The following is a 113385-nucleotide window of genomic DNA, read 5'->3' as shown; positions in this document are numbered from 1 at the left end:
ATCCTGCGTCAGATGCTGCGTAAAGTTGAAATCGCTGAATCCGGCGATTCCAGTTTCATCAAGGGCGACCAGATGGAACTGACTCACGTACTGGTAGAAAACGAGCGCCTGGCGAACGAAGAGAAATTTGTCTCCAAGTTCACTCGCGTGCTGCTGGGTATCACCAAGGCGTCGTTGTCCACTGAGTCGTTCATCTCGGCGGCCTCCTTCCAGGAGACCACTCGCGTACTGACCGAAGCAGCGGTAACCGGCAAGCGCGATTACCTGCGCGGCCTGAAAGAAAACGTAGTCGTGGGTCGTCTGATCCCGGCGGGTACCGGTTTGGCTTATCACAGCGAGCGTAAGCGTCGCCGTGATGCTGACAAGCCGCTGCGCGTAAGCGCCAGTGAAGTGGAAGCTGCACTGACCGAAGCGCTGAACTCAAGCGGAAACTGAGTTCTGCGATAGATGAGTCTGGGCCCTGACACTCCCATTCGTCGGATCGAGGCATTTTTGCCCCGGTTCGACGCGAGGGGAGGTCGGGGCCTTGCCTTGACTGGGGACAAGATCCTCTTTAGACTCTTGTACCCCTAAATTTGGCGGGAATTCGTTCCTGCCATTTTGCTTTTCTTGCAAGACAATAGCGTCGCAAGACAACAGTGGAGCTAGTAGATGGCAACTATCAACCAGCTGGTACGTCAGCCGCGTAAGCGTATCGTCGAGAAATCCGACGTACCTGCGCTGCAGAACTGCCCGCAACGTCGTGGCGTATGCACCCGTGTGTATACCACCACGCCGAAAAAACCTAACTCGGCACTGCGTAAAGTATGCCGTGTGCGTCTGACCAACGGTTTCGAGGTTTCCTCGTACATCGGCGGTGAAGGCCACAACCTGCAAGAGCACAGCGTGGTACTGATCCGCGGCGGTCGTGTAAGAGACTTGCCAGGTGTTCGTTACCACACCGTACGCGGTTCTTTGGATACTTCCGGCGTTAAAGGTCGTAACCAGGGTCGTTCGAAGTACGGTACCAAGAAGCCTAAGTAGTAGCGGCTTTTTGTAAACCTGAATCATCTTATTTTCTGAGTCGATAAGAGTAAGGTCGGAGGCGTCCCGAAAGGGCACCGATTCCGAGCGAACCTGAAGACCGTTTGAGGGCTTATCCATGCCAAGAAGACGCGTAGCAGCCAAGCGCGAAGTGCTTGACGATCCAAAATACGGAAGCCAAATTCTGGCCAAGTTCATGAACCACGTGATGGAAAGCGGCAAGAAAGCCGTTGCCGAGCGTATCGTTTATGGCGCGCTGGAAAAGGTTAAAGAACGCAAGAACAGCGACCCCCTGGAAATCTTCGAGAAAGCTCTCGACGCCATCGCTCCGCTGGTCGAAGTGAAGTCGCGCCGTGTAGGCGGTGCTACTTACCAGGTTCCGGTTGAAGTTCGCCCGTCCCGTCGTAACGCTCTGGCAATGCGCTGGTTGGTAGACTTCGCCCGTAAGCGCGGCGAGAAGTCTATGGCTCTGCGTTTGGCTGGCGAACTGTTGGACGCTGCTGAAGGTAAAGGTGCTGCTGTTAAGAAGCGTGAAGACGTGCACCGTATGGCTGAAGCCAACAAAGCTTTCTCGCACTACCGCTTCTAATTTTAGCTTCACTAATTTTGCGAGGGCTTTATGGCTCGTACTACTCCGATTAGCCGCTATCGTAACATCGGTATCGTCGCTCACGTGGATGCTGGTAAAACCACCACCACCGAGCGCGTACTGTTTTACACCGGCAAAAGTCACAAAATGGGCGAGGTGCATGACGGCGCCGCGACCACAGACTGGATGGTTCAGGAGCAGGAGCGTGGTATTACCATTACTTCTGCTGCTATTACCGCCTTCTGGAAAGGTTCCGAGAAGCAGTACAAAGACGAGCATCGCTTCAACGTAATCGATACCCCGGGCCACGTAGACTTCACCATTGAAGTTGAGCGTTCCCTGCGCGTACTCGACGGCGCTGTCGTTGTGTTCTGCGGCACCTCGGGTGTTGAGCCTCAGTCGGAAACCGTATGGCGTCAAGCCAACAAGTACGGCGTTCCACGTCTTGTTTATGTAAACAAGATGGACCGTGCTGGTGCCAACTTCCTGCGCGTGATCGGTCAGATCAAGCAGCGTCTGGGTCACACTCCGGTGCCTATCCAGTTGGCTATCGGTTCCGAAGACAACTTCCAGGGTCAGATCGATCTGATCAACATGGAAGCTGTTTACTGGAACGATTCCGACAAAGGTATGGTTCCTGTTCGTAAGCCTATCCCTGAAGAGCTTCAGGAGCTGGCTGACGAGTGGCGCAACAACATGGTTGAGGCTGCTGCCGAAGCCAGCGAAGAGCTGATGAACAAGTACCTCGAAGGTGAAGAACTCACCAACGTGGAAATCAAGGCCGCTCTGCGTCAGCGTACTATCGCTGGTGAGATCGTCTTGGCTGTTTGCGGTTCTTCGTTCAAGAACAAGGGTGTTCCCCTGGTTCTCGACGCCGTTATCGACTACCTGCCTGCTCCAACCGACATTCCTGCTATCAAGGGTTCCAACCCTGATAACGAGGAAGAAGAAATGGAGCGTCACGCCGATGACAACGAGCCGTTCTCGGCTCTGGCGTTCAAGATCGCTACCGACCCATTCGTGGGTACTTTGACCTTCGTCCGCGTTTACTCGGGCGTGTTGGCCTCCGGCGACGGCGTGATCAACTCGGTTAAAGGCAAGAAAGAGCGCGTGGGTCGTATGGTGCAAATGCACGCAAACGCCCGTGAAGAGATCAAGGAAGTGCGCGCTGGTGACATCGCGGCCCTGATCGGCATGAAGGACGTCACCACTGGTGAGACTTTGTGCGACGCTGCCAAGCCAATCATCCTGGTTCGCATGGACTTCCCGGAGCCGGTTATTTCGGTTGCCGTAGAGCCTAAGACCAAGGATGACCAGGAAAAAATGGGTATCGCTCTGGGCAAGCTTGCTCAGGAAGATCCATCTTTCCGCGTCAAGACTGATGAAGAGACTGGTCAAACGATCATCTCCGGCATGGGCGAGTTGCACCTGGACATCCTGGTTGACCGGATGCGCCGTGAGTTCAACGTCGAAGCCAACATCGGTAAGCCTCAGGTTTCCTATCGTGAGCGCATCACGAAGAACTGTGAAATCGAAGGCAAGTTCGTTCGTCAGTCCGGCGGTCGTGGTCAGTTCGGTCACTGCTGGATCCGTTTTGCTCCTGCTGACGAAGGTCAGGAAGGTCTGCAATTCGTGAACGAAGTAGTAGGTGGTGTTGTTCCTAAGGAATACATCCCTGCTATCCAGAAGGGTATCGAAGAGCAGATGAAGAACGGTGTTGTTGCCGGCTATCCGCTGATCGGCCTGAAAGCAACCGTTTTTGACGGTTCTTACCACGACGTCGACTCCAACGAGATGGCGTTTAAGGTGGCTGCTTCCATGGCAACCAAGCAACTGGCCCAGAAGGGCGGTGGTGAGTTGCTTGAGCCAATCATGGCGGTAGAAGTTGTTACACCTGAAGACTATATGGGTGATGTCATGGGCGACCTTAACCGTCGTCGCGGCATGATCTTGGGTATGGAAGACACGGTTTCCGGCAAAGTGATTCGCGCCGAGGTTCCGTTGGGTGAGATGTTCGGTTATGCGACCGACGTTCGTTCCATGTCCCAGGGTCGCGCAAGCTACTCTATGGAATTCAAAAAATACAACACAGCTCCGGCGCACATCGCTGAAACTGTATCCAAAAAACAAGGCTGATTCAGTCCTTTAGGCAAGGAGTTAATTGTCGTGGCTAAAGAAAAATTTGATCGTTCCCTACCGCACGTCAACGTTGGCACCATCGGTCACGTTGACCACGGTAAAACCACTCTGACTGCTGCTCTGACTCGCGTTTGCTCCGAAGTATTCGGTTCCGCAATCGTTGATTTCGATAAAATCGACAGCGCGCCAGAAGAGAAAGCTCGTGGTATCACCATCAACACCGCGCACGTTGAATACAACTCGCTGATCCGTCACTACGCTCACGTTGACTGCCCAGGTCACGCTGACTATGTGAAGAACATGATCACCGGTGCTGCCCAGATGGACGGCGCAATCCTGGTTTGCTCGGCCGCTGATGGTCCGATGCCACAAACCCGTGAGCACATCCTGCTGTCCCGTCAGGTTGGCGTTCCGTACATCGTGGTTTACCTGAACAAGGCTGACCTGGTAGACGACGCTGAGCTGCTGGAACTGGTTGAGATGGAAGTGCGCGATCTGCTGAGCACTTACGACTTCCCAGGTGACGACACTCCGATCATCATCGGTTCTGCTCGTATGGCTCTGGAAGGCAAAGACGATAACGAAATGGGCACCACGTCCGTTCGTAAACTGGTTGAGACTCTGGACAGCTACATCCCAGATCCAGTCCGTGTTATCGACAAGCCGTTCCTGATGCCAATCGAAGACGTATTCTCGATCTCCGGTCGCGGTACTGTTGTAACTGGCCGTATCGAGCGCGGTATCGTCAAGGTACAAGATCCACTGGAAATCGTTGGTCTGCGTGACACTACCGTCACCACCTGCACCGGTGTTGAAATGTTCCGTAAGCTGCTCGACGAAGGTCGTGCTGGCGAGAACTGCGGCGTTCTGCTGCGTGGTACCAAGCGTGACGACGTTGAGCGTGGCCAGGTTCTGGTCAAGCCAGGTTCGGTTAAGCCGCACACCAAGTTCGAAGCTGAAGTGTACGTGCTGAGCAAAGAAGAAGGCGGTCGTCACACTCCGTTCTTCAAAGGCTACCGTCCACAGTTCTACTTCCGTACTACTGACGTGACTGGTAACTGCGAACTGCCGGAAGGCGTAGAAATGGTAATGCCAGGCGACAACATCAAAATGGTTGTCACCCTGATCAAAACCATCGCTATGGAAGACGGTCTGCGTTTCGCTATCCGTGAAGGCGGCCGTACCGTTGGTGCTGGCGTTGTAGCTAAAATCATCGAGTAATCTCTCTTTTGAGTGAGCTTTGATGTTTTGAGAAAGCCCCCGCTTAGCGGGGGCTTTTTTATTGGGTTGACACCTATCTAGGGCGTCTATAGAATTGCGCCTCCTTTTAACGGGCGTATTGCGCCCGGTGGGAATAGCAGCCGGAGTCTGAAATCCAATGCAAAATCAGCAAATCCGTATCAGGTTGAAGGCTTTTGACCATCGCCTGATCGACCAATCCACCCAGGAAATCGTGGAAACCGCGAAACGTACTGGTGCTCAAGTGCGTGGTCCAATTCCACTGCCTACCCGTAAAGAGCGGTTCACCGTTCTGGTCTCCCCGCACGTCAACAAAGACGCGCGTGACCAGTACGAGATCCGTACTCATAAGCGCGTACTGGACATCGTCCAGCCAACGGATAAAACCGTTGATGCACTTATGAAGCTCGATCTGGCGGCCGGTGTGGAAGTACAGATCAGCCTCGGCTAAGACTTGGGTCTTAGTCGTGTAACGCTCTGAAATGGGCGGCCATAGCGGGTGAAAGCCCCGTACACTCATGAGGTTTACAACATGACTATTGGTGTAGTCGGTCGTAAATGCGGTATGACCCGTATTTTCACCGAAGAAGGTGTCTCCATTCCGGTCACGGTCATTGAGATCGAACCGAATCGCGTCACCCAGTTCAAAACTGAAGAGACCGATGGCTATCGTGCAGTGCAAGTCACTGTCGGCGAGCGTCGTGCTTCGCGCGTGACTGCTGCTCAAGCAGGTCACTTCGCTAAAGCAAACGTTGCAGCTGGTCGTACTGTCATGGAGTTCCGTCTTGAAGACGGCGACTACCAGGCTGGCGATCTGATCAACGCTGAAATCTTCGCCGCTGGTCAACTGGTTGATGTAACCGGTCAGTCCAAAGGTAAAGGCTTCCAGGGTACGATCAAGCGTTGGAATTTCCGTGGTCAAGACAACACTCACGGTAACTCCGTTTCCCACCGCGTCCCGGGCTCTATTGGCCAGTGCCAGACTCCTGGTCGTGTATTCAAGGGCAAAAAAATGTCCGGTCATATGGGCGCTGAGCGCGTGACCGTGCAGTCCCTAGAAGTAGTGCGCGTCGACGCTGAACGCAATCTGTTGTTGGTCAAGGGTGCTGTTCCTGGCGCTACTGGCGGCAACCTGGTTGTACGTCCAGCGGCCAAGGCTCGCGGTTAAGGGGAAGCTGACATGCAATTAAATGTAAATGACGCTCAAGCGATCGAAGTTTCCGAACTGACATTTGGCGGCGAATTCAACGAGACGCTCGTTCACCAAGCAGTCGTGGCCTACATGGCCGGCGGCCGTCAAGGTAGCAAGCAGCAAAAGACCCGTTCCGACGTACGTGGTGGCGGTAAGCGCCCTTGGCGTCAGAAAGGCACTGGCCGTGCTCGTGCCGGTACTATCCGTAGCCCAATCTGGCGTGGCGGCGGTACCACTTTCGCAGCTCGTCCACAGGATCACTCTCAGAAGCTCAACAAGAAGATGTACCGCGCAGCACTGCGCTCCATCCTTGCTGAACTCGTGCGTACTGATCGTCTGGTCGTGGTTCAGGACTTCGCTGTTGAAAGTCCAAAAACCAAAGATCTGCTGGGCAAACTGAACAACATGAGTCTGACCGACGTTTTGATCGTGTCCGAAGCTGTTGATCAGAACCTGTACCTGGCTGCTCGCAACCTGCCACACGTTGATGTACGTGACGTGCAAGGTTCCGATCCAGTTAGTCTGATCGCATACGACAAGGTGTTGATCACCGTGTCGGCCGTGAAGAAATTCGAGGAGCTGCTGGGATGAACCAGGAACGCGTATTTAAAGTTCTGCTTGGCCCGCACGTTTCCGAAAAGGCTACGGTTCTGGCTGACAAGAAAGGCCAGTTCGTTTTCAAGGTTGCAACTGACGCAACCAAGCTGGAAATCAAGAAGGCCGTCGAAAGCCTGTTCAGCGTGAAAGTAGAGCGTGTTACTACCCTGAATGTTCTGGGTAAGAGCAAGCGCACTGCTCGCGGTCTGGGCAAGCGTAATGACTGGAAGAAGGCAGTTATCTCCCTTCAGCCAGGCCAAGATCTCGATTTCAGCAGCAGTGCTGAGTAAGGAAGGGGTGCATCATGGCAATCGTTAAATGCAAACCGACTTCCCCTGGCCGCCGTTTTGTGGTCAAGGTGGTCAACCAGGAGCTGCATAAAGGCGCTCCTCACGCACCGCTGCTCGAGAAAAAATCGAAGTCTGGTGGTCGTAACAACAATGGTCGCATTACCACTCGTCACATCGGTGGTGGCCATAAGCAGCATTATCGTCTGGTCGACTTCCGTCGCAACGACAAAGATGGCATCGCTGCCACTGTCGAGCGTATCGAATACGATCCAAACCGTACTGCTCACATCGCTCTGCTGCTGTACGCAGATGGCGAGCGTCGCTACATCATCGCCCCTAAAGGCGTGAGTGCTGGCGACCAGCTGATCGCAGGTGCTCTGGCACCGATCAAGCCGGGCAACGCTCTGCAACTGCGTAACATTCCAGTTGGTAGCACCGTACACGGCATCGAATTGAAGCCAGGTAAAGGCGCACAGATCGCTCGTTCCGCTGGTGCTTCGGCTCAGCTGATCGCTCGTGAAGGTGTCTACGTGACCCTGCGTCTGCGTTCTGGTGAGATGCGTAAAGTACTGGCTGAATGCCGTGCGACCCTGGGCGAAGTCTCGAACTCCGAGCACAGCCTGCGTTCGTTGGGTAAAGCTGGTGCCAAACGCTGGCGTGGCGTTCGCCCAACCGTTCGTGGTGTTGCCATGAACCCGGTTGACCACCCACACGGTGGTGGTGAAGGTCGTACCTCTGGTGGTCGTCATCCGGTATCGCCATGGGGCTTCCCGACTAAGGGCGCGAAGACTCGTGGTAATAAGCGTACCGACAAAATGATCGTCCGTCGTCGCAAGTAAATAGAGGGATACGACAGTGCCACGTTCTCTGAAAAAAGGTCCTTTTATTGATCTTCACCTACTGAAGAAGATCGAAGTGGCGGCGGAAAAGAACGATCGCAAACCAGTTAAAACCTGGTCGCGTCGTTCGATGATCCTGCCACAAATGGTCGGTCTGACCATCGCAGTACACAACGGTCGTCAACACGTCCCAGTTCTCGTTAACGAAGACATGGTCGGCCACAAACTGGGCGAGTTTGCCGGTACCCGCACTTATCGTGGGCACGTGGCAGACAAGAAAGCCAAGCGTTAAGGGGTTAGGAAATGGAAGTAGCCGCTAAGTTGTCGGGCGCTCGAATCTCCGCCCAGAAAGCCCGCTTGGTCGCCGACCAGATCCGCGGGAAGAAGGTGGGCGAAGCGCTCAACCTGTTGGCTTTCAGCAGTAAGAAAGCCGCCGAGATCATGAAGAAAGTGCTGGAGTCGGCCGTAGCCAACGCCGAGCATAACGAAGGCGCAGACGTTGATGACCTGAAGGTCAGCACCGTTTTCGTCAACGAAGGGCGTTCGCTGAAGCGCATCATGCCACGTGCCAAAGGCCGTGCTGATCGCATCGTCAAGCGGTCTTGCCATATCACTGTCAAGGTTGCTGACAAGTAACGGAGTCGAAGAGATGGGTCAGAAAGTACATCCCATTGGCATTCGCCTGGGAATCGTCAAGGAGCACACCTCCGTCTGGTACGCAGACGGTCGGACTTATGCGGACTACTTGTTCGCTGATCTGAAGGTGCGTGAGTATCTCCAAGACAAACTAAAAAGCGCGTCCGTAAGCCGTATCGATATCCATCGTCCGGCCCAAACTGCACGTATCACCATCCACACCGCTCGTCCAGGTATCGTTATCGGGAAGAAAGGTGAAGATGTTGAGAAACTGCGTCAGGACCTGACCAAGCAAATGGGTGTGCCTGTGCACATCAATATCGAAGAGATCCGCAAGCCGGAGCTCGACGGTATGCTGGTTGCGCAGAGCGTAGCTCAGCAGCTGGAGCGTCGCGTAATGTTCCGTCGCGCTATGAAGCGCGCCGTACAGAACGCCATGCGCATTGGTGCCAAAGGCATCAAAATCCAAGTGAGCGGTCGTCTCGGCGGTGCTGAAATCGCACGTACTGAATGGTATCGCGAAGGTCGTGTGCCACTGCACACCCTGCGTGCCGACATCGACTATGCCAACTACGAAGCTCACACCACTTACGGTGTGATCGGTGTAAAGGTTTGGATCTTCAAAGGCGAAGTAATTGGTGGTCGCCAAGAAGAACTGAAACCACAAGCACCAGCGCCTCGTAAAAAAGCTGCTAAGTAAGGGGTACGCCAAATGTTGCAACCTAAGCGTACGAAGTTCCGCAAGCAGATGACAGGCCACAACCGTGGTCTGGCTCAGCGCGGTAGCAAAGTCAGCTTCGGCGAGTTCGCGCTGAAGTCTGTAGCTCGTGGTCGTCTCACCGCTCGTCAGATCGAGTCAGCGCGTCGTGCTCTGACCCGTCACGTAAAACGTGGCGGCAAGATCTGGATCCGTGTATTCCCGGACAAGCCGATCTCCAAAAAACCTCTCGAGGTTCGTATGGGTAAAGGTAAGGGTAACGTGGAATACTGGGTAGCCCAGATTCAGCCAGGCAAAGTCCTGTATGAAATCGAGGGTGTTTCTGAAGAGCTGGCGCGTGAGGCTTTCGCCCTGGCTGCTGCAAAGCTGCCGCTCGCCACCTCCTTTGTTAAACGGACGGTGATGTGATGAAAGCGAATGAACTTCGTGAAAAATCCGCACAGCAGCTGAACGAGCAACTGCTCGGCCTGCTGCGCGACCAGTTCAATCTGCGTATGCAGAAAGCAACTGGCCAGTTGGGGCAGTCTCATCTGCTCTCGCAAGTTAAGCGTGACATCGCTCGCGTGAAGACTGTGCTCAACCAGCAGGCAGGTAAGTGATCATGGCTGAAGCCGAAAAGACTGTCCGTACGCTGACTGGCCGTGTTGTCAGCGACAAGATGGACAAAACCATCACCGTTTTGATCGAGCGTCGCGTTAAGCACCCGATCTACGGTAAATATGTTAAGCGTTCGACTAAGCTGCACGCGCACGACGAAACCAATCAGTGCCACATCGGCGACAAAGTCACTATTCGTGAAACTCGTCCGATGGCCAAGACCAAGTCTTGGGCACTGGTTGATGTTCTCGAACGCGCTGTGGAAGTCTAAGGACTAGGGGTCGGAGAAATTATATGATTCAGACTCAATCCATGCTCGATGTGGCCGATAACAGCGGCGCTCGCCGTGTTATGTGCATCAAGGTGCTGGGTGGCTCCCATCGTCGTTACGCTGGTATCGGTGACATCATCAAAGTTACCGTGAAGGAAGCAATTCCTCGCGGTAAGGTGAAAAAAGGCCAGGTGATGACTGCTGTTGTAGTCCGCACTCGTCACGGCGTACGTCGTGCTGATGGCTCCATTATCCGCTTTGATGGCAACGCTGCTGTTCTTCTGAACAACAAGCAAGAGCCGATCGGCACCCGTATCTTTGGGCCAGTGACCCGTGAACTTCGTACTGAGAAGTTCATGAAGATCGTCTCGCTCGCCCCAGAAGTGCTGTAAGGAGATCCGACATGCAAAAGATTCGTCGTGACGACGAGATCATCGTGATCGCCGGCAAAGACAAAGGTAAGCGCGGTAAGGTGCTTAAGGTTCTCGCTAATAACCGTCTGGTTATCGGTGGTCTGAACCTGGTCAAGCGTCATACCAAGCCTAACCCGATGTCGGGCGTGCAGGGCGGTATCGTCGAGAAAGAAGCTCCGCTGGATGCTTCTAACGTCGCCATCTTCAACGGCGAAACCAACAAGGCTGACCGCGTTGGTTTCAAAGTAGAAGACGGTAAGAAAATTCGTGTCTTCAAGTCGACCCAAAAAGCGGTTGATGCTTGAACACTGCTAGGTAGATTAGACCATGGCACGACTACAAGAGATTTACCGGAAGGAAATCGCCCCTAAGCTTAAGGAAGAACTTAAGCTCGGGAACGTGATGGAAGTTCCGCGCGTTACCAAAATCACCCTGAACATGGGTCTGGGCGAAGCGATCGGCGACAAAAAAGTCATCGAGCACGCTGTTGCCGACCTGGAAAAGATCACCGGTCAGAAAGTCGTTGTGACTTACGCTCGGAAATCCATCGCTGGCTTTAAAGTCCGTGAAGGTTGGCCGATCGGCGTCAAAGTGACTCTGCGCCGTGAGCGTATGTACGAATTCCTGGATCGTCTGCTGTCGATCTCCCTGCCTCGGGTCCGCGACTTCCGCGGCCTGAATGCCAAGTCCTTCGATGGTCGTGGTAACTACAGCATGGGCGTGAAAGAGCAGATCATCTTCCCGGAAATCGACTACGACAAGATCGATGCTCTCCGCGGTCTGGACATCACCCTGACCACCACTGCCAAGAACGATGATGAAGGTCGCGCCCTGTTGCGTGCTTTCAAATTCCCGTTCCGCAACTGATTGGAGTAGGACCATGGCCAAGATGAGCATGAAAAACCGCGAGCTGAAGCGTCAGCTCACGGTTGCCAAGTACGCCAAGAAGCGTGCAGCACTGAAAGCAATCATCGTTGATCTGAACGCAAGTCCAGAAGCGCGTTGGGAAGCTACAGTTGCTCTGCAGAAGCAGCCACGTGACGCAAGCGCTTCGCGCATGCGTAACCGCTGCCGCCTGACCGGTCGTCCACACGGCGTTTACCGCAAGTTCGGCCTCGGCCGTAACAAACTGCGTGAAGCGGCAATGCGTGGTGACGTACCAGGTCTGGTTAAAGCCAGCTGGTAAGTACTTTCAACGTCCAGGTGGTCGGAATCGCAAGATACTGACCGCCGGTGACCTTGAATCTGGATCAAGCCCCTTTTGGGGCTTGTTTCATTTCTGGAGTATGTCTAAAATACGCGGCTCGCCTGAGCCCGTGTTTTTTGTGCTCGGAGATTCTCGGCGACATATGTAGCCGCAAGGCTAATTTTTTTGTATTAGGAGCGTCTAGCCCATGAGTATGCAGGACCCGTTAGCGGACATGCTAACTCGTATCCGTAATGCCCAGATGGCTGAAAAGTCCGTCGTAAGCATGCCATCTTCCAAGTTGAAGGTAGCTGTTGCCAAAGTCCTGAAAGACGAAGGCTACATTGCGGGTTATCAGATCAGCAGCGAAATCAAACCACTGCTGTCCATCGAGCTGAAGTACTTCGAAGGCCGTTCGGTCATCGAGGAAGTGAAGCGCGTTAGCCGTCCAGGCCTGCGTCAGTACAAGTCCGCTGAAGATCTGCCGAAAGTTCGTGGCGGTCTGGGCGTGTCTATCGTCTCCACCAACAAAGGTGTGATGACGGATCGTGCTGCGCGCGCTGCCGGTGTCGGCGGCGAAGTTCTTTGCACTGTGTTCTAAGGGGGGATAAGCATGTCTCGCGTCGCTAAGAACCCCGTTAAGCTGCCAGCCGGTGTCGAAGTCAAATTCGCAGGCCAACAGCTTTCGGTGAAGGGTGCCAAGGGTACTCTTGAACTGAACATCCATTCGTCCGTTGAGATCGTTGAAGAAGCTGGTGAGCTGCGTTTCGCTGCTCGCAATGGCGATCAACAAACTCGCGCAATGGCCGGTACCACGCGTGCGTTGGTAAACAACATGGTCCAAGGCGTAAGCCAAGGCTTCGAGCGTAAGCTCCAGCTGGTCGGTGTTGGTTACAAAGCGCAAGCAAAAGGCACGGTTTTGAACCTTGCCCTTGGCTTCTCGCACCCAGTGGATTACGAACTGCCAGCGGGCATCACTGCTGAGACTCCTAGCCAGACCGATATCCTGATCAAGGGCATCGATAAGCAGCTGGTAGGTCAAGTGGCCGCTGAGATCCGCGACTTCCGTCCACCAGAGCCGTACAAAGGCAAAGGTGTGCGCTACGCGGACGAAGTCGTCCGTCGTAAAGAAGCCAAGAAGAAGTAGGGCATAGCAAATGACCGACAAAAAAGTTACTCGACTGCGTCGCGCTCGCAAAGCACGCCTGAAAATGCACGAACTCGAAGTCGTGCGTCTCTGCGTGTTCCGCTCGTCGCAGCACATCTACGCCCAGGTCATCTCGGCCGACGGCAACAAAGTCCTGGCAAGCGCCTCGACTTTGGATAAAGAACTGCGTGATGGTGCCACTGGCAACATCGACGCGGCCACAAAGGTTGGCCAGCTGGTCGCTACGCGTGCTAAGGCCGCTGGCGTCTCGCAAGTGGCTTTCGACCGCTCTGGCTTCAAGTACCACGGTCGCGTGAAAGCGCTGGCTGATGCTGCTCGTGAAGCTGGGCTGGAGTTCTAAGTTATGTCAAATAACGACCAAAAGCGCGACGAAGGCTACATTGAGAAGCTGGTTCAAGTTAACCGCGTAGCCAAAACCGTTAAAGGCGGCCGTATCTTCACTTTCACCGCGTTGACCGTGGTGGGTGATGGTAAAGGGCGTGTTGGCTTCGGCCGTGGCAAGTCACGTGAAGTGCCTGCTGCGATCCAGAAGGCAATGGAAGCTGCTCGTCGCAACATGATCCAAGTTGATCTGAACGGCACCACTCTGCAGTACGCAATGAAGTCCGCTCACGGCGCTTCGAAGGTGTACATGCAGCCTGCTTCTGAAGGTACCGGTATCATCGCTGGCGGCGCTATGCGTGCTGTCCTCGAAGTTGCTGGCGTGCAGAACGTTCTGGCCAAGTGCTACGGCTCGACTAACCCGGTAAACGTGGTTCACGCCACTTTCAAGGGTCTGAAGGCTATGCAATCTCCTGAGTCCATCGCTGCCAAGCGTGGTCTGACTGTCAAGGAGATCTTCTGATCATGGCTACCGTTAAAGTAACGCTGATCAAAAGCATGACCGGCCGCATCCCTAACCACAAATTGTGCGTTAAAGGTTTGGGTCTGCGTCGCATCGGTCACACTGTAGAAGTCCAGGATACTCCCGAGAATCGCGGGATGATCAACAAGGCTTACTACATGCTGCGTGTAGAGGGTTAATCGATGAAACTCAATGATCTGAGTCCAGCGCCGGGTTCCCGTCGCGAAAAGCATCGTCCGGGCCGTGGTATCGGTAGTGGTTTGGGTAAGACCGGTGGCCGTGGCCACAAGGGTCAAACCTCCCGCTCCGGTGGCACCATTGCTCCAGGCTTTGAAGGCGGTCAACAGCCGCTGCATCGTCGCCTGCCTAAGTTCGGTTTCGTATCCCTGAAGGCCATGGACCGCGCAGAAGTGCGTCTGTCCGAGCTGGCTAAAGTGGAAGGCGACATCGTTACTGTGCAGACCCTGAAAGATGCCAACGTGATCAACGTCAACGTACAGCGTGTGAAAATCATGCTGTCCGGTGAAGTGACTCGCGCTGTCACTATCGGCAAGGGAATCGGCGCCACCAAAGGTGCGCGTTCGGCTATCGAAGCAGCTGGCGGCAAGTTCGAGGAATAAATGGCTAAGCAAGGTGCTCTCTCAGCGCTCGGCAAAGGCGGTATGTCTGAACTTTGGGCTCGTCTGCGTTTTCTGTTCCTGGCGATTATCGTCTACCGAATAGGCGCACACATCCCGGTTCCAGGTATCAACCCGGACCGACTCGCAGACCTGTTTCGACAGAATGAGGGGACCATTCTTAGCTTGTTCAACATGTTTTCCGGCGGCGCGCTGGAGCGGATGAGCATCTTTGCACTGGGGATCATGCCGTACATCTCGGCATCGATCATCATGCAGCTGATGACAGCCGTCAGCCCGCAGCTGGAGCAGTTGAAGAAGGAAGGTGAAGCTGGCCGTCGCAAGATTAGCCAGTACACCCGCTACGGCACTGTCGTCCTCGCCCTGGTTCAAGCTATCGGCATGTCCGTTGGCCTGGCCGGGCAGGGCGTTGCGTTCACTGGTGACTTTGGCTTCCATTTCGTCGCAGTATCCACGTTTGTGGCTGGTGCGATGTTCATGATGTGGCTGGGTGAGCAGATTACTGAGCGTGGTGTTGGCAACGGTATCTCGATGTTGATTTTCGCAGGTATCGTCGCCGGTCTTCCGAGAGCAATCGGGCAGTCTTTCGAGTCTGCGCGTCAGGGTGATATCAATATCTTCGCCTTGGTTGCCATCGGTTTGCTGGCAGTAGCGATTATCGGTTTTGTGGTGTTCATTGAGCGTGGCCAGCGTCGTATTGCTGTTCACTACGCCAAGCGTCAGCAGGGCCGTAAGGTCTTTGCTGCGCAGACCAGCCACTTGCCGCTGAAAGTGAATATGGCCGGTGTTATTCCGGCAATTTTCGCGAGCAGCATCTTGCTGTTTCCGGCTTCGTTGGGTACCTGGTTTGGTCAGTCTGAAAATATGGGCTGGCTGCAGGACCTCTCTCAGTCGATCGCTCCTGGTCAGCCGTTGAATATTCTGCTGTTTAGTGCAGGGATTATTTTCTTCTGCTTCTTCTATACGGCGTTGATGTTCAATCCGAAAGACGTAGCGGAAAACCTGAAGAAGTCCGGTGCCTTTATTCCGGGCATCCGTCCAGGTGAGCAGTCGGCACGCTACATTGATGGCGTTCTGACTCGTTTGACCCTGTTCGGTGCTCTATATATGACGGCCGTGTGCCTGTTGCCCCAGTTCCTGGTGGTTGCAGCAAACGTTCCGTTCTACCTTGGCGGGACCTCGTTGCTGATCGTGGTCGTGGTTGTGATGGACTTCATGTCCCAAGTACAATCGCACCTCGTTTCGCACCAGTACGAATCCCTGATGAAGAAAGCCAACCTGAAGGGCTACGGCAGCGGCATGTTGCGCTGAGTACCCCATAAGGTTCGAGGAGTTGGTGATGAAAGTTCGTGCATCGGTGAAAAAGCTGTGCCGTAACTGCAAGATTATTCGCCGCGAAGGTGTTGTTCGAGTAATTTGCAGCGCGGAACCGCGTCACAAACAGCGCCAAGGCTGAGTGTGATCCGCTTGAAGCCCGGCAGCTAGTGCGCTGCCGGGTTGATTATTTGTTATTACAGCGATATTATCTCGCGCCCTATTTCTTGGCTTCCGGGGCGTAGGTAGCTGTCAATTGGAGTCCCACTGAATGGCCCGTATTGCAGGCGTTAACATTCCAGATAACAAGCACACTGTTATCTCGCTGACCTACATCTATGGTGTTGGTCGCACTACTGCGCAGAAAATTTGCGCAGTTGCTGGGGTAAACCCAGCCGCTAAGATCAAGGATCTGAGCGACGAGCAGATTGAACAGCTGCGTGGCGAAGTGGCGAAGTTCACCACTGAAGGTGACCTGCGTCGCGAAATCAACATGAAAATCAAGCGTTTGATGGACCTCGGTTGCTATCGCGGTCTGCGTCATCGTCGTGGTCTTCCAGTACGCGGTCAGCGTACCAAGACTAACGCGCGTACCCGTAAAGGTCCGCGTAAGCCGATCCGCAAGTAATCGCCCCAGCGAATCGACAGGAAAATTATCATGGCAAAACCTGCTGCTCGTCCTCGTAAAAAAGTTAAAAAGACAGTGGTTGATGGCATCGCCCACATCCATGCATCTTTTAACAACACCATCGTGACCATCACCGACCGTCAAGGTAACGCGCTTTCTTGGGCTACCTCCGGTGGTTCGGGTTTCCGCGGTTCCCGCAAGTCCACCCCGTTTGCTGCTCAAGTAGCTGCTGAACGTGCTGGTCAAGCTGCGCTGGAATATGGCCTGAAAAACCTCGACGTTAACGTCAAAGGTCCAGGTCCAGGTCGTGAGTCTGCTGTCCGTGCTTTGAACGGCTGTGGCTATAAGATCGCCAGCATCACCGACGTGACGCCAATCCCGCACAACGGGTGCCGTCCGCCGAAGAAGCGCCGCGTGTAATCCAGGAGATTGTAAAGAATGGCTCGTTACATTGGTCCAAAATGCAAACTCGCTCGTCGCGAAGGCACCGATCTCTTCCTGAAGAGCGGCGTGCGCGCGATCGAATCGAAGTGCAACATTGAAGCAGCACCTGGTATCCACGGCCAACGCCGCGGTCGCCAGTCCGACTACGGCACCCAACTGCGTGAAAAGCAGAAGGTCCGTCGTATCTACGGCGTTCTCGAGCGTCAGTTCAGCGGCTACTACAAAGAAGCTGCTGGCAAGAAAGGTGCAACCGGTGAAAACCTGCTGCAACTGCTCGAATGCCGTCTGGACAACGTTGTATACCGTATGGGCTTTGGTTCGACTCGTGCCGAATCCCGTCAGCTGGTATCGCACAAGTCGATCAGCGTTAACGGTCAGACCGTAAACGTTCCGTCCTACCAGGTTCGTGCTGGTGACGTGGTCGCAGTTCGCGAGAAAGCAAAAAACCAACTTCGCATTGTCCAAGCTCTCGATCTGTGTGCCCAACGTGGCCGCGTAGAATGGGTAGAAGTAGACACTGAGAAGAAGTCGGGCGTTTTCAAGAACGTTCCTGCTCGCAGTGATCTGTCCGCCGACATCAACGAAAGCCTGATTGTCGAGCTCTACTCCAAGTAAGGGCTAGAAAATAGGTGCATCCATGCAGATTTCGGTAAATGAGTTCCTGACACCCCGCCACATTGATGTGCAGGTTGTCAGTCCAACCCGCGCCAAAATTACTCTCGAGCCTCTCGAGCGTGGTTTTGGCCACACCCTGGGCAACGCGCTGCGCCGCATCCTGTTGTCCTCAATGCCCGGCTGTGCAGTAGTCGAGGCCGAGATTGACGGTGTGCTCCACGAGTACAGCGCCATCGAAGGTGTACAGGAAGACGTAATTGAAATCCTGTTGAACCTTAAAGGTCTGGCTATCAAGCTGCACGGCCGTGACGAAGTTACGCTGACCTTGTCGAAGAAGGGTTCGGGGGTGGTTACCGCTGCCGATATTCAGCTGGATCATGATGTCGAGATCGTTAACCCCGATCACGTAATCGCTAACCTGGCGTCTAACGGCGCCCTGAACATGAAGCTCACTGTAGCTCGTGGTCGTGGTTATGAACCGGCCGACTCGCGTCAGAGCGATGAAGACGAAAGCCGCAGCATTGGTCGCTTGCAGCTTGACTCTTCGTTCAGCCCGGTTCGCCGTATCGCATACGTGGTGGAAAACGCCCGTGTCGAACAGCGTACTAACCTGGACAAGCTGGTTATTGATCTGGAAACCAACGGTACCCTGGATCCTGAAGAGGCTATCCGCCGCGCTGCAACCATTCTGCAACAGCAGTTGGCTGCGTTCGTCGACCTCAAAGGTGACAGCGAACCAGTGGTAATCGAGCAGGAAGACGAGATCGATCCGATCCTGCTTCGCCCGGTTGACGATCTGGAACTGACTGTACGTTCGGCTAACTGCCTTAAGGCGGAAAACATTTACTACATCGGTGACCTGATCCAGCGCACCGAAGTAGAACTGTTGAAGACTCCGAACCTGGGCAAGAAATCCTTGACTGAAATCAAGGACGTTTTGGCCTCCCGCGGTCTGTCCCTCGGCATGCGCCTCGACAACTGGCCGCCTGCAAGTCTTAAGAAGGACGACAAGGCGACTGCCTGATCGTCGTAATCACCGAACGTGAGTTTGGTAAGGAATGAACCATGCGTCATCGTAAAAGTGGTCGTCACCTGAGCCGTACCAGCTCGCACCGCAAGGCCATGTTCCAAAACATGGCGGTGTCGCTGTTCGAGCACGAGCTGATCAAAACTACACTGCCGAAAGCTAAAGAACTGCGTCGCGTTGCTGAGCCGCTGATCACTTTGGCCAAGACAGACAGCCTGGCTAACCGCCGTCTGGCTTTCGACCGTACTCGTTCGAAAGCTATCGTTGGTAAGCTCTTCAACGACCTGGGCAAGCGTTACGCTACCCGTGAGGGTGGCTACCTGCGCATCCTCAAGTGCGGTTTCCGCGCTGGCGACAACGCGCCTATGGCGTACGTCGAGTTGGTTGATCGTGCTACTGCCGGCGAAGCTGTAAGCGCCGAGTAAGACGACAAGCTACAACGAAAAACCGGGCCTAGTGCCCGGTTTTTTGTGCGCGTAACAAAAGCGCGCTGCGTACAAGAATCCTCAAGCGACACGCTTCACTATGAGCGTTGGGTATGTTGGTAGTTATTTTCTATTGATGCCTACAATTTAATGAATTTGTAGGTGTCATGTGGATGGTCAATACTCCCTCCAAGCCGATTAGCCGGCAGTTCCAAGCCCGACCTGAGGAAGATGCGCATGAGCCAGAATAAAGTCCTTACCACCGCCAGCGGCGCGCCCGTTGCGGACAATCAGAACTCACGTTCCGCCGGCCCACGTGGCCCCTTGCTGCTCGACGATTTCCACCTGATCGAGAAGCTCGCTCACTTCAACCGTGAAAATATCCCTGAGCGTCGCGTGCACGCCAAAGGTTCAGGTGCCTTCGGTACCTTTACCGTGACAAAAGACATTACCCAGTACACCAGCGCCAAGTTGTTCGAGTCCGTTGGCAAGCAGACGCCTACGTTCCTGCGTTTCTCCACCGTAGGCGGTGAGCGTGGTTCGGCTGATACTGAGCGCGACCCACGTGGCTTCGCCTTGAAGTTCTACACCGAAGAAGGCAACTGGGACATCGTCGGTAACAACACCCCGGTGTTCTTTATCCGTGACCCGCTGAAATTCCCGGACTTTATCCACACCCAGAAGCGTCTGCCGCAAAGCAACCTGAAAAGCGCGCAGATGATGTGGGATTTCTGGTCGCACTCCCCAGAGGCGTTGCATCAGGTCACCATTCTGTTTTCGGACCGTGGCATTCCGGACGGCTACCGTCACATGCACGGTTTCGGCAGCCACACTTACAGCCTGATCAACGCCCAGGGCGAGCGTCATTGGGTGAAGTGGCACTACAAGACCAAGCAAGGCATCAAGAACCTGGCGCCGGCCGAGGCTGCCCGTTTGGCGGGTACCGACCCTGACTACGCCCAGCGTGATCTGTTTGGTGCAATCGAGCGCGGTGACTTCCCCAAGTGGCGCGTGTGCATCCAGATCATGACCGAGGCGCAGGCGAACGCCCATTACGAGAACCCGTTTGACGTGACCAAGACCTGGTCGCAAAAAGAGTTCCCCTTGATTGAAGTGGGTGAGTTGGAGCTCAATCGTAATCCGCAGAACTACTTCGCCGAAGTCGAGCAGGCCGCATTTGGCCCAAGCAACATGGTCCCAGGCGTTGGCCTGTCGCCAGACCGTATGCTGCAAGGTCGGGTTTTCGCCTACGCCGATGCGCACCGCTACCGTGTGGGCACCAACCACCAGCAACTGCCGGTGAACGCGCCACGTAGCCCGGTTAACAGCTACCAGCGTGACGGTTCCATGGCTTTCGGCAGCAACGGCGGTGCGGCTCCGAACTACGAGCCAAACAGCTATGCCGACGCACCGAAACAAGCCCCGCAGTATGCAGAGCCAGCACTGGCCCTGAGCGGCGCCGCTGATCGCTACGATCATCGCGAAGATACGGACTACTACAGCCACGCCGGTGCGCTGTTCCGTCTGATGAATGATGAGCAGAAAGCCCTGCTCACCAATAACATCGCCGGTGCTATGGGTGGCGTTTCCAGCGACGTGGTCCAGCGTCAACTGCAGCACTTCTATAAGGCTGATCCGGCTTATGGAGAAGCAATCGCAAAGGCACTGGGTGTATCGCTTAACTGACTCTAAACGATAAGCAGAACCGCCCTCATTTGGGCGGTTTTTGCGTTATTTCAGCTACTTTTCCCTGAAAATCTTCACTTTTCTGCCGTTTGTCCCGTGACCTTCAAGTCAGCATGGTTCAAACTACAGTCTTTCAAGCAGGGAGATGTAGGGCGATGCAAGGTCACCCCGACGTAATCGATTACCTCAACACGTTGCTGACGGGCGAACTGGCAGCTCGTGACCAATATTTCATCCATTCGCGTATGTACGAAGACTGGGGCTTTACCGAGCTCTACGAGCGTATCAACCACGAAATGGAAGAAGAGGCACAGCACGCTGACGCCCTGATGCGCCGCATTCTGATGCTCGAAGGCACGCCGCGTATGCGTCCAGATGATCTGGATGTGGGTACCACAGTGCCTGACATGCTCGCTGCCGACCTACGCCTTGAGTACAAGGTCCGTGCCGCACTCTGCAAGGGCATCGAGCTTTGCGAGCAGCATAACGACTATGTCACCCGGGAAATATTGCGGGTGCAGTTGAATGACACCGAAGAAGATCACACCTACTGGCTGGAAAAGCAGTTAGGCCTGATCAAGTTGATCGGCCTGGAGAATTACCTGCAATCGCAGTTCTGATTCCCGGTTACAAAAAAGCCTCTGTCACCGCAAAGTGACAGGGGCTTTTTATTGGGCTATGAAAAGATCAGGCCCGGTCGCGTTCCAGCAACGGTTTCAAGTAGTAACCGGTGTGCGACTGCGGCATTTCGGAAACCTGCTCCGGCGTGCCCACTGCGATGATCTGGCCACCCTTCGAACCGCCTTCTGGCCCCAGGTCTACCAGCCAGTCGGCCGTCTTGATCACATCAAGGTTGTGCTCGATCACCACCACGGTATTGCCGTGGTCTCGCAGGCGGTGCAGTACGTCCAGCAACTGCTGAATATCCGCGAAGTGCAGGCCAGTGGTCGGCTCGTCGAGGATGTACAAGGTTTTGCCGGTATCACGCTTGGACAGCTCGCGAGACAGCTTGACCCGCTGCGCCTCGCCACCCGACAGCGTAGTCGCCGATTGCCCCAGCTTGATATACGACAGGCCCACATCCATCAGCGTCTGCAGCTTGCGCGCCAACGCCGGCACCGCGTCGAAGAACTCGCGAGCTTCCTCGATGGTCATTTCCAGGGTCTCGTGGATGCTCTTGCCCTTGTACTTGATCTCCAGGGTCTCGCGGTTGTAGCGCTTGCTCTTGCACACATCGCACGGCACGTAGATGTCCGGCAGGAAGTGCATCTCCACCTTGATCAGGCCATCGCCCTGGCACGCTTCACAGCGGCCACCCTTGACGTTGAACGAGAACCGACCCGGCCCATAACCCCGTGAGCGCGACTCTGGCACGCCAGCGAACAACTCGCGGATAGGCGTAAACAGCCCGGTGTAGGTGGCTGGGTTTGAACGCGGCGTACGTCCAATCGGGCTCTGGTCGATGTCGACCACCTTGTCCAGATGCTCCAGGCCCTTGATGCTGTCGTGGGCCGCTGCTTCCAGGGTGGTCGCGCCGTTCAGGGCGGTAGCACTCAGGGGGAACAGGGTGTTGTTGATCAGCGTCGACTTGCCCGAACCGGAAACACCGGTCACGCAGGTCAACAGGCCCAGCGGAATCTCCAGGTCGACATTGCGCAGGTTGTTGCCGCGCGCGCCCTTGAGATGCAGCGCCATCTTCTTGTTACGCGGTGTGCGCTTGGCGGGCACTTCAATCTTCACACGGCCGGACAAGTATTTGCCGGTCAGTGAGTCAGGATGTGCCATCACCTCGGCAGGCGTGCCTTCAGCAACGATATGGCCACCATGCACGCCGGCGCCGGGGCCGATATCGACCACGTAGTCCGCCAGGCGGATAGCGTCTTCATCATGCTCGACCACGATCACGGTATTACCAATATCGCGCAGGTGTTTCAGCGTGCCCAGCAGGCGGTCATTGTCCCGTTGGTGCAAGCCAATCGACGGCTCGTCGAGGATATACAGCACGCCCACAAGGCCGGCGCCAATCTGGCTGGCCAGGCGAATACGCTGTGCCTCACCGCCAGACAAAGTGTCGGCGCTGCGGTCCAGCGACAGATAGTCCAGGCCCACGTTAACCAGGAACTGCAATCGCTCGCGAATCTCCTTGAGGATCTTGTCAGCAATTTCCCCGCGACGACCGGTCAGCTTCAGCACGCCAAAGTATTCACAGGCATCGCCGATCGGCAGGTTGGTCACTGCCGGCAGGGTCTTCTCGCCCACCCATACATGTCGGGCTTCACGGCGCAGACGCGTGCCACGGCAATCCGGGCATGGCTGTGTGCTGAGGAATTTCGCCAACTCCTCGCGCACGCTCGCCGATTCGGTTTCGCGGTAACGGCGTTCCAGGTTCGGCACGATGCCTTCGAACGGGTGCGAGCGCTTGACGATATCACCGCGGTCGTTCAGGTATTTGAAGTCGACATTCTGTGAACCGCTGCCATTGAGAATGACCTTCTGCTGGTCTGCCGGCAGTTGGTTGAATGGCACTTCCAGGCTGAACTTGTAGTGGGACGCCAACGACCCGAGCATCTGGAAGTAGTAGACGTTACGCCTGTCCCAGCCGCGTATCGCACCCTCGGCCAAGGTCAGTTCGCCATTGACCAGGCGCTTGATATCGAAAAACTGCTTCACACCCAGGCCGTCGCAAGTCGGGCAGGCGCCGGCCGGGTTGTTGAAGGAAAACAGCTTGGGTTCCAGCTCACTGATGGCATGGCCACAGATAGGGCAGGCGAAACGCGCGGAGAAGATGATCTCTTCGCCGGGCTCGTCATCCATCGGCGCTACCAGGGCAATGCCATCGGCCAGCTTCAGCGCGGTTTCGAACGATTCCGCCAAACGCTGCTGCAGGTCGGCGCGCACCTTGAAACGGTCGACCACCACATCAATGGAGTGCTTTTTCTGCTTGTCCAGCTTCGGCGCTTCGTCCAGCTCATAGAGCTTGCCGTTGATGCGCGCCCGCACGAACCCCTGGGCTCGCAGCTCTTCGAAGACCGAAAGGTGTTCGCCCTTGCGCTCGCGAATCACTGGCGCCAGCAGCATCAGCTTGGCGCCTTCGGGCTGGGTCAGCACCAGGTCGACCATCTGGCTGACGGTCTGGGCTTCCAGGGGGATATCGTGGTCCGGGCAACGGGGGATACCCACGCGTGCGTACAGCAGGCGCAGGTAGTCGTAGATCTCGGTAATGGTACCCACGGTAGAGCGCGGGTTGTGAGACGTGGACTTCTGCTCGATGGAAATAGCCGGCGACAGGCCTTCAATGGTGTCGACATCGGGCTTTTCCATCATCGACAGGAACTGCCGGGCGTAGGCCGACAGCGATTCCACATAGCGACGCTGACCTTCGGCATACAGCGTGTCGAACGCCAGGGACGATTTGCCGGAGCCGGACAAGCCGGTGATGACGATCAGTTTGTCCCGGGGCAGGGTCAGGTCGATGTTCTTCAGGTTGTGGGTTCTAGCCCCACGAATCAGGATCTTGTCCAAGATGGCCTCGCACGGCGGGCGTAAATGATGCCGGAGTATACGGCTAAAGACTGGATGAATATACACTGTCAAAACGCCGCTTGCAGCCTTACATGAAAGCTGCGCGGCAAAGCGCCGCATATACCCTCTCAATCGATGGGACTGGTAGAATCGCCGCCGGTTCACACGAGGTTTTTCCATGCACGATCCCCACAGCGAACGCATGAGTAGCGGCGAGACCCGAGCGGCAAGCGGGCTGGCCCTGGTGTTCGCCTTCCGTATGCTGGGCATGTTTATGGTGTTGCCGGTGCTGGCCACCTATGGGATGGATCTCGCAGGTGCGACCCCCGCCTTGATCGGCCTGGCGATTGGCGCCTATGGCCTGACCCAGGCAATTTTCCAGATTCCGTTCGGGATCATTTCCGACCGCATTGGCCGTCGCCCGGTGATCTATCTCGGGCTGATCGTATTCGCCCTTGGCAGTGTGCTAGCGGCCCAGTCCGATTCGATCTGGGGCGTGATCGCCGGCCGCATCCTGCAGGGCGCCGGTGCGATTTCCGCCGCCGTGATGGCGCTGCTCTCGGACCTGACCCGCGAACAACACCGCACCAAGGCCATGGCGATGATCGGCATGACCATCGGCCTGTCGTTTGCCGTGGCCATGGTGGTCGGCCCCTTGCTCACGCGCGCGTTCGGCTTGCATGGGCTGTTCCTGGCCACGGGCGGCATGGCGTTGTTCGGCATCCTGATCGTGGCCTTTATGGTGCCGCGCTCCACCGGCACCCTGGCGCACCGTGAATCGGGCGTTGCACGCAAGGCGTTGCTGCCGACGCTCAAGCACCCGGACCTGCTGCGCCTGGATTTAGGTATCTTCGTATTACACGCCATGCTGATGTGCAGCTTCGTCGCCTTGCCCCTGGCCCTGGTGGAAAAAGCCGGGCTGCCCAAGGAGCAGCACTGGTGGGTCTACCTCACTGCGTTGTTGATTTCGTTCTTCGCCATGATCCCGTTCATCATCTATGGCGAGAAGAAACGCAAAATGAAACGAGTTTTACTCGGCGCCGTCGCGACATTGATGCTCACTGAACTATTCTTCTGGCAGTTCGGCGACAGCCTGCGCGCGCTGGTGATCGGTACGGTGGTGTTTTTCACCGCGTTCAACCTGCTCGAAGCGTCGTTGCCGTCACTGATCAGTAAAGTTTCACCGGCGGGCGGTAAGGGCACGGCCATGGGAGTGTATTCCACCAGCCAGTTCCTGGGCTCCGCGTTGGGCGGCATCATGGGCGGCTGGATGTTCCAGCATGGCGGTTTGTCGGTTGTGTTCCTCGGATGCGCCGCGCTGGCTGCACTTTGGCTGGTCTTTGCTGTTACCATGCGCGAACCTCCCTACGTCACCAGCCTGCGTTTGCCGCTATCGCCCGAGGCGATCCGCGAAGCCGGCCTGGTCGAGCGCCTGAAGGCCGTCGTAGGGGTAACGGATGCAGTGGTGGTCGCTGAAGAGGCGGCCATTTACATCAAATTGGACACCGAATTATTGGATCGCGCGACGCTCGAGCAACTGGTCAACCCAGTGCCGACAGCGCGCCCAGCCTAGGAGAACGTTATGGCCCGTGGGGTTAACAAAGTCATATTGGTCGGTACTTGCGGCCAGGATCCCGAAGTTCGCTACTTGCCTAACGGTAATGCCGTGACCAACCTGAGTCTGGCGACCAGCGAGCAATGGACCGATAAGCAGACCAACGAGCGCAAAGAGAAAACCGAGTGGCACCGCGTGTCGTTGTTCGGCAAGGTCGCGGAGATCGCCGGTGAATACCTGCGCAAAGGTTCGCAGGTGTACATCGAAGGCAAACTGCAAACCCGCGAGTGGGAAAAAGACGGCATCAAGCGTTACACCACCGAAATCGTGGTCGACATGCAAGGCACCATGCAACTGCTGGGCGGCCGTCCACAGGGCGACCAACAGGGCCAGGGCGGCATGTCCAACTCGGCACCGCGCCCACAGCAGTCGCGTCCGCAGCCAAGCCAACAGCCACAGCGTGAGTCGCGCCCAGCGCCACAACAGGCTGCTCCGCAACCGGCTCCGGATTTCGACAGCTTTGATGACGATATCCCGTTCTAAGGTCCAAGACCGACCCTGAACAAACAAAACCCCCGATAGCGAAAGCATCGGGGGTTTTTTATGGGCGATGCCCAGGTGTCGGCGTGCGGGATGCCGTTGTGCAGACAGCACACCAACCCCGACATTTGTTCTCATGGCTCACAAGATTTAGGCTGTCGCCACCTCTAGCAAGAAGGAAAGCTGTGATGACCTGGTCCGCCAAGCAGTACACGATGTTCGAACAGCAGCGCACTCGCCCCGTCCGTGACCTGGTGGCGGCCATTCCCAACACCGAGGTGAACACCGCCGTCGACCTGGGATGCGGGCCGGGGAATTCCACCGAGGTACTGGCTGAGCGTTTCCCCCAAGCACACGTCACGGGCATGGACAGCTCCGATGACATGTTGGTGGAAGCCCGCAAGCGCCTGCCCAGGTTGAACTTCGAGCTGGCAGACATCGGCGCCTGGCATCCGGCGCAACGCTTGGATGTGATCCTGGCCAATGCCTCGCTGCAATGGCTACCCGACCACGCCACGCTGTACCCGCACTTGGTCCACCAATTGAACCCAGGCGGTACGCTGGCGGTGCAAACCCCGGACAATCTGGACGAGCCCGCCCATCGCCTGGCCCGTGAAGTTGCGGCCGATGGCCCATGGGCGGCAAAGATAGGGGCGGTTAAACACAATGAGCGGCACACCGCCAGTTACTACTACGAACTGCTGAGCAAGTATTGCAGTACCGTGGATGTGTGGCGCACCACCTATCAGCACCCGTTGGCCGACCACGGGGCGGTGGTGGAGTGGTTCAAGGCTTCGGCATTGCGGCCTTTTCTTGCGCCGTTGACCGACGATGAAAAAGCCGCCTTCCTGCAGCAATACCAGGCGCGAATTACTCAGGCTTATCCCGCCCTGGCCGATGGCACGGTGTTGTTGCCCTTTCCGCGGCTGTTCATCATCGCCACGCGCTAAAGCGATCGGCCCGTGTGGCGGTCACGCGGCCGCTGCTTGGGCCTTCAAATATTCCTCTGCCGACACCACACCCGCATAGCCAAAGGCCAGGGAGGCCATGTACGCCCCGTGCACCTGCGCCGCCGGAATCACCTGGCCGTTGAATTCCTGGTCGCGGGTCGCGCAGGCGTCATGGATCACCGTAACTTTGTAGCCCAGGTCCGCCGCCGCCCGCACCACGGCGTCAACGCACATATGGCTCATGCTGCCCACTACCACCACATCGGTGATGCTGCGCTGTTCCAGCAATTCGCGCAGGTTGGTTTGGCGAAACGCATTCACGAAGTGTTTGAGCACCACCGGTTCATCGCCCTCGTTGAGCACCTTGGCATGCAAGTGCGCGCCTTCGGAGCCCGGGGTGAAGAAGGGTGCGTCGTCGCCAGCGAACTCATGGCGTACATGAATCACCGCATCGCCTGCCTGCCGAAACGCCTGTAGCACCTGCGCCGCCTTGTCCGCTGCGGCTTCCACGCCGTCGAGCGGCCACTTGCCCTGGGGGAAGTAGTCGTTCTGGATATCGATTAGGATGAGCGCCTGCTTGGCCATGTGTGTTGCCTCGTGATGGGTTGATGGGCCTAGTATCTTAGCTGGCGATCACACCGAGAATTGGCTGCACCGACAATAACAGGGGGAAAACTGACAATGGCCGCGCAACGCAGCACTGTCGAGCTGGGTGTGTTGATCTACCAAGGCGCGCAACTCGCCGCAGTCCACGGGCTGACCGACCTGTTCGGGGTCGCCAACCGCATCGCCGCCGAGCATGAATCTGCGCAACTACCGCTGCTGCGAGTCAGCCACTGGCAGGTAGATGCCCACGGCACACCCGCCCGCGCGTTCGACAGCCACCCCGGCCCCCACCAACCGATGATGGCCGTGCTGGTGCCCCCCTCGATTGCCGAGTTCACCGAAGACCAGGCGCCGCCTGCACTGCTGCAATGGCTGCGCCAGCAACATGCGGCCGGCACCGTGCTGGGCGGCGTGTGCATCGGTTCGATCATGCTGGCGCGCAGCGGCCTGTTGGATGGCCGCAGCGCCACCACTCACTGGTCTTCCGCGAAGTCCTTTGCGGCCAGTTACCCGGCGGTGCGCCTGGAAGCGGATAAACCCATCGTCGATGACGGCGACCTGATCACCTCCGCTGGGCTGATGGCCTGGTCCGAACTGGGCCTGCGCCTGGTCGACCGGCTGATGGGCCCGAGCGTTGCGGCCGACACGGCGCGCTTTCTGGTCATCGAACACAGCGCCAGCGCCAGCCAGTGCGGTAGCAACTTTGCGCCGATTCTCAGGCACGGTGATGGCGCGGTCCTCAAGGTCCAGCATTGGCTGCAGGCCAGTGGCGCGGTGGATGTGTCCGTGGCGGCGATGGCGCAGGAGGCCAACCTGGAGGAGCGCACGTTCTTGCGGCGCTTTCGCAACGCCACCGGCTTGAAACCCACCGAGTACTGCCAGCACCTGCGGGTCGGCAAGGCGCGGCAGATGCTGGAGTTCACCAACGGCACCATCGATCACATTGCCTGGATCGTGGGCTATCAGGACCCCAGCGCCTTTCGCGCCATTTTCAAGAAAATCACCGGGTTGTCTCCCAGCGATTACCGCAACCGTTTTGGGGTTTGAATCGTGCAGAACGCCGCAGGGTTAACCTGGGGTCGTGCAGAATAAAACAGGCTAACGGCCATCACTTTTTGCGCAACTGATTGATTTAACGGCCATCCCCGCAAACCCTATGTTGGCCTGATCCATGCAGCCCTCCTGCTACACAACGGCTGATAGAAAGGGGAACGCATGACCCCCATAAGTCGCAAGAAGCTGGTGGTTGCTCACTCCATGCGAGAGGGGGCGCCTCTGCATGAAATCGAAACCAACCGTGCCCTCGCACGCTGGCTGGCGCAGATCCTGGGGCTCAAGTTCGGTGGCAGCTATGACCCCAATCTGCATGCGGGCCGGGAGCTGTACCTGCTGCCCACGCAAACGCTGGTCGGACCGGCCCAAGCGCAACGGCTCAATATCAAGGGGCCACAAGATCTGTGGGGCGGCTATGTCGATCACGCTTTCATCTGCACCAAAGCCATCAGTCACGGCCTGCTGAGTTCCGAGGCCAAGGCGCCCGAAGGCTGGTCGCCGACATTCTGCGAGCGTGTGCGTGACGTGGTGTTGGACGGCGTGAGTGTGTTCGCCCTTGAGGACGCGCGGCCTGCCGCGACCCGCTTGCTCTACAGCGGCCCGATTCGTCTGAAACCCGTAAATGCCTGTGCAGGGCGGGGGCAGGAAGTTATCCACAGCCTGGATGAGTTCGACGCGATAGTGGCGCGCCCGGAAGCGGCCCGAATGTTCAATCAAGGCGTGGTGCTGGAACAAGACCTGCGCGAGGTGGTCACCCACAGTGTGGGCCAGAGTTTTATCGGCGATCACCTCATTAGCTACTGCGGCGAGCAGCACCTGACGCAAGACGGGCAGGGCGAAGAGGTCTACGGCGGTTCCGATCTGCTGGTCGTCCCCGGTGATTACGCAGTCCTGCTCAAACTGGATCTGCCTGAAGACGTGCGTAAGGCCATCGAACAGGCGCTGGTGTTCGACCGTGCTGCGAGTGAGGCCTACCCAAGCTTCTTCGCCTCGCGCCGCAACTACGACATCGCCCAGGGCCTGGACAGCACAGGCCAGCGCCGCAGTGGCGTGCTCGAACAATCCTGGCGCATGGGCGGGGCCAGCAGCGCGGAAGTCGCGGCGTTGCAGAGCTTTATCAACCATCCGGGCATTAAGGCCATCCGTGTGTCCTCGGTAGAAACCTATGTAGACCAAGCGCTGCCGGCGGATGCCATCGAGGTATACCGAGGCCCGGCCGAAAACAGCGACTTTCTACTCAAGTATGTGACGGTCAAGACTTATGACGGCTAGAAGCGAGAGCATCACCATCGATATAGACGACGAACAAATGAGCGGGACCTTCCTCAGCCCCAAGTCCAAAGTGCCCGGCGTGTTGTTCGTGCACGGGTGGGGCGGCAGCCAGGAGCGCGACCTGGAGCGGGCCAAAGGCATCGCAGGCCTTGGGTGTGTGTGCCTGACCTTCGACCTGCGTGGCCATGCTGGCACCGGCATCCCCTTGTCCCGCGTCACCCGCGAAGACAACCTGCGCGACCTGCTGGCTGCCTACGACCGCCTACTGTCCCACCCGGCGATCGACACCTCGGCGGTGGCGGTGGTGGGCACCAGTTATGGCGGCTACCTGGCCGCGATCCTCACCTCATTGCGCCCGGTGCGTTGGCTGGCGCTGCGAGTGCCGGCGCTGTACCGCGACCAGGAATGGCTCAAGCCCAAGCGCGACTTAGATAAAGCCGACCTGATGGATTACCGCGGCACCCTCGTGCACGCCGAAACCAACCGGGCTCTGCATGCCTGCGCGCAATTTACCGGCGATGTGCTGATTGTCGAGTCGGAAACCGACGACCATGTGCCCCACGCCACCATCATGAGTTACCGCGCGGCGTGCCAGCAGACCCATTCCCTGACCCACCGCATCATCGACGGCGCCGACCATTCCCTGAGCGACCCGGTGTCGCAACAGGCGTACACCTCGATCCTGGTGGACTGGATTACCGAGATGGTGGTGGGGGAGCGGTTGAGCATCATTCAGTCCCGATAGGTGTCGCCCTTTTGATCGCTATCGCGGGCAAGCCCGGCTCCCACAGGGGAATGCGTTCCGAGGTGGGAGCGCGGGCTTGCCCGCGATAGCGATTCAACAGTCACCACGGCCTCATCAGGCTGTCTTCTTCACCCGCAACGCCTTGGCCTTGGCCTCCACCCCCAAATACATCACCAGTGCAATCAACAACGGGCAAATAAAATAAATCGCTCGGTAAGCGATCAACCCAGCCAGCAAACTCCCCCGCGACGCCTCATGCTGTAACAACGCAATGAACACCGCCTCCAACACCCCCAACCCGGCCGGGATATGAGTGACCACCCCGGCAATCGCACTGATCAACAGCACCCCCAGCACCAACGGGTAATCCAGTTTGGCCGGCAGCAAGGTGAATATCACTGCGGCCATCAACGACCAGTTCAACGCACCCAGAGCCAGCTGCAAACAGGCCATGCGCAGCGACGGCAAGTTGATCTCGATACCGCGAATCGACCACGCGCGCTTTTTAGAAAACCGGCACGCCGCCAGGTAGCCCAGGCTCGCGAGCACCAATAACACCCCGACCCCTTGCAAGGCGCCGCTACTGAGCTTCCAGCCCGGCGGCAGGGTCACCAACCCGCTGCTGAACACCACCCCGGCCAACGCCATATAGCCGAACCAATTGGTGGCCAGGCTCAGGCCGAGGATCTTGGCGATATTGCTGGTGCTCACGCCCAGGCGCGAATACAGCCGATAGCGCATGGCAATGCCGCCGACCCAGGCGCTGAGGTTGAGGTTGAACGCGTAGCTGATGATGCCCACCGGCAATATCTGCTTCCAACGCAACGGCTGGCGAATGTAGGTGCGGCCGATCAAATCGAAGCAGGCGTAAACAATAAAACTGCACAGCGTCAGCGCGCCGGCGATGAACAAAGTGCGCAGCTTGAACTCGCTCAAGGTCTGGAACACTTCGCTCCAGTCGATGCGCCGGGCGAGCAGGGTAAACAACACGATCAGCAGCACGAAGAACGCGATCGTCAACGGTTTCTTCCAGCGCTTGAACCCAGAGGCTTGCGCTTGGGGGCGGGCTTCAGATGTCATGGGGCGTAGTCTCAAAAGGCTTCAAGCGCGGTTTGTGGGCCGGCAACCAACTGGCCAGCACTGGGAAATGGCGCATCACATGAAACACTAGGAAACCCACGGTCAGGCGCCAGAGCCACAGGCGTGGCTTGCGCTTTTCCGGCATGGTCTGGCAATGATTGTGGGCGAGGGCTTCCAGGCGTTCGTAGAGCTGCTGATTGAAAGCCCGGTCGCGAATCAGCACATTGGCTTCCAGGTTCAATGCCAGGCTCAGTGGGTCCAGGTTGCTGGAGCCGACGGTGCTCCATTCGTCATCCACCAACGCCACCTTGCCGTGCAGCGGGCGTTGGCAGTATTCGTGAATCACCACGCCATCTTTGAGCAAGTAGTCATAGAGCATGCGCGCGGCCAGTTTCGCCAACAGCACGTCCGGCTGGCCCTGCATGATCAACTGCACCTGCACGCCACGGCGTGCCGCATTACGGATCTCGCGAAGCAGGCGATAGCCGGGGAAGAAGTACGCGTTGGCGATCACCACCCGCTGCCGGGCCTGGCTCAAGGCGTGGATATACGCGTCTTCGATGTCATCACGATGCTGGATGTTGTCGCGATAGATCAGGCGTACCAGGCCGTCGCCTGGCTCGTTCGTCCAGGGCGAGGGCCGTTGCTGGCGCCGTCGCCAACCGCGACGGCTGCGCACCTGGCGGCCACTTTGGGCAAGGGCGAAATGGTGCAGGTCTGCCACAGCCGGGCCGATCACCTGTACTGAGTAATCCTGCTTGGCTTCGGGGCCGAAATCCGCCAGGTGGTCGGCGGAAAAATTGATCCCGCCGATAAACGCCACGCGGGCGTCCACCACGACGATCTTGCGGTGCAGGCGGCGAAACCAGTTAGTGCGTATGCCGAGGGTCTTGGGCGCCGGGTCGAACATCTGCACCATCACCCCGGCCTCGGCCAACTCCCGCAGGAAGCCCGGGCTCAGTTCGCCGCAGCCAAAACCGTCGAGGCTGACCACCACCTTCACCCCGCGCTTGGCCGCCTCGATGAGGATGCTGTGCAGCTCAAAGCCGACCTTGTCTTCAAAGAGGATAAAGGTCTCCAGCAGGATCTCGCGCTCGGCGCCGCGCAACGCCTCGAATACGGCAGGAAAGTACGCCTCGCCGTTCTCCAGCAACTCCACGCCGTTGCCGCTTTGCCAGCCGTAATCCAGATCCCGCGCCTTGCTGTCATCCGGCGGTTGGTCTGTGGCGATATGGTCTACCGCAACGTTCATAGCTCAACCTCCACCGACAGCGGCACATGGTCTGATAGATGGGACCAAGGCCGAGTGGTGAGCACGCGCGGGTTGTGCACCGTCAGGTTACGCACATAAATGCGGTCCAGCGGCAGTAGCGGCAGGCGTGCGGGGAAGGTGCGCGCCGGTTTGCCGAGGGTGTGCATGAACACTTCCTGCAAACCGCTTTGGCTCAGGTCGGCTTTTTGCCGCCAGTCGTTGAAGTCGCCAGCGACCACCAACGGCGCATCAGCCGGAATCTCGCTGATACGCTGTTCCAGCAACCGCAATTGCTGTTGGCGATGCACCTCGCGCAAACCCAGGTGGATGCAGATCGCGTGCACCTGCTGGCCGCTGCCCGGCAGGCGCAGCACGCAATGCAGCAGGCCGCGGTTTTCATGGCCGCTTTGCGAAATGTCGAGGTTGTCGTAACGGATGATCTGAAATTTGGACAGCAGCGCATTGCCATGGTCGCCATGGGGGTACACCGCATTGCGTCCATAGGCAAACTGCGGCCAGATGCTGTCGGCGAGAAATTCATACTGCGGCATTTTCGGCCAGTCGCTGTAGCGCTGCGGATGGCGTTCGTGGGTGCCATGGATCTCCTGCAAGAACACCATGTCCGCGCCCACACTGCGCACCGCTTCACGCAGCTCGGGCAAGATGAAGCGGCGATTCAGCGCGGTGAAACCCTTGTGGATATTGACCGTCAGCACCGTGAAACGGGTGATGGCGGTGGAGGGCGGGGTGGGTATCAGCTCTGGATGCGTCATGGCAATACTCCTGGTTCCGGCAGCCGGCCAGGTTCGGTGAGCAGGTGTTGGTCCAGCCCGAAACGTTGCAGCAATTGGCGTGCATCGAAGGGCGCGCGAACTTTGATGTCGTTGTCGAAAAAACAGAACACATCGCGCTGTTTACGCCTGCGGGGCATGTGGTGCGGGTCGACGAGGTGTGCATCGGCAGGCTGCTTGCCGTGGGCCCAGCGCTCGATGCGGTCACCCCAGCGCTGGAGCGCTTCGGCGCTATAACCGCTGGCGTATAACTGCTTGTCGCCGTGCAAGCGCAGGTACATGAAGCTGGCGGTCACGTCTTCCATGTACGGCCACTTGCCTGCGGTGTCCGCGACCACCAGGGCCACCCCGTGCTTATCCAGCATCTGGATAAACTCCGGCACGGCAAAACTCGTGTTGCGAATCTCCACGGCATGGCGCAACGGCTTCTTGGCATAGGCCTTCATGCTCGCCTTGCCGTTAAGGCGCGGCTCATGCTGGCGGGCGAGGGCGGCGGCCTGCTGGGTGTCGGTGGGTAATTCAGCCAAAAAGGTTTCAAACAGCGTGGCGTCGAATTTGAAGCTGGGCGGAAACTGCCAGAGGATGGGGCCAAGTTTTTCTTTGAGTTCCAGCACCCCGGAAGCGAAGAAATTCGCCATCGGCTTGTGCACATCGCGCAGGCGCAGGATATGCGTGATGAAACGGGGTGCCTTGACACTGAACATGAAACCTTCAGGCGTATCGGCATACCACTCGGCATAGCGCTTGGGGGTTTGCAGCGCGTAGAACGAACCGTTGATTTCGATGCTGTTGACGGCGCGTGACGCAAACTGCAACTCGCGTTTCTGGGTCAGCCCTTCGGGGTAGAAGTCCCCGCGCCAGGGCGTGTAGCGCCAGCCGGAAATGCCGATGTGAATCGCCGCCATGTGTGCTCCCGTGGATGGTGGGTGAGGTGACCTCCGTTATGGGATGACTGCGCTGTTTGGCCGAAAGTTTCCACATTCCTACAGGCGGTACAGGGTAGGAAAAGATGGGAGGGCATCGCCCATGCGGGGAACGATCAAGGCCTAAACCCGTCAGTTCCTTACAGACCCTGCTGAAGGAGCTCGCTGTTTTGCTGAATCTAAAGACTGCATTACTGCTCGGTGCGTTGCTGCTTTGCGGCAACGGCGCACTGCAAGCCGCGGCCACCGCACCGGCCACCGAGGCCCCGGCCAAGCCGGAACTGCTGGTGCAAGGTGGGCTGCTGGGGGCTATCAGTTCCAGTATCGATGACGTGCAAGACAAGCTCGACCTCAACCAGAACCTCATTGACGCCTGGCGCCTGCGTGCCGACCGCGCCGCGGATGAAGTCGGGCGCCTGGTCGACCAGACCACCGCACGCTCGCCGTGGAGCGTGGCCGGCGATTTCCTGCTGTTGTCTGGCGTGTGGGTCGGTGCCTTTGCTGTGCTGACGATGCTGGGGCGCTTGGTTGTGAAACGCGCGAGCCGTCGCCCATTCCTTGCGCGGCGTCAACGGCTGCAAGGCTTGCTGGGCTATGTGGTGCCCTACACGATTCCAGCGCTGATCTGCCTGCCGTTGACCCTTTATGTCAGTCACTTTTTAGCCGCGTCTGTCGGCCGAGCCCTGGCGCTGTGTTTTGCCTACGCCACCAGCAGTGGCATCTTTTCCACATCGTTGCTGCTGTGCGTCATTGTGATGTTCAACGTCGGGCACAAGCGCCCTGCCGTGCAGATCATTCGTGACTATTGCCCTAAGCCGCTGTTCTTGATCGGCTTTCTCGCGGCCCTCAGCGATGCGCTGACCAGCCCGCAAATCGCTCGTCAGTTGGGCGGCAATATCACCAGCAGCATCGCCGTGTTTACCGGCCTGTTTGCTGCGGTCATCTTTGGCGTGCTGGTGGTACGCCTGCGTCGCCCGGTGGCCCATTTGATCCGCAACCGACCGCTGGCCCAGCGCCTCAAGCACCCGGCATTGCAACAATCGTTGCGGGTGTTTTCCGGCCTCTGGTACTGGCCGATTCTGTTGATGGTGCTGGTCTCGGCGGTCAACCTGATCGGTGCCGGTGACGACAACCAAGAGGCCCTGCGTTGCGCGCTGCTTACCACCTTGTTACTGATCGGTACGGTGTTTCTCAGCACCGTGCTGCAACACCTGTTCAAGTCCCGCAGCCAGGTGTCGATCCAACGCAGTAGCGCCTACAAGGAACGTTTCCTGAGTTTGCTGCACGCGATTTTGCGCATCGTCATGGCCATCGCGTTTATCGAAATACTCGGGCGTATCTGGGGTGTCTCGTTGTTCGAATTCGCCCAGCGCAACTCCGTGGGCCGGGCCATCAGTGACTCCCTCAGCAGCATCGGCCTGATCCTGTTGGTGACCTGGCTGTTCTGGGTGGTGCTTGACACTGCGATCCAGGAAGCCCTCAAGCCACCGGTGAATAAACGCTCCAGTCGCCAGCCCAGTACCCGAGTCAAAACCATCCTGCCGCTGTTGCGCAATGCGGTGAAGATCATCCTGGTGGTGATCTGCGCGATCACCACCATGGCCAACCTGGGCATCAATGTCGCACCGTTGCTGGCGGGCGCCGGGGTGGTGGGCCTGGCCATCGGTTTCGGTTCCCAGCAACTGGTGCAGGACGTGATCACCGGCCTGTTCATCATTATCGAAGACACCCTGTCCATCGGCGATTGGGTGGTGCTCGACTCCGGCCACGCCGGCACCGTCGAAGGCCTGACCATCCGCACCCTGCGCCTGCGCGACGGCAAGGGCTTTGTGCATTCGGTGCCGTTCGGGCAGATCAAGGCGGTCACCAACCAGTCCCGTCAGTTCGCCTATGCGTTTTTCTCGGTGCAGTTCACTTACGACACCGACGTGGACAAGGCCGTGGAGCTGATCCGCGAAGCCGGCCAGTCGATCCGCGACGATGTGTTCCTCAAGTACAACCTGCAAGGGCCGTTGGAAGTGTTCGGGGTGGACAAGATGGACCTCAATGGCGTGGTGCTCACCGCGCAGTTCCGCACCGTGTCGGGTGGCCAATACGCGGTCAGCCGTGCGTTTAACCAGCGTCTGAAAAAGCTTGTGGATAACTGTGAGGCGGTGCACTTCGCCCAGACTTATCCACAGCAGCTGTTGCTCGCACCCCGCACGGCACTGAAACAGGAGGCCGCCGAACCCGACGTCAAGACACTTAATCCGTGACGGTTGCGCTACAAACCCGCAAAATGCAACGATTCTGGCAATGACCTATGACAGCGCACACGCGCCTGTCGATAATAACCATCGTTCCAAACAGACCGGGCCTGCTCAATCTATGCGAATGCGCCTTATGTTACTGGGCGGCGGGAATGCCCTCGGGCAGGCGCTGATTCGCCTCGGTGCGGAGGAAGACATCGGTTTCCTCGCCCCCAAACCGCCCCAAGACGGCTGGGATGCCGCAAGCCTTACCCAATTGCTCGACGACACCCGTCCCGATGCCTTGATCAACCTCGCCTACTATTTCGACTGGTTCCAGGCCGAAGCCGTGAGCGAATCCCGCTTGGCCGCCCAGGAATTTGCCATCGAACGCCTGGCCGAGCTGTGCCAGCATCACAGCATCACCCTGCTGCAACCCTCCAGCTACCGCGTGTTCGATGGCTCCCGCGCCACCGCCTACAGCGAGAAAGACGAGCCGGTGCCCCTGGGCCTGCGCGGCCAGGCGTTGTGGCGTATCGAACAAAGCGTGCGCGCCACGTGCCCGCAGCATGTGCTGCTGCGGTTTGGCTGGCTACTGGATGACAGCGTCGACGGCACGCTCGGGCGCTTCCTGGCCCGGGCTGAAAAACCGGATGAGCTGTTGATGGCCGACGACCGTCGTGGCAACCCGACGCCGGTGGACGACGCCGCACGGGTAATTATCTCGGTGCTCAAGCAACTCGATTGCGCCGCGCCGCTGTGGGGCACCTACCACTACGCCGGCCACGAGGCGACGACGCCGTTGGCGCTGGGCCAGGCGATTCTCACTGAAGCGCGCAACTTCCATCCGTTGGCCATCGAGTCCCCGACCGCCCAGGCTCACGCAGCACGGCCGGATGCGGCGGATGAACCGCAGCATGCGGTGCTGGCCTGCAAGAAAATCCTGCATACCTTTGGCATCAAGCCACGGGCATGGCGGGCAGGCTTGCCGGCGCTACTGGATCGCTTCTACCGCCACAGCTGACACCCCCAAAACCAAAAGTGGGAGGGGACTTATGTGGGAGCTGGCTTGCCTGCGATAGCATCACCTGGGTATCACTGATACACGGAGGTGTCTGCATCGCGGGCAAGCCCGGCTCCCACATAAGCCCTCTCCCACATGGGTTATGCGGTGTGGCTTATATCGGACTTAGAACTTGTAACCGATACCCACCATGTAAACCATCGGGTCTACATCCACATTGACCTTGGCCCGAGTGCCCTGGCCCAGCGCGTTGTTATCCACAGTCGCCTTGGTGCTGATGTCGATGTAGCGCGCCTGGGCGTTGATCATCCACTTGTCGTTGATCATGTAGTCGGCGCCGATCTGTGCAGCCCAGCCCCAGGAGTTCTCGGCCTTGAAGTTGCTGAAACCAGCCTGTTCGGCACGGCTGCCCACGTGTTCGTCGTAGATCCAGGTGTAGTTGATACCGGCGCCCACATACGGTTGGAACGCGGATTTGTGATCCAGCGGGTAGTACACGACGCTCAAGGTCGGCGGCAGGTGCTTCAGCGTGCCGAGCTTGCCGTTGGCGGCGCCCAGGGCGGTGTTCTTGATCTTCACGTCATGCTCGAACGGCGTGGCCGCTAGCAATTCGATGCCGACGTGGTCGGTGATCATGTAGGCGAAGTTCAAGCCCAATTGGGTGTCGCTGCTCATGGTCGCCTTGCCGCCCAGATTGGTGCCGGCCAATGGGCCCTGGTCAACCTTGACGCTGCTGCTGTCGGCCTTCGGGTTCACGGTAATTGCACCGGCGCGAACCAGAATATCGCCCGCCTGGTGAGCGTGGGCGACGGGGGCGACGAGGGCGAGCGCGAAGAGGGACGCGCCGAGCAGAGACTTGTTCATGGGAGCTCCAAAGGACGTTTAAAAGTTGTACGTCCAATGGTAAAGATCGTTCCGTTCGGTCTTTTGACTCAGCTCAATGAAAGGGCGATCAGTCACTTGCGCCACTGATCTAAACCTGTGGGAGCTGGCTTGCCTGCGAAGACGGTCTTACAGCCGACACCTATCTACCTGGCACCCCACGATCCAACTGTGGGAGCGGGCTTGCTCGCGAAGGCAGCCTGGCAGTCAACACAGTTGTGTTGTGTACATATCCATTCCTGCGGTAACGGCCACTTAGGGTTCCGCCCTGACGGCGGCTCACTTTTGAAAAGCGCAAAAGTAAGCAAAACGCTCTTGCCCCACCACTCGGCACCTCGCTTAGGCTCGGTGTGCCCGTAATCCGCCAGTGATTTGGGGGGCCGCCGCCACGCGCCATCCATGGCGCGGGGCGGCTAAACCGGCATCCCTGCCGGTTTACCCCCCAAATCCCTGTCGAATTCCGGCCAGCGTGGTTTAACGGGGCGCCTAAGATCAAAAGCAGATCAAGATCAAGAGCGGCTCGCTTCGCATCGTGGTTACCGTCCACCGTTACAGCGTTGTGTAGATACCTATGCTGCGATAGCGGTGGTTCAGTTAAAGACTCAGTGACTGATACACCGCCTTCGGGAGCAAGCCCGCACACATTTGGATCTTCGGTGTGTTTGCTGGTGGGGTTATTCCTCCAGCTCGTACATATAAATCTTCTGGGCATCCATCTGGTAACCCGCGTCGGCCAACTCGCTGGACGATGGCTTGACCTGCATCGCGCCTTCGATCCAGTACGGTTGATACAGCTCATCGAGCTTTACACCCACCTCGCTTTTCACATGCACGATCTGGTTCGACGGCGGTGGCGGCACATGGATACAGGCGCCGAAATACGGCACCAGCAGAAACTCCGTGGTGCGGCCTTCTTCGCTGACTTCCAACGGCACGATATACCCCGGCAGGCGAATGTGCTGGCCATCCAGGCTCTGTACCACCGGCGCGTTGGGCATGTCCTGCTTGGCCGCAGGCGCGGCTTCGGCGGACAAGGCATCGGCCATGTTCGACAGGTCGTGCAGCGGCTTCATATTGGGCACTTCCGGCGGCGCATCCGGCGGGATCATCTCCTGCCAGGACAAATCCTTGGGCTGCTCCTGCGCCCAGGCAGGCACGGCCATCAACAACAACAGGGCAAACAGGGCACGACGCATCGAAGCCTTCCTCATAAACGGATGGACAGGCCATCGGCCAAAGATTGGCGGTAGGCGCGCCACGCGGGCACGCTGCCCATCAACAGGGCGGCTACCAGGATACCGGCGAGCAACGTCCATTCATATTCGCTCGGCCACGACATCGGCAGGTCCAGGCCGTAATTGGCCTGCAAATAACCCCGCGAGGCGGCGATGCACAGGTACAGCAACCCCAGGCCCGCCATTACGCCGGACAAGGCCAGAGCGAAGGCTTCGAAGATCAGCAGCGTTGCGATGTGCCAAGGCCGCGCGCCCACCGAACGCAGGATCGCCATCTCGCGGCGGCGCTCGTTAAGGCTGGTGAGGATCGCCGTGAGCATGCCGATCAAACCGGTCAGTACTACGAACAGCGAGATCACAAACAAGGCTTTTTCGGCAGTGCCCATCATGCTCCACAGTTCTTGCAGCGCGACGCCGGGCAGGATCGCCAGCATCGGCTCGCCACGGAATTCATTGATCTGCCGTTGCAAGGCAAAGGTGGAAATCTTGTTTTTCAGGCCCAGCATGAACGCGGTAATGGCCTGCGGCGTCAGGTCCATATTGCGCGCCTGGTCAGCACTGATGCGGCCTTTGCCCTGGGCCGGCACGCCGTTGTGCCAGTCGATATGAATCGCTTCCATGCCGCCGAGGCTGATATGCAGCGTGCGGTCCACCGGCGTGCCGGTGCGCTTGAGAATGCCCACCACCGTGAACGGCTTGTCGTCATGCTTGACCAGGCTGACCACCGCCACGCCGTGGGCCAGCACCAGCTTGTCGCCGAGTTTGTAATGCAGGGCGTCGGCCACTTCGGCGCCGAGCACCACTTCGAACGGGTCGGTGGCGAAGGCACGGCCGCTGGCCAGCTCGAGATTTTGCTTGCGCCCGTACTGGTAGTGCTCGAAATAGGTTTCGTTGGTGCCCATCACCCGGTAGCCGCGGTGGGAGTCGCCGAGGGAAATCGGGATCGCCCATTTCACTTGTGGGCTGGCGGCGAAGTGCTCAAAGCTGTCCCAACGGATGTTGTTGGTGGCGTTGCCAATGCGGAACACCGAATACAGCAGTAGGTTGACCGAGCCGGAACGAGCGCCGACGATCAGGTCGGTGCCGCTGATGGTGCTGGCGAAACTGTTGCGCGCCTCGACGCGCACACGCTCCACCGCGAGCAGCAAGCAGACGGACAGTGCGATGGCAAACGCGGTGAGGATCGCGGTAAAGCGGCGGTTAGCCAGGCTGGCCATGGCTAGACGGAACAGATACATCTCAAACCTCTGCGGGCATGGCGGCGCGATTGAGTTCGGCCAGCGACAGGTTGCGGTCGAACAGCGACGCCAGGCTTTGGTCATGGCTGACAAACAACAGGCTGGCGCCCGCTTCGCGGCATTCGGCGAACAGCAATTGCAGGAAGGCCTCGCGGGCGTCGTAGTCCAGGGCCGAGGTGGGTTCGTCGGCGATCACCAGCTCCGGCTGGCCGATCAGCGCTCGGGCAGCGGCCACCCGTTGTTGCTGGCCGATGGACAGCGAATCGGCACGGCGTTCCAGCAGGCTTGGGTCCTTCAAACCCAGGTGTGCGAGCAAGGTCGCAGCGGCTTGGTCGACACTGCCGTGACGCTGTTTGGCCCGTTGCGCGCGCAGCTTGGAAAAGTGGCAAGGCAGCTCGACGTTCTCGCGCACCGACAGAAACGGCAGCAGGTTGAACTGCTGGAAGATATAGCCGGTGTGGTCCACACGGAAGCGATCACGAGCGCCGGCCGAGAGTTCGGTCAACTCCTGGCCGAGCAGGCGGATGCTGCCCTGGCTGGGCTTCTGCACGCCGCCCAACAGCCCGAGCAAAGTGGTCTTGCCACTGCCGCTCGGGCCCTTGAGGAACAAGGTTTCCCCGGGTTCCAGGCGGAACGCGGGGATGTCCAGCAACTGCGGGTGACCGGGCCAGTTGAAGCCCAGGTCGGACAGTTCGATTAACGCTTGAGTCATGGGAAGTCAGTGTCGCCTGGTAGTCAAAAATGGCGCCGATCCACTGTGGGAGCTGGCTTGCCTGCGATGGCATCGCTGCAGTGTGCCTGCTGCACCGCGTCGCCTGTATCGCAGGCAAGCCAGCTCCCACATGGGCATTGTTTTCACATCAGAACTTCAGGGTGGCGGCGGTCGCTGTCGCGTCAACACCTTGCTGACCGCTAGGGCCGATCAGTTGTACCTGAATTTTCTGGGTGGCGGGGAAGGTCTTGAACACCTGGCTCAAGTCCAGGTTGCCCAGGGCCGCCGGTGTGGCGCAGGTGAACTGGTAATGGGCGTGGATTTCACTGTGGTCGTGATCATGCTTGTGGGCGGCGGCGCCTTTGCCGTCGGTGGCGTGGTCATCGTCGTCATGCTCGGCTTCTGGTTTGTCACCGAACAACGGGCTGTTGAGTTCCTGGCTGCTGACCACGCAACCTGCGGCCTTGGGCAGGTTGAACAGGGCCGATGGATTTTCCAGCTGTTTGCGCACGGCGGCGACCTTGGCTTTGTCGGCGGCGCTGGTGGCTACATGCTCGAAACCCACCAGGTTCATGGCCGGGCTGTCCAGTTCCAGCTCCAGGGCCTGGCCGTCCAGCACGGCATTCAGGCGCCCGACGCCATGTTCATGGGCACCGAGGCTGCCGTGTTCGTGGTCATGGTCTTCATGGGCATGAGCGACAGCCAGAGGCAGCAGGGCAAACGGCAAAGCGAGCAGCAAACGGCGCATGAGAGGGCTCCAGGATGAAAGTTTTGTTATGTGATCTTATAACAATTGAGCCGAGAGTTTGACCGCCCGCTTGGTGTTGCGCAAGCTGCGTGGGAGCATGCCCGTCAGAAAAATGCAGGAGTAAGGACGATGTTGCGAATTCGTGGAACCATCGGCGACCTGCCGGTGGACTTGACCTTGGAGCTGGACGACGGCGATTGGGCGCGATTGGGCGCACAACTTCAGGCCGCGCCAACGCCCAGCGCGCCCACTGCGGCACCGGTCAAACAGAACGAAGACCTGTGGCAGAACGCCCAGGATTTACTGCGCAAGGCCGGGCAACTCAATGGCCTGGAATTGCTCGACCAACTCGAAGGCTTGGCCGGCGATGCCGGTGCCGGCAAGCGCTTGCTGGTGCGCCTGCGCCACAGCGCGAACGTGAAGGTGGCCAGCGGCGGCGACACCCCGCTCTACACCTGGGTCGGCCCTTTGTAGGCGCGAGCTCGCTCGCGAAAAACCCTCAGGCACCGCGTTCATTCCGGATGCCCGCGTTATCGTTGTCGTTTTTCGCGAGCAAGCTCGCTCCTACACGGTTGGGTTAGTACAGCGCGGCAAACAACTTGCGGCGGTACACCGTGACCAGCGGGTGATCATTGCCCAGCAATTCGAACACCTGCAGCAAGGTCTTGTGGGGCAGGCCTTCGCTGTAGCTGCGGTTGCGGATAAACAACTTGAGCAAACCTTCCAGCGCCGCGTCGTATTGCTGGCGCGCCAGTTGCTGGATCGCCAACTGATAGGCGGCTTCGTCATCCTGCGGGTTTTGCGCCAGACGGCTTTTCAGCTCGGCGGCGTCCGGCAAGTCCGCAGCCTGGCGCAGGAAGGTGATTTGCGCCTTGGCCCCGGCCAGCGCGGCCTTGTGGTCGTCGCTCTTGACCGCGTCGAGTACGGCCTGGGCTTCACCCAGCTCACCGCGCTCAGCCAGGCAACGTGCGTACAGGATCAGGGCGGCGGCGTTGGTGTTGTCCTCGCCCAACAACTGCACCAGCAGCGCTTCGGCCTCGCTGATGCGCCCTTCGCTGAACAGCGCCTGAGCCTGCTCCAGCGGGTCCGCCGCAGCCGGTGGTGGCATTTGCACATGGGGCTCCAGCATTGCCCGTACTGCCGACTCCGGCTGTGCCCCGGCAAAACCGTCCACCGGTTGGCCATCCTTGAACAGCACCACCGTCGGCAGGCTTTGAATGCCAAAACGCGCCACGATGTCTTGTTCGGCTTCGCAGTCGACTTTGGCCAGCAGCAACTCGCCCTGATAACTCTCGGCAATCTTCGCCAGCATCGGCATCAGCGCTTTGCAGGGAGCGCACCACTCGGCCCAGAAATCGACCAATACGGGCTTTTCGAAGGAGTTCTGAATAACGGCCTGGTCGAAGTTGGCGGTGGTGACGTCGAAGATGTACGGCGTGGGCTCACTCATGGAGGCGTCTCGAATAAAGCGGGAATGGGGGCAACTATAAGGGCTGACGAGGTTGGCTGAAAGCATCCTGGTGGCTCCCACCTTGAAATGCATCCCCCTGTGGGAGCGGGCTTGCCCGCGATGGCCATAGGTATCTACACAACTTCGGTACGACGCTAACCTGTGGTGAAGGAGTTTGCTCCCGTGACGACCTGACAGCCGAAGCATATCCATCTGACGCCCCGCGATCCAAATGTGGGAGCTGGCTTGCCTGCGATGACGGCCTGACAGCCGGCCCCTGTCTATCTGACGCCCCGCGATCAAATTGTGGGAGCGGGCTTGCTCGCGAAGGCGGCCTGGCAGTCAACGCAGTTGGATTGTATATATCCATTGCTGCGGTAACGGCCACTTAGGGTTCCGCTCTGACAGCGGCTCACTTTTGAAAAGCCGGAATGCCGGCCCAGACAAAAGTAAGCAAAACGCTCTTGCCCCACCACTCGGCACCTCGCTCACGCTCGGTGTGCCCGAACACAGGCTTGAATCCGTGGGCCGCCGCCACGCGCCATCCATGGCGCGGGGCGGCTAACCCGGCGTCCTGCCGGGTTACCCACGAATTCAAGCCTGCGTTCGGCCAGCGTGGTTTAACGGGGCGCCTTAGATCAAAAGCAGATCAAGAGCAAGATCAACAGCGGCTCGCTTCGCATCGTGGTTGCCGTCGACTGCTACAGAGTTGTGTAGATACCTATGCCGCGATGGCCTCAAGCACGCCGCGAATGGTACAGGCTCACCTTACGAAACTCCCAAGGCTCAGCTAGGTCCGGCAACGTCAAAGCATCGAGTATCTCCAGCCGCCGGTAATCCGGATGCTGGAAGTCCCGTACCCGCGAATCCGCCACCAGTGCTTCGCGGCCACGGGTGAGGAACTGATCCAGCAACGGCAGGTTGGCGCGGTCGTAGAGCACGTCGGCCACCAGGATCAGGTCGAAGCGGTCGGCTTCGGCAAAAAAGTCTGCCGAATAACTCAGCGCCACCTGGTTGAGCTCGGCATTCGCACGGCAAGCGGCCAAGGCCAGTGGGTCCAGGTCGCAGGCCACCACCTCCAGGGCGCCAGCCTTGACGGCAGCGATCCCGGCCACGCCCGAACCTGCGCCGAAATCCAGCACGCGTTTGCCGGCGACCCACTCGGGATGCGCCGCCAGGTAACGCGCCAGCGCCAGGCCGCTGGCCCAGCAAAAGCTCCAGTAGGGCGGCTCATGCAGAATGCGCCGGGTTTCTTCCTGGCTGAAGGCGCGGTCCATGTTGTCGGCGTCCAGCAGCCACAACGACAATGCGGTGCCCGGTAACGGGCAGGGCACCAATTGCGCATCGCCAATCAACGCGCTCAAGGCGTGTTGCAGGCCCAGCGGTGGCGTCATGGCGCCTTGACGAGTTGCAGGGGGCCGGTGCTCTGGGTGATCGCCTGGGTGACGCGCACGGCAGGCAGGTGCAGGATCAACTGGCCGGACTGGCTGGCGCGACCGCGCAATTCCACGCGCGCTCCTGCCGGAAAAGCTTCAGGGTTGAAACGCAGGCGGAAGGCCAGGGGCTTGCCGTTGCCGCTCAGTACGCTGCTGGCGAGCAGTTGCTGCGGGCGTGAACGGTCGTCGATCACCAAGAGCGCCATCTCGACTTCGGCGCCGGCCGGCACGTTGGTCAGGCTGCCGCTGATTTCGCGCTGATAGGCGGGCAGGGGGCCGAGGTCTTCAATGCCCGGGACTTTTTTCTCTTGCGCTGGTGTCGGTTGAGGCGCGGCCGGCTTGGGGGCTTCGCTGCTGCAGGCGACCAGAAAACTGAACAGGCTGAGTAGAACGAGTGGTCGTAACTGCATGTACGGCTCCAGAAAGGACAAAATCCGTGGCTTAAAAATATGAAACATATAAGCCTGCCTATATACCGTAAAGGCTATGGCTTGTCTTGCCACAGGGATGCGCTACCATGGCCCTCCCATTTTTTGTTGCCTGCCAACCATGCACTGTCCCTTCTGCGGTGCCAACGACACCAAGGTCATCGACTCGCGTCTGGTCGCCGAGGGCGACCAAGTGCGTCGCCGGCGCGAATGCCTGGCCTGTGGTGAACGTTTCACCACCTTCGAAACCGCCGAACTGGTGTTGCCGCGTCTGATCAAGTCCGACGGCAGCCGCCAGCCTTTCGACGAAGAAAAACTGCGCGCCGGTATGCAGCGCGCCCTGGAAAAACGCCCGGTGAGTGTCGAGCGCCTGGAAGCGGCGCTGGTGCACATCAAGCACAAGCTGCGGGCGACCGGCGAGCGCGAGGTCAAGAGCCTGGTGGTCGGCGAGTTGGTGATGGGCGAGCTGCAAAAGCTCGACGAAGTCGCCTATATCCGTTTTGCCTCGGTGTATCGACGCTTCCAGGACCTCAATGAGTTTCGCGAAGAGATCGACCGCCTGGCCCGTGAGCCCTCCAAACAATGACCTCTGAACAGGCTGTGCTCGACGCCCACTACATGGCCCGCGCCCTCGAATTGGCGCGCAAGGGCCTGTACACCACCCACCCCAACCCGCGGGTTGGCTGTGTGATAGTGCGTGACGGGCAGATTGTCGGCGAAGGCTGGCATGAGCGTACCGGCGAACCCCATGCCGAACCGAATGCCCTGCGCGCCGCTGGCGACAAGGCCCGTGGCGCGACGGTGTATGTCACCCTTGAACCGTGCAGCCACCATGGCCGTACGCCGCCCTGCGCCGATGCGCTGGTGACCGCCGGCGTCGCGCGGGTGGTGGCCGGCATGCAGGACCCGAACCCGGAAGTGGCCGGGCGGGGCATGCAGCGCCTGGCCCAGGCGGGTATCGAGGTGCGCAGCGGTGTGCTGGAAGCCCAAGCGCGGGCGCTTAACCCCGGCTTCCTCAAGCGCATGGAGCACGGCCTGCCGTTTGTGCGGGTCAAGCTGGCGATGAGCCTGGACGGCCGCACGGCGATGGGCAGCGGTGAAAGCCAGTGGATCACCGGCCCCGCCGCCCGTGCTGCGGTGCAACGCCTGCGCGCCGAAGCCAGTGTGGTGCTGACCGGCGCCGACACGGTACTGGCCGACGGCGCCCGCTTGACCGTACGCGCCGCCGAACTGGGCCTGGACGCAGCAACCACCGCCCTGGCCATGTCGCGCCCGCCGCTGCGCGTGTTGATCGATGGCCGCCTGCGGGTGCCGCTCAACGCACCGTTCTTCAAGGCCGGCCCGGCATTGGTCATCACCTGCGTCACCCCAGAGAACCAGTTCCCCCGTGGCCCCGAGTGCCTGGTAGTACCGGGCGTGGAAGGCCAGGTGGACCTGCGCTCAGCATTGGTTGCCCTGGCTGCCCGTGGCGTCAACGACGTGTTAGTGGAAGCCGGCCCAAGCCTTGCCGGTGCGTTTGCCCAACAAGGCCTGGTGGATGAGTACGTGATATTCATCGCCGGCAAGTTCTTAGGCTCCGCTGCCCGCCCGTTGCTGGATTGGCCGCTTGAGAAGTTGGCCGACGCCCCCCAACTCAAGATCACCGACATGCGCGCTGTGGGCGACGACTGGCGAGTCACTGCCATCCCCGTCCCAGCAGCGAGCGTATAATTCCCGGCCTGCGCCTAAGCGCCAGCCTCTCGTTTTCAGGAGAACGAAATGTTCACCGGCATTATCGAATCCATCGGCAGCATCCGTGCAATGACCCCCAAAGGCGGCGATGTCCGCCTGCTGGTTGAAACCGGCAAGCTGGACCTCGGCGACGTCAAGCTGGGCGACAGCATCGCCGTCAGCGGCGTGTGCCTGACCGTCATCGAGCTGCCGGGCAACGGCTTTGCCGCCGATGTCAGCCGGGAAACCCTGGACTGCACCGCAATGAATGATCTTGCGGCCGGCAGCCCGGTCAACCTGGAAAAAGCCCTGACGCCGACCACGCGCCTAGGCGGTCACCTGGTCAGCGGCCACGTCGACGGTGTCGGCGAAGTGGTCGCCCGCAGCGAAAACGCCCGCGCCGTGGAATTTCGTATCCGCGCGCCCAAAGAGCTGGCCAAGTACATCGCCCACAAAGGCTCGATCACCGTCGATGGCACCAGCCTGACCGTGAACGCCGTGAATGGCGCCGAATTTGAACTGACCATCATTCCCCACACCCTCAGCGAAACCATCATGGCCTCGTACCAGCCGGGCCGCCGGGTGAACCTGGAAGTGGACTTGCTTGCCCGTTACCTGGAGCGCCTGTTGTTGGGCGAAAAGGCCGCAGAGCCTGCAGCCGGTAACATCACCGAAAGTTTTCTGGCCGCTAACGGCTACCTGAAATCCTGACCAAGGGGGTGCCGCGTGGCGCTCAATAACATCGAAGAACTGGTTGAAGACATCCGCCAAGGCAAGATGGTCATCCTCATGGATGACGAAGATCGCGAGAACGAAGGCGATATCATCATGGCCGCCGAGGCGTGCAAGCCCGAGCACATCAACTTCATGGCCAAGCACGCCCGTGGGCTGATTTGCATGCCCATGAGCCGCGAACGCTGCGAATTGCTCAAGCTGCCCCTGATGGCGCCGCGCAATGGCTCGGGTTTTGGCACCAAGTTCACCGTATCCATTGAAGCCACCACGGGCGTCACCACCGGCATTTCCGCCGCTGACCGCGCCCGCACCGTGCAAGCCGCTGCTGCCAAAGACGCCAAGGCCGAAGACATCGTCAGCCCGGGCCACATCTTCCCGCTGATGGCCCAACCGGGCGGTACCCTGGCCCGCGCCGGCCACACCGAAGCCGCGTGCGACCTGGCGCGCATGGCCGGTTTCGAGCCAAGCGGGGTGATCTGCGAAGTGATGAACGATGATGGCACCATGGCCCGTCGTACTGAACTCGAAGCCTTTGCTGCCGAACACAACCTCAAGATCGGCACCATCGCCGACCTGATTCACTACCGCATGATCCACGAACGTACCGTTCAGCGGATTGCCGAGCAGCCGCTGGACAGCGAACTGGGCCAATTCAATTTGGTGACCTACCGTGATTCAGTGGAAGGCGACGTGCACATGGCCCTGACCCTGGGCAACATTTGCGCCGAAGAACCGACCCTGGTACGCGTGCACAACATGGACCCCCTGCGTGACCTGTTGATGGTCAAGCAGCCGGGCCGCTGGAGCCTGCGCGCCGCCATGGCCGCGGTTTCCGAGGCGGGCAGCGGTGTGGTGCTGTTGCTCGGCCACCCGCTCGATGGTGATGTGTTGCTGGCGCATATCCGCGAAACTGCTGATGCCGTGCCGGTAAAAAAGCCGACCACCTACAGCATCGTCGGTGCCGGTTCGCAGATCCTGCGCGACCTCGGTGTGCGCAAAATGCGCCTGATGAGCGCACCGATGAAATTTAATGCGATATCCGGATTCGACCTGGAAGTTGTAGAATACGTGCCCTCCGAATAAAGGCCGGCGATTTTTGCCCCTTGTTCGCGGTTAAATCATCACTGAGGGACGCACTTTTCGCGTCCCGGCTCTTTAAGAGATTTGTCGAATGACCCTGAAGACCATCGAAGGTACCTTCATCGCCCCCAAAGGCCGCTATGCCCTGGTGGTTGGCCGCTTCAACAGCTTCGTGGTTGAAAGCCTGGTAAGCGGTGCGGTTGACGCCCTGGTTCGCCACGGTGTGAGCGAGAGCGATATCACCCTTATCCGCGCGCCTGGCGCCTTCGAAATTCCACTGGTTGCGCAAAAAGTTGCTCAGCAGGGTGAATACGCGGCGATCATCGCCCTGGGCGCAGTGATTCGTGGCGGTACCCCGCACTTCGAATACGTGGCCGGCGAATGCACCAAGGGCCTGGCCCAGGTGTCCATGGAGTTCGGCGTACCAGTCGCTTTCGGCGTACTGACCGTGGACTCCATCGAGCAAGCCATCGAGCGTTCCGGCACCAAGGCCGGTAACAAAGGCGCCGAAGCTGCCTTGTCCGCCCTGGAAATGGTCAGCCTGCTGTCGCAGTTGGAGGCCAAGTGATTTCCGACGAAAGCGATCAGTTCAACCCTCAGGAGCCGCGTCCTGCTGATGCCGGCAAGCCGTCCAAGAGCGAGAAGCGTCGCAAGGCGCGTCAACTTGCGACCCAGGCGCTGTACCAGCGTCACCTGGCAGGCGCTTCGCTGAACGAAATCGAGGCACAGTTTCGCGTCGATAACGATTTCACCTTCGCCGACCAGAGCTACTTCCACGACATCCTGCACGGCGTGCACGCCAACCTGAGCGAGATCGACACAGCCCTGGCGCCTTGCCTGGACCTGACCATCGAAGAACTCGACCCGGTTGAGCTGTGCGTAATGCGCCTGTCCACCTGGGAACTGCTCAAGCGCGTTGACGTGCCGTACCGGGTGGTGATCAACGAAGGCATCGAGCTGGCGAAAGTCTACGGTTCGACCGACGGCCACAAGTTCGTCAACGGCGTGCTCGACAAGCTGGCCCCGCGTCTGCGTGAAGCCGAAGTGAAGGAACACAAGCGCTAACCTGCGCTTGAGTCTTCAATGGGTGAGTTTGAGCTGATCCGCACTTACTTCGCCGCCGCGCCCTGTGCGCAAGGCGGCGAAGGCATTGCCCTGGGGATCGGCGACGACTGCGCCTTGCTGGCGCTTCCCGCCGGGGAGCAACTGGCAGTCTCCACCGATACGCTGGTGGCTGGCGTGCATTTTGCCGACCCCTGTGACCCGTTCCTGCTCGGCCAGCGCTCGCTGGCCGTAGCGGTGAGCGACCTGGCCGCCATGGGCGCCCACCCCCTCGCCTTTACCCTTGCCCTGACCACGCCGAGCGTCGAAGCCGATTGGCTGCAACGCTATGCCCAAGGCTTGAACGCCATGGCGCAAAGCTGCGGCGTAGGCTTGGTGGGCGGCGATACCACCCGTGGGCCGCTGAGCCTCACCTTGACCGTGTTCGGCCGCGTGCCGGCTGGCCAGGCCTTGACGCGCAGCGGTGCACAGCCGGGCGACCTGCTGTGTGTCGGCGGCGAGTTGGGCAATGCCGCGGGTGCCTTGCCGCTGGTAGTGGGGCAACGCACGGCTGACGCGGTCATTGCCGAGCCGCTGCTGGCGCATTACTGGTCGCCGCAACCGCAGCTGGCTCTGGGGCTGGCGTTGCGGGGCAAGGCGACAGCAGCCATGGATATCTCCGATGGGCTGCTGGCTGACTGTGGGCATATCGCCAAGGCGTCAGCGGTGCGCCTGGTGGTTGAGCGCCAGCGGTTGCCGTTGTCTGCGGCCTTGCTGGCGTTTTTCGGTAAAGACCAGGCTCACGTGGCGGCGTTGAGCGGAGGCGACGACTACGTGCTGGCGTTTACCTTGCCGCCGTCCCAGTTGGCACCGTTGCAGGCCGCTGGCTGGCCAGTGCATGTGGTCGGCCGCGTCGAAGCGGGGCAGGGCGTGACGCTGCTCGACGGCGACGGCCAGGACATCACCCCGGCCGTGCGCGGCTACCAGCATTTTCGCCAGACGCCCTAAGCCGGCGCTCTGCGCTACCCTTTATACGATTATCCCGAGTAAGAGGCCGTGACTATGGCTGCATGCCGCTGGCTGCTGATCGTGCTGTGTACCTTCGCTTCCCTGGCCCAGGCGGACACTCCCGTGCCCGGCAAAATCGTGCTGGCCAGTGAGGAGTGGAACGACTACACCAACAAAGATGGCAGCGGCCTGGCCTGGGACGTGTTGCGACAAGTCTTTGAACCGGCTGGCATCACCGTGCACACCCGCAGCGTGCCCTACACCCGCTCGATCGGCCTGGCCCAGCGTGGTGAGGTGGATGGTTGTGTCGGCACCTATCGCGAGGAGGCCAGTGGTGTGCTGTACCCGCGCTGGAACTTCGACGCCGATCATGTCTATGCTCTCGGGCTGGCCACTGCACCCACGCCGACCCTGGCGACCTTGGGCAAGTACCGCCTGGCCTGGGTGCGTGGTTACAAATACGAGGGGTACCTGCCCAACGTGCAGCGCTTTAATCAGATCGAGCGGCGCAGCGGCATTCTGCCGATGCTGCAACACGGCCGTGCCGATTTCTATATCGATGCCCTTGCCGAAGCCAAATACGTACTCAGCCAGGCGCAAGACCCGGCGCTATTCAAACTCACCCATATTGCTGAACTACCGCTCTACGTAGCCTTCGCCGACACCGAGCGCGGCAGGGCATTGATGGCCGTGTATGACCAGCGCTTGGCCAGCCTGGTCAAGACCGGTGAGCTGAAAGCAATTTTCGACCGCTGGAAACAACCCTACCCCCTGTAGGAGCGAGCTTGCTCGCGAAAAACTCATAAACGCCACGTTCACCCAGGATACCCCGTCATCGTTGACGACTTTCGCGAGCAAGCTCGCGCCTACATAGAATCAATCCAAAGGCCAATCGAACCTATTGATCTTTATCAGCGATAATTCAGCTTAAGCGTCTGTAGGAACGTGCTGTTACAATGCCCGCCTCTGTGAAATCTGAAATCAGGAGCACACGGTGCCCGTCGTTTTCGTCGCCGCTTCCAAGCTGCCTACCCCTTTTGCCACGTTCACCATGAACGGCTTTCTTGAAGAAGCCACCGGGCGCGAGCACGTTGTGCTCAGCCTCGGCGACATCACCGATGGTGAGCCGGTGCTGGGGCGTGTGCATTCCGAGTGCCTGACCGGCGATGCGCTGTTCAGCCAGCGCTGTGACTGCGGCTCGCAACTGGAGGCCGCACTGCAGGCCATCGCCCGTGAAGGTCGTGGCGTGTTGCTGTACTTGCGTCAGGAAGGCCGGGGCATTGGCTTGTTGAACAAGATCCGCGCCTACGAGCTGCAAGACGGCGGCGCCGATACCGTGGAGGCCAACGAGCGCCTGGGCTTTGCTGCCGACCAGCGCGACTACGCCATCTGCCTGCCGATGCTCGAGCACCTGGGGGTCAAATCCCTGCGCCTGATGACCAACAACCCCCGCAAGGTCAAAGCCTTGACCGAGATGGGCATCGCTGTGGCCGAGCGCGTGCCGCTGCACACCGGGCATAACCCGCACAACAAACTCTACCTGGCCACCAAAGCCAGCAAGCTCGACCACATGATGGGCAACGAGCACCAGGGCGAGGTCGACCGCGCGTGACCCGTGGCCAGGTGAAACGGCGACTGTCCTTCGGTTGGTGGCAGTACCTGGCCCTGGCATTGCTGCCCTTGTTCGTGATCAACCTGCTGTTTGGCCGTGCTGAATCCTTGTTGCCCGTCTTGGCCATGCCGTTTTTCATCGCCGGCGTGGCCTCGATGTTTCTCAGCCTGCGTTATTTTCATGCCTATAAACACGCGCTGATCGCCACCGCCAAAGCCCTTGATACTGCTGAAGAGCCCGCAGCCTGGATCACCCTGGCGGCGCGTCGGCGCACGGCCTTGCTGGTTGCAGCGCTACCGGCCTGGATCGGTGCGCTGGCGGTGTTCGTCGGCCTGGAGGCGGTGCCGCTGTTTCTGTTGGCGCTGTCGACACTGGTGCTGTTCTACCTCTATCGCATACCGCGTCAGTTGGGATGAAGCGCTACTGGCTGGCGCTGCTGCTGGTCTTCAGTGCCCAGGCGTTGGCGGTGGAGCGGGTTGTCAGCCTGGCGCCGTCACTGTCTGAAATCGTGCTTGAACTGGGCGCCGACGACTTGCTGGTTGGCGTACTTGATGGTGGTGAGCGCCCCGTGGCGTTGGCGAAGGTGCCCTCGGTCGGGGACTACGGCCAGTTGGACATGGAGCGCCTGCTCAGCCTCAAGCCCGACCTGATCCTGCTGTGGCCTGGCAGCGTCGGCCCGGCCCAGCGCGAGCAGCTCCAGCGGTTGAACATCCCGGTGTACGTCGCCGAACCCCACAGCCTTGAACAACTGACCACTCAGGTGCAAGCCATTGCCGAGCAATTGGGCCGAGCTGAGGCGGGGCGCGAGCGTGCCGCACAATTGCGCCAGCGCTTGGCCGAGTTGCGCCAGCGCTACCGGCGGGCCGAGCCGCTGCGGGTGTTTTATCAAGTGTGGAACCAACCGCTGTACACCGTGGGCGGCGGGCAGATCATCAGCGATGCCCTCAGCGTGTGCGGCGCGCGCAATGTGTTTGATGACCTGAAGTTGCCGGCGCCGCAGGTGAATATCGAGTCGGTGCTGTCGCGTGATCCGGAGGTGATCCTGGTAGGGGATCAGGCTCAGAAGGACGCTTGGAAGGCATGGCCAATGATGGCTGCTCGGGTACGGTTGGTGCCGGACAAGGGTCTGGAACGCCCGAGTGGGCAGATGCTAGAGGCGGTAGCGCGGTTGTGCCAGGTGATTGCGCCGAACCTGTAACACCGCTATCGCAGGCAAGCCAGCTCCCACAGGGGAATGCATTTCAGTTGTGGGTGCTGGCTTGCCTGCGATGACGCCGGTTCAGGCTACTCAGATCTCAGGCGTCCACGTCACCCCGAACATCCACACCCGACCTTCTTCACGATAATTCTGGCTTTCCCCGAGGTAGCTGTACTTGGCCCGTGCATAAGACTTATCCAGCACGTTATCCACCTTCAGCGACAACGACACCTCCCGGTTCAACGCCCAACTACTGCGCAGCCCCAACAAGGCATAACCGCCCAGACGGTTGCGGTTGGCTTCATCGTCGTAGCTGCTGCTGATCGCCTGCCAACTCGCGCCGAGACCGAGCTGATCAAATTGCCGGTCCAGATCCAGGTTCACCGTGCGCCGCGCGCGACGTGCCAGGGTGTGGCCGCTGTCACGGTCACGCGGGTCGATAAGCGACAGGCCCAAGTTGCCCTGCCAGCCAAACAGTTCCTGCTTGAGCGCCGCTTCAAAGCCGTTGATCCGCGCCGACGCCACATTTTGCGGCTTACCGGCGTCAAGGATGATCGCGTCGCTCAGGTCGGTGCGATACAGCGAGGCTTCCAGGCGTGTGCTGTCGGTCAGTTGGCTGCGCCATTGCAGCTCGTAGCTCTTTGAGGTCTCGGGTTGCAGGTTGGGGTTGCTGTACTGCGTGTCGGGGTAATAGAGGTCGTTGAAGGTCGGCGCGCGGAAGCCTTCGCTATAGCTCAGGAGCAGGTCATTGTCAGGGTTGACCGGCACGGTCAGGGTGCCGCTCCAACTGTTCTGGCCACCGAACTGCTGGTTCTGGTCGCGGCGCAGGCCCAGCTCGGTGGAAAACCACTGGCTCTTGAAGCGGTGCTGCACAAAGGCCGCCCGGTTCCAGCGGCTGTTCTCGGTAAAGGTGGTAGAACCGTGGAAACGATCTTCGTACCAGTCGCCGCCGACAATCAGGCTGTTTTGCTCATCCAGGGTCAGGTCGTTCTGCCAATTGACCGAGTCGCGGTAGGTGTTGAATGCACTGTAATCATCGCTGAGGGTATCGCGCTTGGTGTCGCGGTTTTCGCTGTGGCCCAGCTCCAGGCGCGACTGCCAGCTGTCATTGAGCTTGGCATCGACATAGCCGCTGGCGCTGCTCACGGTGTAGTCGGTGTAGGGTTTCTGGCCGAGGCTCTGCCCGGTGGCGCCGTCATAGCGGCCATAACTGTTGTCGTACTCCGACTTGCCACGGTTATCCAGCAGATTGAAGCCCACCTCCAGCTCATCACTGAACGAATGGCTGAGGTTCAGGCTGATGGACTGGTTGCGGTAGGCATCATGGTCGCCGTCACTGGGGAACGACGCGTGGCTCGCGTTGATACCGGCAGTTTCATCCAGGCTCGCGCCCAGGTTGAAGCGCGTGTGTTCATCGCCGCCCGACAGGCCCAGGCTGCGCTCCCAGGTCTGGTTGCTGCCAAACCCCAGTTTCAAGCGCGGCTGCAAGCCTTGCTCGGCATTACGCCGGGTGAACACCTGAATCACCCCACCAATCGCATCGCTGCCGTAAATCACCGAGCGCGAACCGCGCAGCACTTCCACCCGTTCAATCTGATCGACGTTGAGGTATTGCAAGCCGCTGTCGCCGGAGGTGGTGTTGGCGATGCGTTGGCCGTCCACCAGCACCAGGCTCTGCGCCGACTTGGTGCCACGAATAAAAATCCCCGGCAAACTGCCACGCCCGCCGGTTGGCGCAACTTGCACACCGGGCACGCGGCTGAGCAGGTCGGTGACGCTGCTGGGTTGCAGGCGGTCGATGTCGGCGCGGGTGAAGACGGTGTTGGCGGCGCTGCTGTCGTTACGCGCCTGGACTTGGCGGTTGGCGCTGATAACCACGTCGGAGAGCTTCAGGGCCTGGTCGCGGGTGTCGGCGAGCAGGTCGGCGCAGGGAAGCAGTAGCAGGGCAAGGCACAGGCGTTTCATGGGCTGTCCATAGCATTCGAATGTCATGCAAAACCACTGTGGGAGCTGGCTTGCCTGCGATAGCGGTGTATCTGACACATTGTTAGCGAATGTGCCGCCGTCATCGCAGGCAAGCCAGCTCCCACAGTTGGGGCTGATTACAGAGTCAGTAGCGCCAGGCGCTCGCGAACGGACGCCTCGATACCCGCTTCATCCAGCCCGCACTCAGCCAGCATCTGCGCCGGCTTGGCGTGTTCGACGTACACATCCGGCAAGCCCAGGTGCAGCACCGACTTGAGGATGTTCTCCCGCGCCAGGAACTCGCTGACCGCCGCACCGGCGCCGCCCATGATGGCGTTTTCTTCGACGGTCACCAGCAGCTCATGGCTGGCGGCAATTTCGCGTACCAACGCTTCATCCAGTGGCTTGACGAACCGCATGTCGACCACGGTAGCGTCGATCTTCTCAGCGACTTTCAAGGCTTCGGCCAGTTGCACGCCGAACACCAGGAATGCAGTTTTGCTGCCTTGGCGACGCACGATGCCTTTACCGATTTCAATCGGCTCCAGGTCTTTTTCGATCACGGCGTTCGGGCCGGTGCCGCGCGGGTAGCGCACAGCGGCCGGGCCGTTGTACAGGTGGCCGGTGCTGAGCATCTTGCGCAGTTCGTTTTCGTCGCTCGGTGTCATCACCAGCATGCCGGGGATGCAACGCAGGTACGACAGGTCGAAACTGCCGGCATGGGTCGGGCCGTCTTCGCCCACCAGGCCGGCACGGTCGATGGCGAACAGCACGTCGAGGTTCTGTACCGCTACATCGTGAACCAGCTGGTCATAACCGCGTTGCAGGAAGGTGGAGTAGATCGCCACCACCGGCTTGGCGCCTTCGCAGGCCATGCCGGCCGCGAAGGTCACGGCGTGTTGCTCGGCAATCGCCACGTCGAAGTAACGCAGCGGGAAACGCTCGCTGAACGCCACCAGGTCGGAGCCTTCCTTCATCGCCGGGGTCACACCCACCAGGCGCGGGTCGGCGGCGGCCATGTCGCACAGCCATTCGCCAAACACCCCGGAATACTTCGGCCCGCTGGCCTTTTTCGGCGCGGCGGCGGGGGCATCGAGGGGTTCGAGTTTGGTGATCGCGTGGTAACCAATCGGGTCGACTTCCGCCGGAGCGAAGCCTTTGCCTTTTTTGGTGACGATATGCAGGAACTGCGGGCCCTTGAGGTCGCGCATGTTGCGCAACGTGGCGATCAGGGTGGGCAGGTCGTGGCCGTCGATAGGGCCGATGTAGTTCCAGCCCAGCTCTTCGAACAGCGTGCCGGGGACCAGCATGCCCTTGGCATATTCTTCGGTGCGACGCGCGATTTCCCACGCGCCAGGCAGACGCGACAGCACTTTCTTGCTGCCTTCGCGCATGCTGGCATAGGTACGGCTGGAGAGGATCTTCGCCAGGTAATTGGACAGGCCACCCACGTTGCGCGAAATCGACATATCGTTGTCGTTGAGGATCACCAACATGTTGGCATCCACTTCCGGCGCATGGTTCAGCGCTTCGAAGGCCATGCCGGCAGTCAGCGCGCCATCACCAATCACTGCGATCGCCTTGCGCTCACTGCCTTGCAGGCGGGCGGCAATCGCCATGCCCAGCGCTGCACTGATAGAGGTGCTGGAGTGGCCGACGCCAAAGGTGTCGTACTCGCTCTCGGCACGGCGCGGGAAGGCGGCCAGGCCGTCCTTCTGGCGCAGGCTGGCCATGCGCTCGCGACGGCCGGTGAGGATTTTATGCGGATACGCCTGATGGCCCACGTCCCACACCAGCCGGTCGTCCGGGGTGTCGAACACGTAATGCAAGGCGATGGTCAGCTCGATCACGCCCAGCCCGGCGCCAAAATGCCCACCGGTCTGGCCGACCGTGTAGAGCAATTCCAGGCGCAGCTCATCGGCCAGGGTTTCCAGCTCGGCTTCACCCAGTCGACGCAGGCCGTCCGGCGTGGTAGCACGGTCGAGCAGGGGCGTAGACGGGCGTTTGCGGGGAATCTCTTGAAACGTCGTGGGCATCAGGCGAATCGTTATAGGTATAGAAGAGGCGGCAGTTTACCTCAAGCCGTGCAAACTGCCCACGCAGAGCGCCGAACTTGGCCGATATGCGGCGCAAATGGCCGCGGCTGTCAGTGGCGACGCTCGACGATATACCGCGCCAGGTCACGCAGTGGCTCGGCCGCCGCGTCGAAAGGTCGCAGGGCGTCCAGGGCGTGGTCACGCAGCTCGATGGCATATGCCTTGGCGGCTTGCAGCCCGAGCAATGCAGGATAAGTCGGCTTGTCCCGTGCGATATCGGCGCCTTGGCGTTTGCCCAGGGTGGCGGTGTCACTTTCCACGTCGAGAATATCGTCCTGCACCTGGAAGGCCAGGCCGATAGCGCGGGAGTAGGTTTGCAAGGCTGCCAAGTGCTCGGCGTCGGCGCGGCCACTGGCCAGGGCGCCCAACTGCACAGCGGCTTCAATCAGCGCGCCGGTCTTGTGACGATGCATGTGTTCCAGGGCTTTTTGATCCAGCTTGAGGCTGACCGAGCCCATGTCGATGGCTTGCCCGCCAACCATGCCAGCCGGGCCTGCGGCGTGGGCCAGGGCGGTGACCATGCGCAGGCGGATCTCGGCGTTGACGCTGCTCAAACGCGGGTCCAGCAATGCGCTGAACGCCAGGCTCTGCAAACCATCGCCCGCCAGGATCGCGTAAGCCTCGTCGAAGGCTTTGTGGGTGGTGGGCTGGCCGCGGCGCAAGTCGTCGTCGTCCATGGCTGGCAAATCGTCATGCACCAGGGAGTAAGCGTGGATCAACTCCACCGCGCACGCCGCACCATTCGCCTCGGCTGCCGGCGCCCCGAGAGCTTCACAGGCGGCATAGGCCAGCAACGGGCGCACACGCTTGCCGCCATTCATCACGCTGTAGCGCATGGCTGCATAGAGGCGCGTCATTTCCGGGCTTGGCGCCACAAACAAGGGCTCCAGCGCCGCATTCACCCGGGCTTGGCTACTGGCCTGATACGCGCTGATCATTCCGGCTGTTCCGCATCGAAAGGTTCTTCGGCCAACTCCCCGTCACGCTCGAGCAACACCTGAACCTTCTGCTCCGCCTGCGCCAGCGCGCTCTGACAGTCGCGGGTCAGGCCGATGCCTTGCTCAAACGCCGTCAACGAGTCTTCCAGCGACAACTCGCCGTTCTCCAGACGCTCGACCAAAGCTTGCAGGTCAGCGAGGGATTGTTCGAAATCGAGTGCAACTTTTTTGCGGGCCATGGCGGCAATTCCGGTAGACGGTAAACCGGCGCGACACTAGCAGACATGGGGGATTGGGGCAAATGAGTGGGGGGCTACTCCTAAGGGGGATTGACGTGATAACGCGTACTGCGGCCGCCCCCGGGGAGGCGCACCAGGCAGTTTTTCTCCAGCAGGTCTGCCAGGTGCCGCGTCGCAGTCGCCTTGGACACTTTGGCCACCGCTTGGTATTGCGCGGCGCTGATGCCCTGTTCGAAGCCCCGCTCACCACCCTCGAGCAGGCGATTGAGTACCTTGACTTGCTCGACGCAGAGCGAGACGTCACGGTGCTGCTGCCAGAACCGGCTTTTGGCCAACACCCGGTCTATCCGTGTCATCGCCTGTTGCAGGCTGCGCAACAGGGTTTTAAGAAACCATTCCAGCCAGTCGGTGATATCCAGTGTGGCCTTTTGACTGGACTCCAAGGCGGTGTAGTAACCGGCCCGGTCCTCCAGGATGCTGGCCGACATGGCGTAAAAGCGAATGGCGTGGTGTTCACCCTGAGCCAAGGCCAAGTCAGTGATAGCGCGTGTCAGGCGACCATTGCCATCATCGAAAGGATGCAAAGTGATGAACCAGAAGTGCGCAACACCTGCACGAACCAATGGATCCAGTTCAGGTTGATTGCGACTGGTTTCGAACCACTCCAGGAAATCCTCCACAGCGTGCTCCAGGCCCTGACGTGGCGGCGCCTCAAAATGCACGGTTGGCCGATCAAGCCTGCCCGACACCACCTGCATCGGCTCATTGCCCCTCAACGTCCCGATGCTGAGTTCTCGTGTGGCAAAGCCTGCCTCAGGCTCTGGGAACAACAAATGGTGCCAATTCATCAGGCGCGCGAGGGTGAACGGCTGCGCAAATTGCTCGGTGGCATCCATCATCAGATCGGCCAGCCCTTCACTGCGGCGGCTGACCTGGCCGTCCTTCGTGGCTTCCAAACCCATTCGTCGTGCCAGGGAGGAGCGCACCGAACCAACGTTCAACTGCTCACCCTCGATGGCCGAAGAGGTCAGGATATTTTGCAGCAGGGCATCCAATTCATTCTGCGCGCTGACTGCCTGGGTGACAGAACCCAGCATGCCCAGTAGCTTGCCTTGGGCCTGCCCACACTCGCGCAGCAAGGCCGCCAGCCGCCCAGGCTGCCAGTGAAAGTGAGGCCAGTCGGTGTGTTGCCAGATCCAGTTCGGATGATCCATGGATGAGTGCCTGGGTGCGTGAGCCGAATAGAGGGTCTATTCGGCTCATTTTGTGAGCCGATTGTGCTGGGTATTCGGCTCATCGTCTAGAAGGCTCCGAGCAATGGGCTTGCAAAAGGCGGCACTAATTCATACGCAAGGGCTACTTCAAATGGCGACGCTACTGAGTGACGAGCAGTCCCCTTGAGCGCCTTTGAGTTGGGTTTCGAACTCAATCAGCCCAGCCTGCATCTGTTGCAATACGGCGATTTGCGCGGCCAGCGTGCGCTTCTTGTCGGCGATGGCTTGTTCAGCCCGGTCCCAAGGAAGCGCATCACCCTCGTACCCCAGCAAAATCTCCTGCAATTCCTTGAGCTTGAACCCCAGCTGTTGCGCGCACTTTATAAACATCAGCCGCTCGACACTCTGCTCGGTATAAACGCGATAACCGCCCTGACGCGCAGGCGCCGGCATCAGCCCGATCGCCTCATAGTGACGAATCGCCTTGATGGTTGTGCCGGACAACTGCGCGGCTTTGCCGATGTACATGAAAACTCCCTTTTTCAAATAGTGCGCTGGCCTGTTTCAGCCACTTGGCCCGCTGCGTCAGCGTAGAGCCCAGCACCGGCCCCAACAGCAGCGTCTTGCTCGTCGTGATGCCACAGAGCGCCAGTGTGGTACGACGCATCTGGTGGATGGCCGGCATGCGATAAACCCAGCGGTAATACCACGGCGGCGTGTCGAGGGTCACTAACAAGTGCGCGGTTCGGCCCTTTAACAGCTTGTCTGGGAATGCCTTGCCTGCGCGGTATTTGAAGGCAAAGCCGGGGAGGAAAACGCGGTCGATAAAGCCCTTCATCAGTGCCGGGATACCGCCCCACCAGACAGGGAAAACCCACGCCAGGTGCTCGGCCCAAAGGATGTCGGATTGGGCACTGAGCAAGTCGGGTTCCAGCGCTTGAGCCTGGGTGTAAGCATGATGAAGGATCGGGTCGAAGCTGAGATCACCCAGGCGCAGGACGCGGACTTCGTGGCCGGCCGTTTTAGCGGCGTGGATATAAGTGTGCGCGAGAGCGGAACAAAAACTATCGGCGGACGGGTGGCCGAGGATGACCAGGATGCGCTGACTCATGGTGATAGGTCCTGAAAAGGGCATTCAGGGTAGGGGTTGCCGTATAGGGGAGAGTCAAGGGCCAGCAGGACCTTTCTGTGAGGTGCGCAGGACCCTTCCTGAAGTGCTCATGAACGCTTGTGACGGTACTGTGGGCTGGCTAGCCTGCCTTCCCTGACATCAGGGTTCTTCGCCGCGCGATTTCAAGTACAGGCGTGCTTTTGCTAAGGCGTGGTCGGGTTCGGAAAATTGTGCAACAGGCTGCTGCACAATTGTCTTGGTGCCATCAAGTCGCGCTTTTGGACAAACTTCTCGGCAGACGAGCAAATCGAGCGAGAGTTGGCGGGGTAGGCTGGGTCTTTTCGGTGGCTGAAAAATGTAAGGAAAAATCTCACGCGTGAGCTATTGAGTACCTTGCGGATTGCCTGTAGATTTTCTCACGCGTGAGTTTTTCACAGCGAGGTCAGTACCATGAACAGCAGCTCTCCATCGAGCCCATCAACTGGGCTCGATACCGATTCAGCAAGCCTCAAGGGAGAGCGCTTGAAGCCGTCCGCAAAAAAGCCGTCGAGCTTTTACATGAAGCAGATGCGTGCGGGCCTGGCGGCGGCCGGTTATGTGAAACACGAGACTTGGGTGCTTCCCGAAAACCGAAGCCTGCTCAAGCAAATGGAGAAACAGCTACGCCAACCGATCCTGGCTGGCTCATTCATGTCGGAGAATTTCATGAGCGCAGGTACCAACTGGAATATCGATCGCCTCTTCAGTGCTCTTCAGGCCCTGGATGACGTGACGTCCAATGACATTACGCTTTCTCTCGTCCAAGGCTCCGAGTCCAGCATCAAGCTTGAGATGAACGACTTTGGTGGCTTGCCGATTTACATCGCGGTGGTGGGCGAGCAAATCATCGTGGATACCGTCCTGGTTGACGCTGAGTCCATCAACGACGTGCCGGCCTTCAACGACGCCGTGCTGCGCAGCCGGGAGATGTTCCCGTTGTCGTCCATCGGTATCGAGTCCATGCCGAACGGGCAGGTGGTCTACAACATGTTCGGTGCGCTCAGCTCCGACTCCAGCCTGACCAACATCGTGACCGAGGTGAAAACCCTGGTTGATAACGTGCAGCGCGCCAGCGAAGCCTTCGAACGTTTCTTCATTTAATTATTCGGGAAAATCCAATGACTCAGTCCATCTGGAGCAAATTGTTCACCGCGTTGCGTGGCGGTGCCAGCGAAGTCGGCGAATCGATCGTCGACCAACAGGCCCTGCGCATCCTTGACCAGGAAATTCGCGATGCAGACAACGCCTTGGCCAACGCCAAGCGTGAGCTGGTGAGCATCATGGCCAAGCACAAACTGGCGGCTGATCGTGTTGGCGAGTACGACGCCAAGATCAAAGACCTGGAATCCAAGGCGATGGCCGCTATCCAGGCCAACCGTGAAGACCTCGCCCTGGAAGTGGCCGAAGCCATTTCGACCCTGACCAACGAGCGGGATGTGGAGCAAAAGCAGACCACCGAGTTCGGTGGGTATGCTGAGAGCATGCGCAAAGACATCACCAAGGCCGAGAGCCGCATCAAAAGCCTGCGCCAGCAAGTGGACATGGCCAAGGCTCGCGACAGCGTGCAAAAGGCTCAGGTTAGCGCCTCCATTGCCAGCGGCGGTGCCAACGGCAAGCTGGAAACTGCCGTCGGTACGCTCAATCGCTTGCAGGCCAAACAGCAGCAACGTGCCGCTGAGCTGCAAGCCCAGGATGAACTGGCTGAAGCGTCGACGGGGACGGACCTGGAGCGCAAACTGCGCGATGCCGGCATCACGCCGAACGAAGGCAGTGCCAATGCGATTCTGGAGCGCTTGAAGCAAAAGTCGGCTGAGTAACAATCCGCACATTTAAGCACTGCCACAGTGGCAGTGCTCTTCTTTTGTATGTTGAGGTCAGGGTGAACGCCTTGAACGGTTTCAAGACAATCGCAGGCCTGGCCCTCTTCATGGTCGCGCTGCAACTGCTCAATGTGGCCACCGGTTACAGCCTCATGTCGTTCGGGCTAATCCCCAGAACGGTGCAAGGCCTGTTCGGCATCCTCACCTCACCGTTTTTGCACGCTTCCTTCGCCCACCTGAGCGCCAACCTGATTGCCTTTTTGGTTTTGGGCTCCCTGGTCATGATCGAAGGGATCAACCGGTTCATTGCCGTCAGTGCCATCGTTATTCTGCTGGGCGGCTTGTTGGTCTGGCTGTTTGGTTTTTCAGGCATACACGTCGGCGCCAGCGGCTGGGTGTTCGGGCTATGGGCCTACCTGCTGTCTCGCGCCTGGTTCCACAGAAGCTGGGGCAACCTGCTAACCGCCGCTGTGGTGGCTTTGCTATATGGCGGCCTGATCGTGGGCTTCCTTCCCCGGCAGGGCATTTCCTTCGAGGGGCATCTGTTTGGTGCGCTCGCTGGATTTATTGCAGCCAAGGTACTTCTATCCAGGCCGCGCAGCGGGTTTAATGCCGGGTGAACGCACTTGAGCATCCAGAAGCCGAGGCGATGCTGTCGTCAGGATTCAAGTACCCAGGGAGCCAGGGGCTAAATGTCGATTTTCCTTTTGTTACGCATGTACGCCTCGTCGCTCTTTCACCGCTTCGGTTGGGCAGGGCTGATCGTTGCCTTGGGTATCCACCTGAGCACGGCTTACCTGGGCCTGGTGTTGCTGGGCGAACAACACCTCACCGCTCCCGCCACGTTTATCTACTTCTATCTCACCACCACACTCACCGTCGGCTATGGCGACCTCGCACCGCAGACCTCGGCGGGGCGAATTTTTGTGGCGGCCTGGATAATGCTCGGGGGCATTGCGTTGCTCACGGCAGCCATCGGCAAAACCACCAGCAGTGTTATCGATGCATGGAGAAAAGGCATGAAGGGCAAAGGTGATTTCACCGGCAAGGTCGGCCATACCGTGCTGATCGGCTGGGAGGGCGCGTCCAGCGAGCGGGTGATTGAGTTGTTGCTGCAAGACGAAACCTCCAACGACAACTTGATCGTGATCTGCGATTGCAGCCTTGAAGAAAACCCGATGCCGGGCAAAGCAGCGTTCATCCGCGGCGAAAGCTTGTCTTCCACCGCGCTGTTGCTGCGTGCCGGTGTGCCCGGTGCCGAGCGTGTGCTGGTGCGAACCCCGTCTGATGACCTGACCCTGGCCACCGTGCTGGCGGTAAACCAACTGAGCCCCGTCGGGCATGTGGTCGCCCACTTCAACGAAAGTGAAATCGCCGCACTCGCCAGCTCCTACGCTCCGCGCCTGGAGTGCACGTCCAGCATGGCAATCGAAATGCTGGTGCGCGCCTCTCAGGATCCGGGCTCGTCGGTGGTCATCAATGAATTGCTGTGCGTGGGGCAGGGCGCCACCCAGTACCTGATGAAATTGCCCGATGCCTTTGAGGCAACCTTCGGCGAGCTGTACACGCAGATGAAGGAGCGCCACAACGCCACCCTCATCGGCTATCGCGCCCAAGGTGTTCAGCAGGCGTCGATCAACCCGCCCAATGCCACACAGGTCAAAGGCGGCGAACTCTTCTACATCGCGTCCACTCGACTTAAGGAAATCTCCCATGGGATGGCTTAAACAGTTGATGGGGCTTGAGGCCCCAAAAGCCACTACCGACTCGAACCGGACCGCCAGCCCAAGCCTGCCAGCCACCGGCCCGCTGGGCCTGGCGCCGGGCAAGGGGGTGATGTTCGACACCACCCTGAAATTGTTGCTCGATGAAAAAACCAACGTGGTGATCCCCGGCTCCCAGGAAATCTGGAGCAACGGCACCATCGACCTCGGCCAGTCCACCTGGCTGTCGCGCTACTACATGAACGACGAAGATTATTGGCTGCAGGTGCACACCACCGGCCAGATCGCGGGCCAGGTCGAGTCGGTGATTCTGTTCAACTACCTCAGTTACGTCACCATCAGCAGCGAAGCGGAACTGCGCAGGCTGGCCGGCCCACAGAGCCTGATCGGGCTGCCGACCTACACCCACGACGGTGTCGAGTTTTTCCGCGAGTGGGGCAGTGAGGACGGCCAGACCGAATTGGTGGCGATGAGCGAACAGGTCACCAGCCCAGAGGCCACCTACAACGTCGAGCACCGTTCGATGCTATACGCCCGCGACACCGGCCTGACCGACCGTCGAGAGTTCCTGCTGTTCTCCGTCGAAGAAGATGCCGAAGGCACCATCAGCCTGAGCACATCCCTGGGCATTTCGCTGTACACCACCGACCTGACTACGCTCTAAAAAAGGAAGCCGTCCATGCTAGAAGCACTCTCCATCTCCCTCAACAAAGCCGCCGTGCTCGGCTTTGTCCTCTACATCCTGGGGGCTGCGGTACTGTTCGCGCTGTTCCAGTTCATCTACACCCGCATCACCCCGCACAAGGAGTTCGAACTGATCCGTGCGGGCAACACCTCCGCAGCGGTCGCCCTGGGCGGTGCCATCGTCGGTTTCGCCATTCCGGCCAGCAACGTGATTGCCTACTCGATCAACGTTCTCGACTTCATCGTCTGGGCCGTGATCGCCGCCGTCGTCCAGTTGCTGGCGTTCCTGCTGACCAGCCTGGTGCTCAAAGGCACGTCCGAGCGCATCAAGAAGGGCGAACTGGCGGCCGGTATCTACGTGGCCGCGGTGGCCATCAGCGTCGGCATGCTGAATGCCGCGTGCATGACGCCCACCTCGAACTGATTGTCCACGGAGCTCCCGATGAAACGAAGCAAGTACGTCCAGCTTTCGCTGGCAGCGTCGGTCGCCATGGCGATATCCGGCTGCGGCCCAACGGAAAAAACCTACGACCTGCAAAAGAAGTACAACTTCCAATCGGTACAGCAATGCGCCGATGAAAAGCTTCCGGTAGACGTCTGCTCGGACGCCTACATGACCGCCATGGCCGAGCATCGCCGCATAGCGCCGGTGTACGACAGCCAGGCCGACTGCGACGCCGACTTTGTCGCCGACTGGTGCCAGCAAGACTCCACCGGCAAGTTCATCCCACGCTTGGGCGGCTTCGAACTGACCGCCGAAGGCCAGGTGACCCAATCCCAGGTCGACGCGGCCAATGCGCAAGCGGCCAACGCTCAGGCCAGCGGCGGCGGCTCAGGCTTCTCTACCAGCAGCCTGCTGACCGGACTGCTGATCGGCAACATGCTGAGCAACAACCGCAACAGCTACCGCTCGGAACCGGTGTACCGCTATCGCGATGATCGCGGCAACTACGGTAACTCGACGCTCAACCAACGCGTGTCCAATGGCGCGACCTTTGGCCGTTCCAACCAGGCCCGGTACGGCAGCAGCAATTACACCAACACGCTGCGCTCTTCCCCTAAGTCGAGCTCGGTTTCATCGGCCACCTCCCGGGGCGGCTTCGGCAGCAAAGCCAGCGCACGCAGCGGCTGGGGCGGCGGGTCGAGCAGCTAAGGAAACCGGCCATGAAGAAGATCCAATGCGCAGAGCGTCATGACTGGAAACACACCGCCGAGAGTCTCGGCTTCCTGTTCCATACCATCGACGACGAACCCTACTGGGACGAAAGCGCGTACTACCAGTTCACGCTCAAGCAAATCGAGCGCGACCTCGAAGACCCGACCACCGAGCTCCATGACATGTGCATGGACCTCGTCGCCCGCGTGGTCCACAGCGAAGAGCTGCTTGAACGCCTGAGCATCCCCGCGCCCTTCTACGACATGATCCGCACCTCATGGCTCGAAGGCCACCCGCACCTGTACGGGCGCATGGACTTCTCCTATAACGGCAGCGGGCCCGCCAAGTTGCTGGAACTCAACTACGACACCCCCACCAGCCTCTACGAAGCCGCGGCATTTCAGTGGGGCTGGCTGGAGCAATGCATCGAACGCGGCCTGCTGCCCAAGCACGCCGACCAGTTCAACAGCATCGACACCAAACTGCACCAGGCCTTCGCGCAACTGCAGGTCAGCCAGCCGTTCTACTTCGCCTCGATGAAAGACTCGGTCGAAGACAAAGGCACCACCGACTACCTGCGCCTGGTCGCCGAAAAGGTCGGCATCGAATCACGCCACATCGACATCGAAGACATCGGCCTGACCAGCGAGGGCCGCTTCGTCGACCTTGAAGATCGCTGGATCCCCCACCTGTTCAAACTGCACGCCTGGGAGTTCATCTTCCACGAACCCTTTGGTACCGCGATTGCCCAGAGCGACACACAGTTCTTTGAGCCCGCGTGGAAATCCATTATTTCCAACAAAGGCATCCTGCCGCTGCTGTGGGAATTCAACAAAGGCCACCCCAACCTGCTCGCGTCCCACCTGGATACCGACCCAGGTAAAGCCGTGCCAAAAGGCTGGGTGCGCAAACCGTTCTTCTCCCGGGAAGGCGCCAACATCGAACTGCAAACCGCCGAAGGCCTGACCGTAAAAGAAGACGGCCCCTACACGGATGCGCCCTTCATCCTTCAAGAGTTCGCACCGCTGCCAAAATTTGGTGATAGCTACACGCTGATCGGCTCTTGGGTAATTGGCGACCAGGCCGCCGGCATCGGTGTGCGCGAGGACAATAGCTTGATCACCAAGGACTCAAGCCGGTTTCTGCCGCACTTGATCCTGGATTAAGGAAGTTGATCGTTCCCACGCTCCGAGTGGTAATGCATCCACTGACGCTCCGCGTCACCGCGCCCTGGTATTGACGTACCCATTCACGGCTGCAATCAAAGCTTCGCCAGAATAGCCATGCCCAGCATTCTCATGGTTTAATATTTTTCATATAAATACCCTTATAGGGTGATATCTATCATGAAAATAAACCATCTTCTCGCTGAATGGCCACCGGGCTCCATAGCCACTCAAGCGTGGCTGCACGAACACGGCGTTGGGCCGAGCCTCATTCAAAAGTATCAGCACACGGGTTGGGTAGAGCGTGTGGGGCATGGTGCGTGGAAACGCAGCGGCGACGATCTTGACTGGCACGGCGGTGTCTTCGCACTGCAACAAGACGCAACGGTGCAGATTTGGCCGGGTGGTGCGACGGCGTTGAGCCTGGCCGGTTACAGCCACTACCTGACCTTCGGAACGCAGACAGTCGATCTATTCGGCACATCAGAAGCTCTTCTGCCAGGCTGGTTTCGCAAGCACGAATGGGAGGCCCAGGTAAATTTCTACCGAGGCGCGCTCTTTGCGGAACTGGAAGATATGGCGTTACAACTTTTCCAAGTGCCGTACCGCCAATTTGCGCTAAAAATCTCCACCCCGGAGCGTGCGGTGCTTGAGCTTATCCATCAAAGCGACGATGAAATGCTGTTCAGCGGTGTGACCGATGTATTGAGCGGTCTGGCCACACTCAGCCCCAAACGCCTGCAAAAACTGCTTGAAGCGTGCAACTCGATCCGCGTCAAACGCGTGTTCCTGTTGCTGGCACGTAACGCGAACCATGCGTGGTATGGGCGAATAGATCGTTCCAGCATCGACATGGGTAAGGGCAAGCGGCAAATCATCCGGGGCGGTCGACTCGATAAAGAGTTCCTCATTACCGTTCCGGAGCGTTTTGCCAATGCCACTTGATCCACGTTATGCCGCTCAGGTTCGTCTGCTGGTGCAGGTCATTCCTTACGTAGCGGCAGAACGATGTTTCGCACTGAAAGGGGGGACCGCCATTAACCTGTTTGTGCGGGACTTGCCTCGGTTGTCGGTAGATATAGACCTGGCGTATCTGCCCAATTCTGCCCGCCAGCAGGCATTGGCCGACGTTCGTCAGGCGTTGGAGCGCATTGCTGGTGCCATAGCACGAGCCCTCCCTTCGAGCATCGCGACCGTTCAAGCAAATCGAGACGATGAGCTTCGGATTCTTGTAAGAAACGCTCACTCCCAAATTAAAATTGAAGTTTCGCCAGTGCTGCGCGGGACTGCCCTGCAGCCGCTGGAACGTGACGTAGTGCCGTTGGTCGAGGATGAGTTTGGTTTCGCCTCGATAGCGGTGGTGTCCTTGCCCGACCTCTACGGCGGTAAAATTTGCGCTGCACTGGATCGGCAACACCCAAGAGACCTTTTCGATGTGATGTTGATGCTTCGAGAAGAAGGGCTGACACGCGAAATTTTTGAGGGCTTCTTGGTGTATTTGATCAGTCATGGGCGGCCTATGGCTGAGCTGCTTGCTCCACGATGGAAGCCACTGGCGGATATATTTCAGGCTGAATTTGCTGGCATGACACGAACGCCGGTCACTCTTGAAGAATTAGAGGTAACCAGAGAGGCTTTGCTGACCGCGATCCAGCAACAATTCTGCGAGCAGGATGCCGCCTTTCTGATTTCGCTAAAACAAGGAGAGCCTGACTGGGCGAAGTTGAGTTTGCCTGGGATCGAAGAGTTGCCTGCTGTGCAATGGAAGCTGCATAACGTCAGGCGGATATCTACTGCGAAGCGAGTAGACGCTGTGGCGAAGCTGGAGGCGGTGGTTGGTCAATTGCTGGCCGGGTAAGCCGTGGAATGAAAAAGCCTGCTTTTCAAAGCAGGCTTGTCATACAGCGTGGTGACTTACTTAGACTGGGCAGTCAGCGCCGCGTACCCATTCATCAAATTGCGGTAGTTAGGAATCCGCTGGGACAACAGATTCCCCAGCCCTTCGATGTCGTTGCGCCAGTCGCGGTGCAACTCACACGCCACCGAGAACCAGTTCATCAACTGTGCACCGGCCTGCGTCATTCGGCTCCACGCCGCCTGCTGCACCGTGGTGTTGAACGTGCCCGACGCATCCGTTACCACAAACACCTCAAAGCCTTCTGCCAGCGCCGACAGCGTCGGGAACGCCACACACACATCCGTCACTACACCAGCAATGATGATCTGCTTACGACCGGTGGCCTTGATCGCCTTGACGAAATCCTCGTTGTCCCAGGCATTGATCTGACCAGGGCGAGCGATATATGGCGCGTCCGGGAACATCTCCTTCAACTCCGGCACCAGCGGGCCGTTAGGGCCTTGCTCGAAACTGGTGGTTAGGATGGTCGGCAAGTTGAAGAACTTGGCCAGGTCAGCCAGGGCCAGCACGTTGTTCTTGAACTCGTTGGGGGAGAAGTCCTGCACCAGGGAAATCAGGCCGGTCTGGTGGTCGACCAGCAGAACAATGGCGTCGTCTTTGTTCAAGCGGTTGTAGGTTGGAGCGCTCATGGTTGAATCCTTTTTTGTTTAGGTTGGTTGGGCGTTGCGTTCAACATGGGCACAGATTAATGGGTGGGTGATGAGGGATAAATCGGGTGGGAGGAGTCTTACTGTCAACTTAAAGTGGACAATGGTTGACGCCCGATTTCAGGTCTCCGGGTTGCTGTGCAGAACAGGAGTGAATTGCCTGATTTTGAGTAGCCAGCAGGTCCGATCCCTTTCCTTTGCAGGACGTTTCCGAGAGAATCCCAACCGCTTGCGCCAGTGGAATTGGGTGACTAGGCTGCTGACCGTCACTGCTAATTCAGTGATCGGGTTTAGTCGCCCGGATTCGATTGGCGCATAAGCAACTCATGAGTCAGGCACCCCATCGCCTGCATCTTATGGTGGCTGTGCGCAGGGCACCTTCGGGTGCGCCGGGTTCCAATCGACCGGTCGACTAACCTGCGTACAGCTGCCACCTTTCGTTTAGTCGCGTAAATGGCAGCTTCAAATTATCGATTGGAGTTTTGCTATGGATAACGTTGTTTCAGATTTGCCGTCGTCAGGCGCAACCAACCCATTCAAGGTCAATGAAGAACTGAGCTTCGAGGATGCCTGGGTGCAGGTGGCTGAGCTGTTGCATTGTGCGTTGGCTACGTCACAGGTGATCGGCGAGTCAGTGGCTGCGCCGCAGAGAGCGGTGATGCATTTGGTGGAGATGGCGAAGATGGTGGCGGATAGGGCGGTGGAGTGTTTGCAGCCCAGGTGAGGTGACATTGGCATTGGGTCAGCAAGGTGCTGATTCAATGCCGTACTGGCCGCCTGCTCATTTACCGGTTCATGTCGCTATCTGGCATTTTTGGCGACACGTTTTACCTTCATGTCGTTATTGGCGACATATCAACACATTCCCTATCATTTGAGCAGCGGCCTGCTGGACAACTTCGCTCGTCGCCAGCACGGCGCGCGACGGTGTATTGTGTGTTCAGCAGACATTAAAAAGCCGGCTTGTGGCCGGCTTTATTATATCGTAACTATCAGATAAATAAGGATAAAAATATTATACGTAGGATTAGCCCACACCTTGACCCATACTTTGGCGGTGAATGGGTTGGGCCTGTGATCGGGAGGGTTTTGTGCTTTTTCCCTATTAAGGGGGGGGTGGGCCTGGTCGTTAGACAGACCTTGGGCTCATCATCTCATGCATTGCTACGGAAGCATCGACAGCCTCCTGGATTACACGCATTCGATTCTCTACGTTCGCAATCGCTTTTGCTTCCTCGTCAGCGGTTAGCGTTGGTAGCTCGTTTCCCATTGAAGTCTCCCACAGCGTGAGCCGCTTCAGGCAATGGCGCAGCTGCTTCTTGGTCTCCTCAATCCGTATCTGATTTAGTTCGTTCGCAAGCTTGCTTGTGTTGCGTGTGACCTTCGCCATCAGGTTTTCCTGGAGCCTTGTCTCTTTTTGCGCTTCGGCCAGGTTAGCTGCATCTTCGATAAAGCGCTGGATCAGCGCTGTTTCAGTTGTTCTGTGGTTTTTTGCAAGTCTCTTGAGCGTGGTCTTGGTTTCAAGCGGCAGTGTGAAGGAGCAGGTCTTTCTGCCTCCTTTGGATAGGCGATACCGCCTTTGTCTGATGGAGCTTCTCAAGCGCTCGATGAGCTTTACACCTTCAGCCTCGGATTCGAGGGCATGGATCGATCTGACCAGATAGCTGAAGTTGCTATCTGCAAGGGCGCTCAGGCTGTTTTGCAACGACGAAGAACATCGGCGCGATAGGTAGCTGGCAGCCCAGCGCCACTCATCGCTGTCCTTCTCATTGAGCCAGCTCGGTTTCATCTCTGTCCCTTTCAACCCCGTTCCTCCTGATCAGTACCCTCGGCAGGGTAGCGATAGCTCATAGCTATGATTTTTCGTTAACGGATTTGTTTATTGATCTGTTAGCAGGATCTTATCATGCGTTGTTAATGAATGTGTGAACAGGCCTGTTCGAGGAGTTGTTAACAGAACTGTTACATGAATTAGATATTCTGATTTTATAGGTATAAAATCTCATCTAAATTCGCGATATTTTGGTGGAATCTGTGTCGGAACTGTTAGCTTTATCGGAAGACCTAGAGATTAGTTCTGATTCTAGGTTCTTTCTTCAGGCCCTGATATGCCGAGAGCAGGCCCTTTTGACTACCTCGATCAAGGTCAAGCCGGTTGCGAAGCTCCTCTGTTTGACGGATAGGTTGGTCGGAGACGCCACGCGAGAGTTGGCCGAAGCTGGGTTGTTGGTGAACAAAAAACAGGCAGGTAAGGTGGGGCGTCCGGGGCAGGAATATGAGGCGTCGCAGTACCTCCTTGATCTGCTCGCTCGGCCAAGAGGGAGTACGCTTGCTCATCAGGAACTGGTCCTGCGTCTCTTTAATGAGCCGGAGATTTATGCCGAGGGGCCTCTGCATGAAGTAGATGGGGGGAACGAGAAGGCTGCTCGTAAGCAGATACGTAAGGATGGGCGGCCGGCAGCTCCTGGCGCTTGTGGACGCCTGGGGGCTGCCACGAGAATGGTTTTGGCTGCCCTTTTAACCTTTGCCGATCAGTGTGGGGTTGTGACCGTGGTGGGGGAGGCGAAGCTTCGAGCAATGACGGGTTTGAGTTCAGTTGCGCTCAAGCACCAGGTGAAGCGGCTAGTCAGCCTGGGTTTCATTCGTGTTCATATACCGGGTGTATCCAATGGCTTTTTCGTTGGGGCCAAGGTTCGCAGTACCTACTACCTGAACCTCGATCATCCGCAACTGGGTGAGCAGCACCCTAGATGTGCCGTGCTGGTTTATGCGGAGGCTGGGCCATCTCGCAATGAAAGGCTGGCCAGCGGCCTGCCTCCTGATGTTACAGGGGCTCTTCTTTCTTTGGGGCCCGCGGTGCTGGATGTGCTCTATCACAAGGTGGCCAGGTACACGTCGCATCTACTTTCATTGACATGGGGAGAGGGGCAGGGTGAGAAGTATGGCAACGTTCCTGCGTCTTTGGACGGCATGATCTTCCGAGAGCTAGAGCAATTGAAGGTCGGCAAGCCGGGGCAGAGCGATGCCGGTTACTACTGGCCTGGAGCGCCCGACCACTTCTTTGAAGTGGCATTTGAGTGGGCGGAGCACCTGAAGAAGAGGCTCAATGGAAAGGCTTGGCCGGGATACAAGCCCAAGTTGATCAGGCTGATCCCGGAGCCGAAACCAAGGTTGGAAGAGGGGGATGACCGCTTGAGGGTCGTTTCCCTGATCGTCTATCCGGTTCCCGAGAATCAGAAGGCCTGCATTGTCTATAAGGATGTCCGTGGTGGATTCCTTCGTGAGTTCGACAGCGAGGCTGACCTGAATGTGCGGAACCGCTACGAGTTTGGCTTGCTAACCGAGTAGGTGTCCGAGCCTTCGAGTTTTTTCATACCGCCTTTGCAGATCCTCTGAGCCACAGAGGAGCCTGCTCATGCGAATCATCCGTCTGAAAGAAGTCATCGACTCGACAGGTCTTGCCCGGTCGACCATCTACAAATACATCGCGGAAGGCACCTTCCCGAAACCGGTATCTCTGGGCGACCGCTGCGTCGGCTGGGTCGAGAGCGAGGTGCACGATTGGATCCTGGCAAGGATTGAAGAGCGCGACTTGGCTGAGGGTGCTTCAGTCCGACCTAGCCGCCTGAGTATGGCCAGCTAGAAACCACCATAAACGCCATGACCTGCTTTGGCAGGTCATGGCGTTTATGCCGTATGGGGATGGCTGAATTCTCAGCTAACTCTCCCAGGATTCAGATGGTTCAATTTCTCGGCTGGCACGGCAATGTTACTCCTCATTGACTTGCTAGGTTGGGATGGCGACGGGGGCTCGGAGCGGGATCTAGTTATATAGCTCTAGACTATCAATCCATAGTCAATCAATAGCTTACATGCGGATAGCTAACCAGCCACCACCCCCCAGCTGATGGGGTAGGTCATCGATTAAATAAATACACATCACGCACCTGATATGCAAACAACCAATCAGGTACACCACGATGACCAAGCGAAATACCTACATCCATTGCTCTCAGTCCGATATAGCCATTCAGATTGAGCGACTGATCAACGCCATCCAGCGTACAGATAGCCAAGCCTTCCGAATCACTTACTCGAAGCATGGAGATGAACAGGTCAATGAAACCAGACTGTCAAAATACTTCGATGGGATCGAGCAGATGGTCGCCTTATTCGAGGGTGACGAGGAGTATCAGTACAGTTGGCACTTGAGCCTTTTCCGGGAGGCCTGTCAGGCCATTGGGATGGAGCGCAGCCCATGTGGCATTACTTGCTTGAACAAAGGTGAGGCCCGCTATCTGAGCACCAGCGAGACGTTGAATGAACTGACTAAACACATCCGAACACTACTCATCAAAAAGCAATACAAGCGCAGGGAGCACGATCAGCGCTACGAGGCAATTCAGCAGAAGATCGAAGTCGGTCGCTACGTTGATGTTGTACTTGATCGCTACGCCCGTACCTGCGTGATCAGGGTTGATCTGTATTACCTTGCCGAGGCTCAAGCTAGGTCACGTGTGGAGCACGTATTCGACGATCTGAGTCGGTTGATGGCTGAGCGAGAGCGTAACCTGATTTTCGACCATGAGACCGGCTACATATGCAGCGTTGAGCAGGGGGAGGATCGGGGCTATCACATCCATGCTGCCTTCTTTTTCAACGGTGCTCATGTGAGCGCAGATATCTACAGGGCGCAGCGGATCGGTGAGCTGTGGGAGCGTATTACCCGTGGTCAGGGCTACTTCAACAACTGCAACCTCGAAAAAGAAAAATACCAAGATAGGGTGGGGGTTGGCCTAATCCACAAAAGGGATCTGATTGCACGGGGTAATGTGCATTACGCCATGCGTTACCTGGTCAAAAATGATCAACATCTGCGGCTCAAGCCCATGAGGGCGAAGTGTTTGCGCAAAGGTGCGTTGCGCAGGCTATCTGCCTGAAATCTTTACAGGCATCAGCCCGCATGCTGGTTCCCAGCTTTATGAGCGGTTAAGGTTCGGCCATCAGTAATTGTTCAGCACAGGGAGGCTGGTGTCATGTCACCATTGATCCTCAGCTCCCTGCATTCACTCGTTTAAAGGATTCCAGCGTGAATCAGCAACAGCAAAACCTAGCCGACTTCATCTGGAACGTGGCCGACGTGCTGAGTGGCGACTTCAGGCAGTCCGAATTCGGCCGCAACATCCTGCCGGTTACCGTATTGCGCCGGCTGGAATGCGTGCTGGAACCCACTTTCCTTATAGAACGCAGGGCTACCTTGATCCCCACTATCATCAGCGGTCGGATCGGTCAGATCGTTCAACAGGAGGCGGTATGAGCCAGGGTCGCAGTATTCGCCTGTTTCTGGTGGACGGAACGCCCAATGGCCTGCTCACTGCCGAGATCATGAACTGGACCGGCCATGTGCTGACCGGCCCGCGCAGCAAGCTGGCCGAGTTGGTGCAGCGCCCCGAGTGCGGGCGTACGGGTGTGTACTTTCTGGTAGGCCCTGATCCTGAGAACAACCTGCGCTCGAAGGTGTATATCGGCGAGTCCGATGACGTGGCCAAGCGCCTGAAGCAGCACAATCGCGCCGAGGCCTCCGAAGGTACAGCAGGCGGTAAGGATTTCTGGGAAAAGGTCTGCCTGGTCACCAGCAAAGACCAGAACCTGACCAAGACCCATGTGAAGCACTTGGAAAGCCTGCTGATTGGCATCGCCAACACCGTCGGGCGCTGTGAGCTGGTCAACGGCACCGCCCACGACTACGGCAACCTGCCGGAGTCCGACCGCGCCGACATGGCCTTCTTCCTGGCGCAGATTCGCACCGTACTGCCGGTATTAGGTTTTGACTTTTTGCGCGAGCTGGTCAGGCCGTCGAGCATGGTGGACAGCCCTGTGGGTGAGCCGCTTAGCGCGTCACCTCGCTTTGTTATGACGGCGTCCAAATATGGGGCGAGTGCCGCCGCACAAGAAATTGATGGCGAGTTTGTAGTGCTTAAGGGCTCAACTGCTCGGGCCGAGTGGGGTAACACGGCTCACAGCTACGAGAACCTTTTTAAGCTGCTCGTTGCCGATGGTGTGCTACAGACTGTCGATGGCGGCCGGAAGGTTTTTACCCGGGACTACGCATTTAGCAGCCCCAGTGCGGCGGCCGCTGTTATCCACGGACGTGCAGCCAATGGCCGTATAGAGTGGACGGTGGAAAGCACAGGACAGACCTACGCGGCCTGGCAAGATCAGCAGTTGAACAGTGTGACACCGGAGCCGGAGACCGCATGAGGCAGCCCGCCTGCAGCTTAGACGCTTGGCATAGTGCTCTGCATTCGCCATGTACAAGATGATTTGGTACACAGTGCGTTCCGTTTTTATCGGTTAAGCCAATTCGCGACGCGCGGCGTCGCGAATTGAGTTGGATGCAGTTCAACCACGTTTTTTTGGATTATCTGCAATGAACGAAGCAGCCCTGCAGCGCCACTTACGTGAGCATTTCCCCAAAGAGAATGCCGCCTGTGAGTGGAAGGAGTTCAAGAACCTGCGTCATGCCTTGGTTGGCAGTGCCAGCAGTGATGTGATCAGCTATATCTCGGCCATCGCCAACATGGAGGGTGGGCATCTGGTGATTGGTGTGGAGGATGCTACGCTGCGTATTGTCGGCATTCAGGACTTCAACAACCAGACAGTCGACAATGTGCGTCAGCGCCTGCTTGAGCGCTGCCGGGCACTCGACTCGGAAGCCTTCCGTGTCGAGTCATTCACCACAGCCGATACCGGCAAGACGGTGTGGGTCTTCCATATTCCCAAGCATCGGCCGGGGAGGCCGGTGTACGCCCATGACAGAGCCTGGCAGCGGCTGGATGATTCACTGGTGGAAATGCGCCAGGAACGTCTGGAGGCAATCCTGCATGAGGCCATCGATGTCAGTGATTGGTCGGCACAGCTTGTCGAGGGGGCAACGCTCGATGACCTTGATCCCCAGGCTGTTGCTTTGGCCCGAGAGAAGTTTGCCGAGAAGCATCGCAATGCGCCTTTCGCTGCTGAAATTGCGGACTGGGATCTGGCGACCTTCCTGGATAAAGCCAAGATCACCATTCAGGGCCAGATCACGCACACCGCGTTGTTGTTGCTAGGCAAGCCTGAGGCGTGCCACTTTTTGCCCACGCTGGCGCAAATCACCTGGAAACTGATGGGCGAGGAACAGGCCTATGAGCACTTCAGTCCACCCTTTCTGCTCAGTACTACGCAGGTACTGCATCGCATCCGGAATATAGGCTACAAGTTGTTCCCGCAAAATCAGCTGCTCGCCACTGAGGTGAGCAAGTACGACACACGGGTGATTCTGGAAGCGCTGCACAACTGCATTGCTCACCAAGACTACCAACTGCGCTCGCGTATTTTGCTGACTGAGCGGGTTGACCGTTTGGTATTCGAGAACGCTGGCGGTTTCTTCGAGGGAAAGCCTGAGGATTATTTCAGCGGCGAGCAGACCCCTAGTCGGTATCGTAATCCTTGGCTGACCCAGGCCATGGTCAGCTTGAACATGATCGACACCATGGGTTTTGGTATCCGCACCATGACCCTGTCGCAGCGTAAGCGTTATTTTCCGTTGCCCGATTACAGCAAGTCTAATGCGAACAAGGTGGTGCTGGAGATCTACGGCCATGTGATTGACGAGAACTACACCCGTCTGTTGCTAGAGCACCAGGATTTGCCGCTCAACACCGTGATGCTGCTAGATCGGGTGCAGAAGAAACAGCCGATCACTGACGATGCGGCAGCAATGCTGCGTAAGCAGGGGTTGATCGAGGGGCGTAAGCCGAATTACTACGCCGCCGCTCAGATCGCGCAAACCACTGACAACAAAGGCGACTACATCCGTAATCGAGCGTTCAATGACGCCTATTACAAGGACACGATTCTGGCTTATCTCGCTCAATACGGATCTGCGACCCGGCGGGATATTGATGTGCTGATTTTAGACAAGCTTTCGAACGTCCTAGACGAGAAGCAAAAGCAGAACAAGCTGCGCAATTTGCTCCATGCCATGTCGAAGCGTGACAAAACCATCGTAAAAAGAGGTAGTTCGCAGCAAGGTCGGTGGACGTTAATCGGTCTTGAAAAAGACAAGGTTTAGACAAGCTGTAGATAAGGTTTAAGACAAGCCGGGCGATGTCAGCTGGACTTGAATATGAATTTGAGAGGGGAAGCCATAATGATGCGGCGCTGCCCTTGCCCCTTTGGGGAGTCACCTCTCCTCCATAGACGGCGCTAAAAACCATAGAAGTGTTCCGATGGCGAGGATTCTGTCTAACCACGCTGACTGCTTGGAGCAAGCCAGAAAATCTGTGCCGTAATCGGTGGCCCGAAACCACCTAGCCGGTTAAAGTTCCGCATCGTTCAAGGCTACACGCAGGGAGGCGGTGCAAGAACGCCTTCCTAACAGTGCGTGAACCAGCAAAACCAATCCCAGGGGAATATGTGACAACCGATTCGCTTGACCAAATTATGCACAATGCTACGAGCGGAGTGAGTTCCGATCAGGAGTCGCCATCGCTCGCCTGGTCGGAGGCGGATCTGCTGAAGTTTCTTGCCCAGGCATGGGACCAGTACACCCCCGCGCACATAAAAGTCATCGGGCGGTTGCGGCTGGCCGAAGGGGACTCTTTCGGGTTCCTAGAGGGCCTGCATCATGCAGAGACAGGTATCAAGCTTGGATCTCCGTCAAGGAATTCAAGAGTGCACCAACGGGTGTTTGTGCCGGGATCAGAGATCAAGGATTTCCAGAGTCGCTGGGGAAGTGCGACCTACGCAGTTGCTGAGTTGGAACTGTCGCCACTGGAAGAAAGGCAGAAGCAAGACGATCCATTCACTTGCAAGGTCCGTCGCGGCACTCTGGCGGCGCTCAGCCATATACCTGAAAGCTGGGGGGTTCGTAGCATCGATTCAGAGTCGGTGCCGCTGATCGCGGAGATGGCCCGCCAAGCCATTGATGAACGCTTGGCTGGTGAGACGGCTGAGGTCGAGGAGAGGTTGCGCTCGGTGCGTTCGACGCTCGAAGAGGTGACCTCGGAGAAGCGGTTGTTCGATGATGAACTTGGGCGAGTGGAGCGAGAAGTTTTGCAGCGAATGGATCGCATCGAATTGCTTGACGCGGAATATATGAAGAAGAGAGAGGTGTTGGATAAAAAAAACAGCGAACTGGAAGCCCTCCTCAGGGAAAGAGGCGAACGCATGGTCGCGCTCGATCTCGTCGACAGGGCTGATCTAGAAAAAGTGTTCCCCCCCAAAGGGACGCCCGATGTACGAGAAGGGCACATCTTCCGGGAGGCGCTTGCCGGAAACCTCCAGCAGCTAGCTTCGTTTATCCAGGCGCATCTTTGGCGCAAGGGCATCCGCTATACCCGCGCGCACCTGCTCGACTTCATCACCCTGTTGCGCAGCAACGACCTGATCGTACTCGCAGGTGACTCTGGCTCCGGCAAGACCAGCCTGGTGAAAGCTGTGGCCTCCGCTGTCGGGGGACGCTGCACAATTGTGCCGGTGAAGCCCAACTGGACCGGTTCGGACGATCTGCTTGGCTACTACAATCCAATTGAGCGGCGTTACCACCCATCACAGTTCCTGATGGCGCTACTCGATGCCGCGCGCGAGCCAGAGATTCCGTATTTCATTTGCCTCGATGAAATGAACCTTGCGCGCGTGGAGTACTATTTTGCCGACTTCCTGAGTTTGCTTGAAACACGCGGCGAAGCGCCCTGGATCCACCTGTACTCTTCGGCGGAGGAGAAACAGGCCGTTATCGATAACAAAATCTTCCTTGCGCTGGAGGAAGAGGCCAGGAAGCGCGCTGGTCTTCCGGACGACGCCTCGTTCAGCGATATTCTGATGAACGATCAGGCCAATTTTGAGCTTCGCAGACTGGCGGGCTTCCAAGAGGCTGACACTGTACTCAATCACCACGCGAAGATCAGGCGATCGCTCTCGGGACTAATCGACATTCCGGCCGGATTCCGATTCCCGACGAATGTCTGGATCATCGGGGCGATCAACGTGGATGAGACTACGCATTATCTTTCGCCAAAGATCCTCGATCGTGCGCACGTCCTGCGGTTCCGGAACCCGGTGTTGATGGACTGGGATGAGGTTGAGGGCGAGTTGACGGAGTTCGACTTAGACCTGGATCTACCGATGAACATGCTGGCCGCCGATATCGGTTTCCGCGCCGAGTACCCGGCCTTCAATCAGGCCGATCCGCAGGTAAAACTGTTGGTCAGCCTGGCGCGGGACTATCTCGATCCGCTGGGCATCGAGTTCGGCCTGCGAGCAATCCGGCAATCGCTCAACTACATCCGTAGAGGTGAGGAAGCCGAAATTGGTACAGTGGCTGCTTTAAATAACATCGTACTGCACAAGATTCTTCCAAAAATCATCCTCGATGTGGAGAAGGTTTCGACCAATGGGCAGAAACGACGGGATGTGCTGATTGGCCTCAGGGATTCACTGGCACAGACCTTGGATGGCCTTGACCAGAGCCAGGTGACCGAGTCTGCTGTTGAATCCCTAGATGAGTTGATCGCGCGCGCTGAAGGCAACAACGGCATTGCCAACTTCTGGGCCCGGTAATGCTTCCGGAAATTGAAGCTCGCTATCTGATGATTGACTGGCGGTCGGAAGGTGTCGCCCGGGCAATCGAGGTTGCGCCGGTACCGCTGGAGATAGAGTCGCTCGCTGAAGGTGGGTTTATTGTTGAATGCACGATTTTCAACGATTTTCATCCGTGGCTCGGTATTCGCCTTGGGTCTGGGTTTGAAGAAGTAGTGCCTGTTTTCGTGACTGCATCGGGACAGGAAGCCCCTATGCTGCGGGTTGCAGATCAGCTAGGTGGTGGGTGCTGGTGGTTGCATCATGATGGCTGGGATCACTTTGGTAAGCGCCATCTGAGCGAGCTTCAACGGAGTGCAGGTGTCTACAATTTCCGGATAGGCGATGTAATGCTGCAGGTTAAAAATCACCTGTCAGCATTTGGTTGCGCCGATATCCAGGCGTATGTCGATGACTTCCGGGGTGATCTGCTCTGGATGATCATGAACGATACCGCTGGAGCCACCGCAGCGGGCAAAGGTGCAGGGACTGGGGCCGAGCTCATTGAGGCGCTGGAAAAATTGCATGTTGCGTCGCAACGGGTTCTGGCATCTCCCTCGGTTACCATTCGGGAGGGGCGGGCGCCGCAGCCTGTTGCGAAGTTGCGTCCAAATACGGTGAGCTTCCGCGAGTATGCGCGTAATCCAGAAGCCCGCCAGCTCACGGGCAGGGTCTTTAACGAATCGGCGGACACCGCCGAGAACCGCTACCTACGGCATATGTTGGCGGTTTCCCTGAAAGTGGTCGATGCCTATATTTCGGCGGCCTCACTGCAGTCCGACTTTCTTGACCGGCTAGCTTTACAGGAGAGTGAGCGCGCCCGGCGCAACCGTGAAATGAAAATGCGCCTTGTTGATCCCGAGGTGTTCGATCAGCAGACGGAAGAGATCAAGCGCAAGCTGGATGCACTTGCGGACTTCAAAGATCTGTCCGGAGATGAGGCGGGCCGAGTGGGTCGGTTTCCGATTCGTTTGGGTAATAGATATTTTTTCGAGTTCTCTTTTTATTACACGCCACAGGAGACTGTGGAGAGCAATGTGGCCAGCCCTGTCGACTACAGAGTGGTTGTGCTGCCTAAAGATTTGTTCGAGCTAATTCTCGGAACACATCACTTCTGCAAAGACTTTACGCTCTCAGGGTGCGTGGAATCTTGCGTGAAGCTTACGTCCAAAGGGCAACGATTTCGCCAGATCACCTTCACCTCGGTGCATGAGGTTTCGTCGCAAACGAGCGCGCTTGAGAAAAGGGCAGGGAAGAGACGAGACTTGGAGGAAAACAATTGGCTTGTTCGTCTTTCCAGTAATGAGTTGCGTGAGCTTAAGCGCGAAGCGGACATCGGTGAGCGGCGCGCGGAACAATCTCTGGAAAAGAAGAGAGTTATTTCTTTGTCAGTTGAGGAAATAGCGCGGCGGGCGCGAAGGTTGGTGGAAATCGACACTGGCTTTGGTTGCTTGGGCATTTCGCCCAGTCCGAATTTCCCACTGGGAATGCGGCTCGTATCCAATCCGGATTACGCCGCCTGTGTGTCGGCATTTAATAAAGTTCGCCAACTCTTCGATCGCGGCGGCCTGGATCTGTCGAAATTGGACGAGATCAGCAGCATAGGGATCCTTCATGCCAGTGATATCTATGAAAAATGGTGTCTGCTTAATATCTTCAAGTTGTTGATGCATGACTTCCGCTTCGAGCCCGAGCGTGGCTGGGAAGAAAAACTGGTTGCGACCTCGCTCGCGCGGGCAAGCAACGTCAAGTTCGAGTTTTCGCGTGACGACCTGGAAATTAAGGTTGCCCTCACCTGCCAGGCAGACATGCCCACAGGGCGACGGCCTGATTTCGTTCTAGAGGTTATCTATACGGGCAAGGAACAGTCTGAGCGTTTCGATCGCGAAAGTGGATGGCGCGGAGGCATCGTGATGGACGCCAAGTTCAGGAGCAACTGGAAGAAAGATGGGTTGCACCGTATGCTTGACGAGTTGGTTCTGGCGAAAGGCTACGACAAGGCGGTGGGAAGCGGAAAGGTCTTTATCCTGCAGCCTTGCGAGTTCACAGCTCGTCCCGCGGCGTCACCCCTCGAATGGGGGGCGCATAGTGATTACGGCAGGACGCAATCCCATCGCCAGGGGTGGATACAGACCGGCGTGGCGTCCACCGGGGCACGCTCGACTCAGCACCTCAAGCGCCTGCTGGCAATGGTATTGCAGAGTTCATTTCCTGAGCCGTATGAAGAACGCGATGACAATAACACCTGGACATCCTGCAGCTTCTGCCTAGGTTGTGGCGAACGCCATGTTTCTGCAGCAATCCAGGCAAAGAGTACGAAAAGCGGGGCGACGAGATGGCTTCTTGACTGTAAGCACTGCGGAGTGTGGACCGTTAGGACCCATTGCTACGGTTGTGCGGCGCCGCTATTCAAGAACGGAACGATGTGGACGTACCACAACACTGTCGCCGATCAGGTGACCAATGTGATCTGCCCTAGCTGTGGCTCCTACTTTGACGCGGGGTTCAGTTGAATCACCAATCTATTGGCAAGCACAGGCCCGCCGGTTGAGATGTCCGCCTAATTATCTCTGGTTCGTCACTATCACGGCCTGTTATCATCATTTTTAGCAGGACTAATGATGGCAGTATGGACAAGGATTACTTTAAATGCCGAACCTGGCATCAGGTGGAGCTTCACCCAGCCAACGCGAACGCCTGTGGCAGATCGATTTCCTGGTGCGATTTCGTGGCCAGGTGACCCGACAGGACTTGGTTCGGCGCTTTGGCATAGCGCTGTCTAACGCCACGCGCGACTTCACCCTGTATCGCCAACTGGCACCGGACAATCTCGACTACGACCATAGCGACAAAGTCTATCGGCGTACCCCTGGCTTCCAGCCGTTGTTTACCTACGACCGTGAGCACACTCTTCAAACTCTGACCCTGGGGCAAGGGGTGGGCTTAGAAGCCTGCGCTCAGCCAATTCTGGTCGATGCTGCCCCCACACTGAATCAGCCAGATCTGGATGTCCTGGCAGTGGTATCGCGGACTATTTATGCTGGCAAGGCGCTATTGATCCGTTATTTGTCGATAAGCAGCGGCGAAACCACTCGCGAAATCGTACCGCATAGCCTGGTCAATACTGGCCTGCGCTGGCATGCGCGCGCCTACTGTAGGACGCATGCCCAGTTCAGGGATTTTGTGCTGACACGCATTACCTCGGCAGAGGAGGTCGGAGGTGTCATCGACACAGCGGTTGAGTCGCGGGCCCAGGATCAAGAGTGGAATCATGAGCTGGCGCTGGAGCTGATCCCGCATCCCCGCGCGACTTATGCTCGTGCAATCGAACTGGATTACGGGCTCGCTCCTGGTCAATCCATTCGAGTATCGGCGCGTGCCGCAATGGCCGGCTATCTGCTGCGCCGTTGGGGTGTTGATTGCAGCCCTCAAGCTGAACTGTCCCCAAACGAATATCAACTTGCTTTGCGCGACTTTGAAGAAGTGGCTGCCGTAGCCAACCTCTCCATCGCCCCCGGCTTTCCCACGGAGACAAGCTGCTGATGAGTTCTACCGAGGCCCAGCAAAAATTCGGCTTCAAGTTCGGCCGCAACGGTGCTCATTCCGCCCGCACTATGATGCTGGCAGAAATTACCGAGCTGTTTCATGGTCGCGGCGTTGAGACAATCTCCGCCCAATACCAGGAAGACATAGAGCTATTCAACGTCCTACATAAGCCGACCGAGAAGGCAAGAAAACTGACGTGGCGACATCTCATCGACCTTTATGGCATGGATATCACTATCCCGTTGTTTCGGACCTTTCGCCGTTTATGGGAAAGCGACGAATCGGCAAGACCCATGCTCGCTTGCCAAATGGCGCTGGCTCGGGACCCGCTGTTGCACCTGTCCCAGGAAAAGATCCTTTCGCTCGCGCCAGGTCAATGGCTGCCTCGTGAGGAAATGGAGCAGGCGCTGGACGAGCAATGTCCGGATCGCTACAGCAAAGCGATGCTCAAATCACTGGCACAAAACGTCAACGGCACTTGGACTAATGCGGGCTTTCTGAAAGGGCGCACTAAAAAGCACCGTTCCGAGCCAGAGGTGCGCCCGGTCAACGTGGTGTTTGCCTTGTTTCTCGCTTATCTGCAGGGAGCCACCGGCAACCGGCTGTTCACCAGCGAATGGACCCACCTGCTCAGTAGCCGCCAGGAGCGATTGCTGGAGTTGGCCCGTCAGGCGAGCTACAGCGGGATGATTAACTTCAAACACTCCAGTGAGGTGGTGGAAGTGACCTTCCCCGACTACCTAAGCAAGGAAGAGGAGTCTTGGTTGCATGAGTAACCGACTGAACCGCCTTATTAAGAGCTACGCCAGCCATATCAGCCTGCCCTGGATGAAAGGCTTGGCCGATGAGCAGCGGGTGTTGTTTGCCGTCTACCACAAGGAAGACGAGCTCAAGCTGCGTGCTCGCGTTGAAGAATTTCGACTGGTCACCGAAAGCGCAGGCCACCCCTGGCTGGAGCTGGATATTACCCGCCTATTTTCCGACTGGATGGCGAAGCAGAAATACCGCGAAGACTACTTTGAGGACCCAGATACCCTGGCTCCCAAGTACAAGACCTTTGTCCGCCAGTCGGTCGAAGAGCTAGCTGAGCGAATCAATAGCCAAGCTGATGACAAGACAGTTGTCGCGCTCATTGGCTGCGGCACCCTGTTTGGTTTTGCCTCCGTCTCCGACTTTGTTAAACAGCTGGCCGAGCATGTTCCAGGGAGATTGTTGGTGCTCTTCCCTGGAGAATACATCAATAACGGCTACCGCCTGCTGGATGCCCGCGACGGCTGGGGTTACCAGGCTACGGCTATCACCGCTGATAACTGAACTCAGTTGCATAAAGACACTAACGCACAGATTGGCGCAGTAGGCGCAAATGGAGTACGCCCAGGATGTTGAACCGCGAAATTTACCAGCTCGACCCCCAGCAGAACCGTCTGGAAAACAACGGCGTCGCCGAAGTAAAAGACGACCAGTCAGCCCAGGCACTCAAGACCCTGCGCTATGAGCTGCAGACTTTCGTCTGCGACGGTGAGTACCAAGCCGGTCTCGACAAGATTCTGTCAGCCTACCTGCGCAATTTGGGCAGCCAGCACGAACAGCCCGGTGTGTGGATCTCTGGCTTCTTCGGGTCGGGTAAATCGCACCTGGCTAAAATGCTCCGCGCGCTGTGGACTAACCAGCCGTTCAGCGATGGTGTCTCTGCCCGCGATATTGCCGACCTGCCGCAGGAGGTCAAAGACCACCTCAAAGAACTAAGCAACGCCGCAAACCGCCACGGCGGTCTGCATGCCGCCTCCGGTACGTTGGGCTCCGGCGCCAACAATAACGTGCGTCTGGCGCTGCTCAATATTGTGTTCAAGTCTGCCGGCCTGCCCGAGCAGTACCATCAAGCCCGCTTTGTGCTGTGGCTGAAAAAGCAAGGCATCTTTGATCAGGTTAAAGCCAAGGTTGAGGCCGAGGGCGACAGCTGGGGCGATGAGCTGGAAGACCTTTATGTCTCCCGCAGCATCGCGCGTGCATTGCTTGATATAGACAGTACCCTCGGCGGAGACGTCAAAGAGGTGCGTCAGCTGCTGCGCGAGCAGTACCCCAACCTCCAGGATGTAACCAACCAGCAGATGGTTGACGCCATCTATGATGCCTTAGCGGCGCAAGGCCAGTTTCCGCTCACTCTGGTGGTACTTGATGAGGTGCAACAATACGTCGGCTCTGATACCGACAAGGCGCATCAAGTCCAGGAGGTGGTAGAAACCTGCTGCAAGCACTCCATCTTCCAGAACAAGCTGCTTTTTGTTGCCACTGGCCAGAGCGCCCTGTCAGGCATGCCTAATCTGCAGCGTCTACTCGGTCGCTTCCAGATTCCAATTCAGTTATCCGATACTGATGTCGAGTCGGTGATCCGCAAGGTCATTCTGCAGAAAAAAGCCTCGGTCAAGCCGCAATTGGAGCAGGTGCTGAAATCTCACTTGGGCGAGATTTCACGTCAGCTGCGCGGCACCAAAATCGAGCACCACCAGGATGACGAAAAAGTCATGCTGGCCGATTACCCCCTGCTGCCGGTACGCCGCCGCTTCTGGGAGCGAGTGTTGCGTATCGTCGATACCACCGGCACCGTCTCGCAATTGCGTAACCAGCTGAAGGTCATCCACGAGGCCGCCCAGGCCACCGCCGACCTGCCGTTGGGCCATGTGGTGCCGGCTGACTTCATCTACAACCAGATCGCAGTAAACCTTCTGCAGACCGGCGTCATCTCTAAAGAAATCGCCGAAACCATTGGTCGCCTGTCCGCCGGCGATACTGACGAAAAGCTCAAGTCCCGCATTCTCGGACTGGTGCTGCTGATCGGCAAACTTCCCTCTGATCCAACAGCTGACTGCGGCGTGCGTGCCACCGCCGATATGCTTGCTGACCTGCTGATTGATGACCTCAATAACGGCAAAGACTCCATTCGTACCAGAGTGCCCAAACAGCTTCAGGCATTGTCTGACGAAGGGCTGGTTATGCCCATGCAAACCAGCATAGGTACAGAGTACCGCCTGCAAACTCAAGAGAGCGCCCAGTGGTACGACACCCTGCGCCAGGAAGAGGCCGACCTGCGCGGCAATATGCAGCGTATCGAAAATATCCGCGTAGACCTGTTGCATAAAGAACTGCGCCGCCAGGTAGCCCAGGTACGACTCACCCAGGGCAAGTGCAACGAACCGCGCCAGGTAATCCCTTGCTTCGATTCCGAGCTGCCCAAAGACACCAAAGAAAAAGTCTACGCCTGGGTGCAGGACGAGATCGGCTTAGGCATAACGGAAAAAAGCTTCCTTGCAGATGCTCGCAGTTGTCACTCCGGAGATCCGACTATTTTCGTATTTGTGCCGGGACGTAATCGCTCCGAGTTAACAAACGCCATCCTTGCTGAACACGCTGCTCAGGCCACCTTGGAAAAGCGCGGCATCCCCAATACCGATGCCGGCAAAGACGCCCGCAGCGCGATGGAAACCCGCTATCGTGATGCGCAAAAGCAGGTACAAGCGCTGCTCAGGGAAATCTTCGACGGTGTGCAAGTGCTACAAGCCGGTGGTAACGAGGTCGACGGCAACACGATTGCCGACCGGGTAGAAGCTGCTGCTAAAGCCTCGCTGATTCGCCTCTACCGCGACTTCGATGCAGCTGATCACCCCGGCTGGGGCAAAGTGTATGACCGTGCCAGCAAAGAGGGTGGGCAAAATGCCCTGGAAGCGCTGAGTTACAGCGGTGATGCCGAGCAGCAGCCCGTGTGCGCTGCCATCAAGCGCTATATCGGCGTGTCGAAAAAAGGTAACGAGATTCGTGAGCACTTTCTGGCCGCTCCCTACGGTTGGCCGCAGGATGCCATCGATGGAGGCCTCGCTATCCTGATGGCCACCGGCATTCTCATTGCGTACGACAATCGCAATAACCCGGTTACTGCCACAACTCTGGATCGCAAGCAGATCACCCAAACCAGTTTTAAACCGGAAAGAATCACCATCCGCCCGGTAGACTTGATCAAAATACGCGGTGTACTTAGCAGCAGCGGCATCGATTGCCAGCCCGGTGAAGAAGCTAGCAAACTGCCATTTCTAGCTGAAAAAGGACGCGAACTAGCCAAGCGAGCAGGGGGGGAAGCCCCGCTGCCTAAAACCCCCGACAGCCGTATTTTCGACGAGCTGGCGCGCCACTCTGGTAACGCACAACTCAAGCATGTGCTAGATGAGCAAGACTCCATCAAACAGGCGGTCAAGGACTGGGCCGACATTGCCCAACGCATCGAAGCGCGGCGCAGTGATTGGGCGCTGCTGAAAAACCTGCTCGACCTCAGTCGTGGTCTGTCTTTCCATGCCGCTATCCAGACTGAGGTAGATGCCATAGTCAGCCACCGGTCCTTGCTGGATGATCCCAATCCGGTATCCGGCCTGGTCCAGCAGCTGGTTAATAAGCTGCGCGATGCAATTCAGTTCCATGTGCAGGCCTATCAGGATCGGTATGCCGAATGCTTGGCTCAACTGCAAGCCGACAGCCACTGGCAGCAACTCAGCGAGCAGGAAAAAAACGACATCCTCGGCAAACGTAAACTGCTCACCTTGGCGCAACCGGTGCTTAACGACGCCGAGGCCATTATCGACAGTCTCAATGACGTCAGCCTGGAACAGTGGACTGACCGCACCGAATCGCTGGCCAGTAAATTCGATAGCGCGCGTATGGAAGCCGTGCAGCTGCTGCAACCCAAGCTGCAGCGCATCAACCTGCCGCGCAAAACCTTTGAGACGGAGTCCGACGTCGACACTTGGCTGGCTGAAGTCAAGCAACAGATTCTCGACAAACTCAACGATGGACCGGTGACTTTCTGATGACTCGACAGCCCCTCGATAAATCCCTACGCCGTGCGCTAGAAGCTACCGTTGTCAAAGCTCGCGACATCGCCGAGCAGGCTGCCACCCAGGCGGTTAAGCGTTTGAGTGTGGGTGATGCCAAACCAGCCGACTACCTGAGTGATGAGCAACGCAAACTGCGCACCCGCCTGCGTGCCCACGGCCGCCAGCTAGGTGACAGTAAAGAGGCTAACGGCCAGCAATCTGTCCGCAAGCTGGTCACCGAAGTGGCCTACGAGCATTGGCACCGGATGTTGTTTGCACGTTTTCTGGAGCAGAACAGCCTGCTTATGTACGACGAGCACACGTCGCTGACCTTGGCCGAATGTAATGAGCTGGTGCAAGACCCGGATGTAGCCCGTGACGAATTGGAACGTCGCTGCCAAAGCGGGTGGGAGCTAGCCGGGGTGCTGGCCTCGAAGATGCTGCCGCAGATCTTTCGCATTGATTCGCCGGTGTTCGAGTTGGAGCTTGCCCCAGAACATCAGCGCAGTCTGGAGCAGCTGGTGACTGGCCTGGACTTGGAAACCTTTCAGGCCCAGGACAGCCTGGGCTGGGTCTATCAGTTCTGGCAGAGCAAGCGCAAAGAAGAGGTGAACAAGTCCGAGGTCAAGATCGGTGCCGACGAACTCTCGCCGGTCACCCAGCTGTTCACCGAACCCTATATGGTCAGCTTTCTGCTGGATAACAGCCTGGGAGCCTGGTGGGCCGGCCAGAGCCTGAGCGATAGCGATTGGCAGCACGCCACTTGCGAACAGGAACTGCGCGACAAAGCCGCCATCCCTGGTGTGCCGCTGAGCTACCTGCGTTTCGTTAAAGATGAGACGACCCAGCAATGGCAACCTGCCTCCGGCACCTTCGATGCCTGGCCTAAACAGCTGAGTGAGCTGAAAACCCTCGATCCCTGCTGTGGCTCTGGCCATTTTCTGGTGGCTGCCTTCTTGATGCTGGTGCCCATGCGCATGCAGGCCGAGAACCTGACGGCGCTGCAGGCCATTGACCGGGTGTTAAGTGACAACCTTCATGGCTTGGAGCTGGACCAGCGCTGCGTGGAACTGGCTGCTTTTGCCGTGGCGCTGGAAGCCTGGCGTTACCCGCAGGCCGTTGGCTACCGCAGCCTGCCGGAGTTGCATCTGGCATGTAGCGGCCTGTCCATCGCCGCCGCACGCGACGAATGGAAAGAACTTAGCCGTAAAGCCGGCAAGCATAACCTGACCATTGCCTTGGACTGGATGTACCAGACCTTCCAGGATGCGCCGGTACTTGGCAGCCTGATCAATCCGCGTCGCAGCAAAGCCGCGCAAATCGCTCAATGGAGCGAGTTGCAGCAACTACTAGGCGAGGCGCTGACGCAGGAGCAAACCCAACAACACAATGAAGCGGAGACAGAGGTCTCTGCCCACAACAACCGCCTGGAAGCTGGCATCGTCGCCCAGGGTCTGGCCAAGGCCGCCGAGCTGCTAGCTAATCAGTACACCTGGGTGATCACCAACGTACCCTACCTGGCGCGAGGAAAACAGAACGACACCCTAAAGGACTTCTGCGAGGCCTATTACCCCGCCGGAAAAAACGATCTGGCTACGGTCTTCCTCGACCGATGCCTGGAGTTTTGTACCCAAGGTGGCACGGCCAGCATTGTCTTACCGCAGAACTGGCTATTCCTCACTACCTATAAAAAGTTCCGTGAGAAGCTGTTGCAGAATGATGGCTGGCATCTCATTGCACGGATGGGTGAAGGTGCATTTGAATCATCAGCTGCGGCAGGTGCTTTTGTTGCATTGATTACCCTTAGTCGGGGCAATGCAGCGTGCCAGTTTGCGGATCTACTGCACAGCGGTGATCAAGTGAACTGGATTCGTGGGGTGGATGTGTCTGAGCCGCGCACGGCGACGGAGAAAGCAGCGGGGTTGCTGACGGGTAGAGTGAAGAGTGTGGAGCAGGAGAGGCAGCTGGGGAATCCTGATGCGAGAATAACTTTTGAGTCTCAAGGATCAGGAAGCCTCCTTTTGGAGTATGCAGTTTGCCCGCGAGGTATCGTTTCTGGAGATGGTGACAAGTGGTCTAGATTTTTCTGGGAGGTGGAAATATCAAATCGGTGGCGCTTACTTGTAGGCACAACAGAAGCTACTGCTCATTTCTCAGGTCAACAAAAAGTTATTGATTGGGTGTCAGGCGGTGACGGCATGCTTCGTCCAGGTAGAGATAATGTTGCTCTTGGACGTAAGGGAGTAAGCGTGGGATTGATGCGCTCGCTGGATGCAACTCTTTACAACGGGGCCTTCTATGATCAAACGACTGCATCTATTACGCCTAAGAATCCGAAGCACGTCCCCGCGCTGTATGCATATGTGAGCTGTCAAACTTATTCTTTAAACATTCGCTCACTTGATCAGAAACTCAATGTAACTCCTGCAACACTTACTAAGGTTCCTTTCGACCTCGACCACTGGACCAAAGTCGCCAATGAGCAATACCCCAACGGCCTCCCTCAGGCCTACACCAACTATCCCGATCAATGGATTTTCCACGGCCATCCCTGCGGTTCGGTGATCTGGGACGAGCAGGCCAAGTGGACTGTTCACTGTGAGCTGCGAATCGATGAAAGCGTGCTGCAAGTCGCCGTCGCCCGCCTGCTCGGCTACCGATGGCCGGCGGAGCTGGATCCGGAGATGGAGCTGGCCGCAGAGCAGCGTGATTGGGTGCAGCGTTGCCAGGCGTTGGATGCCTATGTGGACGACGATGGCATTGTCTGTTTGCCCGCCGTGCGCGGTGAAAAGGCCGCCGACCAGCGCTTGGAAGCTCTGCTACAAGCCGCCTACGGCGACGCCTGGACCACGCCACTGAAAAATCGTCTGCTGGAAACCGTCGGCAGCAAGTCCCTGAGCCTCTGGCTGCGCGACAAGTTCTTCGAACAGCACTGCAAACTGTTCCAGCACCGGCCGTTTATCTGGCACATCTGGGACGGCCTCAACGATGGCTTTAGCGCCCTAGTCAATTACCAAAAACTCGACAAAGCTGGCCTCGAACGGCTGATCTACACCTACCTGGGTGACTGGATCCGCACCCAGCAAGCTGGCATGGCCAACGGTGAAGATGGTGCCCAAGAGCGCCTGCTCGCCGCTGAAGGCCTCAAGCGCGAACTCGAAGCCATCCTCGAAGGCGAGGCGCCCTACGACATCTTCGTACGCTGGAAGCCCTTGGCAGAGCAACCCATTGGCTGGACCCCCGATCTCAACGACGGCGTGCGCCTCAACATCCGCCCGTTCCTTTACGCCCGCGACGTTGGCAAAAAAGGTGCCGGCATCCTGCGTTGGGTACCCAATATCAAATGGGCCAAAGATCGCGGCAAAGACGTCGAGTCAGCCCCCTGGTACACCCTCGGTCTGCAATACGACGAAGGCGAAGGTGCGCGGATTAACGATCACCACCTGTCCTTGGCTGAAAAGCAGGCGGCAAGGAGCTAGCTCATGATCAAGTCCGTTTACAACTACCCGGTTTCCACCCTGCTCGATATCGAGAGCGGGGTGGTTTATGCCATCCCGCGCTACCAGCGTGAGTACACCTGGAGCCGGGCGCAGTGGGATGCGCTTTTCGAGGATCTGTTGGATAACGAACTGCATTATTTCCTCGGCTCGATCATCTGCATCAACCAATCGCAAGATGCCCTGTCGGTGCAAAGCCTAGAGCTGGTCGACGGGCAACAGCGCATGACCACGCTGTCTTTGCTATTGGCTGCGATTTATCAGAGTTACCGCACCCTGCCGAATCTGGGCATGGATCAGCAGATTGAGCTGCATAACCTTAAGCACAAGCTGGTACTGAAGAAAAAGCAGGATCAGCCACGCCTGATCCCTCAGGTGCAGAACAACAATCAACAGGACTACTTCGCGGTGCTCGGCCAGACCGGTATTTTGGACGATGTAGAGACTGTGCCGAATGCCGGCAATCGACGGGTGATGAAAGCCTTTCGGCATTTTATCAACCGCATCGAACTGTACCTGGAGCACAGCGCTGACCCCATCGCCAGTTTGCAGGCTCTGCTGGAGAAAGTGAACACCGCCACCCTGGTCAAGATTGAGGTCGCTGGACATTCCGATGCCTATACCCTGTTTGAGTCGCTGAACAATCGTGGTGTACCGCTGACGGCCATTGACCTGATCAAGAACAAGTTACTGGCAGTGCTGGAGTCAAAAGACCCTGGCAGCATCGACAAGCAGTACAACCGCTGGAAGAAGGTGATTGACGCTCTCGGCGATGACTATGCCCTGCAGGAGCGTTTTTTTCGCCAGTATTACAACGCGTTCAAACCCAATTTGAAGGACATCGTTTCAGTACCGGTGGCCACCAAGTCGAACCTGATGCAGGTGTATGAAAAGCTGATCGCCCATGATGCCGAGGGCTTTCTGCACGCAATGATTCGTCTGTCCAGCCGCTATGCCCAGATTGTTGGCTACCGTGCAGTGCCTGATCAGCCCAAGCTCTCCAACCTGCTGCTCTCGTTAGACCGCATTCAGGGTGCTGCCGCTTATTTGCTGCTGATGGTGCTGATGGAGCGGCAAACCGAGTTGGAGCTGCAGCATGAGCACCTGGAACAGGTTGTGGGCTTCTTGATTGCCTTCTTTGTTCGCCGCAACACGACCGACCTGCCGCCCACCCGTGATCTGACTCGTATTTTCATGGATGTGGCTGAGACGATCCGGGAGCTGCGCGCTGGTGATGTGGTCAATCATATTCAGCACAGGCTCAAAGCTGATAGCGCCAGTGATGAGCAGTTCGAGAAAAGCCTTAAAGGTCCTATCTACGAAGACAACAGGGCGGTCTGCCGCTTTGTGCTTTGTGCCCTTGAAGAAAGCCGCATGACCCGCGAAACCCAGGTCGATCTGTGGGCACTGAAAGGCAAACAGTACGTCTGGACCATCGAGCATATCTTCCCCCAGGGCGAAAACATCCCCAGCAGTTGGGTGCAGATGATTGCCGATGGCGATGCTGGCCTGGCCGAGCAACACCGCCAGACTTATGCCCATTGCTTGGGTAACCTGACTATCTCTGGCTACAACAGCGCACTGGGCAACAAGAGCTTTGAAGAGAAGAAGAGCCGCACCGATAGCCAAGGCCGCAAGGTGGGTTACAACAACGGCCTTTATCTGAACGAAGCACTGGCTACTGAGAGCAGCTGGACAATCGACAAGCTGAAAGCCAGAACCGGCCAAGTGGTTCAAGTGGTGCTGGAGAAGTATCCTCTGGCTATTACATCCCAATGACGGTGCCGGTGACGATATGAGCGCGATCCACAATCTTTCTATCAGTGGATTCAAATCCATCCGCAAGATGGAAAACCTGCACCTGTCGAACCTTAACGTTCTGATTGGTGCAAACGGTGCCGGCAAGAGCAACTTTGTCGCCTATTTCCGCATGCTCTCAGAGCTTGTGGAGGGGCGACTGCAGGTGTGGGCAAGCAAGCAAGGTGGCGCAGATAGGATCCTCAGCTACGGGGTCAAGGAAACCTCTGCGCTGACCACATCTATTCGTTTTGGTGCTAATGGCTACGACATTGTGTTGGAGCCGACGGTGGATGGCGGATTCACTTTCACGTCTGAAATGCTTTATTTCAATGGACCCTACCACGGCGTAACCCGCCCCAGGCTCGGGGCTGGACAGTCTGAGTCGAATCTCAAAAAGCAGATGGAACGCGGGACGTCTAAAAAAATCGCGACTTTTTGCTATGGAGCTATCTCAGGGTGGAAGGTATTCCACTTCCATGACACCAGTGATACGGCGGGCGTGAAGCGCCAGGGTGCTGTGCATGACAACGCGTTCTTGCGCATGGACGCCTCGAACCTGGCTGCTTTCCTTTTTCGGCTGCACAGCGAAGCACCTGATGTGTACAGCCAGATTCGCAAGACGGTTCGTCTGGCCGTGCCGTTCTTTGATGACTTTGTACTTAAGCCGACGACCTTGCCCACAGAGGAACAGCAGATTCGCTTGCTCTGGAAGCAGAACGACAGTGATTACGCACTCTGGCCAAGCCAGCTGTCGGATGGATCCATTCGCTTTATCTGTCTGGTGACCGCACTGCTCCAGCCTGATCCCCCCACAACCATCATTATTGATGAGCCCGAGCTGGGGTTACATCCCTATGCGATCACATTGCTTGGAGCGCTGATACGTTCGGCTGCTACGCGAACCCAGGTGATTGTTTCTACTCAATCTGTTCCCTTGCTCAACGAGTTTGAAATTGAAGACCTGATCGTTGTTGAGCGCGAAGAGGGAGGCTCGGTATTTAAGCGGCTGGCTGAGGCGGACTTCACCAGTTGGCTAGAGGATTACAGTATCGGCGAGCTCTGGGAGAAGAACGTCCTGGGCGGGAGGCCTTCGCGATGATCCGGGTGCACGTCATTTGTGAAGGGCAAACTGAGGAAATGTTTGTCAATGAACTACTGGCACCGGTCTTTTTTCCTAGGGGTGTTCAGTTAGTTCCAGCGCTCGTTGGCAAGCCAGGGCACAAGGGCGGCAATTTCAAGTTTGAACGCCTACAGGCTGATGTGAAAAATCGGTTGCTGGGTGATCGCACCGCTTATTGCACTACATTTTTTGACTATTACGGCCTACCGCAGGGTTTCCCAGGTAAGGAGACTCTGGTCGCTCAAGCGGACATACAGGACAAAGCTACAGCCGTACAGGATGCGATGGTAGCTGAGCTTACTCGTTTAATCGGGCAAGATCCGATGCGCCGGTTTATCCCATTTGTTCAGATGTACGAATTTGAGGCTTTGTTGTTTAGCGACCCCGTAGCCTTTGCCAACGGCGTCGACAGAGCCGCGCTGAGCAAGCCTCTCGGTGCAATCAGTGCGCAGTTCGAGAGCCCAGAGCACATCAACAACAGCCCTGTAACGGCCCCTAGCAAGCGGATCGAGGCATTGATGGCTGACTATCAAAAGCCATTGATGGGGACGCTGGCTGCATTGGAAGTTGGTTTGGACGTGATGCGCGCTAAATGCGCGCTGTTCAATGGCTGGTTGACGCGCATTGAGTCGTTGCCTGTGACCCAATGACGCCCTCTGAATCTAAGGAATTCCATGAAGCTGATTGACCTGCTGGCCGAGGAAGTTCGTGCCAGCGCTGCGTACAACTCGAACGTGCAAGCAGCCCCCAGCGTTATTCTCTGGACCGACAAACTACGCCAATGGGAGTCGGCGCTGCCTTTGCTGCAAGCGGCTATGCCAGAGTTGGTCGTGTTGGGCGACTACGCACCGCAGCTGAAAAAAGGTCCAGCTATCTGGGTCAAGTGCGTTGTGGAGCGAGCGCTATCTGAGGTTGAGTTGCCGAGCGATCGAACTCCGATTGTGTATCTCCCCGGCGTTGAGCGCCGTGATATGCGCGCCATTGCGGATTGCCCGGAGGCGCTTAAGCCCCTGGCTGAATTGCAGTATCGAGGCTGTTGGTGGATCTACAACAACTCTGGTCGGGATTGGGTGGTGAATGCATTTTTGGTCTCCAGTAACGGCGGTGTCGGGCTGGATGTGGCTAAAGATGAAAAGACTCAGCAGGCCATGTTAAGGGTGCTGAATGAGATTCTGGAAAGTGAGCGCGAAGAGCTGAGCAACCGGCGCCTGGAGGCAGCAGATTTCAATAAACTGGTCAGCAGTGACCCGGTACGAGACCTTCTCAGTTGGATGAACGACAGCAAGAGCTGCCGTGAACGCTGGGATGCGTCCCGTTGGCAGGCGCTGGCAGGCATCTGCGAAACCGAGTACCACTTCAGCCCTGAACAGGATGGTGAGCTAACGGCCGCCGAACTGCTGTGCCAGCGCCAGGGTATTTGGGACAGTGTGTGGCAGCGTTACACCGAGTCCTGCCAGCATTACCCGTATTTGCCACAACTCTTGCTCAAGGTTCAGCCTGATTTGGCCGCCAGCGGTGAAAGTTATCCGGCCATCAATGTTAGTGAAGAGCAATATCTGGAACAGATGCTGCAAAAGTTGCTAGAGCAGGGGGCAGCCCAGATTCGTCAGAGCTTGCAGGCACTGGAGCAACGGCATGCGCAGCGGCGTACCTGGATATGGTCTGAGCTCGGTCTGGCTCCAATGGCCGGCGTTCTTGAGCACCTGAGCCAAGTGGCTGAGAAAACCACCAAGGTGTTTGCTGGCGCTGATGCGGAAGAAATGGCCGCGCAGTATCGGGACCACTACTGGCAGGCCGATGATCAGATGCTCAAAGCCTTGGCTTTCGCCTTGTCAGCGAGCCAGCAAGTGCTTGTGCAGCAGATTCTCGCGCTGATCTACACGCCCTGGCTGGATGAGGTGACGTGTAATTTCCAAGGTGTGGTCAAATCCAAGGGCTATCCGGGCAGCAACCAGGTGAATGAAGCTACGGCTGAGTACGCCGTGGCAGGTGAAGTGGTGTTTTTCGTCGATGGCCTGCGTTACGACATCGCCCAACGCCTGAATCAGGCTCTGCAACGGTTGGGAGCAGTAAAGCTATCGGTAAACTGGGCGGCTTTGCCTTCAGTTACGGCAACCGCGAAAGCAGCGGTAACCCCTGTGCATAACCGTTTGACTGGCAGAACCACTGATCGTGACTTTGAGCCCAGCTTGCTAGACGATGATAAGGATTTCTCAGCTTATTACTTGAAGAAGTTTCTGCAGGAAAAAGGCTGGCAGTACTTGGAAGAGGGCGATTCAGGTGACCCAGCGTCCAATGCCTGGGTGCAAAGCGGCGATATCGATAAAGAAGGCCACGTAAAGGGTCTGAAGTTGGCGGCGCGTATTGATACCTTGCTGGCCGAGGTGGTGGAGCGGGTTGAAGAACTCTTATCTGCAGGGTGGCGCAAGATCCGTATTGTCACCGACCATGGCTGGATGCTGACCCCAGCACCTATGGTCAAGGTCGAATTGGCCAAGCATTTAACTGAAACCCGCTGGAGCCGTTGCGCTGTTATCAAGGACTCCGTGGACAGTGGTTATCAGCAGGTAGGTTGGTACTGGAATAGTTCGGTCAGCATTGCCATGGCTCCAGGTGCCTGTAGCTTCAAGGCGGGACAGCACTATGACCACGGTGGCCTGAGCTTGCAGGAATGCTTGACACCGGTGATAGAGGTACGCAGCACACAAGCTCCGGTTACTACCTCCGCGATCTCTGCAACACTTTCGGATCTGCGCTGGTTGGGGTTGACTTGCAAAGTGCAGGCCCAAACCAGTGCTGAAGGCGTACTGGCGGTACTCAGAACGCACCCGGCTGACCCGGATTCAGAGATCACCAAGCGCAAGCCGCTGAAAGAGGGCAAGTGCACACTGCTGGTGGATGATCAGTATGAGGGCACGTCTGCGGTACTGGTGCTACTGGATGGCCAGGGCAATGTACTGGCGAAAAAACCAACTCTGGTAGGAGACGAATAAGTGGAAATGGATACGCTGGACCGCAAGTCCGCGGAGGTCTTTGAGGGATACCTTGTTCGCAAAGATCTGGTGCGCACCTTTGCGCGTCAATTTCCGGTTCCGACCTATGTCGTCGAATTTATGCTGGGTAGATATTGCGCCTCGACAGATCCCGTTGAAATCGAGGAGGGATTGGAGATTGTTCAGCGACAGCTGTCCGATCGCACCGTGCGTGCTGGCGAGGAAGAGCTGTTCAAGGCACGAGCCTATAAAACCGGCTCGGCCAAACTGATCGATATTGTCAGCGTGCGTTTTGTGGAAAAGGAAGGTGGCTACCTTGCTTCCCTACCCAGCTTGAATCTCAGCCGGGTTCGCATCCCTGACAAAATTGTGGACGATAACGAGCGTCTGCTGACCGGCGGCTTTTATGCTGAGGTGACGCTGACGTACGACAGTGTCATTGCTGAAGAGAAAGGGAACGCTTTTGGTATTGCCGAGTTACGTCCAATCCAAATGTCCAAGCGCAATGTGTTGGATGTCATGGCTGAAGCCCGAACCCAATTCAGTAGCGAAGAGTGGCGGGATTTTCTGGTCCGCTCGATTGGCTTGGAATCCAATGAGCTTTCACCGCGCGCTAAAGACGCCATTCTGTTGCGCATGGTGCCGTTCGTGGAACGTAACTACAACATGGTTGAGCTCGGGCCGCGTGGCACAGGTAAGAGCCATCTGTTTCAGCAAATTTCGCCCTACGCGCATTTGATTTCAGGCGGCAAGGCGACCATCGCCAAGATGTTCGTCAACAACGCTAGTGGGCAGCGCGGCCTGGTATGCCAGTACGATGTGGTTTGCTTTGATGAGGTCAGCGGGATCTCCTTCGATACTAAGGAAGGGATCAACATCATGAAGGGCTACATGGAGTCCGGCGAGTTCAGCCGTGGGAAGGAAAGCATTCGAGCCGATGGCTCCATGGTGTTTGTCGGAAACTTCGATGTGGATGTTGAACACCAGCAGCGCGTAGGCCATCTGTTTGGCCCACTTCCGGCAGAAATGCGTGATGACACCGCCTGGATGGACCGTATCCATTGTTATCTACCTGGCTGGGATGTACCCAAAATGAACAAGCAACTGACCACTGACCACTTTGGCCTGGTCAGTGACTTCTTCTCTGAGTGTATGAGCCGTCTGCGCTTCCAGAGCCGCGTGTCTGCTATGCAGAATCGTGTTCACCTAGGCGGAGCACTCAGTGGCCGCGATACCAATGCGGTCAATAAAACCGTCTCAGGCTTGCTCAAACTGATGTATCCAGGCCAAGACATGATTGTGTCCGACGAAGATTTGGAATGGGCCACCCGTCTGGGGCTCGAGGTACGGCGCCGGGTCAAGGAACAGCAAAAACGAGTCGGAGCGGCGGAGTTTCGTAACACCCACTTCAGCTACTTCATTGGTGACGACGGGGTCGAGAAGTTCGTGGCTACGCCCGAGCTGCGCGCCGACAACGAAATCGGTGATGACCCTCTGGAGCCAGGCCAGATCTGGACCATCAGCGAAGGTGGAGCGGATATCGACGATAACGCTGGCCTGTATCGCATTGAGGTGAATGAAGGCCCGGGCTCTGGGGTGCGTATCCTCAATAGTCCGGCACCCGCGGCCTTCAAGGAGTCGCTCCGCTATGCCGAGCAGAACCTGTATTCCAGAGCCACTCAGCTCATCGGGGACCGCGACCCACGCGCCCATGAGTTCTCCGTGCAGCTCAAAGCCTTCGATGCCGCCAAACGCGGTTCCAAACTGGGCATGGCCGCGCTGATTGCTATGTGCAGCAGCTTGCTGAAAAAGTCGGTGAAGGGCGGAGTGATTGTCGTCGGCGAGATAAACCTGGGCGGTTCGATCGAGCCGATCAGCAGCGCAGTGAACATTGCCGAGCTGGCGGTAGAAAAGGGCGCCAGCGTGCTGCTCATGCCTGTCACAGCCAGACGCCAGCTGTATGACCTGTCTGATGACATGGCGACCAAGATCGACATCCAGTTCTACCAGGATGCGCGGGATGCGTTATTGAAGGCGATTGTGGAGTAGGGGTTATAGAAATCAATCGCCTACTTTTGGGCAAATTATTGAGAATAAAATCAAAGAGTCGACCTTGCCCGCAGGGCAGGCCTGCGGTCTGAAGTTGCAGTAGACGGGTGAAAAAAAGAAGGTGGTCCACCAACCAACGTCAGTCGCCCGCTGGCGACTGACGTTGGTTGGTGCCCACGATTAGTCAGATTTTTTGTCTGAAGCGTTCCGTAGCCGGCTGAAGATCCAGCCGCTGAGTACTACTGCAATCAGCAGCGGCGGAAAGCGCACCATGAGGATCAATAGCAGTAGCGCTGCCATGCAGCCGGCTAGGATGCCGGCATATATGAACACGGCAGCAAAGATCCGTAGCAGTTTCTTCATACTCACTTCCTTACAGGTAACCCTGTTCAGCCAGCGATGCACAGCCGTCACTGCCAACGATGATGTGGTCCAGCGTTCTCACCCCTATCAGATTCAGCGCCTCTCTGAGCGTGCAGGTCAGTGAGCGATCAGCCTGGCTGGGCTCGGGGTCACCGGATGGGTGGTTGTGCACCAAGATCACAGCTGCGGCATTGTGCTCTAGGGCGATCTTGACCACTTCCCGCGGGTACACGCTGGCACCATCCAGAGTGCCTCTAAATAGCTCCCGAAAGCTGATTACTCGGTGTTTAGTATCGAGCAACAGCAAAGCAAAGACTTCGTGCTCGTGATACTGCAGCAGTGTTTGCAGGTGGCTGAATACCTGCTTCGGATCAGTCAGCGCCCTGCCTTTAGATAGACGACTCATCGCCAGTTGCTGAGCCATCCGCAGGATGTCGGCCTCGGTGACCGGTGATTCCATGACGTAGGTGCCGGTCGTCTCACCTGCTTTGAGCTTGTGATATTTCATGCGGGTAGTCCTGTACGAATGTGGGAGAACGCTGGGGCGTTTGAGAGGGTCGTTACTGGGCCGAGGCCCTGCTGTTCTGTCTCGTGGCTTGCGACTCCAGCTTTTGGGTCAGTGAGGGTTTGGCAGGTGCTGTCCGCTGGGCTTGGGGCTCTACAGGGCTAGACTGATCTTCAATGGTGGGGAAGAACTCTTCGACGATGGCACTGGTATCCTCTTGACTGTCTTCGAAGGCCCCATTGCTAAATCCCTGAAGGGCCGCGTGGTCCAAGGCGCTTTGGTCAAAGCCCGCAGCTTGACGGGTCTCCTCCCGTTGTTTGGCCTCCAACAAGGCGTCTTCCAGGCCTAGTCCGCTTCGTACTGTGATGTCCACGTAGAAGATCGGTGTACCGTGGCTCTGCCGCGTGGACTTCCCGCGCAGACGCAGCTCCAGCGGCAGGCAGGCCAGGCGGTTGCCGGAGATGGCACTGAAGTACTGCAGTCGTGCCGCCAGGGTGCGGATGCTGTTGAAACCGGTGGTTCGAAACACAAAGCTGCCCAGCGGATCATCGTCGCCGATCACCACGTTCAGTCGTCCGTAGGGCTTGCAGGCATTGCCTTGGGCCAGTGAGCAGCCATCTGGTGAAGGGCAGGGCAGCGACTGGATACCGTCCTTAGTCAAGCGCTTGCAGGTCTCGCCATTGCCGACGCACAGCGGTCGGCCGGTGGTGCGGTCGAACAAGCTGTAGTCCGCGCGAAAGTTCAGGTCCGGCTCGTTGAACAGCAAACGGATCGGAATGCTGCGCAGCTTGCCATCCTGGCCCTTGCGCAGCTCCTCATTGAGGGGGTGTAGCAGCCAGCCGTCACGACTTTGGACCTGCGAGGTAAGGGTGAACTGATCGTCTTTTTCCGGCAGGCGTTTGCCGTTTTTCTCCACGATCTTGCCGATGGAAATTCGCCCGAGTACCGGCGGGGTGATAGCCAGACCTTTGAGCATGGTGGTTCTCCTGCAAACGAAAAAAGGCCAGCCACGCAGCGCTAACTGCATGGGCTGGCCAAGGGGAGGGAATGGTTGAGCGGTTTGGGAGTTAGCCGACCAGGAAGCGTCGGCTGCCTTCCTTGAGCTTGATGTAGCGAACCTGCAGGTAGGGCTTATCCTTCAGCATGCGTTCTACATCGAGCACGTTGCTGTCCTTGGATTTCTTCCAGCTGATAAAGCCATGGCTGAACTCCGCGCGGGTGGCGTCACCCATGGCCTGTTGCAGCATCTGCTTGAGCTGGGCTTCGCGCGTTTCCTTCTCGCTGATGGATTGGCGCACTGCCTTGAGTTCCAGGTAGGCTGCTGCTAAACCGGCACGGCCACTGAAATCAACGGTCTGGCCGTTGTCCTCCGGATAGAGCGCGCGCAGTGCCATTTCAGCCGAGGCTGAGCCATCAGCAGGCGGTGGGGTGTCGGTCTCGACGTAGTGCCAAAATTTGCGCTCCAGCTCGATCAGGCGAGCGATCATCTGCTCGTCCCGTTCGATGCGGTGGATCTTCAGCGTCTGGCCGCCCAGTAATACCGCCACATCTGCCGCCTGCTTGCCGGTGACGGCGAGCTGGTGCATCACTTGCAGTTCTACGTACTCAGGCACGCCCTCTTTCCAGAGGCGTGCGCCGTTTATGCCGGCTGTCTTGCATTCGAGGATTTGCACATCGTCAGTACCGATCACCTCGCGGTCGATGTTGGCCAGCATCCATGGCAGCTCAGGATCAGGATGCTGCAGTACGGCGTTGATGCGCCGAACCTTGTTCTTCGTGCGTTTGCTGTAATGCCAGGCCACGACTGGTTCGAGGACATTGCCCCAGTACATCGGGCTTTCCTCGTCCTGAGGATCGGCCTTGGGCAACGCGGTGTCGCGACCGGTTTTCTCCAGCCACAGCTCCAATTGCGATTTATAGGGGTTCAGCCCCACAGCAGCGGCGGCATCCGAACTCCCGATGCCCTGTTTGCGGATTTGCAGCCAGTCCTCGCGCGGTAGTTCCTTGGTGCTGACCAGGCGCAAGGCAGGGCGGGCTTTGCGGGTATGGCTATTCAATGACGTTGCTTTCATCGTGTTCACCTGCTGACATAAAAACGCCCGACCAGCACGAAGCTGACCGAGCGCGGTGGGTAATGTGCGGTGTGATTAGGCGGCAAGACGCAGAGCGGCATCCAGGGCGCGTTGTTTGATCTGCGCACCCTGGCCGAACCAGGCCGAGTCCATGCGGTACTCGTTGCTGCGGGCACGACGCTCGTGATCGACGTACTCGGTAACGGCATTGAGCAAGCCCCAAGCGGTACCGCGTGCCGAGTCCAACTGACTGCCTCGGCCACGGCCCTCGTACAGCTCCTGGACCTTGCGCAGGGCGCGTTCGTTGGGTAGCTGTTCCGGTAGTTGATTGCTCGGATTGACCTCGCACAGCACGTTCATGAAGAAACCCAGGGCTTCATGCCATTGCACCTTGCGTTCGGCAAGATGGCGCATGCGGTACATAAACTCGTCCCAACCGGAGACGGCTATGCCGAGTTGCTTCTTCACTGCCTTCGGATCGAAGCGGGTGTTGTGTGGAACTTTGATGGCTCGGTTGGTACCGTCCAGGGCAATGGTCAGGGTGTTATTGCACACCACCCGGACCGTGGTAGGCGTTGCCGTGGTGGCCAGGGTGCCGTCGCAAGAGGTGGCCAGCAGCAGGTAGCCGTTGACCTGGTCGTTACCCTTGAGCGTTGCTCCTTGCCCGGTACGCGCCAGCGCCCAGAACTTGCGCCCGCTCTTGAGCACGCCGGCCGTTTCCAGCTCGTAGCCGGAGACCTCGGTGAGGTCACGATAAAACTCCAAGACTTCCCGAGGCTGCACGGTGTGGTAGCGCTGGGAAACCACCGACAGCGGTGCTTTGGTGTCCGAGCGGAAGAGCACCTTCTGCTCGGGGAAGGAATGGATCGCGCCCAGGTGGCCGACGGTCTCTGATTTGAAGTGAACCGGGCTTTCCTGGATCTCCCAGTCCATGCCGGCTTCGCGTTGCCAAACTTCGATGGGTTGCTTCTGAGTGAGCTGATTGCCCAGGCCATGCCAGGGAGTTTCGCCAGCATAGGCCATAGTTTCGACGAGATGAGCCATGGTTGTAATTCCTTTAGGTGCAAGCCGGCATAAAGCGCCACGCAGAGCGCAGCACCGTCCGGACGTAATAGATAGAAGGGGAAGGACCTAATCAGGTAGGGAGGTTGAAGCGGTGGCCGCAGAGCAGGCAGAGGTTGTGGGCCAGAATATGGCGATCGAGCGACTCACCCAGTTGGGCGCCGAGTGCACAGCCACCGACGCCGCCGGCTAATCCGCCGAGAATGGCCCCAGAAACTGAGCCGAGCGTGATACCGAAAGGCCCGGCGATAGAGCCAATAAGCGCACCAGCTTGACCGCCAGCCAATGCAGCGCTGACGCCACGCGCAGCACCACCCACGGTGCCGATGGCCGCGCCGACTTTCATGGCGTGATGGAAAGAAGCGACTTTGGGGGAGTGACAGCGAGGACACTGCAATGACATGGGATGAATCTCCTTGGGGGGGATGTCATTGCAGTAATATGTGGCTGAGATTTTTTTGAATCGGAATTGGTGTAGAACATGCTCTGAGGAGTGTCGGGGATGCAGCAGTTGGCGGCAAATGGTGGGCTCTCGTTGCTTTGCCTTCCTAAAGGCAAAGCATTCGCGCATATTCAAACGCGCGTGAATGCCTTCAACTCAGTGTAAGCAGCGAGCGAAATCACTTGGTTTGTCATCGCGGAATTGGAATGTGGTCTGCATAAACAACAACCGGATAACAAGCATCACGCTAAGAACAGCGAGGGCAATACCGCTCGAAATCTGGCCATTCTTTCTGGCTATCACGAAATAGCGGAGCAGTTGTTGATTCGGGAAATTGACAACTACATAAGCGCTTGGCGTACTTGGCACGAAATGTCGACCGGACGGTCATGGATGTCACCGAGTCGAAACGCCTGGCAGACAGTGATCGACTCGGGAGAAGCTTGAGGGTCAGTCATTCATGAGCCAAGGTCGCAGCTCCTTAAGGTTGGTGGCCACGATTTGCTGTGCCTCGGGGTTAGTGGCCTGGTTTCTCGGGTCGATCTGATAGCGTTGCAATACATACTTCACCAGCGCCCTGCGACTGGGTACCACTAACTGGCCATCAACCATGCCAAAATCGGTTTCGATGATTGCCTTCTGCGCCGCGTTCAATCGTCCATCGGCGGAAAATATCACCGGTATCTCAGTGTTCCAGTCTTCATCCAGCTCACGAGTGTTTGGCGATTCGTCGAGCAAATCCGGCTCGCCCCGTAGACGGCTGAGCACAAAGTCGCGGTACTGGCCGTTCTTCTCGCAGTAAGCCCGCACATGCCAGCGCATACCGGTGTAGACCAGTGTGTGAGGGGCGATAAGGCGAATTTCCACGTTTGGAGTGTTGAGTGACACATACTCGGTTTCCAGACGCAGGCCATCGCGACAGGCCTTGAGCAATGGGCGCAAAACCTCCGGGCGAATCGGGCGATCCGGGACTTCAAGTACCTTGGTGTGGGCGTAGGCTAGGGCAAGTCCATCGATGTGTGGGGCGCGTTCGTTGTTCTGGTAAAGCAGGTGCAAATAAGCGCTGGCGCTGTCGTCGATGAACTTGGGCTTGAATTGCTTGGTGGGCACGTAACCTTTGAGCTGCTTGTCATATGCCAGGTTTTTTGACGCATGCTCGGTGATGTAGGTATTGATGTCTTTGGAAGCCTGCTGCCGGCTGATGCCGAAACTCTGGATCAAGTGCCCCGTGGTCAGGCGGCCTTCCCACCAGGCGACGGTCTCGATCAGCCTGTAGCGCAGTGCCAGGTCCCAACGTACCTGTTCAACGGATTGCTTGCGTTTCATTGCCCTTCCCTGTGTACGATTGCGTGGATCGCATCACTCTACAATAAAGACCTGTCGCTGTAGGCGACATATCACAGAAATATCACAGGGAGGGGCAGTGTGCTTTGTGCAGGTGCTCAGGCCTCCTCGAACACGTCCAGGGTTTCAAGCTGCAGCCCTTTCCACATGCCCCAGACTTCGTCAGTGACACAGCGGGAGCGGTTGCCCTGGCCCCGGGGTTGCGAGAAGAACGAGATGCCTTGCTTGAGGCTGATCAACTTCCCATCACTGCCGGACTTGCCGTTGCTGCCCACAGCGAAGTGAGGGCTGAAACATTCAATCCCCATCGCCAGTTGCTCACTAATGTCGCCACGATCCTGGAAGTGCGACTCCTTGGCGCGAATCATCTGGCGGATGATGGACAGGTCTATCATGGTGCTTTCATGCCAGAACGCGGCGCAATTGTAGGCAGCCACCCAGGCAAGGTTCGACTCCTGGACCAAGGCATTGATCGTGTCGGCCTGCGAACGGTCGGCAGTGCCAGCAGAGAAACACGAGCCCAAAACGACGCCGGTGATATTGGCTGCCACTGATTTGAGGCTGCACTGGACCATGATGTCGAGGATCCTGGCGCCACCCACACGCTGTCCGTCACCATGGCCGGCGACATAGACGATGGCATTCTTGTACTTGTGCTTGCTCAGTGCAGCGAATGCCAACCTGAAGCTGTTCACGTCGTAGAAACGTGAATGCAGAATCTCGACATCATTGGATTGTTTGGCCAGGCCCTGGAAAAAGGGCTCGACGGAACTGCGGTTGATATCCCCTTCATAGATGTTCCAGGGGGCTTCCAGAATCAGTACTGCGCTTTTGTCATGCATGAGGTCGACTTGTCGGTAAGGGTACTTTCGAGTCGGCGCCTTCCTTAGCAGTTGTCATATGTAAAGTTTCAGGACATATGTCGCTTGATAATTTATTCAAGCCCTTGCCTGCTCTAGCTGGCGCCGGGAATGCTTGATCTCACTTCAATCAAGCATTTCTGTCTGGGGCAGATCCTCCCTTAAGTGGTGGCGAAAAGCTACTTCTTGCTGAGGCTGTTCCCTGCCAGCTCAACCTTTTACGTCCGTTTACCTGCGTGATTTCTTTACCTGTATAAGTCTACATTCTATACCTGTCGTCAAACACTACATATCGTGTATTTGTACTTGGATGGATCAGGGTCACGAAAAGGAAGTGGATATGAATATGGCTGAAGCGGTTTCGACCGGTGCGTTGGTGATGATGGGGACAATCCTGCTGGTGCTTCTGTATCAGTGTCTGAGGTTGAACGAACTGTGGCAGATGGCTCTGGGTTGCCAAAAGAGTGTTCGCTGGGCGCGGATCTGGGAAGTGGAAAACCGTGAACTGCGTTCAGCGTTGCGAGCTGAGAAAGAGCACGTTCAGCAGTTGCAAAGAAAGCTGGTGGTTTTGCAGGAATTGATCCCGGCCGAGGAATAAGGGAAAGATATGAACAGACTTGAACGCGTCAAAGGCTGCCTGCTGGGTGGCGCTGTCGGCGATGCGCTAGGCGCCCCAGTGGAGTTCCTGGAGTGGTCAGCGATCGAAGCTATGTTCGGTCCACAGGGAATCACCGATTTTGTCCCGGCTTACGGCATCACCGGCGCCATCTCTGACGACACGCAAATGATGCTTTTCACTGCGGAAGGCTTGATGCGGGCTTTTGTGCGCGGCAACTCACGAGGGGTATGCCACGTTCCCAGCATTGTTCATCATTCTTTGCTGCGCTGGTTGATGACCCAGGATTACCCTGCTGCGATTCCGATCAGCGAGGATGGTTGGCTGATCAAGCAACCAGAGCTCTGGTCTCGCCGCGCCCCAGGGGATACCTGTCTGCGTGCTCTCAAGGCCAGTCGGCGGTTGGGCGCGGTTGCCGAGAACAACAGCAAAGGCTGTGGCGCATTAATGCGCGTTGCACCCTGCGCATTCTTTGCTAATGCCTTTGACTATGCTGCCCAGTCAGGGCGTCTGACTCACGGGCATCCGACGGGCTACTTGGCGGCTGGACTATTCGCCGACATTCTTCAGCGCGTTGTCGATCTACAAGACAGCCTGGAACACGCCGTGACTCAAAGTTTGGCCAAGTATGGGCAACTGCCGGGTATGGAAGAAACGCGCGATCTTATTGAACGCGTACTGTTCTTCTTTTACGAGGGCTATAAGCCCACCCCGCAAAGCATTGCCGATCTTGGCGGTGGCTTTGTCGCCGAACAAGCGCTGGCGATCGGACTGTGGTGCGCGCTGACAGCGCGATCGCTCGAAGAGGGGGTGATTGCGGCGGTGAATCACAGTGGCAATAGCGTCAGCACAGGGCTTATCGCCGGGCATTTGTTGGGTGCACAGCATGGTGCCGCTTCCATTCCTGCCCTCTGGCTCGAGCGTTTGGAGTTACGCGAGGTGATCGTGAAAGTGTCTGAGGATCTTGAGCGCATTCCGCGCGACTACTGCGGGATAGGTGGCGAATTTGATCAACTGATCGAGCAGTCGTATCCCGGTAGTTGAAAGCACTGATGGCAGTGAGTTTGCATAAGTACCAAGGAGAGTAGAAATGCCAATCAAGCCAAGGCCCTTCATCTTTGAATTTGAAACGTGCGGTTGGACGAAAACAGTGGCGCCGCAAAGTGATGCGTTGAGGCCAGGCGAGTGGTTTGAGCAGTGCCCAAAGTGTGGGAACAAAGCGCTGAAGATGCGCACCGCAGGGTGGCTTGAGGGGGCGCTGGCAGAGCTACTGGCGCGGCGGCGATTTTGAGGGGAGGCGGGTGATGGTGTCGCCCGTTTGATCGAACAACGCACAGACCAGGGTTTGCACCCTGGCCAGCAAGGGCCTGCCAACAGGCAGGCCTGGGTGCGTAACAATCTGCGTACAGGTGCTTACCGGCGTATTCGAGTGCGGAGAAAATCATCAGGCTCAACAGAGGTTCTCGTCCGAACGAGCTCGCAAACCTCCAGCGCTTTTCGAGCGGCCAGCTTGAGCTTTCGACGAAGGACTTCGCATTCATCCACCAGTTTTTCCAGCCCAGAAGAATCGAACATTTGTTCTGATATGGGGAATGCTCGATCAATTCTGTCGAACAACGCCGTTCCACCTATTTCCAGCGCATCGAGCTTGAACGCGTTGAACTCGCCCTTGCGGCCTTCCAGCTGCCCGATATCGGCTTGGATGGCCTGCTTGTAGGCATCGAATACGGCATCGAGTTTGCTGGTAACTTTTCCGAACACATCCACTTTACGGTTGATTGAGCGCAGGAACTGGTCGAACGTCAGGCCGCTTGATGGATAGTCTTTCTTGCGCGTGGACGAATAGGCGCACATCCCTGCGTACTCGATACCAGCGAAACTCAGGTCGTCGGCTACCTGCTCCATGATCTCAAGAATATCGTCTTGAGACTTCACATCAGCCTTGTTCAGGACGATGTACAGCGACTCTGCGCGGAACGGCGTGGACTCGATGAACTCGATGTCGGACTGGTCGATGGTCCCAGCCGGGTCAAGCCCGATGACCCAGACCAGTGCCGATGCCTGATTGACCAGGGAGGCTGCAGTGCTGCGGTCGGAAGCCGCAGCACCACCCGTGGTACCAGGGTTGTAGCCGGGCGTATCGATGATGCACAGGTTGCCGAACAGGTCTGGGTCCATGGGAACCTTGACGCTGATGAAGGGCAGGATGCGCCGTAAGTCGAAACCGAAGGCCTGGACATATTCGTGGCACATGGATGCGTAGAGGCTGGGCTCCAGGTCGATGGCCCCACCGTTGTACGAATAGCCCTTGATCCGGGTTTCTTCGGAGCACACAACATAGCTGGGTACCACGGTCACCGGGTTGATGCCGGTCGCCAGTTGCACGCTTGGGTTACGGATGAAGCTGTTGACGAACGCCGACTTGCCGCTGCTGAAGCCGCCAGCAATGCTCAAGATGGTTTTGCCGGCAATGCTTGGGAAGTTGTTCAGCATCTGCATCTCGGCGAGGATCGCCTGCATATCGAGCACTGCCTGGGCTTCACCGGCCAACGACGATTCGCGACTGGCGAACTCCATGTAGTCGTGGTTGATCAGGTCGGCGAACTTGGCCAGCTCTTCATTGCTGGGCGGTTGCTGGGCCAGGACTTTGCTCACCAGGGAAAATTTTTCAGTGAGCGACAGGTGCTGCTTGTTGATGTCTGCGTAGTTGTCTTCCAGGTGCTGCTGGGAGGCCTTGAGTTGTTCGGTCAGGCTTTCCAGAAAGTCGACGTTCTGCTCCGTGGACAGTAACTGGCTTTTATGCTCCTCCAGGTAGGTCTCCAGTTCGGCTATTTGCGCCAGTGCCTGAGCCTTGCGTTCTTCCAGTTCAGCAGCATTAGCCCGTTCTGCCTGCAGCTGGGCCGTGAGTGCTTCATTGTCCGACTCCAGCGAGCTGATTTGCGCAGTCTGCCCGGTGCACTGCTCAGTCAACCTATGTTTAGCGTCGTTCAGTGCTTCGATCTGTTGTCGCGCGTCAGACAGCGTGTACTGAAGCTCAGCGATACGCTGTTCCTTATCGACCAGTTCTTGCTTGTGATCCGCTAGGTTGTCTTTAAGCGTGGCGATCTCAGCAAGCGCCTGGGCCTTACGTTCTTCCAATTCTGCCGCATTGACCCGTTCTGCCTGCAACTGGGCGGTGAGCACCTCATTGCGCGACTCCAGCGTGCGGATCTGCTCTGCCTGCTCGGAGCACTGATCGGTCAACATCTGTTTGACGTTGTTCAGTTCTTCGATCTGCTGTCTAGTATCGGCCAGCGTGCGCTGAAGCTCTTGGATGCACTGTTCCTTGTCGACAAGCTGCTGTTTGTGATCGACAAGGTGCTCTTCGAGGCCTGCGATCTGGGCCAAGGCCTGAGCCTGTCGCTCTTCCAGGTCTTTGGTGTAAATCTTGGCCTGGGCGAGCGCGAGCATGGCCTTCTGAAGCTTGCCCTTCTCCTGCGCAAGGGCTTCGGCGGTCGACGCCAAATTGGCTGTTTCAACCTGCAGCGCCTTGACAAGCGAGTCGTTGCGCGATTTTAGAACGCCGATTTCGTCGTTCTGGCCCGCGCACTGCGTGGTCAATTGTTGTTTGGTGCTGAACAACGTGTCGAGCTGGCACTGGGCATCGTCCAGGTGGCCCTGAAGTTCAGCTACCAGCTTTTTGCGTTTGAACTGCCAGAACCGGGAGAGCGACTCCAGCGTCGACCTTGCCTGTTCATGAATAGCTGGCGGGTTGCTCACAGGGTGACCCCTTCGGCCTTGCGTGCCAGACGTTCAAGCCGATCAATGTTCTGAGCCGCGTTGTCGACCTGATCCTTGAGCACATTGATCCTGCGTTGAATCTCGTCGACGAAGGAATCGGAGATGGTGGAAGGCGCTTTGCGTTCAACATCGTTGATAAACGAACTGATCTTGCTTTTGACCTTGCTACCCAGCGAACCGATGAAGTCATCGGCTGCGTCCTTGAAGCGTTCGGCTTCGTAGCCCTTGAGCGTGCCGTTGCTTTTCAGGCTGTCGGGCAATGGAATGCTCAAATCAAAGTCATCGTCCGGAATCGATTGAATGATCGAAAGAATCGCGAGCTTGATCATTTGCCCATTGGCATCATGTTCAAGTACCTCACGGATCTTGGGCGTGAGGGTCCGGGCCAGTTCTTCGTTCAACCCGCGATGAGAGCTCTCAACCTTGGAGCCCAGCTCATCCTGGATGTCGTTCATGAACTCGTTGATTGTGGATATGACCTGGCTACTGATGATCTTGGCGCGGACGACCGTTTTTTCTGTAGTACCGCCGCCCCATAGTTTCCGGGCAATCCAACTGCCAGCCCCGTCGT

The 113385-nt window shown here is 57.8% G+C and carries 118 protein-coding genes and 1 pseudogene (2 of these 119 running past the window's edge); 86 read left to right on the top strand and 33 right to left on the bottom strand.

Features of this window, described 5'->3' with window-relative positions:
• From rpoC to bfr, 35 genes are all read left to right on the top strand, one after another.
• Nucleotides 1–435 carry the 3' portion of a DNA-directed RNA polymerase subunit beta' gene (gene rpoC, locus PSH76_RS27300; protein ID WP_305493235.1) on the top strand. 3774 nt of this gene lie to the left of the window's left edge, so 435 of the gene's 4209 nt are visible here — the last part of the coding sequence; its start codon lies beyond the left edge, outside the window; it ends in the stop codon at nt 433–435.
• A 216-nt stretch (nt 436–651) separates the two neighbouring features.
• Nucleotides 652–1023 (top strand): 30S ribosomal protein S12, encoded by a 372-nt coding sequence (gene rpsL / locus PSH76_RS27295; protein ID WP_005745987.1) that lies wholly within the window; start codon nt 652–654, stop codon nt 1021–1023.
• A 118-nt stretch (nt 1024–1141) separates the two neighbouring features.
• On the top strand, nt 1142–1612 hold the full coding sequence (gene rpsG / locus PSH76_RS27290; RefSeq protein ID WP_002555493.1) for a 30S ribosomal protein S7: 471 nt from the start codon (nt 1142–1144) through the stop codon (nt 1610–1612).
• A 30-nt stretch (nt 1613–1642) separates the two neighbouring features.
• Nucleotides 1643–3748, top strand: coding sequence for an elongation factor G (gene fusA, locus PSH76_RS27285; protein WP_003194651.1), 2106 nt, complete (start codon nt 1643–1645; stop codon nt 3746–3748).
• Nucleotides 3749–3778: 30 nt separating this feature from the next.
• The gene (gene tuf, locus PSH76_RS27280) at nt 3779–4972 is read left to right on the top strand and encodes an elongation factor Tu (protein ID WP_003176426.1); all 1194 of its coding nucleotides are present in this window, start codon (nt 3779–3781) and stop codon (nt 4970–4972) included.
• 157 nt (nt 4973–5129) lie between these two features.
• On the top strand, nt 5130–5441 hold the full coding sequence (rpsJ, locus tag PSH76_RS27275) for a 30S ribosomal protein S10 (protein WP_003186070.1): 312 nt from the start codon (nt 5130–5132) through the stop codon (nt 5439–5441).
• Nucleotides 5442–5522: 81 nt separating this feature from the next.
• Nucleotides 5523–6158: a 50S ribosomal protein L3 gene (gene rplC, locus PSH76_RS27270; RefSeq protein ID WP_003194649.1), complete on the top strand. Its 636-nt coding sequence runs from the start codon at nt 5523–5525 to the stop codon at nt 6156–6158.
• 12 nt (nt 6159–6170) lie between these two features.
• Entirely contained in the window at nt 6171–6773 is a 603-nt protein-coding gene (rplD, locus tag PSH76_RS27265; RefSeq protein ID WP_003176424.1) for a 50S ribosomal protein L4, read from the top strand.
• Nucleotides 6770–7069: a 50S ribosomal protein L23 gene (rplW, locus tag PSH76_RS27260; RefSeq protein ID WP_002555488.1), complete on the top strand. Its 300-nt coding sequence runs from the start codon at nt 6770–6772 to the stop codon at nt 7067–7069. Before rplD ends, rplW begins: the two co-directional genes overlap by 4 nt.
• A gap of 14 nt (nt 7070–7083) precedes the next feature.
• Nucleotides 7084–7908 carry a 50S ribosomal protein L2 gene (rplB, locus tag PSH76_RS27255; protein WP_003186055.1) on the top strand — a complete coding sequence of 275 codons (825 nt, stop codon included), beginning with the start codon at nt 7084–7086 and terminating at the stop codon, nt 7906–7908.
• A 16-nt stretch (nt 7909–7924) separates the two neighbouring features.
• Nucleotides 7925–8200: a 30S ribosomal protein S19 gene (gene rpsS / locus PSH76_RS27250; RefSeq protein ID WP_002555486.1), complete on the top strand. Its 276-nt coding sequence runs from the start codon at nt 7925–7927 to the stop codon at nt 8198–8200.
• 11 nt (nt 8201–8211) lie between these two features.
• Nucleotides 8212–8544 (top strand): 50S ribosomal protein L22, encoded by a 333-nt coding sequence (rplV, locus tag PSH76_RS27245; RefSeq protein ID WP_003103908.1) that lies wholly within the window; start codon nt 8212–8214, stop codon nt 8542–8544.
• Between the two features lie 13 nt (nt 8545–8557).
• Complete coding sequence (rpsC, locus tag PSH76_RS27240; RefSeq protein WP_003176422.1) at nt 8558–9244, top strand: 30S ribosomal protein S3; 687 nt, start codon at nt 8558–8560, stop codon at nt 9242–9244.
• Nucleotides 9245–9256: 12 nt separating this feature from the next.
• Nucleotides 9257–9670, top strand: a complete 414-nt coding sequence (gene rplP / locus PSH76_RS27235; RefSeq protein ID WP_003176421.1) for a 50S ribosomal protein L16 — start codon at nt 9257–9259, stop codon at nt 9668–9670.
• The gene (gene rpmC / locus PSH76_RS27230; protein WP_002555481.1) at nt 9670–9861 is read left to right on the top strand and encodes a 50S ribosomal protein L29; all 192 of its coding nucleotides are present in this window, start codon (nt 9670–9672) and stop codon (nt 9859–9861) included. The genes rplP and rpmC overlap by 1 nt, the downstream gene beginning before the upstream one ends.
• Nucleotides 9862–9863: 2 nt before the next feature.
• Complete coding sequence (gene rpsQ / locus PSH76_RS27225; protein ID WP_003194644.1) at nt 9864–10130, top strand: 30S ribosomal protein S17; 267 nt, start codon at nt 9864–9866, stop codon at nt 10128–10130.
• A gap of 23 nt (nt 10131–10153) precedes the next feature.
• The gene (gene rplN, locus PSH76_RS27220; RefSeq protein ID WP_002555479.1) at nt 10154–10522 is read left to right on the top strand and encodes a 50S ribosomal protein L14; all 369 of its coding nucleotides are present in this window, start codon (nt 10154–10156) and stop codon (nt 10520–10522) included.
• Between the two features lie 11 nt (nt 10523–10533).
• On the top strand, nt 10534–10848 hold the full coding sequence (rplX, locus tag PSH76_RS27215) for a 50S ribosomal protein L24 (protein WP_003176416.1): 315 nt from the start codon (nt 10534–10536) through the stop codon (nt 10846–10848).
• Between the two features lie 22 nt (nt 10849–10870).
• A complete protein-coding gene (gene rplE, locus PSH76_RS27210) occupies nt 10871–11410 on the top strand; it encodes a 50S ribosomal protein L5 (protein WP_003194642.1) in 540 nt (179 codons plus the stop codon).
• A gap of 13 nt (nt 11411–11423) precedes the next feature.
• Nucleotides 11424–11729, top strand: a complete 306-nt coding sequence (gene rpsN / locus PSH76_RS27205) for a 30S ribosomal protein S14 (protein ID WP_003176414.1) — start codon at nt 11424–11426, stop codon at nt 11727–11729.
• Nucleotides 11730–11937: 208 nt separating this feature from the next.
• Nucleotides 11938–12330 (top strand): 30S ribosomal protein S8, encoded by a 393-nt coding sequence (gene rpsH / locus PSH76_RS27200; protein WP_003176413.1) that lies wholly within the window; start codon nt 11938–11940, stop codon nt 12328–12330.
• A gap of 12 nt (nt 12331–12342) precedes the next feature.
• Nucleotides 12343–12876, top strand: a complete 534-nt coding sequence (rplF, locus tag PSH76_RS27195; protein ID WP_003194640.1) for a 50S ribosomal protein L6 — start codon at nt 12343–12345, stop codon at nt 12874–12876.
• Between the two features lie 10 nt (nt 12877–12886).
• On the top strand, nt 12887–13237 hold the full coding sequence (rplR, locus tag PSH76_RS27190; RefSeq protein ID WP_003186037.1) for a 50S ribosomal protein L18: 351 nt from the start codon (nt 12887–12889) through the stop codon (nt 13235–13237).
• Nucleotides 13238–13240: 3 nt separating this feature from the next.
• Nucleotides 13241–13741, top strand: coding sequence for a 30S ribosomal protein S5 (rpsE, locus tag PSH76_RS27185; RefSeq protein ID WP_003176409.1), 501 nt, complete (start codon nt 13241–13243; stop codon nt 13739–13741).
• A gap of 2 nt (nt 13742–13743) precedes the next feature.
• Complete coding sequence (gene rpmD, locus PSH76_RS27180) at nt 13744–13920, top strand: 50S ribosomal protein L30 (RefSeq protein ID WP_003176408.1); 177 nt, start codon at nt 13744–13746, stop codon at nt 13918–13920.
• Between the two features lie 3 nt (nt 13921–13923).
• Nucleotides 13924–14361, top strand: a complete 438-nt coding sequence (gene rplO, locus PSH76_RS27175; protein WP_003176407.1) for a 50S ribosomal protein L15 — start codon at nt 13924–13926, stop codon at nt 14359–14361.
• Nucleotides 14362–15690 (top strand): preprotein translocase subunit SecY, encoded by a 1329-nt coding sequence (gene secY / locus PSH76_RS27170; RefSeq protein ID WP_003194637.1) that lies wholly within the window; start codon nt 14362–14364, stop codon nt 15688–15690. It begins immediately after the preceding gene.
• Nucleotides 15691–15718: 28 nt separating this feature from the next.
• Nucleotides 15719–15835, top strand: coding sequence for a 50S ribosomal protein L36 (gene rpmJ / locus PSH76_RS27165; protein WP_002555468.1), 117 nt, complete (start codon nt 15719–15721; stop codon nt 15833–15835).
• 129 nt (nt 15836–15964) lie between these two features.
• A complete protein-coding gene (gene rpsM, locus PSH76_RS27160; RefSeq protein WP_003194635.1) occupies nt 15965–16321 on the top strand; it encodes a 30S ribosomal protein S13 in 357 nt (118 codons plus the stop codon).
• 30 nt (nt 16322–16351) lie between these two features.
• A complete protein-coding gene (gene rpsK, locus PSH76_RS27155; RefSeq protein WP_002555466.1) occupies nt 16352–16741 on the top strand; it encodes a 30S ribosomal protein S11 in 390 nt (129 codons plus the stop codon).
• A gap of 18 nt (nt 16742–16759) precedes the next feature.
• On the top strand, nt 16760–17380 hold the full coding sequence (gene rpsD, locus PSH76_RS27150; RefSeq protein ID WP_003176404.1) for a 30S ribosomal protein S4: 621 nt from the start codon (nt 16760–16762) through the stop codon (nt 17378–17380).
• A 22-nt stretch (nt 17381–17402) separates the two neighbouring features.
• Entirely contained in the window at nt 17403–18404 is a 1002-nt protein-coding gene (gene rpoA / locus PSH76_RS27145; RefSeq protein ID WP_003176403.1) for a DNA-directed RNA polymerase subunit alpha, read from the top strand.
• Nucleotides 18405–18445: 41 nt separating this feature from the next.
• Nucleotides 18446–18832 (top strand): 50S ribosomal protein L17, encoded by a 387-nt coding sequence (gene rplQ, locus PSH76_RS27140; protein ID WP_003176402.1) that lies wholly within the window; start codon nt 18446–18448, stop codon nt 18830–18832.
• 237 nt (nt 18833–19069) lie between these two features.
• A complete protein-coding gene (locus PSH76_RS27135; protein ID WP_047711897.1) occupies nt 19070–20518 on the top strand; it encodes a catalase in 1449 nt (482 codons plus the stop codon).
• Nucleotides 20519–20673: 155 nt separating this feature from the next.
• A complete protein-coding gene (gene bfr / locus PSH76_RS27130; RefSeq protein ID WP_003176400.1) occupies nt 20674–21138 on the top strand; it encodes a bacterioferritin in 465 nt (154 codons plus the stop codon).
• Nucleotides 21139–21205: 67 nt separating this feature from the next.
• On the opposite strand, the gene uvrA is transcribed toward bfr, so the two are convergent.
• Nucleotides 21206–24040 (bottom strand): excinuclease ABC subunit UvrA, encoded by a 2835-nt coding sequence (gene uvrA / locus PSH76_RS27125; RefSeq protein WP_138761826.1) that lies wholly within the window; start codon nt 24038–24040, stop codon nt 21206–21208.
• A gap of 178 nt (nt 24041–24218) precedes the next feature.
• Between uvrA and PSH76_RS27120 the strand changes: the two genes are divergently transcribed.
• From PSH76_RS27120 to tam, 3 genes are all read left to right on the top strand, one after another.
• Nucleotides 24219–25613, top strand: coding sequence for an MFS transporter (locus PSH76_RS27120; protein WP_034133877.1), 1395 nt, complete (start codon nt 24219–24221; stop codon nt 25611–25613).
• A gap of 9 nt (nt 25614–25622) precedes the next feature.
• A complete protein-coding gene (locus PSH76_RS27115) occupies nt 25623–26138 on the top strand; it encodes a single-stranded DNA-binding protein (RefSeq protein WP_003194626.1) in 516 nt (171 codons plus the stop codon).
• A gap of 185 nt (nt 26139–26323) precedes the next feature.
• Nucleotides 26324–27085, top strand: a complete 762-nt coding sequence (gene tam / locus PSH76_RS27110; RefSeq protein ID WP_305493234.1) for a trans-aconitate 2-methyltransferase — start codon at nt 26324–26326, stop codon at nt 27083–27085.
• Nucleotides 27086–27106: 21 nt separating this feature from the next.
• Here the strand turns inward: tam and PSH76_RS27105 are convergent, their stop codons facing one another.
• Entirely contained in the window at nt 27107–27670 is a 564-nt protein-coding gene (locus tag PSH76_RS27105) for a cysteine hydrolase family protein (RefSeq protein ID WP_032895077.1), read from the bottom strand.
• A gap of 96 nt (nt 27671–27766) precedes the next feature.
• On the opposite strand from PSH76_RS27105, the gene PSH76_RS27100 reads away from it, so the two are divergent.
• The 3 genes from PSH76_RS27100 to PSH76_RS27090 all read left to right on the top strand — a co-directional run bounded on the left by PSH76_RS27100 (nt 27767) and on the right by PSH76_RS27090 (nt 30761).
• Entirely contained in the window at nt 27767–28738 is a 972-nt protein-coding gene (locus tag PSH76_RS27100; protein WP_305493233.1) for a GlxA family transcriptional regulator, read from the top strand.
• 168 nt (nt 28739–28906) lie between these two features.
• Complete coding sequence (locus tag PSH76_RS27095) at nt 28907–30016, top strand: DUF3182 family protein (protein ID WP_305493232.1); 1110 nt, start codon at nt 28907–28909, stop codon at nt 30014–30016.
• On the top strand, nt 30006–30761 hold the full coding sequence (locus PSH76_RS27090; RefSeq protein WP_043050059.1) for a S9 family peptidase: 756 nt from the start codon (nt 30006–30008) through the stop codon (nt 30759–30761). Before PSH76_RS27095 ends, PSH76_RS27090 begins: the two co-directional genes overlap by 11 nt.
• Nucleotides 30762–30875: 114 nt before the next feature.
• Here the strand turns inward: PSH76_RS27090 and PSH76_RS27085 are convergent, their stop codons facing one another.
• The 4 genes from PSH76_RS27085 to PSH76_RS27070 are packed head-to-tail and all read right to left on the bottom strand — an operon-like array spanning nt 30876 to nt 34789.
• Entirely contained in the window at nt 30876–31841 is a 966-nt protein-coding gene (locus PSH76_RS27085; protein ID WP_003194614.1) for a lysylphosphatidylglycerol synthase domain-containing protein, read from the bottom strand.
• Nucleotides 31831–33093, bottom strand: a complete 1263-nt coding sequence (gene clsB / locus PSH76_RS27080) for a cardiolipin synthase ClsB (protein WP_305493231.1) — start codon at nt 33091–33093, stop codon at nt 31831–31833. The genes PSH76_RS27085 and clsB overlap by 11 nt, the downstream gene beginning before the upstream one ends.
• Complete coding sequence (locus PSH76_RS27075; protein ID WP_305493230.1) at nt 33090–33866, bottom strand: endonuclease/exonuclease/phosphatase family protein; 777 nt, start codon at nt 33864–33866, stop codon at nt 33090–33092. Before PSH76_RS27075 ends, clsB begins: the two co-directional genes overlap by 4 nt.
• Nucleotides 33863–34789 carry a DUF72 domain-containing protein gene (locus PSH76_RS27070; RefSeq protein WP_305493229.1) on the bottom strand — a complete coding sequence of 309 codons (927 nt, stop codon included), beginning with the start codon at nt 34787–34789 and terminating at the stop codon, nt 33863–33865. The genes PSH76_RS27075 and PSH76_RS27070 overlap by 4 nt, the downstream gene beginning before the upstream one ends.
• Before the next feature lie 188 nt (nt 34790–34977).
• Here PSH76_RS27070 and PSH76_RS27065 point away from each other — a divergent pair, with 188 nt between their 5' ends.
• Both PSH76_RS27065 and PSH76_RS27060 read left to right on the top strand, forming a co-directional pair.
• Nucleotides 34978–37062, top strand: coding sequence for a mechanosensitive ion channel family protein (locus PSH76_RS27065; RefSeq protein WP_305493228.1), 2085 nt, complete (start codon nt 34978–34980; stop codon nt 37060–37062).
• Nucleotides 37063–37174: 112 nt separating this feature from the next.
• Nucleotides 37175–38059 carry a sugar nucleotide-binding protein gene (locus tag PSH76_RS27060; protein WP_032897752.1) on the top strand — a complete coding sequence of 295 codons (885 nt, stop codon included), beginning with the start codon at nt 37175–37177 and terminating at the stop codon, nt 38057–38059.
• 165 nt (nt 38060–38224) lie between these two features.
• On the opposite strand, the gene PSH76_RS27055 is transcribed toward PSH76_RS27060, so the two are convergent.
• From PSH76_RS27055 to PSH76_RS27035, 5 genes are all read right to left on the bottom strand, one after another.
• Nucleotides 38225–38923 (bottom strand): OmpW family protein, encoded by a 699-nt coding sequence (locus PSH76_RS27055; RefSeq protein ID WP_014720136.1) that lies wholly within the window; start codon nt 38921–38923, stop codon nt 38225–38227.
• A 692-nt stretch (nt 38924–39615) separates the two neighbouring features.
• Nucleotides 39616–40137, bottom strand: coding sequence for a DUF3299 domain-containing protein (locus PSH76_RS27050; RefSeq protein ID WP_032895087.1), 522 nt, complete (start codon nt 40135–40137; stop codon nt 39616–39618).
• A gap of 11 nt (nt 40138–40148) precedes the next feature.
• Nucleotides 40149–41414 (bottom strand): ABC transporter permease, encoded by a 1266-nt coding sequence (locus PSH76_RS27045; RefSeq protein WP_305493227.1) that lies wholly within the window; start codon nt 41412–41414, stop codon nt 40149–40151.
• A gap of 1 nt (nt 41415) precedes the next feature.
• A complete protein-coding gene (locus PSH76_RS27040) occupies nt 41416–42126 on the bottom strand; it encodes an ABC transporter ATP-binding protein (RefSeq protein ID WP_044269070.1) in 711 nt (236 codons plus the stop codon).
• A gap of 148 nt (nt 42127–42274) precedes the next feature.
• A complete protein-coding gene (locus PSH76_RS27035) occupies nt 42275–42874 on the bottom strand; it encodes a DUF2796 domain-containing protein (protein ID WP_078803919.1) in 600 nt (199 codons plus the stop codon).
• 129 nt (nt 42875–43003) lie between these two features.
• Here PSH76_RS27035 and PSH76_RS27030 point away from each other — a divergent pair, with 129 nt between their 5' ends.
• Nucleotides 43004–43348, top strand: a complete 345-nt coding sequence (locus PSH76_RS27030) for a hypothetical protein (protein WP_032895093.1) — start codon at nt 43004–43006, stop codon at nt 43346–43348.
• A 103-nt stretch (nt 43349–43451) separates the two neighbouring features.
• Here the strand turns inward: PSH76_RS27030 and trxA are convergent, their stop codons facing one another.
• The 3 genes from trxA to PSH76_RS27015 all read right to left on the bottom strand — a co-directional run bounded on the left by trxA (nt 43452) and on the right by PSH76_RS27015 (nt 46170).
• Nucleotides 43452–44324, bottom strand: a complete 873-nt coding sequence (gene trxA, locus PSH76_RS27025; RefSeq protein WP_161907089.1) for a thioredoxin — start codon at nt 44322–44324, stop codon at nt 43452–43454.
• Nucleotides 44325–45061: 737 nt separating this feature from the next.
• On the bottom strand, nt 45062–45718 hold the full coding sequence (locus PSH76_RS27020) for a methyltransferase (protein ID WP_305493226.1): 657 nt from the start codon (nt 45716–45718) through the stop codon (nt 45062–45064).
• Complete coding sequence (locus PSH76_RS27015; protein WP_003194586.1) at nt 45715–46170, bottom strand: YbaY family lipoprotein; 456 nt, start codon at nt 46168–46170, stop codon at nt 45715–45717. The genes PSH76_RS27020 and PSH76_RS27015 overlap by 4 nt, the downstream gene beginning before the upstream one ends.
• A gap of 139 nt (nt 46171–46309) precedes the next feature.
• On the opposite strand from PSH76_RS27015, the gene nrdR reads away from it, so the two are divergent.
• The 11 genes from nrdR to PSH76_RS26960 all read left to right on the top strand — a co-directional run bounded on the left by nrdR (nt 46310) and on the right by PSH76_RS26960 (nt 54572).
• Nucleotides 46310–46774, top strand: a complete 465-nt coding sequence (nrdR, locus tag PSH76_RS27010) for a transcriptional regulator NrdR (RefSeq protein ID WP_019818855.1) — start codon at nt 46310–46312, stop codon at nt 46772–46774.
• Nucleotides 46771–47898 carry a bifunctional diaminohydroxyphosphoribosylaminopyrimidine deaminase/5-amino-6-(5-phosphoribosylamino)uracil reductase RibD gene (gene ribD, locus PSH76_RS27005; RefSeq protein WP_305493225.1) on the top strand — a complete coding sequence of 376 codons (1128 nt, stop codon included), beginning with the start codon at nt 46771–46773 and terminating at the stop codon, nt 47896–47898. The genes nrdR and ribD overlap by 4 nt, the downstream gene beginning before the upstream one ends.
• A gap of 48 nt (nt 47899–47946) precedes the next feature.
• Nucleotides 47947–48609, top strand: a complete 663-nt coding sequence (locus PSH76_RS27000) for a riboflavin synthase (protein ID WP_047711880.1) — start codon at nt 47947–47949, stop codon at nt 48607–48609.
• A 15-nt stretch (nt 48610–48624) separates the two neighbouring features.
• A complete protein-coding gene (gene ribBA, locus PSH76_RS26995) occupies nt 48625–49716 on the top strand; it encodes a bifunctional 3,4-dihydroxy-2-butanone-4-phosphate synthase/GTP cyclohydrolase II (protein WP_060772740.1) in 1092 nt (363 codons plus the stop codon).
• 88 nt (nt 49717–49804) lie between these two features.
• A complete protein-coding gene (gene ribE, locus PSH76_RS26990; protein ID WP_003194576.1) occupies nt 49805–50281 on the top strand; it encodes a 6,7-dimethyl-8-ribityllumazine synthase in 477 nt (158 codons plus the stop codon).
• Entirely contained in the window at nt 50278–50778 is a 501-nt protein-coding gene (nusB, locus tag PSH76_RS26985; protein ID WP_098950231.1) for a transcription antitermination factor NusB, read from the top strand. Before ribE ends, nusB begins: the two co-directional genes overlap by 4 nt.
• Nucleotides 50779–50796: 18 nt before the next feature.
• Nucleotides 50797–51762, top strand: a complete 966-nt coding sequence (gene thiL / locus PSH76_RS26980; RefSeq protein WP_305493224.1) for a thiamine-phosphate kinase — start codon at nt 50797–50799, stop codon at nt 51760–51762.
• Between the two features lie 54 nt (nt 51763–51816).
• A complete protein-coding gene (locus PSH76_RS26975; protein ID WP_305493223.1) occupies nt 51817–52539 on the top strand; it encodes an ABC transporter substrate-binding protein in 723 nt (240 codons plus the stop codon).
• Between the two features lie 217 nt (nt 52540–52756).
• On the top strand, nt 52757–53374 hold the full coding sequence (ribA, locus tag PSH76_RS26970; protein WP_305493222.1) for a GTP cyclohydrolase II: 618 nt from the start codon (nt 52757–52759) through the stop codon (nt 53372–53374).
• On the top strand, nt 53371–53790 hold the full coding sequence (locus PSH76_RS26965) for an MFS transporter (RefSeq protein ID WP_305493221.1): 420 nt from the start codon (nt 53371–53373) through the stop codon (nt 53788–53790). Before ribA ends, PSH76_RS26965 begins: the two co-directional genes overlap by 4 nt.
• Nucleotides 53787–54572 (top strand): cobalamin-binding protein, encoded by a 786-nt coding sequence (locus tag PSH76_RS26960; protein ID WP_305493220.1) that lies wholly within the window; start codon nt 53787–53789, stop codon nt 54570–54572. Before PSH76_RS26965 ends, PSH76_RS26960 begins: the two co-directional genes overlap by 4 nt.
• Nucleotides 54573–54662: 90 nt before the next feature.
• Here the strand turns inward: PSH76_RS26960 and PSH76_RS26955 are convergent, their stop codons facing one another.
• The 7 genes from PSH76_RS26955 to PSH76_RS26925 all read right to left on the bottom strand — a co-directional run bounded on the left by PSH76_RS26955 (nt 54663) and on the right by PSH76_RS26925 (nt 62135).
• On the bottom strand, nt 54663–56537 hold the full coding sequence (locus PSH76_RS26955) for a TonB-dependent receptor domain-containing protein (RefSeq protein WP_305493219.1): 1875 nt from the start codon (nt 56535–56537) through the stop codon (nt 54663–54665).
• 137 nt (nt 56538–56674) lie between these two features.
• Complete coding sequence (gene dxs / locus PSH76_RS26950) at nt 56675–58573, bottom strand: 1-deoxy-D-xylulose-5-phosphate synthase (RefSeq protein ID WP_305493218.1); 1899 nt, start codon at nt 58571–58573, stop codon at nt 56675–56677.
• A 110-nt stretch (nt 58574–58683) separates the two neighbouring features.
• Nucleotides 58684–59571, bottom strand: a complete 888-nt coding sequence (ispA, locus tag PSH76_RS26945; RefSeq protein ID WP_098950237.1) for a (2E,6E)-farnesyl diphosphate synthase — start codon at nt 59569–59571, stop codon at nt 58684–58686.
• Nucleotides 59568–59810, bottom strand: a complete 243-nt coding sequence (locus tag PSH76_RS26940; RefSeq protein ID WP_003194556.1) for an exodeoxyribonuclease VII small subunit — start codon at nt 59808–59810, stop codon at nt 59568–59570. The genes ispA and PSH76_RS26940 overlap by 4 nt, the downstream gene beginning before the upstream one ends.
• A gap of 80 nt (nt 59811–59890) precedes the next feature.
• Nucleotides 59891–61024, bottom strand: a complete 1134-nt coding sequence (locus tag PSH76_RS26935; protein ID WP_305493217.1) for a Fic family protein — start codon at nt 61022–61024, stop codon at nt 59891–59893.
• A 147-nt stretch (nt 61025–61171) separates the two neighbouring features.
• Nucleotides 61172–61552, bottom strand: a complete 381-nt coding sequence (locus PSH76_RS26930; RefSeq protein ID WP_032895107.1) for a MerR family transcriptional regulator — start codon at nt 61550–61552, stop codon at nt 61172–61174.
• Nucleotides 61491–62135, bottom strand: a complete 645-nt coding sequence (locus tag PSH76_RS26925) for an NAD(P)H-dependent oxidoreductase (protein ID WP_305493216.1) — start codon at nt 62133–62135, stop codon at nt 61491–61493. Before PSH76_RS26925 ends, PSH76_RS26930 begins: the two co-directional genes overlap by 62 nt.
• 558 nt (nt 62136–62693) lie before the next feature.
• Here PSH76_RS26925 and PSH76_RS26920 point away from each other — a divergent pair.
• The 10 genes from PSH76_RS26920 (at nt 62694) to PSH76_RS26875 (ending at nt 70582) form a co-directional block, all read left to right on the top strand.
• The gene (locus tag PSH76_RS26920; protein ID WP_032895109.1) at nt 62694–63275 is read left to right on the top strand and encodes a YjfI family protein; all 582 of its coding nucleotides are present in this window, start codon (nt 62694–62696) and stop codon (nt 63273–63275) included.
• 17 nt (nt 63276–63292) lie between these two features.
• Nucleotides 63293–63991 (top strand): PspA/IM30 family protein, encoded by a 699-nt coding sequence (locus PSH76_RS26915; protein WP_073523723.1) that lies wholly within the window; start codon nt 63293–63295, stop codon nt 63989–63991.
• Nucleotides 63992–64053: 62 nt separating this feature from the next.
• A complete protein-coding gene (locus PSH76_RS26910) occupies nt 64054–64614 on the top strand; it encodes a rhomboid family intramembrane serine protease (RefSeq protein WP_305493215.1) in 561 nt (186 codons plus the stop codon).
• A 72-nt stretch (nt 64615–64686) separates the two neighbouring features.
• Nucleotides 64687–65721, top strand: coding sequence for an ion channel (locus PSH76_RS26905; protein WP_305493214.1), 1035 nt, complete (start codon nt 64687–64689; stop codon nt 65719–65721).
• Nucleotides 65708–66382 (top strand): DUF2491 family protein, encoded by a 675-nt coding sequence (locus tag PSH76_RS26900; protein WP_186609365.1) that lies wholly within the window; start codon nt 65708–65710, stop codon nt 66380–66382. Before PSH76_RS26905 ends, PSH76_RS26900 begins: the two co-directional genes overlap by 14 nt.
• 15 nt (nt 66383–66397) lie before the next feature.
• Nucleotides 66398–66826 (top strand): DUF350 domain-containing protein, encoded by a 429-nt coding sequence (locus PSH76_RS26895; protein WP_003194539.1) that lies wholly within the window; start codon nt 66398–66400, stop codon nt 66824–66826.
• An 18-nt stretch (nt 66827–66844) separates the two neighbouring features.
• Nucleotides 66845–67555: a DUF1190 domain-containing protein gene (locus PSH76_RS26890; protein ID WP_034126869.1), complete on the top strand. Its 711-nt coding sequence runs from the start codon at nt 66845–66847 to the stop codon at nt 67553–67555.
• Between the two features lie 11 nt (nt 67556–67566).
• Entirely contained in the window at nt 67567–68724 is a 1158-nt protein-coding gene (locus tag PSH76_RS26885) for a glutathionylspermidine synthase family protein (protein WP_305493213.1), read from the top strand.
• Nucleotides 68725–68904: 180 nt separating this feature from the next.
• On the top strand, nt 68905–69669 hold the full coding sequence (locus PSH76_RS26880) for a type IV toxin-antitoxin system AbiEi family antitoxin (protein ID WP_138761844.1): 765 nt from the start codon (nt 68905–68907) through the stop codon (nt 69667–69669).
• The gene (locus PSH76_RS26875) at nt 69659–70582 is read left to right on the top strand and encodes a nucleotidyl transferase AbiEii/AbiGii toxin family protein (protein ID WP_138761845.1); all 924 of its coding nucleotides are present in this window, start codon (nt 69659–69661) and stop codon (nt 70580–70582) included. The genes PSH76_RS26880 and PSH76_RS26875 overlap by 11 nt, the downstream gene beginning before the upstream one ends.
• A gap of 56 nt (nt 70583–70638) precedes the next feature.
• Here PSH76_RS26875 and ycaC read toward each other — a convergent pair whose 3' ends face one another.
• Nucleotides 70639–71271, bottom strand: coding sequence for an isochorismate family cysteine hydrolase YcaC (gene ycaC / locus PSH76_RS26870; RefSeq protein ID WP_046069715.1), 633 nt, complete (start codon nt 71269–71271; stop codon nt 70639–70641).
• Nucleotides 71272–71776: 505 nt separating this feature from the next.
• Here ycaC and PSH76_RS26865 point away from each other — a divergent pair.
• On the top strand, nt 71777–72013 hold the full coding sequence (locus tag PSH76_RS26865) for a hypothetical protein (RefSeq protein ID WP_098950243.1): 237 nt from the start codon (nt 71777–71779) through the stop codon (nt 72011–72013).
• A 405-nt stretch (nt 72014–72418) separates the two neighbouring features.
• Here PSH76_RS26865 and PSH76_RS26860 read toward each other — a convergent pair whose 3' ends face one another.
• Entirely contained in the window at nt 72419–73093 is a 675-nt protein-coding gene (locus PSH76_RS26860) for a hypothetical protein (protein ID WP_305493212.1), read from the bottom strand.
• 323 nt (nt 73094–73416) lie between these two features.
• Here PSH76_RS26860 and PSH76_RS26855 point away from each other — a divergent pair, with 323 nt between their 5' ends.
• The 18 genes and pseudogenes from PSH76_RS26855 (at nt 73417) to brxL (ending at nt 101770) form a co-directional block, all read left to right on the top strand.
• A complete protein-coding gene (locus PSH76_RS26855; RefSeq protein ID WP_305493211.1) occupies nt 73417–74637 on the top strand; it encodes a hypothetical protein in 1221 nt (406 codons plus the stop codon).
• Between the two features lie 67 nt (nt 74638–74704).
• On the top strand, nt 74705–74932 hold the full coding sequence (locus PSH76_RS26850) for an AlpA family transcriptional regulator (protein WP_305493210.1): 228 nt from the start codon (nt 74705–74707) through the stop codon (nt 74930–74932).
• 337 nt (nt 74933–75269) lie between these two features.
• Nucleotides 75270–76229 (top strand): inovirus-type Gp2 protein, encoded by a 960-nt coding sequence (locus tag PSH76_RS26845; protein ID WP_094987819.1) that lies wholly within the window; start codon nt 75270–75272, stop codon nt 76227–76229.
• A gap of 149 nt (nt 76230–76378) precedes the next feature.
• Nucleotides 76379–76522, top strand: a pseudogene (locus tag PSH76_RS26840) (type I restriction-modification system subunit M N-terminal domain-containing protein); the annotation flags it as partial.
• A gap of 80 nt (nt 76523–76602) precedes the next feature.
• On the top strand, nt 76603–77550 hold the full coding sequence (locus PSH76_RS26835; protein ID WP_094987820.1) for a GIY-YIG nuclease family protein: 948 nt from the start codon (nt 76603–76605) through the stop codon (nt 77548–77550).
• A gap of 169 nt (nt 77551–77719) precedes the next feature.
• Nucleotides 77720–79402 carry an RNA-binding domain-containing protein gene (locus PSH76_RS26830; protein WP_305493209.1) on the top strand — a complete coding sequence of 561 codons (1683 nt, stop codon included), beginning with the start codon at nt 77720–77722 and terminating at the stop codon, nt 79400–79402.
• Nucleotides 79403–79746: 344 nt separating this feature from the next.
• Nucleotides 79747–81891 carry an McrB family protein gene (locus PSH76_RS26825; protein WP_305493208.1) on the top strand — a complete coding sequence of 715 codons (2145 nt, stop codon included), beginning with the start codon at nt 79747–79749 and terminating at the stop codon, nt 81889–81891.
• Complete coding sequence (locus PSH76_RS26820) at nt 81891–84422, top strand: hypothetical protein (protein WP_305493207.1); 2532 nt, start codon at nt 81891–81893, stop codon at nt 84420–84422. Before PSH76_RS26825 ends, PSH76_RS26820 begins: the two co-directional genes overlap by 1 nt.
• Before the next feature lie 136 nt (nt 84423–84558).
• Entirely contained in the window at nt 84559–85452 is an 894-nt protein-coding gene (locus PSH76_RS26815) for a WYL domain-containing protein (RefSeq protein WP_047283138.1), read from the top strand.
• Nucleotides 85452–86231, top strand: coding sequence for a hypothetical protein (locus tag PSH76_RS26810; RefSeq protein WP_305493206.1), 780 nt, complete (start codon nt 85452–85454; stop codon nt 86229–86231). The genes PSH76_RS26815 and PSH76_RS26810 overlap by 1 nt, the downstream gene beginning before the upstream one ends.
• Nucleotides 86224–86769: a BREX protein BrxB domain-containing protein gene (locus PSH76_RS26805; RefSeq protein ID WP_229999485.1), complete on the top strand. Its 546-nt coding sequence runs from the start codon at nt 86224–86226 to the stop codon at nt 86767–86769. The genes PSH76_RS26810 and PSH76_RS26805 overlap by 8 nt, the downstream gene beginning before the upstream one ends.
• 65 nt (nt 86770–86834) lie before the next feature.
• On the top strand, nt 86835–90305 hold the full coding sequence (gene brxC / locus PSH76_RS26800) for a BREX system P-loop protein BrxC (protein ID WP_305493205.1): 3471 nt from the start codon (nt 86835–86837) through the stop codon (nt 90303–90305).
• The gene (locus tag PSH76_RS26795; protein WP_305493204.1) at nt 90305–93790 is read left to right on the top strand and encodes an N-6 DNA methylase; all 3486 of its coding nucleotides are present in this window, start codon (nt 90305–90307) and stop codon (nt 93788–93790) included. Before brxC ends, PSH76_RS26795 begins: the two co-directional genes overlap by 1 nt.
• A gap of 3 nt (nt 93791–93793) precedes the next feature.
• Entirely contained in the window at nt 93794–95587 is a 1794-nt protein-coding gene (locus tag PSH76_RS26790; RefSeq protein WP_305493203.1) for a DUF262 domain-containing protein, read from the top strand.
• A 16-nt stretch (nt 95588–95603) separates the two neighbouring features.
• Complete coding sequence (locus PSH76_RS26785) at nt 95604–96707, top strand: AAA family ATPase (protein WP_305493202.1); 1104 nt, start codon at nt 95604–95606, stop codon at nt 96705–96707.
• Complete coding sequence (locus PSH76_RS26780) at nt 96704–97378, top strand: DUF4276 family protein (RefSeq protein ID WP_305493201.1); 675 nt, start codon at nt 96704–96706, stop codon at nt 97376–97378. Before PSH76_RS26785 ends, PSH76_RS26780 begins: the two co-directional genes overlap by 4 nt.
• 24 nt (nt 97379–97402) lie before the next feature.
• Nucleotides 97403–99721 carry a BREX-1 system phosphatase PglZ type B gene (gene pglZ, locus PSH76_RS26775; protein WP_305493200.1) on the top strand — a complete coding sequence of 773 codons (2319 nt, stop codon included), beginning with the start codon at nt 97403–97405 and terminating at the stop codon, nt 99719–99721.
• Nucleotides 99722–99727: 6 nt separating this feature from the next.
• Nucleotides 99728–101770, top strand: coding sequence for a protease Lon-related BREX system protein BrxL (gene brxL / locus PSH76_RS26770; RefSeq protein WP_305494494.1), 2043 nt, complete (start codon nt 99728–99730; stop codon nt 101768–101770).
• A 180-nt stretch (nt 101771–101950) separates the two neighbouring features.
• On the opposite strand, the gene PSH76_RS26765 is transcribed toward brxL, so the two are convergent.
• The 8 genes from PSH76_RS26765 to PSH76_RS26730 all read right to left on the bottom strand — a co-directional run bounded on the left by PSH76_RS26765 (nt 101951) and on the right by PSH76_RS26730 (nt 108400).
• A complete protein-coding gene (locus PSH76_RS26765; RefSeq protein WP_305493199.1) occupies nt 101951–102133 on the bottom strand; it encodes a hypothetical protein in 183 nt (60 codons plus the stop codon).
• Between the two features lie 10 nt (nt 102134–102143).
• On the bottom strand, nt 102144–102641 hold the full coding sequence (gene radC / locus PSH76_RS26760; RefSeq protein WP_094987833.1) for a DNA repair protein RadC: 498 nt from the start codon (nt 102639–102641) through the stop codon (nt 102144–102146).
• Between the two features lie 52 nt (nt 102642–102693).
• Nucleotides 102694–103614: a hydrolase or metal-binding protein gene (locus PSH76_RS26755; RefSeq protein WP_094987834.1), complete on the bottom strand. Its 921-nt coding sequence runs from the start codon at nt 103612–103614 to the stop codon at nt 102694–102696.
• A 91-nt stretch (nt 103615–103705) separates the two neighbouring features.
• Nucleotides 103706–104710, bottom strand: a complete 1005-nt coding sequence (locus tag PSH76_RS26750; protein WP_094987835.1) for a YqaJ viral recombinase family protein — start codon at nt 104708–104710, stop codon at nt 103706–103708.
• Between the two features lie 75 nt (nt 104711–104785).
• A complete protein-coding gene (locus PSH76_RS26745; protein ID WP_305493198.1) occupies nt 104786–105754 on the bottom strand; it encodes a DUF932 domain-containing protein in 969 nt (322 codons plus the stop codon).
• Between the two features lie 91 nt (nt 105755–105845).
• Nucleotides 105846–106175: a hypothetical protein gene (locus PSH76_RS26740; RefSeq protein WP_094987837.1), complete on the bottom strand. Its 330-nt coding sequence runs from the start codon at nt 106173–106175 to the stop codon at nt 105846–105848.
• Nucleotides 106176–106664: 489 nt separating this feature from the next.
• A complete protein-coding gene (locus tag PSH76_RS26735) occupies nt 106665–107540 on the bottom strand; it encodes a WYL domain-containing protein (RefSeq protein ID WP_094987838.1) in 876 nt (291 codons plus the stop codon).
• A gap of 116 nt (nt 107541–107656) precedes the next feature.
• A complete protein-coding gene (locus PSH76_RS26730) occupies nt 107657–108400 on the bottom strand; it encodes a hypothetical protein (protein WP_273919316.1) in 744 nt (247 codons plus the stop codon).
• A 358-nt stretch (nt 108401–108758) separates the two neighbouring features.
• Here PSH76_RS26730 and PSH76_RS26725 point away from each other — a divergent pair, with 358 nt between their 5' ends.
• Nucleotides 108759–109016 carry a hypothetical protein gene (locus tag PSH76_RS26725; protein ID WP_305493197.1) on the top strand — a complete coding sequence of 86 codons (258 nt, stop codon included), beginning with the start codon at nt 108759–108761 and terminating at the stop codon, nt 109014–109016.
• A gap of 9 nt (nt 109017–109025) precedes the next feature.
• The gene (locus PSH76_RS26720) at nt 109026–110078 is read left to right on the top strand and encodes an ADP-ribosylglycohydrolase family protein (protein ID WP_305493196.1); all 1053 of its coding nucleotides are present in this window, start codon (nt 109026–109028) and stop codon (nt 110076–110078) included.
• A 369-nt stretch (nt 110079–110447) separates the two neighbouring features.
• Here the strand turns inward: PSH76_RS26720 and PSH76_RS26715 are convergent, their stop codons facing one another.
• Entirely contained in the window at nt 110448–112793 is a 2346-nt protein-coding gene (locus PSH76_RS26715; RefSeq protein ID WP_305493195.1) for a dynamin family protein, read from the bottom strand.
• A protein-coding gene (locus PSH76_RS26710) for a dynamin family protein (protein ID WP_095022767.1) crosses the window boundary here: on the bottom strand, nt 112790–113385 show its final stretch. Its footprint extends 1648 nt past the window's final position; only the last 596 of its 2244 coding nucleotides appear in the window; its start codon lies beyond the right edge, outside the window — the gene reads right to left on this strand; the stop codon is at nt 112790–112792. Before PSH76_RS26710 ends, PSH76_RS26715 begins: the two co-directional genes overlap by 4 nt.

It is taken from the genome of Pseudomonas sp. FP215 (assembly GCF_030687795.1).
GTDB lineage: Bacteria > Pseudomonadota > Gammaproteobacteria > Pseudomonadales > Pseudomonadaceae > Aquipseudomonas > Aquipseudomonas salmasensis.
The sequence above is the reverse complement of the archived record's forward strand: the minus strand, read 5'-3'. Positions and strand labels throughout refer to the sequence as shown.

Bases quoted from the DNA above. Each gene is read 5' to 3' on its own strand.
- PSH76_RS27095 (WP_305493232.1), top strand. From the start codon at position 28,907: ATGACCCCCATAAGTCGCAAGAAGCTGGTGGTTGCTCACTCCATGCGA.
- PSH76_RS27055 (WP_014720136.1), bottom strand. From the start codon at position 38,923: ATGAACAAGTCTCTGCTCGGCGCGTCCCTCTTCGCGCTCGCCCTCGTC.
- PSH76_RS27000 (WP_047711880.1), top strand. From the start codon at position 47,947: ATGTTCACCGGCATTATCGAATCCATCGGCAGCATCCGTGCAATGACC.
- PSH76_RS27035 (WP_078803919.1), bottom strand. From the start codon at position 42,874: ATGCGCCGTTTGCTGCTCGCTTTGCCGTTTGCCCTGCTGCCTCTGGCT.
- PSH76_RS26810 (WP_305493206.1), top strand. From the start codon at position 85,452: ATGAGTTCTACCGAGGCCCAGCAAAAATTCGGCTTCAAGTTCGGCCGC.
- rplO (WP_003176407.1), top strand. From the start codon at position 13,924: ATGAAACTCAATGATCTGAGTCCAGCGCCGGGTTCCCGTCGCGAAAAG.
- PSH76_RS26940 (WP_003194556.1), bottom strand. From the start codon at position 59,810: ATGGCCCGCAAAAAAGTTGCACTCGATTTCGAACAATCCCTCGCTGAC.
- PSH76_RS27105 (WP_032895077.1), bottom strand. From the start codon at position 27,670: ATGGCCAAGCAGGCGCTCATCCTAATCGATATCCAGAACGACTACTTC.
- rpsQ (WP_003194644.1), top strand. From the start codon at position 9,864: ATGGCTGAAGCCGAAAAGACTGTCCGTACGCTGACTGGCCGTGTTGTC.
- PSH76_RS26845 (WP_094987819.1), top strand. From the start codon at position 75,270: ATGACCAAGCGAAATACCTACATCCATTGCTCTCAGTCCGATATAGCC.
- brxC (WP_305493205.1), top strand. From the start codon at position 86,835: ATGTTGAACCGCGAAATTTACCAGCTCGACCCCCAGCAGAACCGTCTG.
- ribD (WP_305493225.1), top strand. From the start codon at position 46,771: ATGACCTCTGAACAGGCTGTGCTCGACGCCCACTACATGGCCCGCGCC.
- PSH76_RS26785 (WP_305493202.1), top strand. From the start codon at position 95,604: ATGAGCGCGATCCACAATCTTTCTATCAGTGGATTCAAATCCATCCGC.
- rplB (WP_003186055.1), top strand. From the start codon at position 7,084: ATGGCAATCGTTAAATGCAAACCGACTTCCCCTGGCCGCCGTTTTGTG.
- rpoA (WP_003176403.1), top strand. From the start codon at position 17,403: ATGCAGATTTCGGTAAATGAGTTCCTGACACCCCGCCACATTGATGTG.
- PSH76_RS27070 (WP_305493229.1), bottom strand. From the start codon at position 34,789: ATGGCGGCGATTCACATCGGCATTTCCGGCTGGCGCTACACGCCCTGG.
- PSH76_RS26920 (WP_032895109.1), top strand. From the start codon at position 62,694: ATGAAGCAGATGCGTGCGGGCCTGGCGGCGGCCGGTTATGTGAAACAC.
- PSH76_RS27040 (WP_044269070.1), bottom strand. From the start codon at position 42,126: ATGACTCAAGCGTTAATCGAACTGTCCGACCTGGGCTTCAACTGGCCC.
- rplN (WP_002555479.1), top strand. From the start codon at position 10,154: ATGATTCAGACTCAATCCATGCTCGATGTGGCCGATAACAGCGGCGCT.
- clsB (WP_305493231.1), bottom strand. From the start codon at position 33,093: ATGAACGTTGCGGTAGACCATATCGCCACAGACCAACCGCCGGATGAC.
- rplX (WP_003176416.1), top strand. From the start codon at position 10,534: ATGCAAAAGATTCGTCGTGACGACGAGATCATCGTGATCGCCGGCAAA.
- bfr (WP_003176400.1), top strand. From the start codon at position 20,674: ATGCAAGGTCACCCCGACGTAATCGATTACCTCAACACGTTGCTGACG.
- PSH76_RS27115 (WP_003194626.1), top strand. From the start codon at position 25,623: ATGGCCCGTGGGGTTAACAAAGTCATATTGGTCGGTACTTGCGGCCAG.
- rplE (WP_003194642.1), top strand. From the start codon at position 10,871: ATGGCACGACTACAAGAGATTTACCGGAAGGAAATCGCCCCTAAGCTT.
- pglZ (WP_305493200.1), top strand. From the start codon at position 97,403: ATGAAGCTGATTGACCTGCTGGCCGAGGAAGTTCGTGCCAGCGCTGCG.
- PSH76_RS26755 (WP_094987834.1), bottom strand. From the start codon at position 103,614: ATGCTCAAAGGTCTGGCTATCACCCCGCCGGTACTCGGGCGAATTTCC.
- brxL (WP_305494494.1), top strand. From the start codon at position 99,728: ATGGATACGCTGGACCGCAAGTCCGCGGAGGTCTTTGAGGGATACCTT.
- rpsE (WP_003176409.1), top strand. From the start codon at position 13,241: ATGTCAAATAACGACCAAAAGCGCGACGAAGGCTACATTGAGAAGCTG.
- rplD (WP_003176424.1), top strand. From the start codon at position 6,171: ATGCAATTAAATGTAAATGACGCTCAAGCGATCGAAGTTTCCGAACTG.
- rplR (WP_003186037.1), top strand. From the start codon at position 12,887: ATGACCGACAAAAAAGTTACTCGACTGCGTCGCGCTCGCAAAGCACGC.
- rplW (WP_002555488.1), top strand. From the start codon at position 6,770: ATGAACCAGGAACGCGTATTTAAAGTTCTGCTTGGCCCGCACGTTTCC.
- PSH76_RS26960 (WP_305493220.1), top strand. From the start codon at position 53,787: ATGAAGCGCTACTGGCTGGCGCTGCTGCTGGTCTTCAGTGCCCAGGCG.
- PSH76_RS26750 (WP_094987835.1), bottom strand. From the start codon at position 104,710: ATGAAAGCAACGTCATTGAATAGCCATACCCGCAAAGCCCGCCCTGCC.
- rpmD (WP_003176408.1), top strand. From the start codon at position 13,744: ATGGCTACCGTTAAAGTAACGCTGATCAAAAGCATGACCGGCCGCATC.
- PSH76_RS26865 (WP_098950243.1), top strand. From the start codon at position 71,777: ATGGATAACGTTGTTTCAGATTTGCCGTCGTCAGGCGCAACCAACCCA.
- ycaC (WP_046069715.1), bottom strand. From the start codon at position 71,271: ATGAGCGCTCCAACCTACAACCGCTTGAACAAAGACGACGCCATTGTT.
- PSH76_RS27100 (WP_305493233.1), top strand. From the start codon at position 27,767: ATGGCCGCGCAACGCAGCACTGTCGAGCTGGGTGTGTTGATCTACCAA.
- PSH76_RS26745 (WP_305493198.1), bottom strand. From the start codon at position 105,754: ATGGCTCATCTCGTCGAAACTATGGCCTATGCTGGCGAAACTCCCTGG.
- nrdR (WP_019818855.1), top strand. From the start codon at position 46,310: ATGCACTGTCCCTTCTGCGGTGCCAACGACACCAAGGTCATCGACTCG.
- rpmC (WP_002555481.1), top strand. From the start codon at position 9,670: ATGAAAGCGAATGAACTTCGTGAAAAATCCGCACAGCAGCTGAACGAG.
- PSH76_RS26925 (WP_305493216.1), bottom strand. From the start codon at position 62,135: ATGAGTCAGCGCATCCTGGTCATCCTCGGCCACCCGTCCGCCGATAGT.
- PSH76_RS27045 (WP_305493227.1), bottom strand. From the start codon at position 41,414: ATGTATCTGTTCCGTCTAGCCATGGCCAGCCTGGCTAACCGCCGCTTT.
- ispA (WP_098950237.1), bottom strand. From the start codon at position 59,571: ATGATCAGCGCGTATCAGGCCAGTAGCCAAGCCCGGGTGAATGCGGCG.
- rpsK (WP_002555466.1), top strand. From the start codon at position 16,352: ATGGCAAAACCTGCTGCTCGTCCTCGTAAAAAAGTTAAAAAGACAGTG.
- secY (WP_003194637.1), top strand. From the start codon at position 14,362: ATGGCTAAGCAAGGTGCTCTCTCAGCGCTCGGCAAAGGCGGTATGTCT.
- rpsN (WP_003176414.1), top strand. From the start codon at position 11,424: ATGGCCAAGATGAGCATGAAAAACCGCGAGCTGAAGCGTCAGCTCACG.
- PSH76_RS27075 (WP_305493230.1), bottom strand. From the start codon at position 33,866: ATGACGCATCCAGAGCTGATACCCACCCCGCCCTCCACCGCCATCACC.
- tam (WP_305493234.1), top strand. From the start codon at position 26,324: ATGACCTGGTCCGCCAAGCAGTACACGATGTTCGAACAGCAGCGCACT.
- rpsG (WP_002555493.1), top strand. From the start codon at position 1,142: ATGCCAAGAAGACGCGTAGCAGCCAAGCGCGAAGTGCTTGACGATCCA.
- PSH76_RS27060 (WP_032897752.1), top strand. From the start codon at position 37,175: ATGCGAATGCGCCTTATGTTACTGGGCGGCGGGAATGCCCTCGGGCAG.
- PSH76_RS26915 (WP_073523723.1), top strand. From the start codon at position 63,293: ATGACTCAGTCCATCTGGAGCAAATTGTTCACCGCGTTGCGTGGCGGT.
- trxA (WP_161907089.1), bottom strand. From the start codon at position 44,324: ATGAGTGAGCCCACGCCGTACATCTTCGACGTCACCACCGCCAACTTC.
- PSH76_RS26720 (WP_305493196.1), top strand. From the start codon at position 109,026: ATGAACAGACTTGAACGCGTCAAAGGCTGCCTGCTGGGTGGCGCTGTC.
- rplF (WP_003194640.1), top strand. From the start codon at position 12,343: ATGTCTCGCGTCGCTAAGAACCCCGTTAAGCTGCCAGCCGGTGTCGAA.
- PSH76_RS26820 (WP_305493207.1), top strand. From the start codon at position 81,891: ATGCTTCCGGAAATTGAAGCTCGCTATCTGATGATTGACTGGCGGTCG.
- PSH76_RS26900 (WP_186609365.1), top strand. From the start codon at position 65,708: ATGGGATGGCTTAAACAGTTGATGGGGCTTGAGGCCCCAAAAGCCACT.
- PSH76_RS26935 (WP_305493217.1), bottom strand. From the start codon at position 61,024: ATGGATCATCCGAACTGGATCTGGCAACACACCGACTGGCCTCACTTT.
- PSH76_RS26895 (WP_003194539.1), top strand. From the start codon at position 66,398: ATGCTAGAAGCACTCTCCATCTCCCTCAACAAAGCCGCCGTGCTCGGC.
- rplC (WP_003194649.1), top strand. From the start codon at position 5,523: ATGACTATTGGTGTAGTCGGTCGTAAATGCGGTATGACCCGTATTTTC.
- radC (WP_094987833.1), bottom strand. From the start codon at position 102,641: ATGAAATATCACAAGCTCAAAGCAGGTGAGACGACCGGCACCTACGTC.
- PSH76_RS26930 (WP_032895107.1), bottom strand. From the start codon at position 61,552: ATGTACATCGGCAAAGCCGCGCAGTTGTCCGGCACAACCATCAAGGCG.
- PSH76_RS26975 (WP_305493223.1), top strand. From the start codon at position 51,817: ATGGCTGCATGCCGCTGGCTGCTGATCGTGCTGTGTACCTTCGCTTCC.
- PSH76_RS26795 (WP_305493204.1), top strand. From the start codon at position 90,305: ATGACTCGACAGCCCCTCGATAAATCCCTACGCCGTGCGCTAGAAGCT.
- rplP (WP_003176421.1), top strand. From the start codon at position 9,257: ATGTTGCAACCTAAGCGTACGAAGTTCCGCAAGCAGATGACAGGCCAC.
- PSH76_RS26735 (WP_094987838.1), bottom strand. From the start codon at position 107,540: ATGAAACGCAAGCAATCCGTTGAACAGGTACGTTGGGACCTGGCACTG.
- ribE (WP_003194576.1), top strand. From the start codon at position 49,805: ATGACCCTGAAGACCATCGAAGGTACCTTCATCGCCCCCAAAGGCCGC.
- dxs (WP_305493218.1), bottom strand. From the start codon at position 58,573: ATGCCCACGACGTTTCAAGAGATTCCCCGCAAACGCCCGTCTACGCCC.
- PSH76_RS26905 (WP_305493214.1), top strand. From the start codon at position 64,687: ATGTCGATTTTCCTTTTGTTACGCATGTACGCCTCGTCGCTCTTTCAC.
- PSH76_RS26835 (WP_094987820.1), top strand. From the start codon at position 76,603: ATGAGCCAGGGTCGCAGTATTCGCCTGTTTCTGGTGGACGGAACGCCC.
- rpsL (WP_005745987.1), top strand. From the start codon at position 652: ATGGCAACTATCAACCAGCTGGTACGTCAGCCGCGTAAGCGTATCGTC.
- PSH76_RS27050 (WP_032895087.1), bottom strand. From the start codon at position 40,137: ATGCGTCGTGCCCTGTTTGCCCTGTTGTTGTTGATGGCCGTGCCTGCC.
- PSH76_RS26780 (WP_305493201.1), top strand. From the start codon at position 96,704: ATGATCCGGGTGCACGTCATTTGTGAAGGGCAAACTGAGGAAATGTTT.
- thiL (WP_305493224.1), top strand. From the start codon at position 50,797: ATGGGTGAGTTTGAGCTGATCCGCACTTACTTCGCCGCCGCGCCCTGT.
- rpsH (WP_003176413.1), top strand. From the start codon at position 11,938: ATGAGTATGCAGGACCCGTTAGCGGACATGCTAACTCGTATCCGTAAT.
- PSH76_RS26790 (WP_305493203.1), top strand. From the start codon at position 93,794: ATGATCAAGTCCGTTTACAACTACCCGGTTTCCACCCTGCTCGATATC.
- PSH76_RS26875 (WP_138761845.1), top strand. From the start codon at position 69,659: ATGCCACTTGATCCACGTTATGCCGCTCAGGTTCGTCTGCTGGTGCAG.
- PSH76_RS26890 (WP_034126869.1), top strand. From the start codon at position 66,845: ATGAAACGAAGCAAGTACGTCCAGCTTTCGCTGGCAGCGTCGGTCGCC.
- rpmJ (WP_002555468.1), top strand. From the start codon at position 15,719: ATGAAAGTTCGTGCATCGGTGAAAAAGCTGTGCCGTAACTGCAAGATT.
- PSH76_RS26830 (WP_305493209.1), top strand. From the start codon at position 77,720: ATGAACGAAGCAGCCCTGCAGCGCCACTTACGTGAGCATTTCCCCAAA.
- PSH76_RS27015 (WP_003194586.1), bottom strand. From the start codon at position 46,170: ATGCAGTTACGACCACTCGTTCTACTCAGCCTGTTCAGTTTTCTGGTC.
- rplV (WP_003103908.1), top strand. From the start codon at position 8,212: ATGGAAGTAGCCGCTAAGTTGTCGGGCGCTCGAATCTCCGCCCAGAAA.
- PSH76_RS26815 (WP_047283138.1), top strand. From the start codon at position 84,559: ATGCCGAACCTGGCATCAGGTGGAGCTTCACCCAGCCAACGCGAACGC.
- PSH76_RS27120 (WP_034133877.1), top strand. From the start codon at position 24,219: ATGCACGATCCCCACAGCGAACGCATGAGTAGCGGCGAGACCCGAGCG.
- PSH76_RS26885 (WP_305493213.1), top strand. From the start codon at position 67,567: ATGAAGAAGATCCAATGCGCAGAGCGTCATGACTGGAAACACACCGCC.
- PSH76_RS26725 (WP_305493197.1), top strand. From the start codon at position 108,759: ATGAATATGGCTGAAGCGGTTTCGACCGGTGCGTTGGTGATGATGGGG.
- rpsD (WP_003176404.1), top strand. From the start codon at position 16,760: ATGGCTCGTTACATTGGTCCAAAATGCAAACTCGCTCGTCGCGAAGGC.
- rpsC (WP_003176422.1), top strand. From the start codon at position 8,558: ATGGGTCAGAAAGTACATCCCATTGGCATTCGCCTGGGAATCGTCAAG.
- PSH76_RS26955 (WP_305493219.1), bottom strand. From the start codon at position 56,537: ATGAAACGCCTGTGCCTTGCCCTGCTACTGCTTCCCTGCGCCGACCTG.
- rpsJ (WP_003186070.1), top strand. From the start codon at position 5,130: ATGCAAAATCAGCAAATCCGTATCAGGTTGAAGGCTTTTGACCATCGC.
- PSH76_RS26805 (WP_229999485.1), top strand. From the start codon at position 86,224: ATGAGTAACCGACTGAACCGCCTTATTAAGAGCTACGCCAGCCATATC.
- PSH76_RS26880 (WP_138761844.1), top strand. From the start codon at position 68,905: ATGAAAATAAACCATCTTCTCGCTGAATGGCCACCGGGCTCCATAGCC.
- PSH76_RS26740 (WP_094987837.1), bottom strand. From the start codon at position 106,175: ATGTCATTGCAGTGTCCTCGCTGTCACTCCCCCAAAGTCGCTTCTTTC.
- PSH76_RS26765 (WP_305493199.1), bottom strand. From the start codon at position 102,133: ATGAAGAAACTGCTACGGATCTTTGCTGCCGTGTTCATATATGCCGGC.
- PSH76_RS26850 (WP_305493210.1), top strand. From the start codon at position 74,705: ATGCGAATCATCCGTCTGAAAGAAGTCATCGACTCGACAGGTCTTGCC.
- rplQ (WP_003176402.1), top strand. From the start codon at position 18,446: ATGCGTCATCGTAAAAGTGGTCGTCACCTGAGCCGTACCAGCTCGCAC.
- PSH76_RS27090 (WP_043050059.1), top strand. From the start codon at position 30,006: ATGACGGCTAGAAGCGAGAGCATCACCATCGATATAGACGACGAACAA.
- PSH76_RS27085 (WP_003194614.1), bottom strand. From the start codon at position 31,841: ATGACATCTGAAGCCCGCCCCCAAGCGCAAGCCTCTGGGTTCAAGCGC.
- rpsM (WP_003194635.1), top strand. From the start codon at position 15,965: ATGGCCCGTATTGCAGGCGTTAACATTCCAGATAACAAGCACACTGTT.
- PSH76_RS26730 (WP_273919316.1), bottom strand. From the start codon at position 108,400: ATGCATGACAAAAGCGCAGTACTGATTCTGGAAGCCCCCTGGAACATC.
- PSH76_RS27135 (WP_047711897.1), top strand. From the start codon at position 19,070: ATGAGCCAGAATAAAGTCCTTACCACCGCCAGCGGCGCGCCCGTTGCG.
- PSH76_RS27030 (WP_032895093.1), top strand. From the start codon at position 43,004: ATGTTGCGAATTCGTGGAACCATCGGCGACCTGCCGGTGGACTTGACC.
- PSH76_RS27020 (WP_305493226.1), bottom strand. From the start codon at position 45,718: ATGACGCCACCGCTGGGCCTGCAACACGCCTTGAGCGCGTTGATTGGC.
- fusA (WP_003194651.1), top strand. From the start codon at position 1,643: ATGGCTCGTACTACTCCGATTAGCCGCTATCGTAACATCGGTATCGTC.